The sequence below is a fragment of the Zhenhengia yiwuensis genome (genome assembly GCF_014384995.1).
Taxonomy (GTDB): Bacteria; Bacillota; Clostridia; order Lachnospirales; family Cellulosilyticaceae; genus Zhenhengia; species Zhenhengia yiwuensis.
Map to the genome: position 1 here is coordinate 57672 of NZ_JACRSY010000003.1, position 115343 is coordinate 173014.

General features: G+C 35.4%; 101 protein-coding genes and 2 tRNA genes (1 of these 103 only partly in view). 82 read left to right on the top strand and 21 right to left on the bottom strand.

What is annotated here, in order from left to right; translation table 11 throughout:
* The first annotated feature begins 12 nt into the window (after nt 1-12).
* Both H8718_RS02510 and H8718_RS02515 read left to right on the top strand, forming a co-directional pair.
* A tRNA-Gly gene (locus H8718_RS02510) sits at nt 13-85 on the top strand.
* Between the two features lie 8 nt (nt 86-93).
* Nucleotides 94-168, top strand: a tRNA-Pro gene (locus H8718_RS02515).
* Between the two features lie 86 nt (nt 169-254).
* On the opposite strand, the gene H8718_RS02520 is transcribed toward H8718_RS02515, so the two are convergent.
* The 3 genes from H8718_RS02520 to H8718_RS02530 all read right to left on the bottom strand — a co-directional run bounded on the left by H8718_RS02520 (nt 255) and on the right by H8718_RS02530 (nt 2261).
* Nucleotides 255-779, bottom strand: coding sequence for a DUF4364 family protein (locus H8718_RS02520; protein WP_177671530.1), 525 nt, complete (start codon nt 777-779; stop codon nt 255-257).
* A 65-nt stretch (nt 780-844) separates the two neighbouring features.
* Nucleotides 845-1759, bottom strand: coding sequence for a TIGR01212 family radical SAM protein (locus H8718_RS02525; protein WP_177671529.1), 915 nt, complete (start codon nt 1757-1759; stop codon nt 845-847).
* Nucleotides 1760-1826: 67 nt separating this feature from the next.
* Entirely contained in the window at nt 1827-2261 is a 435-nt protein-coding gene (locus H8718_RS02530; protein ID WP_177671528.1) for a hypothetical protein, read from the bottom strand.
* Between the two features lie 153 nt (nt 2262-2414).
* On the opposite strand from H8718_RS02530, the gene H8718_RS02535 reads away from it, so the two are divergent.
* Entirely contained in the window at nt 2415-3119 is a 705-nt protein-coding gene (locus tag H8718_RS02535) for a winged helix-turn-helix domain-containing protein (RefSeq protein WP_177671527.1), read from the top strand.
* Between the two features lie 3 nt (nt 3120-3122).
* Entirely contained in the window at nt 3123-4514 is a 1392-nt protein-coding gene (locus H8718_RS02540; protein ID WP_249331388.1) for a HAMP domain-containing sensor histidine kinase, read from the top strand.
* Nucleotides 4515-4581: 67 nt separating this feature from the next.
* Here H8718_RS02540 and H8718_RS02545 read toward each other — a convergent pair whose 3' ends face one another.
* The 3 genes from H8718_RS02545 to H8718_RS02555 form a co-directional block, all read right to left on the bottom strand.
* The gene (locus tag H8718_RS02545; protein ID WP_249331389.1) at nt 4582-5748 is read right to left on the bottom strand and encodes a THUMP domain-containing class I SAM-dependent RNA methyltransferase; all 1167 of its coding nucleotides are present in this window, start codon (nt 5746-5748) and stop codon (nt 4582-4584) included.
* A gap of 118 nt (nt 5749-5866) precedes the next feature.
* Nucleotides 5867-7123, bottom strand: coding sequence for a diaminopimelate decarboxylase (lysA, locus tag H8718_RS02550; protein ID WP_249331390.1), 1257 nt, complete (start codon nt 7121-7123; stop codon nt 5867-5869).
* Between the two features lie 10 nt (nt 7124-7133).
* Entirely contained in the window at nt 7134-7820 is a 687-nt protein-coding gene (locus H8718_RS02555; RefSeq protein WP_177671523.1) for a TrmB family transcriptional regulator, read from the bottom strand.
* Between the two features lie 106 nt (nt 7821-7926).
* Between H8718_RS02555 and H8718_RS02560 the strand changes: the two genes are divergently transcribed.
* Nucleotides 7927-9249 (top strand): replication-associated recombination protein A, encoded by a 1323-nt coding sequence (locus tag H8718_RS02560; protein WP_177671522.1) that lies wholly within the window; start codon nt 7927-7929, stop codon nt 9247-9249.
* On the opposite strand, the gene spoVB is transcribed toward H8718_RS02560, so the two are convergent.
* Nucleotides 9242-10765, bottom strand: coding sequence for a stage V sporulation protein B (gene spoVB, locus H8718_RS02565; protein ID WP_177671521.1), 1524 nt, complete (start codon nt 10763-10765; stop codon nt 9242-9244). The two genes, H8718_RS02560 and spoVB, sit on opposite strands and share 8 nt — an antisense overlap.
* A gap of 148 nt (nt 10766-10913) precedes the next feature.
* Here spoVB and H8718_RS02570 point away from each other — a divergent pair, with 148 nt between their 5' ends.
* From H8718_RS02570 to H8718_RS02590, 5 genes are all read left to right on the top strand, one after another.
* On the top strand, nt 10914-11708 hold the full coding sequence (locus H8718_RS02570) for a GTP pyrophosphokinase (protein WP_177671520.1): 795 nt from the start codon (nt 10914-10916) through the stop codon (nt 11706-11708).
* Nucleotides 11709-11720: 12 nt separating this feature from the next.
* On the top strand, nt 11721-12635 hold the full coding sequence (gene metA / locus H8718_RS02575) for a homoserine O-acetyltransferase MetA (RefSeq protein ID WP_177671519.1): 915 nt from the start codon (nt 11721-11723) through the stop codon (nt 12633-12635).
* A gap of 91 nt (nt 12636-12726) precedes the next feature.
* On the top strand, nt 12727-13047 hold the full coding sequence (locus H8718_RS02580) for a hypothetical protein (RefSeq protein ID WP_177671518.1): 321 nt from the start codon (nt 12727-12729) through the stop codon (nt 13045-13047).
* Nucleotides 13048-13185: 138 nt separating this feature from the next.
* Nucleotides 13186-15420, top strand: a complete 2235-nt coding sequence (locus H8718_RS02585; RefSeq protein ID WP_249331391.1) for a type IA DNA topoisomerase — start codon at nt 13186-13188, stop codon at nt 15418-15420.
* A 144-nt stretch (nt 15421-15564) separates the two neighbouring features.
* A complete protein-coding gene (locus H8718_RS02590; protein WP_177671516.1) occupies nt 15565-15738 on the top strand; it encodes a DUF362 domain-containing protein in 174 nt (57 codons plus the stop codon).
* A 49-nt stretch (nt 15739-15787) separates the two neighbouring features.
* On the opposite strand, the gene H8718_RS02595 is transcribed toward H8718_RS02590, so the two are convergent.
* Nucleotides 15788-17119, bottom strand: coding sequence for an APC family permease (locus H8718_RS02595; RefSeq protein ID WP_177671515.1), 1332 nt, complete (start codon nt 17117-17119; stop codon nt 15788-15790).
* A gap of 259 nt (nt 17120-17378) precedes the next feature.
* Here H8718_RS02595 and typA point away from each other — a divergent pair, with 259 nt between their 5' ends.
* The 10 genes from typA (at nt 17379) to H8718_RS02645 (ending at nt 29872) form a co-directional block, all read left to right on the top strand.
* The gene (gene typA, locus H8718_RS02600) at nt 17379-19190 is read left to right on the top strand and encodes a translational GTPase TypA (RefSeq protein WP_249331392.1); all 1812 of its coding nucleotides are present in this window, start codon (nt 17379-17381) and stop codon (nt 19188-19190) included.
* Nucleotides 19191-19365: 175 nt separating this feature from the next.
* Nucleotides 19366-20496 carry a BMP family ABC transporter substrate-binding protein gene (locus tag H8718_RS02605; protein WP_249331393.1) on the top strand — a complete coding sequence of 377 codons (1131 nt, stop codon included), beginning with the start codon at nt 19366-19368 and terminating at the stop codon, nt 20494-20496.
* A 22-nt stretch (nt 20497-20518) separates the two neighbouring features.
* Nucleotides 20519-22030 carry an ABC transporter ATP-binding protein gene (locus tag H8718_RS02610; RefSeq protein WP_249331394.1) on the top strand — a complete coding sequence of 504 codons (1512 nt, stop codon included), beginning with the start codon at nt 20519-20521 and terminating at the stop codon, nt 22028-22030.
* Nucleotides 22020-23075 (top strand): ABC transporter permease, encoded by a 1056-nt coding sequence (locus H8718_RS02615; protein WP_249331395.1) that lies wholly within the window; start codon nt 22020-22022, stop codon nt 23073-23075. Before H8718_RS02610 ends, H8718_RS02615 begins: the two co-directional genes overlap by 11 nt.
* The gene (locus H8718_RS02620) at nt 23076-24008 is read left to right on the top strand and encodes an ABC transporter permease (RefSeq protein ID WP_249331396.1); all 933 of its coding nucleotides are present in this window, start codon (nt 23076-23078) and stop codon (nt 24006-24008) included.
* Nucleotides 24009-24157: 149 nt separating this feature from the next.
* Nucleotides 24158-25000 carry a 4Fe-4S binding protein gene (locus H8718_RS02625; protein ID WP_249331397.1) on the top strand — a complete coding sequence of 281 codons (843 nt, stop codon included), beginning with the start codon at nt 24158-24160 and terminating at the stop codon, nt 24998-25000.
* Nucleotides 24984-25718, top strand: coding sequence for a uracil-DNA glycosylase family protein (locus tag H8718_RS02630; protein ID WP_249331398.1), 735 nt, complete (start codon nt 24984-24986; stop codon nt 25716-25718). The genes H8718_RS02625 and H8718_RS02630 overlap by 17 nt, the downstream gene beginning before the upstream one ends.
* 138 nt (nt 25719-25856) lie before the next feature.
* Nucleotides 25857-26315 carry a MarR family winged helix-turn-helix transcriptional regulator gene (locus H8718_RS02635; RefSeq protein ID WP_249331399.1) on the top strand — a complete coding sequence of 153 codons (459 nt, stop codon included), beginning with the start codon at nt 25857-25859 and terminating at the stop codon, nt 26313-26315.
* Nucleotides 26308-28044 carry an ABC transporter ATP-binding protein gene (locus H8718_RS02640; protein ID WP_249331400.1) on the top strand — a complete coding sequence of 579 codons (1737 nt, stop codon included), beginning with the start codon at nt 26308-26310 and terminating at the stop codon, nt 28042-28044. The genes H8718_RS02635 and H8718_RS02640 overlap by 8 nt, the downstream gene beginning before the upstream one ends.
* A complete protein-coding gene (locus H8718_RS02645) occupies nt 28031-29872 on the top strand; it encodes an ABC transporter ATP-binding protein (protein WP_249331401.1) in 1842 nt (613 codons plus the stop codon). The genes H8718_RS02640 and H8718_RS02645 overlap by 14 nt, the downstream gene beginning before the upstream one ends.
* A 39-nt stretch (nt 29873-29911) precedes the next feature.
* Here H8718_RS02645 and H8718_RS02650 read toward each other — a convergent pair whose 3' ends face one another.
* Both H8718_RS02650 and H8718_RS02655 read right to left on the bottom strand, forming a co-directional pair.
* Entirely contained in the window at nt 29912-30283 is a 372-nt protein-coding gene (locus tag H8718_RS02650; protein WP_249331402.1) for a NifB/NifX family molybdenum-iron cluster-binding protein, read from the bottom strand.
* A gap of 1 nt (nt 30284) precedes the next feature.
* A complete protein-coding gene (locus H8718_RS02655; RefSeq protein WP_249331403.1) occupies nt 30285-30635 on the bottom strand; it encodes an ArsR/SmtB family transcription factor in 351 nt (116 codons plus the stop codon).
* A 503-nt stretch (nt 30636-31138) separates the two neighbouring features.
* Here H8718_RS02655 and H8718_RS02660 point away from each other — a divergent pair.
* The 13 genes from H8718_RS02660 to ilvE all read left to right on the top strand — a co-directional run bounded on the left by H8718_RS02660 (nt 31139) and on the right by ilvE (nt 43815).
* A complete protein-coding gene (locus H8718_RS02660) occupies nt 31139-31414 on the top strand; it encodes a LysO family transporter (RefSeq protein WP_177671502.1) in 276 nt (91 codons plus the stop codon).
* Nucleotides 31407-32006 (top strand): lysine exporter LysO family protein, encoded by a 600-nt coding sequence (locus H8718_RS02665; protein ID WP_249331404.1) that lies wholly within the window; start codon nt 31407-31409, stop codon nt 32004-32006. Before H8718_RS02660 ends, H8718_RS02665 begins: the two co-directional genes overlap by 8 nt.
* A gap of 16 nt (nt 32007-32022) precedes the next feature.
* Complete coding sequence (gene eutH / locus H8718_RS02670; RefSeq protein WP_249331405.1) at nt 32023-33096, top strand: ethanolamine utilization protein EutH; 1074 nt, start codon at nt 32023-32025, stop codon at nt 33094-33096.
* A 275-nt stretch (nt 33097-33371) separates the two neighbouring features.
* The gene (locus tag H8718_RS02675) at nt 33372-33761 is read left to right on the top strand and encodes a hypothetical protein (protein ID WP_249331406.1); all 390 of its coding nucleotides are present in this window, start codon (nt 33372-33374) and stop codon (nt 33759-33761) included.
* A gap of 129 nt (nt 33762-33890) precedes the next feature.
* Nucleotides 33891-34877, top strand: a complete 987-nt coding sequence (locus H8718_RS02680) for a tetratricopeptide repeat protein (RefSeq protein WP_249331407.1) — start codon at nt 33891-33893, stop codon at nt 34875-34877.
* 367 nt (nt 34878-35244) lie between these two features.
* Nucleotides 35245-36852 (top strand): biosynthetic-type acetolactate synthase large subunit, encoded by a 1608-nt coding sequence (ilvB, locus tag H8718_RS02685; RefSeq protein WP_249331408.1) that lies wholly within the window; start codon nt 35245-35247, stop codon nt 36850-36852.
* Nucleotides 36853-36864: 12 nt separating this feature from the next.
* On the top strand, nt 36865-37359 hold the full coding sequence (gene ilvN, locus H8718_RS02690) for an acetolactate synthase small subunit (protein ID WP_177671496.1): 495 nt from the start codon (nt 36865-36867) through the stop codon (nt 37357-37359).
* Between the two features lie 62 nt (nt 37360-37421).
* Nucleotides 37422-38417 (top strand): ketol-acid reductoisomerase, encoded by a 996-nt coding sequence (gene ilvC, locus H8718_RS02695; RefSeq protein WP_249331409.1) that lies wholly within the window; start codon nt 37422-37424, stop codon nt 38415-38417.
* Between the two features lie 23 nt (nt 38418-38440).
* Nucleotides 38441-39970: a 2-isopropylmalate synthase gene (locus H8718_RS02700; protein WP_249331410.1), complete on the top strand. Its 1530-nt coding sequence runs from the start codon at nt 38441-38443 to the stop codon at nt 39968-39970.
* A gap of 88 nt (nt 39971-40058) precedes the next feature.
* Nucleotides 40059-41318: a 3-isopropylmalate dehydratase large subunit gene (gene leuC / locus H8718_RS02705; protein WP_249331411.1), complete on the top strand. Its 1260-nt coding sequence runs from the start codon at nt 40059-40061 to the stop codon at nt 41316-41318.
* A gap of 12 nt (nt 41319-41330) precedes the next feature.
* A complete protein-coding gene (gene leuD, locus H8718_RS02710) occupies nt 41331-41819 on the top strand; it encodes a 3-isopropylmalate dehydratase small subunit (RefSeq protein WP_249331412.1) in 489 nt (162 codons plus the stop codon).
* A gap of 12 nt (nt 41820-41831) precedes the next feature.
* A complete protein-coding gene (gene leuB, locus H8718_RS02715; RefSeq protein WP_249331413.1) occupies nt 41832-42935 on the top strand; it encodes a 3-isopropylmalate dehydrogenase in 1104 nt (367 codons plus the stop codon).
* A gap of 1 nt (nt 42936) precedes the next feature.
* Nucleotides 42937-43815, top strand: a complete 879-nt coding sequence (gene ilvE / locus H8718_RS02720; protein WP_249331414.1) for a branched-chain-amino-acid transaminase — start codon at nt 42937-42939, stop codon at nt 43813-43815.
* 114 nt (nt 43816-43929) lie between these two features.
* Here the strand turns inward: ilvE and H8718_RS02725 are convergent.
* Both H8718_RS02725 and H8718_RS02730 read right to left on the bottom strand, forming a co-directional pair.
* Nucleotides 43930-45338, bottom strand: a protein-coding gene (locus H8718_RS02725) for an IS3 family transposase (protein WP_408646553.1) whose coding sequence is annotated in 2 segments (ribosomal slippage) — nt 43930-44835 and nt 44838-45338 — 1407 coding nt in all. Because the reading frame shifts where the segments join, the coding sequence is not laid out codon by codon here.
* A gap of 92 nt (nt 45339-45430) precedes the next feature.
* Nucleotides 45431-46438 carry a lactonase family protein gene (locus H8718_RS02730; protein ID WP_249331417.1) on the bottom strand — a complete coding sequence of 336 codons (1008 nt, stop codon included), beginning with the start codon at nt 46436-46438 and terminating at the stop codon, nt 45431-45433.
* A gap of 187 nt (nt 46439-46625) precedes the next feature.
* Between H8718_RS02730 and ilvD the strand changes: the two genes are divergently transcribed.
* From ilvD to H8718_RS02755, 5 genes are all read left to right on the top strand, one after another.
* Nucleotides 46626-48287 carry a dihydroxy-acid dehydratase gene (gene ilvD / locus H8718_RS02735; RefSeq protein ID WP_249331418.1) on the top strand — a complete coding sequence of 554 codons (1662 nt, stop codon included), beginning with the start codon at nt 46626-46628 and terminating at the stop codon, nt 48285-48287.
* 12 nt (nt 48288-48299) lie between these two features.
* Nucleotides 48300-49964 (top strand): biosynthetic-type acetolactate synthase large subunit, encoded by a 1665-nt coding sequence (ilvB, locus tag H8718_RS02740; protein WP_249331420.1) that lies wholly within the window; start codon nt 48300-48302, stop codon nt 49962-49964.
* 191 nt (nt 49965-50155) lie between these two features.
* Nucleotides 50156-50422 carry a hypothetical protein gene (locus H8718_RS02745; protein ID WP_249331422.1) on the top strand — a complete coding sequence of 89 codons (267 nt, stop codon included), beginning with the start codon at nt 50156-50158 and terminating at the stop codon, nt 50420-50422.
* 44 nt (nt 50423-50466) lie between these two features.
* Nucleotides 50467-51528, top strand: coding sequence for an ADP-ribosylglycohydrolase family protein (locus tag H8718_RS02750; protein ID WP_249331423.1), 1062 nt, complete (start codon nt 50467-50469; stop codon nt 51526-51528).
* A 73-nt stretch (nt 51529-51601) separates the two neighbouring features.
* Nucleotides 51602-52777 (top strand): glycoside hydrolase family 3 protein, encoded by a 1176-nt coding sequence (locus tag H8718_RS02755; RefSeq protein WP_249331424.1) that lies wholly within the window; start codon nt 51602-51604, stop codon nt 52775-52777.
* A gap of 384 nt (nt 52778-53161) precedes the next feature.
* Here H8718_RS02755 and H8718_RS02760 read toward each other — a convergent pair whose 3' ends face one another.
* A complete protein-coding gene (locus H8718_RS02760) occupies nt 53162-53686 on the bottom strand; it encodes a Gx transporter family protein (protein ID WP_249331426.1) in 525 nt (174 codons plus the stop codon).
* 15 nt (nt 53687-53701) lie between these two features.
* Nucleotides 53702-54097, bottom strand: a complete 396-nt coding sequence (locus H8718_RS02765; protein WP_249331427.1) for a NusG domain II-containing protein — start codon at nt 54095-54097, stop codon at nt 53702-53704.
* A gap of 183 nt (nt 54098-54280) precedes the next feature.
* Between H8718_RS02765 and H8718_RS02770 the strand changes: the two genes are divergently transcribed.
* The 30 genes from H8718_RS02770 (at nt 54281) to H8718_RS02910 (ending at nt 90446) form a co-directional block, all read left to right on the top strand.
* Entirely contained in the window at nt 54281-54727 is a 447-nt protein-coding gene (locus H8718_RS02770; protein ID WP_177671482.1) for an RrF2 family transcriptional regulator, read from the top strand.
* A gap of 24 nt (nt 54728-54751) precedes the next feature.
* Nucleotides 54752-55930 carry a cysteine desulfurase NifS gene (gene nifS / locus H8718_RS02775; RefSeq protein WP_249331430.1) on the top strand — a complete coding sequence of 393 codons (1179 nt, stop codon included), beginning with the start codon at nt 54752-54754 and terminating at the stop codon, nt 55928-55930.
* A gap of 39 nt (nt 55931-55969) precedes the next feature.
* Nucleotides 55970-56422 carry a Fe-S cluster assembly scaffold protein NifU gene (nifU, locus tag H8718_RS02780; protein WP_249331431.1) on the top strand — a complete coding sequence of 151 codons (453 nt, stop codon included), beginning with the start codon at nt 55970-55972 and terminating at the stop codon, nt 56420-56422.
* A complete protein-coding gene (mnmA, locus tag H8718_RS02785; protein ID WP_249331432.1) occupies nt 56415-57497 on the top strand; it encodes a tRNA 2-thiouridine(34) synthase MnmA in 1083 nt (360 codons plus the stop codon). The genes nifU and mnmA overlap by 8 nt, the downstream gene beginning before the upstream one ends.
* 258 nt (nt 57498-57755) lie before the next feature.
* A complete protein-coding gene (locus H8718_RS02790) occupies nt 57756-59444 on the top strand; it encodes a Na/Pi cotransporter family protein (protein WP_249331434.1) in 1689 nt (562 codons plus the stop codon).
* A gap of 157 nt (nt 59445-59601) precedes the next feature.
* Nucleotides 59602-60633 (top strand): sugar-binding transcriptional regulator, encoded by a 1032-nt coding sequence (locus H8718_RS02795; protein ID WP_177671477.1) that lies wholly within the window; start codon nt 59602-59604, stop codon nt 60631-60633.
* Nucleotides 60634-60705: 72 nt separating this feature from the next.
* Nucleotides 60706-61719: a type I glyceraldehyde-3-phosphate dehydrogenase gene (gap, locus tag H8718_RS02800; protein ID WP_177671476.1), complete on the top strand. Its 1014-nt coding sequence runs from the start codon at nt 60706-60708 to the stop codon at nt 61717-61719.
* Between the two features lie 119 nt (nt 61720-61838).
* Nucleotides 61839-63080 carry a phosphoglycerate kinase gene (locus tag H8718_RS02805; RefSeq protein ID WP_249331436.1) on the top strand — a complete coding sequence of 414 codons (1242 nt, stop codon included), beginning with the start codon at nt 61839-61841 and terminating at the stop codon, nt 63078-63080.
* Nucleotides 63081-63217: 137 nt separating this feature from the next.
* Nucleotides 63218-63964, top strand: a complete 747-nt coding sequence (gene tpiA, locus H8718_RS02810; RefSeq protein ID WP_177671474.1) for a triose-phosphate isomerase — start codon at nt 63218-63220, stop codon at nt 63962-63964.
* A gap of 25 nt (nt 63965-63989) precedes the next feature.
* Nucleotides 63990-65525, top strand: coding sequence for a 2,3-bisphosphoglycerate-independent phosphoglycerate mutase (gene gpmI, locus H8718_RS02815; RefSeq protein ID WP_249331437.1), 1536 nt, complete (start codon nt 63990-63992; stop codon nt 65523-65525).
* Nucleotides 65526-65828: 303 nt separating this feature from the next.
* Nucleotides 65829-67148 (top strand): phosphopyruvate hydratase, encoded by a 1320-nt coding sequence (gene eno, locus H8718_RS02820; RefSeq protein ID WP_249331438.1) that lies wholly within the window; start codon nt 65829-65831, stop codon nt 67146-67148.
* 281 nt (nt 67149-67429) lie between these two features.
* Nucleotides 67430-69124, top strand: coding sequence for a M3 family oligoendopeptidase (locus H8718_RS02825; RefSeq protein WP_249331439.1), 1695 nt, complete (start codon nt 67430-67432; stop codon nt 69122-69124).
* A 338-nt stretch (nt 69125-69462) separates the two neighbouring features.
* Entirely contained in the window at nt 69463-71100 is a 1638-nt protein-coding gene (locus H8718_RS02830) for a P-loop domain-containing protein (RefSeq protein ID WP_249331441.1), read from the top strand.
* Nucleotides 71101-71322: 222 nt separating this feature from the next.
* Entirely contained in the window at nt 71323-71559 is a 237-nt protein-coding gene (gene secG, locus H8718_RS02835) for a preprotein translocase subunit SecG (protein ID WP_177671469.1), read from the top strand.
* 147 nt (nt 71560-71706) lie between these two features.
* Entirely contained in the window at nt 71707-73173 is a 1467-nt protein-coding gene (locus tag H8718_RS02840; RefSeq protein WP_177671468.1) for an NADP-dependent glyceraldehyde-3-phosphate dehydrogenase, read from the top strand.
* A 153-nt stretch (nt 73174-73326) separates the two neighbouring features.
* Nucleotides 73327-74220, top strand: a complete 894-nt coding sequence (locus H8718_RS02845) for an IS4 family transposase (protein ID WP_249331442.1) — start codon at nt 73327-73329, stop codon at nt 74218-74220.
* Nucleotides 74111-74437: a transposase gene (locus H8718_RS21020; RefSeq protein WP_408646557.1), complete on the top strand. Its 327-nt coding sequence runs from the start codon at nt 74111-74113 to the stop codon at nt 74435-74437. The genes H8718_RS02845 and H8718_RS21020 overlap by 110 nt, the downstream gene beginning before the upstream one ends.
* A gap of 435 nt (nt 74438-74872) precedes the next feature.
* Nucleotides 74873-75505 (top strand): cytidylate kinase-like family protein, encoded by a 633-nt coding sequence (locus H8718_RS02850; protein ID WP_249331444.1) that lies wholly within the window; start codon nt 74873-74875, stop codon nt 75503-75505.
* Between the two features lie 127 nt (nt 75506-75632).
* Nucleotides 75633-77804, top strand: coding sequence for a ribonuclease R (gene rnr, locus H8718_RS02855; RefSeq protein WP_249331445.1), 2172 nt, complete (start codon nt 75633-75635; stop codon nt 77802-77804).
* Between the two features lie 322 nt (nt 77805-78126).
* The gene (locus H8718_RS02860) at nt 78127-79170 is read left to right on the top strand and encodes an ABC transporter ATP-binding protein (RefSeq protein WP_177671463.1); all 1044 of its coding nucleotides are present in this window, start codon (nt 78127-78129) and stop codon (nt 79168-79170) included.
* Entirely contained in the window at nt 79164-80042 is an 879-nt protein-coding gene (locus H8718_RS02865) for a carbohydrate ABC transporter permease (RefSeq protein WP_249331446.1), read from the top strand. The genes H8718_RS02860 and H8718_RS02865 overlap by 7 nt, the downstream gene beginning before the upstream one ends.
* A 12-nt stretch (nt 80043-80054) precedes the next feature.
* The gene (locus H8718_RS02870) at nt 80055-80882 is read left to right on the top strand and encodes a carbohydrate ABC transporter permease (RefSeq protein WP_249331448.1); all 828 of its coding nucleotides are present in this window, start codon (nt 80055-80057) and stop codon (nt 80880-80882) included.
* Between the two features lie 56 nt (nt 80883-80938).
* A complete protein-coding gene (locus H8718_RS02875) occupies nt 80939-82288 on the top strand; it encodes an extracellular solute-binding protein (RefSeq protein WP_249331450.1) in 1350 nt (449 codons plus the stop codon).
* 274 nt (nt 82289-82562) lie between these two features.
* On the top strand, nt 82563-82976 hold the full coding sequence (locus H8718_RS02880) for a hypothetical protein (RefSeq protein WP_249331451.1): 414 nt from the start codon (nt 82563-82565) through the stop codon (nt 82974-82976).
* A 261-nt stretch (nt 82977-83237) separates the two neighbouring features.
* A complete protein-coding gene (locus H8718_RS02885) occupies nt 83238-83627 on the top strand; it encodes a hypothetical protein (RefSeq protein WP_249331453.1) in 390 nt (129 codons plus the stop codon).
* Between the two features lie 337 nt (nt 83628-83964).
* Nucleotides 83965-84942 (top strand): DHH family phosphoesterase, encoded by a 978-nt coding sequence (locus tag H8718_RS02890; RefSeq protein WP_249331455.1) that lies wholly within the window; start codon nt 83965-83967, stop codon nt 84940-84942.
* Nucleotides 84943-85027: 85 nt separating this feature from the next.
* Nucleotides 85028-86077 carry a MupG family TIM beta-alpha barrel fold protein gene (locus H8718_RS02895; protein ID WP_249331457.1) on the top strand — a complete coding sequence of 350 codons (1050 nt, stop codon included), beginning with the start codon at nt 85028-85030 and terminating at the stop codon, nt 86075-86077.
* On the top strand, nt 86078-88030 hold the full coding sequence (gene pbp4b / locus H8718_RS02900) for a penicillin binding protein PBP4B (RefSeq protein WP_249331458.1): 1953 nt from the start codon (nt 86078-86080) through the stop codon (nt 88028-88030).
* Between the two features lie 74 nt (nt 88031-88104).
* On the top strand, nt 88105-89001 hold the full coding sequence (gene murQ, locus H8718_RS02905; protein WP_177671455.1) for an N-acetylmuramic acid 6-phosphate etherase: 897 nt from the start codon (nt 88105-88107) through the stop codon (nt 88999-89001).
* A gap of 17 nt (nt 89002-89018) precedes the next feature.
* A complete protein-coding gene (locus tag H8718_RS02910) occupies nt 89019-90446 on the top strand; it encodes a PTS transporter subunit EIIC (protein WP_249331460.1) in 1428 nt (475 codons plus the stop codon).
* 485 nt (nt 90447-90931) lie between these two features.
* On the opposite strand, the gene H8718_RS02915 is transcribed toward H8718_RS02910, so the two are convergent.
* Both H8718_RS02915 and H8718_RS02920 read right to left on the bottom strand, forming a co-directional pair.
* Nucleotides 90932-91576, bottom strand: a complete 645-nt coding sequence (locus H8718_RS02915; protein WP_177671453.1) for a glycerol-3-phosphate acyltransferase — start codon at nt 91574-91576, stop codon at nt 90932-90934.
* A gap of 11 nt (nt 91577-91587) precedes the next feature.
* Nucleotides 91588-92685, bottom strand: a complete 1098-nt coding sequence (locus H8718_RS02920) for an MGDG synthase family glycosyltransferase (protein WP_249331462.1) — start codon at nt 92683-92685, stop codon at nt 91588-91590.
* A 582-nt stretch (nt 92686-93267) separates the two neighbouring features.
* On the opposite strand from H8718_RS02920, the gene H8718_RS02925 reads away from it, so the two are divergent.
* From H8718_RS02925 to H8718_RS02935, 3 genes are read left to right on the top strand one after another with little or no spacing between them, the layout of a single operon-like run.
* A complete protein-coding gene (locus tag H8718_RS02925; RefSeq protein ID WP_249331463.1) occupies nt 93268-94224 on the top strand; it encodes an ABC transporter substrate-binding protein in 957 nt (318 codons plus the stop codon).
* A gap of 24 nt (nt 94225-94248) precedes the next feature.
* Nucleotides 94249-95196 (top strand): ABC transporter permease, encoded by a 948-nt coding sequence (locus H8718_RS02930; protein ID WP_249331464.1) that lies wholly within the window; start codon nt 94249-94251, stop codon nt 95194-95196.
* Nucleotides 95184-95978 (top strand): ABC transporter ATP-binding protein, encoded by a 795-nt coding sequence (locus tag H8718_RS02935; RefSeq protein ID WP_249331466.1) that lies wholly within the window; start codon nt 95184-95186, stop codon nt 95976-95978. Before H8718_RS02930 ends, H8718_RS02935 begins: the two co-directional genes overlap by 13 nt.
* 125 nt (nt 95979-96103) lie before the next feature.
* Here the strand turns inward: H8718_RS02935 and H8718_RS02940 are convergent, their stop codons facing one another.
* From H8718_RS02940 to H8718_RS02955, 4 genes are all read right to left on the bottom strand, one after another.
* On the bottom strand, nt 96104-96616 hold the full coding sequence (locus tag H8718_RS02940) for a DUF4430 domain-containing protein (protein ID WP_249331468.1): 513 nt from the start codon (nt 96614-96616) through the stop codon (nt 96104-96106).
* Nucleotides 96617-96680: 64 nt separating this feature from the next.
* Nucleotides 96681-97367: an ECF transporter S component gene (locus H8718_RS02945; protein ID WP_249331469.1), complete on the bottom strand. Its 687-nt coding sequence runs from the start codon at nt 97365-97367 to the stop codon at nt 96681-96683.
* The gene (locus tag H8718_RS02950; protein ID WP_249331471.1) at nt 97354-98982 is read right to left on the bottom strand and encodes an ABC transporter ATP-binding protein; all 1629 of its coding nucleotides are present in this window, start codon (nt 98980-98982) and stop codon (nt 97354-97356) included. The genes H8718_RS02945 and H8718_RS02950 overlap by 14 nt, the downstream gene beginning before the upstream one ends.
* Nucleotides 98955-99818, bottom strand: coding sequence for an energy-coupling factor transporter transmembrane component T (locus H8718_RS02955; RefSeq protein WP_249331473.1), 864 nt, complete (start codon nt 99816-99818; stop codon nt 98955-98957). The genes H8718_RS02950 and H8718_RS02955 overlap by 28 nt, the downstream gene beginning before the upstream one ends.
* Nucleotides 99819-99999: 181 nt before the next feature.
* Here H8718_RS02955 and H8718_RS02960 point away from each other — a divergent pair, with 181 nt between their 5' ends.
* The 3 genes from H8718_RS02960 to trxA all read left to right on the top strand — a co-directional run bounded on the left by H8718_RS02960 (nt 100000) and on the right by trxA (nt 105807).
* On the top strand, nt 100000-102465 hold the full coding sequence (locus tag H8718_RS02960) for a CoA-disulfide reductase (protein ID WP_249331474.1): 2466 nt from the start codon (nt 100000-100002) through the stop codon (nt 102463-102465).
* Between the two features lie 451 nt (nt 102466-102916).
* Nucleotides 102917-105400 carry a transglutaminase domain-containing protein gene (locus H8718_RS02965; RefSeq protein ID WP_249331476.1) on the top strand — a complete coding sequence of 828 codons (2484 nt, stop codon included), beginning with the start codon at nt 102917-102919 and terminating at the stop codon, nt 105398-105400.
* Between the two features lie 95 nt (nt 105401-105495).
* The gene (gene trxA, locus H8718_RS02970; RefSeq protein ID WP_249331478.1) at nt 105496-105807 is read left to right on the top strand and encodes a thioredoxin; all 312 of its coding nucleotides are present in this window, start codon (nt 105496-105498) and stop codon (nt 105805-105807) included.
* Between the two features lie 9 nt (nt 105808-105816).
* Here trxA and pdxR read toward each other — a convergent pair whose 3' ends face one another.
* Nucleotides 105817-107223, bottom strand: coding sequence for a MocR-like pyridoxine biosynthesis transcription factor PdxR (gene pdxR, locus H8718_RS02975; RefSeq protein ID WP_249331479.1), 1407 nt, complete (start codon nt 107221-107223; stop codon nt 105817-105819).
* Between the two features lie 140 nt (nt 107224-107363).
* On the opposite strand from pdxR, the gene H8718_RS02980 reads away from it, so the two are divergent.
* From H8718_RS02980 to asrC, 8 genes are all read left to right on the top strand, one after another.
* Nucleotides 107364-108197, top strand: coding sequence for a pyridoxamine kinase (locus H8718_RS02980; RefSeq protein WP_249331481.1), 834 nt, complete (start codon nt 107364-107366; stop codon nt 108195-108197).
* Between the two features lie 14 nt (nt 108198-108211).
* The gene (locus H8718_RS02985) at nt 108212-109021 is read left to right on the top strand and encodes an ECF transporter S component (protein WP_249331483.1); all 810 of its coding nucleotides are present in this window, start codon (nt 108212-108214) and stop codon (nt 109019-109021) included.
* Nucleotides 109022-109622: 601 nt separating this feature from the next.
* Nucleotides 109623-110003: a hypothetical protein gene (locus tag H8718_RS02990; protein ID WP_177671440.1), complete on the top strand. Its 381-nt coding sequence runs from the start codon at nt 109623-109625 to the stop codon at nt 110001-110003.
* 45 nt (nt 110004-110048) lie between these two features.
* Nucleotides 110049-111077: an A/G-specific adenine glycosylase gene (mutY, locus tag H8718_RS02995; RefSeq protein WP_249331484.1), complete on the top strand. Its 1029-nt coding sequence runs from the start codon at nt 110049-110051 to the stop codon at nt 111075-111077.
* Between the two features lie 331 nt (nt 111078-111408).
* Nucleotides 111409-112302, top strand: a complete 894-nt coding sequence (locus H8718_RS03000; protein WP_177671438.1) for a LysR family transcriptional regulator — start codon at nt 111409-111411, stop codon at nt 112300-112302.
* A gap of 193 nt (nt 112303-112495) precedes the next feature.
* Nucleotides 112496-113530, top strand: coding sequence for an anaerobic sulfite reductase subunit AsrA (gene asrA / locus H8718_RS03005; protein ID WP_249331514.1), 1035 nt, complete (start codon nt 112496-112498; stop codon nt 113528-113530).
* Nucleotides 113523-114317 carry an anaerobic sulfite reductase subunit AsrB gene (gene asrB / locus H8718_RS03010; RefSeq protein ID WP_177671437.1) on the top strand — a complete coding sequence of 265 codons (795 nt, stop codon included), beginning with the start codon at nt 113523-113525 and terminating at the stop codon, nt 114315-114317. Before asrA ends, asrB begins: the two co-directional genes overlap by 8 nt.
* An 11-nt stretch (nt 114318-114328) precedes the next feature.
* Nucleotides 114329-115343, top strand: the 5' portion of a protein-coding gene (asrC, locus tag H8718_RS03015) for a sulfite reductase subunit C (protein WP_177671436.1). Its footprint extends 35 nt past the window's final position; only the first 1015 of its 1050 coding nucleotides appear in the window; its start codon is at nt 114329-114331; its stop codon lies off the right edge, out of view.

Sequence of the window (115343 nt, forward strand, 5' to 3'; positions counted from 1 at the left end):
TAAATGTGATATGCGCGAGTGGCTCAGTTGGTAGAGCATCTCCTTGCCAAGGAGAGGGTCGCGGGTTCGAGTCCCGTCTCGCGCTCTTATTTTCGGGGTGTGGCTCAGTTTGGCTAGAGCGCCTGATTTGGGTTCAGGAGGCCGCAGGTTCGAGTCCTGTCACCCCGATGATACAAAAGTCTAGATTGTAAAATCTAGACTTTTTCTTTTTCTAATGAAATAAAAGCTGCCAAAGAGTTTATTTTTGGCAGCTTTTATTTTGAAATAATTTGTAAGAGTTCACTATAGATTTTATCTGAGTTATTTTTCCAGTTTTCACATAGTTCAATAGCCTGTTTCTTAGAAGCTACATTTATAGATAAATCAATGAGTACAGAATCATGTTCTGTGACTTTACAGTGAACAATATATTCGTGTTCTTTAGATGGAATATACTCTGCAAATACATCACGCTGAGTGCGTAATTGACGCCAATTACTTGCAATAAATGTATCAAGTTCCACACGAATAGAACTTGGAATACGTGTTGCAAAGAATTCTAACGTTTGGAGTCCTTTGTCTGAAATGTCGAAGCAAGAAGCGTTGTTTTCAGTAGACTTGATAATAAGTCCAGAAGCTACGAGCTCATTAAGAGACTGTTGCATGGAAAAATAATCTGTATAGCCTCTTTCTAAAACAATTTGCGTGATTTGGGAAAGTGTAAGAGGCATTTTCACTTCAGATAGAAGATAAAGGACAGTTAATTTATTAATAGTAAAATCATCATTTGTATTAAGCATAGGCCACCTCCTCACGCTTTTTAATATATATTGTATATTAAAGTGAAAAAAAATACAATATGTGTTTATAGACATCCTTGGTAGATATTATTTTCTTTAAGGTATTTATGAATATGATTAAGGACTAATGTCTTACGTGTTGTCCATAAAGGTGCAATAAGATGTTTTTTATCTCCATCTCCTGTAAGGCGATGAATGACAAAATCAGAAGGTAATATTTTTAGGATTTCACCAATAAGTACTACATATTCATCCTCAGTAAGTAGATCAAAAGGTTCTTTTAGATAGAGCTTACCAAGAGGTGCGTTGTCTACAATGTGAAGCATATGCAGTTTGACACCTTGGAGGGGCAGTTTAGCCATATATCTAGCTGTTTCAAGCTGATCTTCTATAGTTTCGCCAGGAAGGCCTATAATCATATGAGCCACTACTTCAATACCTTTGGCATGGAGTTTATGAACGGCCTCATCAAAGCAGGCTAAATCATGACCACGATTAATAAAAGCACTTGTATGTGCGTGAATAGTCTGAAGTCCGAGTTCTATCCATAAATGTGTACGTGTATTAAGTTCTGCAAGATAGTCTATAATTTCATCAGATAAGCAGTCTGGACGAGTTGCAATGGCAATTCCAACAACATTAGGAAAGTTTAAGGCTTCTTCATATTTGGCTTTAAGAACCGATAAAGGTGCATATGTATTGGAATAAGACTGAAAGTAAGCCATATACTTATTCACATTAGGCCATTTATTAGAAAGGAGCGTAATACTATCTTTCATTTGCTCAGTAATAGAAGGGGCCATATGACTTGTGAAATCGCCACTTCCACGACTACTACAAAAAATGCAACCTCCTTTTGCAACTTTGCCATCTCTATTAGGGCATGTAAAGCCACCGTCTAAAGAAAGTTTTATGACTTTACCACCATGACGTTCTTGTAAAAATTCATTTAAGCTATAAAATCTTCTTAGCTTGGACATTAGAAAATCCTTTCTTGGGTTATAATAAAAAACAAGGCTATGCCTTGTTTTTTATTATAACCATTATTTAATATGTGGCAAGGGTCATTTCTTCTTTATGTGATCTAATTTCTTCACAAGTAGCTAGAATAGAATTCCATTGTGAGTCTGTAGTTGTAGTGCGTGCTAGGTTGATAAAATCTTGGCGTAGCTTTGTAGTAAAGTCTTTTTTTATTTCTACAATCTCTTCGTCGTTTTTAGCATGAGACATGGCTGTTAAAAAAGCTGCTGCACGTTCTGAGGATACAAAGGGCAAGTAAGGTTGTAGATAGTCTAATTCATTTTGAAGAGCACTATATTGCTCCTTAAACGGATTGTGCTCTACATTTTCCATATAGTCATATAAAGATTCTAGGTTAAAGAAGCGTATATTCTTTAAAGCGCTATAGTCAAAATTGGCTAAAATGGAGCGAAAGTTTTCAAGGTGTTCGGTCAATTCTTGTTTAGTCAATAGCTTGGCCATAAATAATCCCCCTTAATATAGAAAAAAATATAAAAATAACTTGTGCTGTACACCTTATTATATCCAAAGTTACGAAAAAGGTTCTGGTAAATTTACTTATACTCATTTTGCGATTATAATAAAATGGAAACAAAAATGAACGGAGGGATGAAAATGGCTAAATATGCAGTTTTAATTATTGATGATGAAGAGCATATTTTAGAGCTTATGGAGTATAATCTTTCAACCAACGGCTTTAAAGTATTTACTGCAACTTGTATTAAAGAAGCCGATGAAATTTTAAAAAATGAAAAAATTGATTTAGTGCTGCTAGATATTATGCTACCGGATTTAGATGGTATGAGTGCCTTAAAGAAATACAGGCAAGATGCCCATACTAAAAATATTCCGATTATCATGGTGACGGCAAAAGCAGAAGAAATTGATAAAATCATCGGTCTTGAGTTAGGTGCAGATGACTACATCACCAAGCCTTTTAGTGTAAGAGAAGTCGTAGCAAGAATTAATGCTGTAATTAGAAGAAATGGTAGAGCTGGGCAGTCAGCAGAAGAAGTAGCAGAAGAGTATGCACATAAAGGTCTAAGGCTTGATATAGAAAGTCATAGTGTTTGCTACCAAGAGCAAGTCATTGAGCTGACCTTTAAGGAGTTTGAAATTCTAAAGCTTCTTATGAAAAACAAAGGTCGTGTTATGACAAGGGAAGTACTCTTAGACCGTATATGGGGTTATGAGTATGTAGGTGAAACACGTACAGTAGATGTACATATTAGGTACTTAAGGTCAAAGCTCAGTCAATATGGCTTAGAGGAATGCATTGAGACAGTACGTGGTGTAGGCTACCGTTTTGAGAAGGAGTAAACCATGAGAAAGACCATTATGGGACCTGCATTAGTTGTTTTATGGGGGATGGCTATAGCTTATATGAGCATGGGATATATGATGCTTGAAAAATTAGCTGTTCATAATAAGGCAAGTCAGACTGTTATTACTCAGCTTGAGATTGATATGATTTATAAAAGTACAGGTATTGCTCTCATTGCTACTTTTATTCTTTATATCTTTATAGGTAAGACAACTCGTACTATTACAGAACCTATTAAAAAGCTTACAGAAGAAGCTAAGGCTTTTGCAAGAGGAGAATACATTCATAATGTAAAAAATTATGAAGTGGAAGAAGTGCAAACTTTAGCACAAGCGTTTGATGATATGGGTGAAAAGCTTTACCGAACGATTAGAAAGCTACAATATCAGAAAACAAAAGCAGAAACAATACTAAATGATTTAGATGAAGCCATCATCATTTTAGATGAGGAAGGCTACATTACGGAGGTTAATGCCAGTGTACAAGGCATTTTAAAAGTTGAAGATATTAAACGTTACCATATTGGTACTGTATTAAGAGATACTAAAATACGTCAGATGATAGAGGTTGCCTTGAAACAGAAACAGTATAACTCCTGTGAAATTTTAAGAGATGAAAAGATTTTACACTTTCGTATAGCTCCGATTAGTAAAGGTGATAAGCATTATGGCTTTATTATTTCAGTAAGAGATATTACACAGACAAGACAGCTTGAAGAACTACGTTATCAATTTGTAAGTAATGTAACCCATGAACTTAAGACACCGCTTACAAGTATACAAGGCTTTGTAGAGACGTTAAAAGATGGTGCTATTGATAATAGAGATATAGCCCTTAGGTTTTTAGATATTATAGATATTGAAGCTAAAAGACTTTATCGCTTAATACAGGATATTTTATTGCTCTCGGAAATTGAAAATATGGAAAATAATTATGGCATGCGTATAGAACTTACACCTATTATAGAAGAGGTGATCGCAATACTTCAGCAAGAGGCAGATAAGAAACAAATAGAAATTATTTTTAATCATACACATGATATTGTGTTTGAGCATGCCAGTGCAGATTATATGAAACAGGTTATGATGAATATGCTTAGTAATGCTCTCAAATATACAGATACAGGTACTGTAACTATTACTACAGAGTGTAGAAATGATGAGTACGTGATCTCTATTCAAGATACAGGAATAGGCATGCCTAAAGAAAGCTTAGGGCGTATTTTTGAAAGGTTTTATAGGGTAGATAAGAGCCGGTCTAGAAAAAGTGGAGGAACAGGCTTAGGGTTATCTATCGTAAAGCATATTGTAGAACTTTACAAAGGGACTATAAAGGTAGAAAGTACAGAGCATGTAGGGACAACCTTTACCATTACCTTTAAAAAGAATTAGAAATATAAAAAGCTGTAGTCAAAGAAACTTTTGACTACAGCTTTTTATATTAAATTCTTTAAGGCATTTATTCTACTGCCTTGAAGTTTTCGCCGCCTTTTGGTGGGCGTGGTCCAAAGTATTGATAGAACTGAACTGGGATACGTCCATTGAAGAGTTTACGTTTTTTGTTAGCTTTCTTGCCGAAGTCACGTTCAAATTCAGGAGCTGAAGTCACAGAGTAGAAAGACCAAGTTTCGTTGCTATCAATAAGGGTACGTAAATCTTTATGAAGACGAGGAAGTTCTTTTATATCACTAATACGCTCTCCGTATGGTGGATTACAGATGACAACGCCATAATCCCCATGAGGAAGAGAAGTTTTATGAATTGGTTTAGCAAAGAACTGAATATACTCGCCTACCCCAGCTGCTTCTGCATTCTCACGTGCTGATAAAATAGCATTACGATTAATATCAGAAGCATAAATGATAGGGCTTCCTTTTTGATCTATCTGTTCGCGTGCTTCCTCACGAAGCTCTTGCCAAAGTTTACGAGGCACTTGAGGCCATGCACAAGAAGCGAATGAGCGGTTAAGTCCTGGAGCGATATTTTTAGCCATCATAGCAGCTTCAATAGCAAAGGTACCACTACCACAGCATGGATCATAAAGGATACGGCCTTTTTGCCAGTAGCTAATTTGTAAAAGTGCAGCAGCAAGTGTTTCTTTAATAGGTGCTTCTACATTACTTACACGGTAGCCACGTTTATGAAGGCCCTCACTACCTGTTGTATCAATAGTAAGTGTAGCAATATCTTTAAGAAGAGAAACTTGTACAGTATAGGCTGGACCAGTTTCTTCGAACCATTCAATGCCATACACTTTTTGAAGGCGTGTAACGATGGCTTTTTTTACAATAGCCTGACAGTCAGAAATACTGAATAAAGCAGACTTAACAGATTTACCGTTTACAGTGAATTTAGCATCTTTTGTAATCCATTCTTCCCATGGAAGAGCAGCAACTTCATTAAAGAGTGTTTCAAAAGTTTTAGCTTCAAATTCACCCATTTTAAGGAGTACACGATCGGCACTGCGTAGCCATAAGTTAGAAAGAACGATGGCTTCAATATCTCCTGTATAAGTGATTTTGCCATCAGCAACTTCATTTATTTCATAGCCAAGTTCTTCAACTTCATGTCTAACGACAGATTCAATGCCAAAAGTTGAAGTGGCAATAAGGTCAAAAGTTTTCATAAAAATCTCCTTTTATAGGTTTTTAACATAGGTATTGTACTATAAGTTATAAGAATTGTATAGGAGAAGAGCGCTATGCAAATGGAAAAGCGTAGCTATTTATAAGCTACGCTTTTATTTAGACAAGCATATTGCGAATAAGGTCTTCAAAGGTTTCGCGTTTGCGAATGAGCCTAATAGCACCTGTAGACTCAATAAGTACTTCGGCGCAACGTGGACGTTGGTTATAAGAAGAAGACATGCAAAAACCATATGCACCTGAATCCATTATACCTATTAAATCGCCTATATGTGGTGTAGGAAGCACGCGATCTTTAGCAAGAATATCACCACTTTCACAAATATTACCTACTACAGTAAATGGTGTAAGTGTATGAGAAGGAAGTGAGTCTTGGCTGTAAAGTTCGATATCATGATGGGAGCCGTACATAATAGGGCGCTGAAGAACGTTGAACCCAATATCTGTACCCATATAATGTATACCACCGTTAGATTTTAGACTTGTAACAGTACCTAGAACGATACCACTCTCACAAGGAATGTAGCGCCCAGGTTCAATTTGAAATTGAATTTTTTTGCCATAATCAGTGGCAAAAGAATGAAGGACTTCATCGAGTTTCGTACCAAGTGCTTGCATGTCAAGTCTTGCTTCGCCCTCTTGCTTATGATAAGGAATACCAAAACCACCACCTAAGTCAATAAATTCAAGGCTATCAAATTGTTTTGCAAATTCTAAAATGAAGCTTGTACTTTGAATATAAGGTTCAGCATTCATAAATAAAGAGCCAATGTGTTGATTAATACCAATAAGAGTTAAGTTATATTTTTCTAGGAGTAGATTAACTTTATCAATATCCTCTGGATTAACACCGAATTTAGTCTTTTTACCTGCTGTTACAACTTTTTCATGATGGCCTGCACCAATACCTGGATTGAAACGGATTGCTACTTTGCCACCAGGATTAAGTGTACCGTACATTTCAAGTTGAGAAAGTGAATCCACACTTGTTAAAATACCTCTTTCTATAGCATAACGCATGTCACAAGGTGTAGCATTGTTTGGAATATAAAAGAGTTCTTCAGGTGTAAATCCGCTTTCAAGTGCAAGGTAAATTTCTCCTGGACTCATAACATCAGCATGAAGGCCTTCTTCGTGTACAATTTTAAGTAAGTGGATGTTGGTATTAGACTTAATAGAGTAATGAGGAACAAAGTTCTCATACGTAACTAAATTTTTGATTTCTCTGCAGCGTGTACGTAAAATCTCTTCATTATAGACATAAAGAGGTGAGCCGTATTCCGTTATTAAGTCGAATGGGTCATTTCCTTTGAAAAAAGATGTGTTTTCTGTATAAATTCCGTGTAATGTGTACATAGTACCCCTCCTATTGATTCATAAGCCTGATCATTTCTAATTCTGTAATTAAGGATTCGCGCATAAGGCGTACAAGTGATTGATTACTTGTAAAAAGGCACTGAGATGCTTCATTTGTTAAATCCCCTGTAATCACACAAGCAGTATCCACAATCATATGAAAGCCTATTGGAGCTTTGCTTCTTGTGTGAATAAATGCCTCCCCTATTATTAAATGTGAATCGGAGATAATGGTGACTTTTTTTGTTGTACTAATATCAGATAAAATGTCTTTAAATGTTTCAAGAATCTCAGATGTGCTTAAAATATAAAGATGAGATTTGCAGCTTAAAAGCGTATTTCTAATTTTATTTACAACATTATCATAGCCTTTAATTGTAATATAAGGATCTGAGTTTTTATAGCTTTCTGGATAATGAGTATTTAAAGTTTGATAAACTTCGTCAAAATCCCTCTTAGCAGATAAAAGTAGATCTTCCTTAGAAACTGCAATATATTTGTTAGGTTCTTCGTCTAATAGATAGCATTTTCCTTTATCTTGCAAACTGTACAGCGAGGCATAGACATTAGAACGAGATATGCCACATAACTTGGCTACTTCATAGCCCGTAAGGGCACCGTGTTTGCAAAGAGTTGTATAAAGTGTTGCTTCGATAGGGGTTAAACCTAGTTTTATAAGTGCTTCTTCAAAATGCATGGTATCACCTTTAGTAGTTTTGTTTAGAACTACTATAAAATAAAGTTTTAGAAAAGTCAATAATGTTTATGGTATAATAGAATTTTGAAAGAGAAGAGGTGTGCAAATGGATTTATTTGATTATATAAACGAAAGTAAAAAAAATATAGATTCTCCTCTAGCATCACGCATGAGGCCTACAAAGCTTGAAGATATCGCGGGACAAGAGCATATTTTATCACCAGGGAAACTGCTTTATCGTGCTATTAAGGCAGACAAGCTTCAATCTTTAATTTTTTATGGGCCTCCAGGAACAGGGAAGACAACTATTGCTAAAGTTATTGCCAATACCACTAAGGCAAGCTTTACTGTGCTTAATGCCACAACAAGTGGTAAGCAAGATATTACAGATGCAGTGAAAGAGGCTAAAATTCATCAAGCTATGACGGGAAACAAAACTATTATTTTTGTAGACGAGATTCATAGATTTAATAAAGCTCAGCAAGATGCACTCCTTCCTTATACAGAAGATGGCACCATTATTTTAATTGGGGCAACTACAGAAAATCCTTATTTTGAAGTGAATAGGGCTCTTATCTCTAGGTCGCTTATTTTTGAACTTAGACCCTTAGATGAAAAGGCTATAAGGAAGATTATAAAAGATGCAGTAGAAAGTAAGGAAAGAGGTTTAGGCGCCTATCAGTGCAAGGTAACTGAGGAAGCATTAGACTTTATCGCTTTAAGAAGCGGAGGAGATGCAAGAAGTGCATTAAATGCTATAGAGTTAGCAGCTATGACCACTGAAAGATCTGAAGATGGACTTATTCATATAGATGTATCTGTTATGGAAGAGTGTATGCAAAAGCGTATGCTGAATTATGATAAAAAAGGGGATAACCATTATGATGTCATCTCGGCTTTTATTAAAAGTATGAGGGGGAGCGACAAAGATGCAACCCTACACTACTTAGCGCGTATGATAGAAGCAGGAGAGGATCCTAAATTTATTGCACGTCGTATTACGATTTGTGCAAGTGAAGATGTAGGAAATGCAGATCCTATGGCTTTAATTGTAGCAACCAATGCTATGCTAGCGGCTGAACGTATTGGGATGCCTGAATCACGTATAATTTTAGCGCAAGCCGCAGTATATGTGGCTTGCGCTCCAAAGAGTAATGCTTGTTATTTAGGGATTGATGCGGCGATTAATGATGTAAGACATAAGGATATTGGAATGGTACCCCTTCATCTTAAAGATGCTCATTATAGTGGAGCTAAAGATTTAGGAAGAGGCATAGAGTATCGTTATCCTCATGATTATCCGCATCATTATGTACAACAGGATTACTTGCCAGAGGCACTTCGTGGAACAGTGTATTGCCATCTTACAGAAGAAGGCTATGAACATAAGCAGAAAGTAAGGTTAACAGAACGAGGTGTTTCTATATAAACTGTTTAACATCCTCTTTGGTAATAGATTTAAAGAGGAATAAGAATACAAGATAGAAGACGCCTAGGGCAAATATTGCAATAAGTGTAGCTGCTCTTAAAGAGAATATATTCATTAAATAGTGTGTATGGATATATTTCATAATAATGGAGCCAGATACAGCTGCAAAGGTAGGCTTAATGATCCAGCTTAGAATATCTACAGATAAATTAATATGTCTAAGTGCATGCCACATATGGTAGCAGGTTACAAGACTAGACTGTATCAGCATAGCAATGACAAAGCCGACTATACCAAATTTAGGAACGAGTATGACAATAAGCATAATACAGATGACAGAGGCAATACTATTTCCTTTAAAGGTTAATTTTTGAAGACCTAGGCCATTGAGCATGCCTGTTAGAATATCTCTTAGATAAACAAAAGGACATATAATGGCTAAGTATCTAAGCAGTTGTCCGACTTCACTACGTCCGTAGCATGCTATGGCAATCTCGTTACCAAGTGTCATAAAGAGTGCACAGGCGCCTATACCAATAACAGCAGAATATTGAATAGACTTACTTACTGTTTTATGAAGGACACGCGTATTTTTCATAGCAACAGACTCTGAAATAGAAGGGACTAAAGCAGTAGAAATAGCCATTGTAACCATAGAAGGAAAAAAGAGTAGAGGCAGGGCCATACCACTGAACATACCATACATGCCAAGGGCATCACTAGAAGACATACCATATTTTTGAAGCTCAATAGGAATTAAGATATTTTCAAGTGAGCTTAAAGCAGAAGTTAGAAATCGATTAGCTGTAATAGGGAGAGAAATAGTAATTAGTGTACCAAGCATGCTGTGGTAAGAGATGGTGGCTTTAGTACGTGGTAAATGATGCTTTTTAATCTGAAGCATGATAAAAGTAAATAAAGCTGAACAAAATTCACCCGCACATAAGCCTAATGCACCCAGTGCACAGGCATATTCAATACCTTTTGGAATAAATAGGCTGGAAAATAGGAAGATAATAGTCATACGTGCAATTTGCTCAATAACTTGGGCAAGGCCAGAGACTGCCATTTCTTGCCTACCTTGGAAGTAGCCGCGGATACAGCAAGCAGTAGCCATAAAAGGAACACAGACACATAAATACTTGAGGGCAAGTTCAGTGCGAGGTTCTTTGATATAGCTGTTCGCTACCCATGGAGCCATAATAAAAATAAAAATAGACATAATAGAAGCAAGTCCAACAGAAATAATGAGGGCAGACTTTAGCGTGCGTATGCCATCAGCATGTTTGCCTCTTGCTGTATGCTCAGCAACCTTTTTTGAGACAGCAAGAGAAATTCCGGCAGAAGAAATAGACCAAATCAACATGTAAATCGGAAAAACGAGTTGATAGAGACCAACACCCTCGGCGCCCATAATATTGGACATATAAATTCTAAAAATAAAACCAAGGATTTTGGTCACAAAGCTTGTTAAAGTGAGAACAATGGTTCCAGTAATCAGTGCTTTTTTACCCATGAAATGCCTCCTCTATATAAAATACATAACTAGTACAATTTATGAGACAAGTATGTAAAATATGAAAGTAACAATTTTAAGTTGAGTCCAATTGCACAAATAGGGTATAATAAATAGGATGAGTTTAGGCAAAAGGATGGTGAAGCCGATGGAAATGAACAATTGGAAAAAGATTTTAACACCATATACACAAGCTGTAGAAGAGCTCAAAATCAAATTTAAAGGCATGAGAAATGAGTACATTAATTTAGATGAATATTCTCCAATTGAATTTGTAACAGGCCGTGTTAAAAAGATTTCAAGTATACTAGAAAAAGCGAAGAAGAAGAGTATTCCACTTGACCAAGTTGAAGAGAAAATGGAAGATATTGCGGGAATCCGCATTATGTGCCAGTTTGTAGAAGATATTTATAAAGTAAGAGAAATCATTCGTTCTAGACATGATATGTATGTGGTAGAAGAGAGAGATTATATTAATAATTTAAAACCAAGTGGTTATAGAAGTTATCATATTATTATAAAATATCCTGTCCAGACCGCTCAGGGTGAAAAGCTTGTATTTGCAGAAATTCAGATTCGTACATTAGCTATGAACTTCTGGGCAACTATTGAGCACTCTCTTAGATACAAATATAAGCAAAATATGCCAGAACATATACAAGAACGTCTTAATAAAGCAGCAGAAGCAGCTCACCTTTTAGACCAAGAAATGGCTGAAATTCGCGAAGAAGTGCTGAAGTCACAGCAAGGTTTTCAAGCGGAATCTAATGTGGTTGCAGATATTTTTGGAAATGTGCAAGCGCTTGCTAAAACAAATGAACAAGAAGAGATGAATGACATTTATGAAATGTTTTGGAGCCTTTGGGAAGAAGGGAATGTGGATAAACTTAACCAGTTTAATAAAGAGCTTGAAGATAAGATTCGTCAAGTTTATCAAATGTAGGGGGAGACAATTTTGCCAATTAGGGTACCAAATCAATTACCAGCAGCTCAGGTTTTGCAGAAAGAAAATATTTTTATTATGGATGAGGAATGTGCTATTAGACAAGATATAAGAGAGCTTAAAATTGCACTTTTGAACCTTATGCCAGTTAAACAAGATACTGAAGTACAGCTTTTAAGATTGCTAGGAAATACACCACTTCAAATTGATATTACACTTTTAAGACCAGCAACTCATGAGTCTAAAAATACTTCAAGTGAATACTTAAATACTTTTTATAAAACATTTGAAGAAGTAAGAGAAGAAAAATTTGATGGAATGATTATTACAGGTGCACCTGTTGAGCAGATGCCTTTTGAAGAAGTGACCTATTGGGAAGAACTTACAGAAATTATGGAGTGGACTAATACAAATGTAACATCCACCTTCCATATTTGCTGGGGGGCTCAGGCAGGCCTTTACTACCATTATGGCATACACAAAGAATTGTTGAAGAAGAAAAGATTTGGTATTTTTGAACATACTAGAATAAATAATGCACCACTCCTCTATGGATTAGATGATAAGGTGTCTATACCTCATTCTAGGCATACAGAAATTTCGAGACAAGAGGTGAAGGCTTGTAATGATTTAGTCATGCTATTAGATTCTAAAGAAGCAGGTCCAGCACTTATGATTTCGAAAGATGGTAAACATATTTTTGCAACAGGGCATGCCGAGTACGACCCTTATACACTTGGTAATGAGTACAAAAGAGATTTAGCAAAAAATCTACCTATAGAAATGCCTCAAAATTACTTCATCCAGAATAATATGGAAAAAGGAGTTTGTGTAAATTGGCGTTCACACGCTTATATTCTTTTTTCAAACTGGTTAAACTATTATGTGTATCAGGTAACTCCGTATAATTTGAAGGAAATAAGGTAAACATTGCTAAATATAGAGTTGTTATACGATTTGAAAATTGTTATAATACATTATAAGATTGGTTTTTACTGTGTGATAAGGAGATGAAGCAGTGAATACACGTAAATTAAAAAAGAGAGTCAAGGAGGTCAAGAAACGTATGTGTTGTGGAAAAAAAGATAAATCAAATAAAGGATTATGGCTCGGAATTATTCTTGCAGTTGTGACAGCATTAGTAGGTGTTGTGCTATGGTTAAAATCAAGAAATGATGAGTACATTGAAGAATACTACGAGTATTTTGATGATGATTTAGAAGATGAATTAGAAGACGACCTTTATGGCGAAGATGATGATGTAGAATACGTTGCAATCAAAAATTTTGATGTAGAAGACAAAGTTGAAGACTCTGAAGAAGTAGAAGATAAACAATAATGACGGGAAAGCTAGCAGTGATTACATTGCTAGCTTTTTAAATTGGTTTATAGTATAAATCCAGTAAATGTTTAGATTTAAAAGTTTGGGATATGCTATAATACTTATGACAATAAGAAATAGGAGGGCAGCCTAAACGTGAAAAAAGTAATTATTGCAGAGAAACCATCTGTCGCTAAAAATATTGCGGATGCACTGCACATTAAAGGACGAAAAGATGGATATTTTGAGGGAGAAAGCTATTTAATTACATGGGCTTTTGGGCATCTTCTAGAACTTTACGATGCAAAAGACTATGATGAAAAAATGAAAATCTGGCGTATGGAATACTTTCCTTTTATTCCAGAACAGTTCAAATATAAAGTAAAGATGGACCAAGGACGTAAAAAAGTAGATTCAGGAGCTAAAAAACAGCTTAAGTGTATCAAAGACTTGATTGCTAGAGATGATGTAGATGGCGTTATCTCTGCAACAGACTATGATAGAGAAGGTCAGATAATAGGTGATAGTATATTAAACTACCTGAAAGTGAAAAAGCCAGTATATCGTATTTTGCTGAATGAATGGACCGAGGATGAAGTTAAAAAAGGGCTTGAAAAGGTAGTTGATAATAGATCTATGCAGCCACTTCAAGATGCAGGGATTAGCCGTCAGCATGCAGATTGGCTTATTGGGATTAATTTAACTTCTGTAGCGACACTGAAATATAAATCAGGAAAGGGTGAACTCTTTAATATAGGGCGTGTATTGCTTCCTACCCTTAAAATGATTTATGATAGAGATATGGAAATCCTAAACTTTAATCCAGAGCCTTATTTTAAACTGACGGGGACTTTCGGGTATGGCGAGGGTAATTATGAGGGTACTTATACATTAGATAAGAAGGATAAGTTTGAAAAAGAAGAAGATTTAAAGCTGATTCGAAGTAAGCTTCAAGATAAAAGGGGGGTACTTGCTCAAAAAGAAGTGACAGAAAAAAATGAATACCCACCTGTTCTATTTAACTTATCTGCACTACAAGGGCATATTACAAGTAAATATACAGGCTTTACATCAGATAAGGTACTTAAGATTGCTCAAAGTCTTTATGAGAAAAAGTATATTACTTATCCTAGAACAGCTAGTAGCGTGCTGGATGAAAGTTTAGTAGATAAAGCCAAGAAAGTATTATTTAGTCTTAAACAAGGCTTGCCTTATGAAGAAGAATTGGTATTCCGTAAAAGTCCTCGTGTCTTCAATAGTAAAAAGGTAGAAAGCCATAGTGCTATTATCCCAACTTATATGAAGCCAAGTGGCCTAGGGAGGGATGAGCAACTGGTGTATGAAGCTGTACGCAACCGCTTCTTAATGCAGTTTATGCCAGTATCTATAGTTGAGGAAACTGTATTTACAACAACTGTAGAAGATGTAGAAGGTGCTTTTATCTCTAAAGGGAAAGTACAGAAAATCTTAGGTTGGAAGAAGATTGAAAATGATAATGCAAAAGATGCTATTTTACCAGATCTTATAGAGGGAATACCAGTAACTATTGAAAAAGTAGACATTACATCCCATGCTACGACGCCTCCAAAAGCTTATACAGAAAAAACACTTTTACGTGCTATGGAAACTTGCGGTAAGCAGTTTAAAGAAGAGAAAAGCCAAGAAGAGGGCGAAGATAATGAACTTATGGATGCCATCTTAAGTGGGTTTAGTATTGGTACACCAGCAACAAGAGCAGAGACTATTAAGAAGTTATGTTACACAGGCTATACAATTATGCAGAAGAAAAATATTAGGTGCACAGAAAAAGGTAAAAAGCTTATAGAAACATTGCCCATTAAGGAACTCATGGACTTAGAGTATACAGGAAGACTCGAAAAAACTTTAGCTGATATTGAAAAGGGTACAGTGAAAAAAGATACCTTTATGAATCATATTATTCGCTTTGTAGTAGGAGGCGTAGATACGATTAAAGGACAGAAAGCAGCACCTATCCAATATACAAAAGAGGCTTTTGCGCCTGCTAGTGTGCCTAAGGCTAAAGCATCTACTAAGAAGCAGTCTACTGCTGAAAAGATTACTACAGTAGGTAAAAAAGAAGTATTAGGTAAGTGCCCATTATGTGGCAGTGATGTGATAGAAGGAACAAAAGGTTTTGGATGTATGGGTTATAAGCAAGGCTGTAAGTTCGTAATCTGGAAAGCAGATGAAGCATTAGGTCGTTATGGAAAGAAAACAACTAAAACGCTTGTTAAACAGCTTCTCAAAAAGGGGGAAGGTAATATTAAAGGGTTGAAAACTAAGAATGGTACCAAGTTTGATGCTATTGTAACTTATACTTTTAATCAGGACAAAGGATTGGGTGACTGGAAGTTTAGAAAGCCTGAATAGATAGCAATTGAGAATAATTCTTTAAACTGGAAAAATCTTGACATTAAATAGAAAGTGATAGTATGATTAAGATAAATTAGCATTTAGACAAGTGTTAATTTATCTTATTTTATTTTAAAGAGAAAACATGGAGGTGTTTTAGCGATGGCATACCGTATTAGTGATGATTGCATTAGCTGTGGAGCTTGTGAAGCAGAATGTCCAGTTGGATGTATTTCTGAAGGTGATGGTTTATACGTAATCGACGCAGATTGCTGTATCGAATGTGGTGCATGTGCATCTGTTTGTCCAGTAGGTGCTCCAAACCCAGAAGCATAAACATATAAATAAAAAAGGGCTTTCACTTAGTGAAAGCCCTTTTTTATAGTTAAGCATTAAATTTTTTGCCTTTATAGTGCCAGAAGGCTGCAGCTGCTACAAGAAGTAAAGCGCAGAAGGCAGCATAAATCCAGAAGTTACTGTTACCCATACTTCCAATAAGAATCATAAGGGAACCGCAGATTGCAAGTATTGGATTCATCTTACCTCTCCAGAAACCTTGGATTTCGCCTTTTTGACCCATTTGGAAAACCTTAAGATAAAGTATAATATAAAGTACGTAGTTAATTGTAATAGCAATTTCAGATACATCTGAGTTCTGAAGGATATTATATTTTTGTGTAAAGTAATGTATAAACATCCAGAATACACATAAGATAAAGGCAACTAAAGCACCAGATAAAGAAAAACTTAATCCTTCACGTGTTTTACTGATTTGTTCTGAACGAGGGAACATGCCTCTTAAACTAAGTGAATAAGGAAGACGTAAAAGTCCCATAATAAGACCGTTTACAGTACCCATAACAGAGATAATAACAAAGATTAAAATCACTTTAGAACCAAGAGGTCCAAGAAGTTTAAGTGCAGCAGCATCAACGTGAGCATCTCCCATACTCATAACTGTTTCAGGACCTACATACATGCTGATTCCTACGAAGTAGAGTAAATAAATTGCAAGAATGAAAAGTGGTGCAAAAATAAGCGCAATCTTTAAATTCTTTTTAGCATCTTTAATTTCATGACCTAAAGATGTTGCAATAATCCATCCGTCAAAGGCAAAAGCAATAGGAGTAATGGCAGCAATCCAACCAGCAGATTCCACAACGGGAGCCTGGCTAGGTGTAATATGAGTAGGGTCCCCTGCTACAATTCCTGCAATACCAATAATGAACAGTGGTAAAAGTTTAATTACTGTAGCAAGATTTTGGAAATATCCTCCAAGTTTTGCTGAAAGTATATTACAAATAAAAAGTATACACATAATAACAAATCCAATAAGAACTTGTGTAATAAGAGTTGCTTCAATACCAAATAGTAAAGAAGAGTAAATACCGATTACCCAAGAAACAACACAAATAAGTGTAGGGTAATATAAAAAGGTATGGAACCAACCAAAAGCGCAAGCTATGTAGTTGTTACAAGTATCTTCGGCATAAGCGATAATACCACCTGTTTTCGTACTACGGGTAGCAAGTTCAGAAATGGTAAGACTTCCAAAAATAATACTGATCGCAGCGAGGCAAAATACTAGTATCCCAAGGCTAATACTTCCTCCAGTGGCAATTAGGATATTATCACTGCGAAAGAAAATACCAGAACCAATTACGATCCCAACAATCATACCAATTGTTGTAAATAAGCCATATTCTGTCTTTTTCATAAAAAACCTCTTTCTTTTTATTTTAGTCATACGTTACAAGTCCGATCTTATAAGGAAAGATAGGAAAATATGAATAAGCAGTAGTATACCATAATGTCTTAAAGTTGAAAATAATTCTTTATTACTTAAAAAGTGCTAAAAAAACAAGGGGAATATAAAAAAAATAGTAAGATGTTACATGTTGAGGAAATAAACTTAGGATGATACAATATTAAGTTGTGATAAGATGCGTATAAACATGCAGAAATGAGGAAAATAGATGAATCATGATAAAATAATTAATATAGCAGTAATTGCCCACGTTGATGCGGGTAAATCTACACTTGTAGATGCCTTTTTAAATCAAAGTGGTGTATTTAGAGCAAACCAAGAAGTAGTAGACTGTGTAATGGACAGCAACTCTCTTGAGCGTGAAAGAGGGATTACAATCTACTCTAAAAACTGTTCTATTAGATATAAAGACTATAAAATCAATATTGTAGATACTCCAGGACATAGTGACTTCTCATCAGAAGTAGAACGTGTTATCCGTACAGTAGATACAGTTATTCTTTTAGTAGACTCTATTGAAGGACCAATGCCACAAACACGTTTTGTTCTTCAAAAATCCTTAGAACAAGGATTAAAACCAATTCTTGTTATTAATAAGATTGATAAACCAAACCACCGTGCAGAAGAAGTAGTAGATATGACATTCGATTTATTCGTAGATCTTAATGCTAATGATGAACAGCTTGACTTCCCAATTCTTTACGGTATTGGTAAACAAGGTATTATGCAATATGATCTTGATACACCATCAGACAACATTGAGCCACTTCTTGAAACAATCGTAAAACAAGTTGGTGAATATCCAAAAGAGGATGATGCTCCACTTCAAATGCAAATTAGTGCATTAGGTTATGATAACTTTATTGGTCGTCTTGGTATAGGCCGTGTGTATAAAGGTACAGTAAGAGACGGACAAACTATCCAAATTTCAGATAATGATGGTAAACTTAGAACAGGCCGTATTGCGAAACTTATGACTTATGAAGGTCTTAAACAAGTTCCAATTGAAGAAGTATCAAGTGGGAATATTGCAGTAATTGCAGGTATTACAGATATTTCTATTGGTGAAACTGTAGGGGAAATGGGTAAAGTAGAACCTATGGAGCCAATTACAATTGAAGATCCAACACTTTCTATGAATTTCCTTGTTAACAACTCACCATTTGCTGGTAAGAGTGGTAAATTCGTTACAACAAGACATATTAAAGATCGTTTAGAAAAAGAACTTGAAGTTAACGTTGGTCTTAAAGTAGAGGCAATGGATACAACAGACGGATACAAAGTATCAGGCCGTGGTGAACTTCACTTATCTATCCTTATTGAAAACATGCGTCGTGAAGGTTATGAACTTGGTGTATCTAAACCAGAAGTTATTATGCACCGTGATGAAAATGGCAAACTTGTAGAACCAGTTGAACGTGTTATTATTACACTTCCAGAACAATATTCAGGTGCAGCTATTGCTAATCTTAATATGCGTAAAGGTATGATGCAAAGTATGGAACCAGAAAATGGTTATGTACGCATTGAGTACCTCTGTACAACACGTGGTCTTTTAGGATTCAGAAGTGAACTTATTACAGATTCTCGTGGTGAAGCAACACTTGTTAGACGTATTGAAGGCTACACAGAATACGTTGGTGAGCTTCCAAGAAGAGCAAATGGTGCGCTTATTGCACAAGAGCCAGGTACAACTATGGCTTATGCACTTAACAACCTTGAAGACCGTGGAATTTTATTCGTACCACCAGCAACAGAAGTATATGAAGGTATGATTATTGGTATGAACTCAAGAAGAGAAGATATGACTGTTAATGCATGTAAAAACAAAAAACTTACCAATACACGTGCTTCAGGATCTGATGATGCCGTTAAACTTACACCTCCAAAAGTATTTAGTTTAGAAGAAGCTTTAGAATTTATTGAAGATGATGAATTAGTAGAAGTGACACCGGATGCTATTCGTTTACGTAAACGTATTTTAAACGAAGGCGATAGAAGAAGAGCTAATAAAATGTAATATAGAAAATGAGCAGCTTAGGCTGCTCTTTTTTTATTATTTTATGATTTAAAATAGAAATAAATAAAAAATTTACTTGAATTTAAAAATGTTAGGTATTATAATGAGGGTACAAAGTCGAACATTTAATTAAAAAAAACAAAAAATGTTAGGAATAATAGAAGGGGATAAGAAGATGTTTAAAAGAGGTTTAAAAAAAGCACTAGCACTTACATTAGCACTTACTTTTGCTTTAACAGGATGCGCACAAAGTGGTGGAACTACACAGGGAAAACCAAGTAATGAAGTAGTAGCAACAGAGAATAATGAAAAGAATGTAAAAGCAGGCTTCATTTTTATGGGACCAGTAGCCGATGGTGGTTGGTCACAATCTCATAATGAAGGACGTCTTGCAGCAGAAGCTGCACTTGGTATTGAAACACTTTATAAAGAATCGGTGCCAGAAACTCAAGAAGTTGAAAAAGTAGCAAGAGATATGATTGATCAAGGATGTAATGTTATCTTTGCAGCATCATTTGGATATATGGATTATATTGAAAAGTTAGCAAAAGAGTTTCCAGAAGTAACATTCTTCCATTGTTCAGGTTATAAAACAGCAGAAAATATGTCTAACTACTTTGGTAAAATTGAAGATGCTAGATACTTATCAGGATTAGTAGCAGGTCTTCAAACTAAAACAAACCAAATTGGTTATGTAGCAGCTATGCCACTTCCAGAAGTTGTACGTGGTATTAATGCTTTCGCTCTTGGTGTAAAAGCAGTTAATCCAGAAGCTACAGTTAAAGTTTCATGGACAAATGCTTGGTATGATCCTGCAAAGGAAAAAGAAGCAGGCTCTGCTTTAATAGATGGTGGATGTGACGTACTTGCACAGCATCAAAATGCAGCAGGTGCACAACAAGCTGCTGAGGAAAAAGGCGTTTGGTCAATTGGTTACCATGCAGATATGAGTGCTGTAGCACCAAATGCTAATCTTACAAGTGCTGTTTGGAATTGGGGCCCATATTATATAGAAGCTATTCAATCTGTAATGGATGGTACATATACAGCTGAAAGTTATTGGGAAGGTATTGAAGCTGGTGTTGTAGATGTATCTCCACTTACAGCTAATGCATCTGCAGAGGCTAAAGAAGTGGTTGATGCAGCAAAAGCACAAATGCTTGAAGGTACACTTAAAGCATTCCAAGGACCAATTGTAGATCAAGCAGGTAATGAAAGAGTTGCAGAAGGTAGTGAGCTTAGTGATGAAGAACAACTTTCATGTGACTGGTTTGTAGATAATGTTATTGGGGAAATCAACCAATAAAAATTGAATAGGAGCGTTGTTTATGGAACATTCAGTAGTGGTAAAACTAGAGAAGATTACAAAAAGGTTTGGCCCGGTTACTGCCAATGAGAATGTTGACCTTTTATTAAATAAAGGTGAGATTCATGCCCTACTTGGAGAAAACGGCGCAGGTAAAAGTACACTTATGAACATGCTATCAGGAATTTATAGTCCTGATAGCGGTTCTATTTTTGTGCATTCGGAAAAAGTACATTTTACCTCTCCAAAGCATGCCATTAGTTATGGGATAGGGATGGTTCATCAACATTTTAAATTAGTAGATAGCTTTACAGCTAAAGAAAATATTATTGCAGGAAGCAATAAGAGCTTTTTGGCTAAAGGAAATAAAGAATTGGATGAGATTAAAGCACTTTGTAAGAAATATAATCTATCTTTAGATCTTGATAAAAAGGTCATGGATATGTCTGTTAGTGAAAAGCAAATGCTTGAAATTATAAAAGTTATTTATAAAGGCTGTGACATACTTATTTTAGATGAACCAACAGCAGTACTCACACCACAAGAGGTAGAGGTACTTTTTGATATTGTACGCCGTATGAAAGAAGAAGGCTGTGCAGTTGTTATTATTACACATAAACTTCATGAAGTTATGGCACTTTGTGACCGTGTAACAGTCCTACGTAAAGGGACTACAATAACAACTGTAGAGATCAAAGATACAAATCCCAAACATTTAACAGAGCTTATGGTAGGTTCAGAAACAGAATTAAGTATTACGAGACAAGTACCACAAAATACAAAGGTTATATATGAGGCCAACCACTTAACTGTTATGAATAAAGAAGGTGTAAAAATGCTAGATGATGTATCTGTTGCCCTTCGCAGTGGTGAGATTCTTGGGATAGCAGGTGTAGCAGGAAGTGGGCAGAAAGAACTGTGTGAAGCATTAGTAGGTCTTTACCCACTTGCACAAGGTGAACTTATTTATGAAGGACAAAATATTACAGGTGAAAAACCTAGAGAAATACATAAAAAAGGTATTGCCATGAGCTTCGTCCCAGAGGATAGATTAGGTATGGGACTTGTAGGTTCAATGGATATGGTAGATAATTTGCTTTTAAAAGAATATCATACACAAACAGGTTTCTTTCTTAATAAAAGCAGTGTTAAAGCAAAGGCCGAAGAGCTAGTAGAGAAATTAAGTGTTAAGACACCAAGCATATTCCATCCTGTTAAAATGCTTTCAGGTGGAAATATCCAAAAGATTTTATTAGGAAGAGAGATTGAAGCTAACCCTAAAGTACTTATTACAGCTTATGCTGTACGAGGTTTAGATGTTGGTGCAACTCACCAGATTTATGACCTTATTAGTGAGCAAAAAGCTAAAGGTGTAGCTGTTATGTTTGTAGGTGAGGATTTAGATGTACTTTTACAGCTAAGTGACCGTATTATGGTTATGTGTGGTGGAAAGGTAACTGGTATTGTAGAAGCACGAGATACTACAAAAGAAGAAATTGGGATGATGATGGGAGGTAAAACATATGCAAATTAGGGTAACAAAGGCATCAAATCCATCAAATAAGAAAAAAGTGTTTTGTACACTTGTAGCTATTGGACTTGCTATGATTATTACAAGTGTGATTATTGCAGTTATGGGGCATAATCCACTTAATGTGTATTACTCTATGCTTGAAGGATGTTTAGGTACTTCTCATCGTATCAAACAGACTATTATTACTGCAATTCCACTTGTTGTGACAGCAGTAGGGATTGGGATTGCTTTCAGAATGAAATTCTGGAATATCGGTGCAGAAGGACAAATTTTAATGGGTGGTTGCTTTGCAACTTTTGTAGCACTATATTTTAAAAATTTACCAGCTATTGTTTTATTACCGACTATGATTTTATTAAGTGCTATTGGGGGTAGTATCTGGGCCCTTATTCCTGCTATACTTAAAGCTAAATTTAATACAAATGAAACCATTGTAACACTTATGATGAACTATATTGCTTTAAAATGGGTAGTATTCTTGCAATATGGTCCTTGGAAAGACCCTAATGCTATGGGATTCCCGAAAATTGCTAATTTCACAGATAATGCTATTTTACCAAAACTTTTTGGCGTACATATTGGGTGGATCATCGCGCTTATTTTAGTAGTAGTGATTTACTACTTTATTAATCACACTAAAATAGGTTATGAAATTCAAGTATTAGGTGAAAGTGAAAATACTGCTAAGTATGCTGGGATGAATGTAAGGAAAATTATCCTCATTGCTATGATGATGAGTGGTGCAATTTGTGGATTAACAGGTATGATTCAGGCATCGGCAGTGAATAACACTTTAACAATGGATTTAACAGCAGGTGTAGGTTATACAGCAATTATTATTGCATGGTTATCTAATCTTAAGACACCATGGATGGTAGTTGTTTCTATTCTTTTTGCCATCCTGACTCAAGGAGCAAGTTATATTCAAACTGTGTATCAGATTCCTCAAGCAGCAGCAGAGGTTATCCAAGGTATTATTCTTTTCTGTATATTAGGAAGTCAATTCTTTATCAATTATAAAGTTCATGTAAAGGAGGTAGCATAGATGAATATTGAATCCTTTTTAACAGCAGCAGTTATTGCAGGTATGCCCCTTCTTTTTGCCACATTAGGTGGTATTATGAGCGAAAAAGTAGGTCATCTTAACCTTGGGGTAGAGGGGATGATGGTTATGGGAGCAGTGATGGGCTTTATAACAAGCGTACAGACACAGAATCCTTATTTAGCACTTCTATCAGCGATGGCAGCCGGTGGGGTAGGGGCACTTATTTATGCAGTGCTGACTATATCTCTTCGTGCTAATCAGGTTGTAACCGGTTTGGCACTTACTATATTTGGAACAGGGTTTACTAACTTTGTAGGGCAATCTTTTGTAGGGCAAATTGTGCCAGAAAGTGTAAAAACATTTTTTGCTCCTATAGCTATTCCAGTTTTATCAAATATCCCTATTATAGGAGGAGCATTCTTTAATCAAAGTCTATTTGTGTATTTAGGCTATGGTATAGCTGTTATACTTATGCTGTACTATGTCGTAACAAAAGTAGGACTTAATGCACGTATGATAGGTGAAAATCCAGGTGCGGCCGATGCAGCGGGTATTCCTGTTGCACTTTATAAATATATTAATATTGTCCTAGGTGGTATGCTTTGTGGGTTAAGCGGTGCTTTTTTATCACTTGTATATGTACCATCTTGGCAACAAAATATTACGGCAGGTAAAGGGTGGATAGCCGTAGCGCTTGTTATTTTTATTGGATGGAACCCTGTTAAAGCTATTTTTGGGGCTATTCTATTTGGAGCACTGGATATACTTGGACTTAGACTTCAAGCAGCGGGCATTCAAATCAATCAATATTTTGTAGATATGTTACCTTATCTTATGACTATTATTTTCCTTGTTATAGGGTCTATTCGTACAGGTGGAGCAAGCAAGGGCCCAAAGGCTTTAGGGGAAGCATATTTTAGAGAGGATCGTTAAATAAGAACTAAAAGCTACTACGGTAGCTTTTTTTGTGTAAAGATTCGGGAAACGTGGTATATGATTCAACTTGAATGGGCGTATCAATTATTGTATAATGTTGACCTGTGTGAAAGAACGTAGAGAATAGATTTGAAAGAGGGGATGAGATGTTAGACTTAAATGAATTAAAGGCTAAAGGAATTATAGCACAAAAGCAAGAAGGTTATTTTGTACTGCGTTTTTTAAGTAGAGCAGGATATTTTGATGCAAATGAGATGCAGCATTTAGCAGATCTAGCACATAAGTACGGTAATGGTAAGATGGGATTAACGAGTAGATTAACTTTAGAAATTCCATATATTAAAGAAGAATCCTTAGAAGAAGTATTAAAATTTTGTAAGGAGAGAAACTTAAGGATAGGTGGAGGTGGCCCAAGTGTACGTGCTATCTTAACTTGCAAGGGAACAGTTTGTAAGCATGGGCTTGTAGATACCGATAAGCTTGCAAGAGAAATGGAAGATAGATTTTTGATGCGTCAGCTCCCAGGCAAGTTTAAGATAAGTATACTCGGGTGTCCAAATAGCTATGGAAAAGCCCAAGGAAATGATTTAGCCTTTTTAGCGGTGCGTAAGATTCAGTTAGATGAAGCTAGCTGCATTTTATGCCAAAAGTGTATAAGAGTATGCCCAGATAAAGCTTTTACAGTGGATGAGGGGACATTATTGCTTGATGAAGAGAAATGTTCAAGATGTGGCAAGTGTATACCAGTATGTCCAGTAGAAGCACTTCATCAAGAGGAAGTAGAATTTTTAATCTTCTTAGGGGGAAGACTAGGTAGACGCTCTAGACTTGCAACACCTTACCATAAAACATGTAAAGAAGATGAGATTATGGATATTACAGAAAAAGTATTAGCTTATTATGAAATGGTAGCCAATCCAAAAGAACGTTTTGCAGAAGTTATTGAACGTATTGGACAAGCAGAGGTAGAACATGCCATATTTAATTAAAGATTACTATGATACTATAAAAGGATTACCGTTAAAAGCTTCTTATAAAAAAGAAGAATTAATAATTCCAGAATTATTGATTGAAGAGCAAGAACAGATAGCTTTATATTACTGTACACATAATCAGCATATTAATGAATGTGCAAAAGTGTTTATTGTGGGTATTACACCAGGATTTAACCAAATGAATAAATCTATTGCTGCTGCAAGGCTATGTATAGAGGAGAATGTACCTTTAGAAGCTATGCCTTATTTATGTAAAAGGGAGGCACGTTTTGAAGGTTCACTGAGAAAAAATATTATAAGTATGCTAGATGAACTAGGTTTAGCTAATAAGCTTGGGATAGAGCATGCAGCAGCGTTATTTGAAGAAAGGGATGACCTTTTGCATACAACTTCTATGATTCCTTTTGCAGCTTTTGTAAAAGGGAAAAACTATACAGGTCATCAGCCACCTCTTCTTAAAAGTGACCTACTTAGAAAGTATGTAGAAACTTTCTTTTATCCACAGGTAGATTTACTTAAGGATGCACTTATTATTCCATTAGGTAAAAGTGTAGAGGAAATACTTAAACTGCTTATCAATGAAGGCAAACTTAAAGAAGAAAACTGTCTATTAGGTTTTCCGCACCCTTCTGGAGCTAATGCACATAGATATAAACAGTTTGCAAATCATAAAGCTGAGATGATAAAGAAAATTAATAAAAAGAATTTCTAAGAGTAGGATGAGAATAACATTTTACTCTTTTTATGTACTCAAATAATGCTTGAACTTGAGTTTAGAATTGTGTTATAGTAATAACTGTTAGATGCCTAATAGTTAGATATCTAACTAAATTTAAAGAGGAGGTTTATAATGGAGAATAAATTCTCAAATATAAGGGGTAATACCTTGCATATGGCGCTTATTAATGTAGGACATCTGCATAGAAGAAGAAGTAGTAGGTATTTTGAGAAACTTGACCTTTCACATGCACAACCTAAAATTTTAGATTTTCTATCTGAAAATGATGGTTGCATTCAAAGAGAAATTGCTGTTCATTGTGCTAGAGAAGCTGCAACAATGACGAGCATTTTAGGTATTATGGAGAAGTCAGGATTGATTGAGCGTAGACCAAACCCTAAGGATAGACGTATATTAAATGTCTTTTTAACACAAAAAGGAAAGGATATACAAAAGAATATAGGTGAGACCTTTAGTCAACTTGATAAAGAATGTTTAGAAGGTTTTTCTGAAGAAGAATATGCTCAGCTTATAGATTATTTAGAACGTATTTATAACAATATGAATAGAAGGGAGCAAGAAGATGCTTAAACTTTTAAGATTTTTAAAAGGATCTGCTATAATATGTGCTATTTTAGCACCCATTATGATGATGTTGGAAGTTGCAATGGATCTTATGCAACCTAAGTTGATGGCAGATATTATAGATATTGGCATTGCAAATGGTGATACTACATACATATTGAGTCTTGGTGGTAAAATGATTATCTTTTCCATATTAGGTCTTATTGGAGGGATAGGATGTACTTATTTCTCAGCTTATGCAGGTATGCATATGGGAGAGAATTTAAGAGCAGGGATGTTTGAAAAAATACAGGCTTTGTCATTCTTAGAAATTGATAAGTTCAAAACATCCTCACTTATTACGAGGCTTACAAATGATGTTACACAAGTACAAAATATGTTTATGATGGCACTTAGAATTATGGTAAGAGCACCATTTATGTGTATTGGGGGGCTTGTGATGGCATTTGCTTTAAGTATGAAACTCTCTATTATTTTTGTAATTGCTATGCCAGTTATTCTAATTGCTATGACAATCATCTTAAAGAAATCTATGCCCCTTTTCACATCTATGCAAAGTAAAATAGATAATGTGAACTTAGTAATGCGTGAAAATATTTTAGGTATTCGCGTTATTAAAGCTTTTACATTAGAAGGTAAACAACGTGAAAAGTTTGATGCTACTAATAAGGATTTAATGGATACAAGTATCAAAGCTCAAAATATGAGTATGATTTTATGGCCTGTTGTAACACTTGTTATGAACTTGAGTGTTATTGCCGTTTTTTGGTATGGTGGTAACCTTGCTTATATTGGTGGGATTGAAGCGGGAAAAATTATGGCCTTTATTAATTACCTACTTCAAATTATGAACTCACTTGTTATGGTAGTTATGATTATGCTTAACTTCTCACGTGCAAAAGCTTCAGCTGACAGGGTAAATGAAGTGCTTGAAGCAGAGTCTTCTATCAAAGATAAAACAGATACTAAAGATTTTGAGGCATTTGATGTAGAATTTAGAAATGTATCCTTTAAATATCATGAACATAGTGAAGCTGTACTTCATAATGTATCTTTTAAAATTAAGCAAGGACAAACAGTTGGGATTATAGGGTCAACAGGTTCTGGTAAAAGCTCATTAGTAGGTCTTATTCCTAGACTATATGATGCTACAGAGGGAGAAGTACTTATTGGAGGGACTAATGTTAAAGATTTGAGCTTACAAAGCCTAAGGAAAAATATTGGTGTTATTCTTCAAGATAGTATTCTCTTCTCAGGCACTATAGAAAGTAACTTAAAGTTTGGGAATAATGAAGCAGATATTAATACGATGGAAGATGCTGCAAGAGATGCACAAGCATATGAATTCATTATCAATAAAGAAGATAAGTTTAATTCTGTGGTAGAACAACGTGGAAAGAACTTATCTGGAGGGCAAAAACAACGCCTTTCTATTACACGTACATTAGTAAGAAATCCTAAAATCCTTATTATGGATGATGCTTCAAGTGCCTTAGATATGGCAACAGAAGCGAGATTATTACAAGCCTTAAAGCAAAGAATGAAGAGCAGCACAGTCTTTATGATTGCACAACGTATATCAGGCGTTATGGATGCGGATCAGATTATTGTTATGGATGATGGCCATATTGTAGGAATAGGTACACATGAACAGCTTCTAGCAGCTAATGATATTTATCGTAGTATAGCAGTTTCACAGTTAGGTGAGGAGGTATTAGAAAATGTCTCAGCATAAAGAGAATGCACCGCATAGACCGGGTGGACCAGGTCCAATACCTATGATGCATCATAAGAAAGAAAAGTTAAAAGATCCAAAAGCTACAGTAAAACGTCTTTTACATTACTTAGGTAGCAGTAAATACATTATGGTGTTTGTATTCTTTATTACACTACTTACAACAGTTATTACGATTATAGGAACTAAGCTTAATGGTGATACAGTAGATAAATTTATTATAACAAGAGATTTAAATGGGCTTGCTAAGATCTGTCTTGTTATGTTAGTACTTTATGTTATAAGTAGTGTATCTGTATTCATACAAAATAGAGCAATGGTACGTATTGCACAGACAACTACACTTAGTATTCGTAAAGACTTATTTAGAAATATGCAAGGTTTACCACTTGCATATTATGACAGTCATTCAAGTGGGGATTTAATGAGTCGTTTAACCAATGACGTAGATAATATTAATATGACTCTTGCACAAAGTGTAACACAGCTTTTTTCAGGTATTATCAGTATTGTAGGGATGCTTATTGCTATGATTCTTTTAAGCCCGGTACTTACTTTAATTGGATTGCTTACTACACCGTTTATGTTTATCTTAATGCGCGTTGTTGTTAAACGTACACAGCCTTACTTTATTAAGCAACAGACAGAACTAGGCAAATTAAATGGTTATATTGAGGAAATGGTATCAGGACAGAAAGCTGTACTACTTTTTTCACAAGAGGAAAAGGTAAAAGAAGAGTTTGGTAAAATTAATAGTAACCTAACTCAGACAGCTATCTTAGCTCAAACTTTCTCAGGCTTTATGGGACCTATGAATAACTGTATTAATAATATTACTTACCTTATTGTTGCAGTAAGTGGTGGGTACTTAATGCTTAAAGGTTTTGATATTACAGTAGGGATTATCTTCAGTTTTATCCTTTATATGCGTAACTTCACAAGACCAATTAATGAGATTTTTAACCTATTTAATACCATTCAGTCAGCATTAGCTGGTGCAGAACGTGTATTTGAAGTTATGGACGAAGAGAAAGAGCAGGATAGGGTAGGTGCAGTAGATATGGAGAATATAGAAGGCGAAGTCATTCTTGAAGATGTTCATTTTTCTTATGTACCAGAAAAACCTATTTTAAAAGATGCTACACTTACAGCTAAAAAAGGACAAACTATTGCTATTGTAGGTCCTACAGGAGCTGGTAAAACAACCATTATCAACCTGCTTACAAAGTTCTATGATATTGATAGCGGACTCATTACAATTGATGGACATGATATTCAGGAAGTTACAAGAGAAAGTCTTAGAAAGTCTATTGCTATGGTACTTCAGGATACTTATCTCTTCTCTGAAAGTGTGCGCGAGAATATTCGTTATGGGAACTTAGATGCAACAGATGAGGAAGTAGAGCAGGCTGCAAAACTTGCTAATGCCCATAGCTTTATTAAGCAGCTGCCAGATGGCTATGATACTATTTTATCTGATAATGGAAGTAACTTATCACAAGGGCAGCGTCAGCTTCTAGCTATTGCCAGGGCAATACTTATGAAATCATCCATTTTAATCTTAGATGAAGCAACATCTTCTATTGATACACGTACAGAAGTGGCTATTCAAAGAGCTATGGAACACCTTATGAAAGGCAAAACAACTTTTGTTATTGCACACCGTTTAAGTACAATCCGTAACGCTGATCAGATTTTAGCTCTCAAAGATGGTGAGATTATTGAACGTGGCACACATTATGAATTACTTGAAAAAGATGGTTTTTATGCAAACCTTTATAACAGTCAGTTCAAAAAAGGTATAGACCTTGATGATATTATTGCATAATAAAAAGGAGTAATCCCTAGGGATTACTCCTTTTTATATTTAGTGATGTCCACATCCATCATGAGAGCAAGTATGTGTACTATCTAATTCATTTAATTGACCACTTAAGAATAAAGTCATATTATCTCCTACATTACCTGTAGTTGTTTGATATACTTTAATGCCCATAGCATTAAGTTTACGAATAGCACCTTGACCAATGCCCCCTACTAGAACGACATCAACAGGTGTGTTTTGGAGAGCTTGTAGAGGATGGCATTTGCCATGCTCATGGTGAAGGTCACCATTTTTAATAGGTGTAACCTCTTTTGTATCAGAATCTACTACGATAAAGAGTGGTGCTGAGCCAAAGTGGCCATACGGTATACTTAATAGACCTTCGTTTTTTGATACAGGAATACATATTTTCATATTATTCTCCTCCTTGGGTTTTAAGGTGACAGCAGGTTTTAGGACAGTTTTCACGCATAGGGCAAGAAGTATCTTTTACAGATGAGACTGAAACTTTTAAATCATTAATAAAAGTAATAAGGGTATTTAATGTATCTTCATTTACTGAATAATGAACACGATACCCTTGTTTATAACCAATGATAATACCAGCCTCTTTTAATATCTTAATATGTTGTGATACTGCAGCTTCAGAAATATTAAGACGCTTAGATATTCCCTTAGCACATACATTTTGCTGTGCTAGCAAAAGTAAAATTGTAACGCGTGTTTCATCAGAAAGTGCTTTGAAAATTTGAATAGCTAAAGTCATACTGCTTCCATTTAATTAAGTAATTGCTTAATTAAATCTTACAACCTTTATTTTGAAAATTCAAGTGTAAAAATAAATAATTTAAATTAATTTAAATTATTGAAATAAAATCGAGGGTAATAATTATTGCTAAAAGTATTTTTATGGGGTAAAACTTTTAAATATAAATAATAAATGTTATAATTGTGTTAAATAATTATATATTTATACATAGAAAGGGATTTCATAATGGAGAAGTATATTGTATTGATGCATGAATTGTAGGTAGTGATAAAAATACAGTGCTTCATACAAAAAAGATGATAGAACTTGGGCTGTTCTTATAGAAATTATAGAAAAGCAAGGGAAGCTTAATGAAGAGGAAGATGATGAAATACTTCATTATCTTATTAATTGTTTAAAAGAAAATTATGACAAGCTGAATAAGATTAGAGCTAAGGCTCAAGAAGAAGCAATAGAATGCTATAAAGCATTTATAGAATGAAGGAAGGTTAGTTTGCACCATGGTTATATTAACAATTATGGCAATAGGAATGCTGATTGGAGGATGGATTTTTCCTCAGAAATGGCATACCTACAATAATAAATTACAAGTAGTAAGTATCGTAATACTGATTTTTTGTATGGGAGTAAATTTGGGAAGTAATGATGACTTTATGAGTCAACTACCTAGAATGGGGTTGAAAGGCTTCATATTTGCTATTATTCCTATTCTTTTATCTGTAGGAGTAGTATATCTGTTAACAAAGCATCTTATGAAGGAGAGGAAAAATGATTAAAGCTATTATACTTAGTTTAATAATAGGTGTGGTATATGGGCAGTTCTTTTTAGAACCCAGCCATGCAGTAAATTTCAGCTATTTGTCAGATATAGCATTAGTTGTACTTATGTTTTCCGTAGGCATTAGTGTAGGAGCTAATAAACAAGTATTTAGTAAGATTAAAGAGCATCATATTAAAATACTTATTATTCCAATAGGAATTATTCTAGGTTCTATTGCAGGGGGATTTTTATGTAGTATACTAATGGATATGCCACTTAATGTAAGTGTGGCTATTACATCAGGACTTGGATGGTATAGTTTATCAGGGGTACTTATTACAGACCTTGCTGGAGCTGATTTAGGTACTATAGCTTTTTTGGCGAATTTATTTAGAGAGATACTTTCTTTTATGCTTATACCTATAGTAGCTAAATATTGTAATCACTATACAGCAATTGCACCAGCAGCGGCAACAAGTGAAGATACTACACTTCCGGTACTCATTAAATATACTAGTGAAGAAGTAGTTATTATGGCTGTTATTAATGGAGTTATTTGTTACATGATGGTACCGGTCCTCACTAATCTATTTTATCGTATTTTATAACGAGGAGAAGAGATAGATGGTAACGGAGATTTTATTTTTTATTATAGCTTTGTTCCTTTTAATAAGTGGATTTGACTACATATTTGGAAGTAAGCTAGGTTTAGGAATTCAATTTAAAAAAGGTGTAGAGGCATCAGGAAGCTTAGCACTTAATATGATAGGGATTTATATACTAGCCCCTCTTTTAACAGAAGGGCTTATGGCTGTAATTCTTCCGGTTACAAGTATTTTTAAAGTAGATCCTTCTCTTGTTCCAGCAAGTTTCTTAGCTGTAGATATGGGAGGCTACCAATTAGCACAGAATCTGGCTATGAATAGTCAAATGGCAGATTTTTCTGGTATACTACTGGCATCTAACTTAGGTGCAACGATTAGTTTTTCTATACCAGTTGCTTTAGGAATGATTAAAAAAGAGGACTTACCTTTCTTTTTAAGAGGTCTTGTAATAGGGATTATTGCTCTTCCTTTTGGATCATTTATAGGAGGCCTTGTACAGGGGATAGGTATATATGAGTTGCTTAGAAATTGTATGCCACTTTTTGTACTTAGTTTTGTGCTAGCGTATTGTACAATGCGTTATACGAATCAGATAGTAAAGTGTTTTGACATATTAAGTAAGGTTATTGTTACTATGAGTATTATCGGATTAATTGCTGTAGGACTTGAAGTTGTACTAGGTATTTCAATTTTGCCAGTATATACTCCTCCATTAAGTGAAGCATCAGAAATTGTGGTACGAATAGGATTATTCTTAGCGGGTGCTTATCCAATGCTTAAAGTAGTAGAGCATCTTATAATAAGATACTGTAGGCCTATTGCAAAAGTACTTAAAGTAAATGAAACAACTATTGTAGGGATGATTGGCAGTCTTGCAAGTAATTTGCTTACATTTGCTGAAATTGAGCATATGGATCATAAGGGGAAAGTTTTAGCCAGTGCAGTGGCTATTAGTGGTGCTTTTGTTTTAGGTGGTCAGTTAGCTTTTGTAAGTACGTTATCTAGTGAAATGGTTATTCCTTTTATTGTTTCGAAGATAAGTGGTGCTGTTTTGGCTATAATTATTGTTCAATTAACTTATAAAGAGGTATAAGATGTTTAAAAATGGGCAAGCCTTTTAATGCTTTAAAATTCATATGAGGAGGTTTTGCACATGGCTAAGAACAAGAATAACAAAGAAAAGGCAAGTGCTAAATCTAAGAAGAACAAAAATATCAATTTAGAAGCAGCTGATGAAATCACACCAAAGAAAAATAAGTAATCTTTAAGCATCTTTATAGATGCTTATTTTTTATAAATATAATTGGTTTGATTTATTTAAAAATTTAGATTATAATAAAGTGAATTTAGAGATAGGGGGAAGAATTTATGTCAGAGGTCCAAGTATTTGACTCACAGGATGTAGCCAAGAATAAAGTGTATGCTATTTTAGCTTATTTAGGATTTTTAGTTATTATCCCACTTATTGTTTGTAAAGACTCTCGTTATGCAAAGTTTCATACTAATCAAGGGCTTGTATTATTCCTTTCAGGGATAGCCTTAAGTATAGCAGATTTTATAGTAGGTATTATATTAGGAATTTGCACAGGGCTTCCTCTTATAGGATGGATCTTTGGTATTATCATGTTACTGATTAATGTGGTAGTAGGTATTGCTAGTATTGGGCTTTTTGCCTTAATGATTATAGGTATTGTTAATGCATGTAAGGGTGAAGGAAAAGAATTGCCTATAATTGGTCATTTTGTTATTCTTCAATAGAAGTAGCTTAGAGCTAACCTATGACGATATAGGTGCTCTAGGCTATTTTTTATAAGTTTTGTAGATTTATAATAGAAGAATATGATAAGCTATAAGAAGACATTTATTATACAAATAGGAGAGCAGGTAATGAAAATATTATTTATTACAATGGATTGGATGAAATATTATGTAGGGGAAGGCGATGAAGAAAAAGAGGTGCCTCCTTGTGGTTATAATTTTCAATATACAAATGGTTACTACTATGGGTATGGTAGAGGAATTGATGAAATAAAAATAGAAGAATTAGAAGGCGTTACAGTGGATGATAATAAGGTAGAAAATGTACTTGTGGTATGGCTTGCACCAAATCGTAACGGAGAAACATGCATTGTTGGCTGGTATAAAGATGCGACTATTTACAGACAAGCTATTACAGAGTTTACATTAGATAGTGAGAGATTTGAAAGAACTTATAGTATTGTAGCGCCAGCAAGGGGAAGTCTCCTTCTTCCTATGGAAGAAAGAAATTATATTGTAGAGGGAGTAGATGTGCCAGTTGAGTATCATATGGAAAGAGAACAGCTTGCACAAATTAGAGCATATATCCATAATTATGCAGGAGACTGTATGAATTTAGTTCTTACAGAAAAAGAACTTAATGGTGTTCTTTCTATTAATATGGACTATGAGCGTTATTTCTATAAAGCAGATGAATTTTTAGCCAAAGATGCATATGCTAAAGCTATTAGATGCTTTAATAAGGCCATTGCTGAAGAACCAACTGAGACGCTAGGCTATGAATGTAAAGCAAGTATTCTTTTAAGCTTAAAAATGTATGATGAAGCATTAGAGCTTTATAATAAGGTAGTAGGACTTGATGAAGATAATGATTTGGCATATTATTGTCTGGGTCTTATCTCAGGATTAAAACAAGAATATGAAAAAGCATTGCCATACTTTGATAGATATTTAAATCATAGACCTGAAGATCACCATGTACGTGCAGAGCGTGCATATACTTACTTTATCAAAGGGGACAGTGAAAAAGCAGAAAAAGATATTAAGCTTGCTTATGAAAAGGAAAAACATAATCCAGTTGTAAAAGAAATTTATAAACGTATTGTACAAAAGTAACAAAAAAGAGAGGGCATTATTTGGAAAGGTATAATATTCCAAATAATGCCTTTTTTATATTTACTAATAGGATTATGTAAACAAATGAAATTTTAAGTATTACATACAATCAAAATACTATAGATTACAAGAAATAACTTATGTAAAGCTGAAAAAATAAATAGAATTTTGATATATTAAGAAGGCTTTGTAAAAACTCACAAAGTTTTTTGAAACAATATTTAGTTAGAGTTAAAATATTGACACTTATAGATACAATTGGTACAATGTTTATAAATTGAATTGTCAGACAAATGCAATTAGAAGGTTCCGTCTCGTCCTTAATGGATGAGATTTTTATTTATCTATGTATATAAGGGGGGCAAAGATGAAGTTATCAGATGTATTAGTAAGATGTTTAATGGAGGAACAAGTCGATACAGTATTCGGCTATCCGGGAGCAGCGATCCTGTCTGTCTACGAATCTTTGAGAGCTTCTAGTATACATCATGTACTAGTAAGACAGGAGCAGGCTGCTGTACATAGTGCAAGTGGGTATGCAAGAACGACAGGAAAAGTAGGAGTATGTATTGCAACTTCGGGACCGGGAGCAACCAATTTAGTAACAGGTATTGCAACAGCATATATGGATTCTATTCCTATTGTTATTTTTACAGGTCAGGTTAAATCTAGCTTAATAGGCAGAGATGTCTTTCAAGAGGTAGATATTACAGGTTGTACTGAGCCATTTATAAAACACAGCTATTTGCTTCAAAATCCGAAGGACTTTCCTAGGATCGTAAAGGAAGCTTTTTATATTGCCAGAACAGGAAGGCCAGGACCTGTACTCATTGATTTACCTATGGACTTTCAAGATGTACAAATAGATTTTAACTATCCTAAAAAGGTAGACATACCTGGCTATAAACCAACAATTAAGGGACATATAGGACAGATTAAAAGGGCTATCAAACTCTTACTTAATAGTAAAAGACCTTTAATCTGCACAGGAGGGGGCGTTCACCTTGGGCAAGCAAAAGAGGAGCTTGCTTATATGATAGAGAAGTCTCATATTCCTATGGTGCATACACTGATGGGAACAGGAACATTAGATACATATTCGCCTTATAATTTAGGAATGATTGGAAGTCATGGTTATTATCATGCTAACTGGGCGCTTAAGCATGCAGATACAATTCTTTTTATAGGAGCGCGTATTGCAGATAGGGCTGTAGCTAATGCAGGGATTTTGGATGAAAAAGCTAATATTATCCATATTGATATAGATCCAGCAGAGATTGGCAAAATGACAGCAGCGCATATTCCTGTTGTAGGGGATGTAAAAGAAGTCCTAAGGGTTATGAACGAACTCATTAAAACAAGTGAAACGAAGGAATGGATTGAAACCATTTTAAATCATAAGAAGAAAACAGCAGACATAAAGTATGAACACAGCATTAATCCGAAGACAGTTATTAAAACATTATCCAATTTATTAGATGATGAAGCGATCATTACAGCTGATGTAGGACAGAATCAGTTTTGGACTATGCGCAATATGGAGATTAAAGGAAATCGTCAAATACTTTGCTCAGGTGGATTTGGTACTATGGGTTATTCATTACCAGCATGTATAGGCGCTGCAATAGGAAATAAATCTCGTAAGGTAGTGGGTGTGTTTGGAGATGGAAGTTTCCAAATGAGTTTTTTTGAATTAGGGACGCTCGTGCAGGAGCATGTAAATCCTATTATGATTTTATTTAATAACAGTGGACTTGGAATGGTAAGGGAAATTCAAAGAAAACTCGAAACAAAAGAGTATGGTGTAGGACTTCCTAAGAATCCAGATTTTGCTGCTATCGTAAGAGCGTATGGTATAGAGGCATATAGAATAGATGACCCAGATAAGGTAGAACAAATACTTAAACAAGCTATAGCAAGCGGTAAGCCTCAATTTTTGGAGTTTATTGTAAGTGATAAAGAAAGCACTTTATAAGGAGGTAGAAATGTGGAAAAACATGTAATTTCCGCACTGGTTGAGAACCATTCAGGAGTATTAAACCGTATATCTGGTCTCTTCAGTAGACGTGGTTACAATATTGACAGTTTATCCGTGGGTGAAACAGAGAACCCTTCTATCTCGCGTATGACTATTGTAACGAAAGCGGATAAGCAGATGCAAGAGCAGATCAAAAAACAACTTAATAAACTGATAGAAGTAATTAAAATTGTAGAACTCAATGAAACAAGTGCAGTTTATAGAGAGCTAGCACTTATTAAAGTAGGAGCTAATCATGAAAATCGTGCTGAAATTATAGAGATTGCTAATATCTTTAGAGCACATATTGTGGATGTTTCTAAAGAAGTATTAATTTTAGAAGCTACAGGCGATCAAGGTAAAATCAAAGCACTTACTGAAATGCTACAGCCTTATGGTATTAAAGAAATTGTGCGAACAGGACTTACTGCGCTTCAAAGAGGAGAAAATGAATTAAAAAATTAAGACTTCCAAAGAAGCCTTATAAATAAAATAACATATGGATTATATATAAGGAGGATTTTATTATGGCAAAGTTATATTATCAAAAAGATTGTGATTTAAATTTATTAAAGGGTAAAAAAGTAGCAGTTATTGGTTATGGTAGTCAAGGACATGCACATGCACTTAATTTACATGAATCAGGTGTAGAGGTTATTGTAGGTCTTTACAATGGGAGTCCATCATGGGAAAAAGCTGAAAAAGCAGGGCTTACTGTTATGACAGCAGCCGATGCAGCAAAAGCAGCGGACTTTATTATGATTTTAATTAACGATGAGAAACAAGCAAAACTTTATACAGAAAGTATTAAAGAGGGGCTTACAACAGGCAAAACGCTTGCATTTGCCCATGGTTTCAATATTCATTATGGACAGATTATACCACCAAGTGACGTAAATGTTGTTATGATTGCTCCAAAAGGACCAGGACATACAGTAAGAAGTCAATATCAAGAAGGTAAAGGTGTACCATGTCTTATCGCTGTTTACCAAGATGCAACAGGAGATGCAAAAGATATTGCACTTGCTTATGCAGATGGTATTGGTGGAGCGCGCGCAGGAATATTAGAAACAACCTTCAAAGAAGAAACAGAAACAGACCTTTTCGGAGAGCAAGCTGTACTTTGTGGTGGTGTAACAGCACTTATGAAAGCTGGTTTTGAAACATTAGTTGAAGCAGGCTATCAACCAGAAAGTGCATATTTTGAATGTGTACATGAAATGAAACTTATTGTTGACCTTATTAACCAAGGTGGCTTTGAATATATGAGATATTCCATTTCAGATACAGCAGAATATGGAGACTATACAGTAGGACCACGTGTTATTACAGATGAAACTAAAAAAGAAATGAAAAAAGTATTAACAGAAATCCAAAATGGTACATTTGCTAAAAACTGGATATCAGAAAATCAGGCCAATCGACCATACTTCAGATCTGTTAGAAGAATTGAAGCAGAGCATCAAGTAGAGTCAGTAGGTAAAGAGTTAAGAAAAATGATGAGTTGGATTAAAGAAGACTAATAAATGAAGGAGGGGCTTTTCTTATGGCAAAAGCTATTAAAATTTTTGACACGACACTTAGGGATGGAGAGCAATCACCAGGGTGCAGTATGAATCTTAGTGAAAAACTAGAGATGGCCTTACAACTGGAAAGACTAGGTGTAGATGTTATAGAAGCAGGGTTTGCAATTGCTTCACCAGGAGACTTTAAGTCTGTTCATGAAATTGCAAAAGTAGTGAAACACACAAGAGTAGCGAGCCTAGCAAGAGCCCTTACTAAAGATATTGATGCAGCAGCAGAGAGTTTAAAAGGTGCAGCATACCCACGTATACATACCTTTTTGGCAACATCAGATATACATATGCAGTATAAGTTAAAAAAGACGCCAGAAGAGGTACTGCAAAATGCAGTAGAAATGGTTAAGTATGCAAAAAAATACTGTGAGGATGTAGAGTTCTCAGCAGAAGATGCATCAAGAAGCGATCCAGCTTTTCTCTATCAGATATTTGAAGCTGTTATTAAGGCAGGTGCAACAGTTATTAATGTTCCAGACACAGTAGGATATACAAGTCCAGATGAGTTCTACAATTTAATAGCAGGTATTCGCGATCATGTGCCTAGTATTGATAAAGTAGATATTTCAGTACACTGTCATAATGACTTAGGAATGGCTGTAGCTAACTCCTTATCCGCTATTAAAGCTGGTGCAACTCAGATTGAGTGTACGGTTAATGGAATAGGAGAACGTGCAGGTAATGCAGCACTTGAAGAACTTGTTATGAACCTTAGTGTTAGAAAAGATCTTTATGATTTAACAACTAATATTCAGACAAAAGAGATTTACAAAACAAGTAAGCTTCTAAGCAGTATAACAGGGGTGAAAATACAGCCTAATAAGGCCATTGTAGGAGAAAATGCTTTTGCACACGAGTCGGGGATTCACCAACATGGGGTACTTGCTAATAAGAGTACTTATGAGATTATGACGCCAGAGTCTATAGGGCTTACAGAAAATAAAATGGTACTTGGCAAACATTCAGGTCGTCATGCTTTTGTAGATCGTATAGAGATGCTGGGCTATGCCCTTGAAGAAGATGCTCTTAATAAAGCATTTGAACAATTTAAGATGCTTGCAGATAAGAAGAAGGTTGTTACGGATAAAGATATTGAAGCACTTGTACGTAGAAAAACTGTGGCTATTCCACAGACTTATACATTAGAGCGCTTTGTTATCAATTCAGGTAATACTATTACAGCTACTTCGGCTGTAAGACTTATTTGTAAAACAGGAGCCGTGCTTGAAGATGTTATGTCTTCTTATGATGGGCCTATTGATGCATCCTTTAAAGCTATTGATAAGATGGTAGGTAAAAAATTCACGTTAGAAGACTTCTCTATTAATTCTGTTACAGGTGGAGCAGATGCACAAGGTGAGGTAAATCTTAAAATTAAATGTAAGAATAAAACTTATAACGGTCACGGCGTAAGTATGGATATTGTAGAAGCAAGTATTTTGGCTTACTTATCTGCAATCAATAATATGCTTTATGATTTAGATAGCATAAAAAAATAAAATTAAGCTACTAGGTGCAGGGACTATCTTAAGGTAGGCCTTGCACCTTATCACATTACACTATAAAACCTAAAAGGAGGAAAGACAAATGGGAATGACCATGACACAAAAAATATTAGCAGCTCATGCAAATCTTAAAGAAGTGGTGGCAAGGCAGCTGATTGAGGCTAATCTTGATTTGGTGTTAGGAAATGATATTACAACACCTGTTGCTATAAAAGAATTTGAGAAAATTAGTTCTCAAGATGTGTTTGACTGCTCTAAAGTAGTCATTGTGCCAGACCATTTCACGCCCAATAAAGATATTAAAGCGGCTGAGCAGTGCAAATGTGTAAAAACTTTTGCTTATGATAAAAATATTGAGCATTATTTTGAAGTAGGCGAAATGGGCATTGAACATGCACTTCTTCCTGAAAAGGGATTAGTAGTACCAGGAGATGTCGTCATAGGAGCAGATTCACATACTTGTACATATGGTGCACTTGGAGCCTTTTCTACTGGTATTGGTAGTACAGATATGGCAGCAGGTATGGCAACAGGTAAGGCCTGGTTTAAGGTACCGGATGCTATTAAGTTTATACTGAAAGGTCAACCTAGCCATTTTGTATCTGGAAAAGATATTATATTGCATATTATAGGCATGATAGGCGTAGATGGTGCACTTTATAAGTCAATGGAATTTACAGGAGAAGGTCTTAAGTACTTATCTATGGATTCGAGACTATCTATGGCTAATATGGCTATTGAAGCAGGTGCTAAAAATGGTATTTTTGAAGTGGATGAAGTGACACTTGAATATGTTAAAGAACATAGCAGTAAACCTTATACAGTCTATAAGGCAGATGAAGATGCAGTATATGAACAAGTAATAGAAATAGATCTTAGCACCATTAGACCTACAGTAGCTTATCCACATCTTCCTGAAAATACAAAAACTATAGATGAAGTAGAAGAAATTAAAATTGATCAGGTAGTTATTGGTTCTTGTACAAATGGGCGTATAGAAGACCTACGTATGGCAAGAGAAGTTATGAAGGGGAAAAAGGTAGCAAAAGGTGTACGTGTTATCGTTATTCCAGGTACTCAAAACATCTATTTGCAAGCTATTAAAGAAGGTATTGTAGAAGATTTGGTTACAGCAGGCTGTGTAGTCAGCACGCCAACATGTGGTCCTTGTCTTGGTGGACACATGGGCATTTTAGCAGCAGGTGAAAGATGTGTAGCAACTACAAACCGTAACTTTATAGGGCGCATGGGACATGTAGAATCAGAAATATATCTTGCAAGTCCGGCAGTGGCAGCAGCGTCTGCTATTTGTGGCTATATTGCAAATCCGGAACAAGTATAGGAGGGGGATAAAATGAAGGCAACAGGTAGGGTATTTCGTTATGGGGATAACATTGATACGGATGTGATTATTCCAGCAAGATATTTAAATACATCAGATCCTAAAGAATTAGCTACGCATTGTATGGAGGATATTGATACAGATTTCACGCAGCAGGTAAAGGAAGGGGACATTATAGTAGCAGATAAAAATTTTGGTTGTGGTTCTTCTAGAGAGCATGCACCTATTGCGATTAAAGCCTCTGGTATTTCATGTGTTATTGCAAAAACTTTTGCACGTATTTTTTATAGAAATGCTATTAATATAGGACTTCCTATTTTAGAGTGCCCTGAAGCAGTGGAGGGCATCCAGGCAGGAGATACGGTTGAAGTAGATTTCACTAAAGGTACTATTATAAATGTAACAAGTGGTAAGGTCTATAAAGCGCAGCCTTTCCCTGAGTTTATGCAGAGAATTATTGAGGCTAATGGCCTTGTTAATTACGTAAGGGAAAATAAATAGGGAGGGATAATAATGAATTATAAGATTGTTACTTTGCCCGGAGATGGTATTGGACCAGAGATCATGGCGCAGGCCGTTAAAGTATTAGATGAAGTAGGTAATAGATTTGGTCATACATTTAACTATGAAGAGCATCTTATAGGTGGTGCGGGTATAGATGAGCTAGGCTCCTCATTACCTCAAGCTACTATTGATGCATGTAAGACAAGTGATGCAGTATTACTTGGTGCAGTAGGTGGGCCTAAATGGGATACTACTTCAAATGGAGATAGACCAGAAAAAGGGCTACTTAAGATTAGAGAGACACTAGGACTATTCGCCAATTTTAGGCCAGCTCTTTTATATAAGCAGCTTCAACATGCAAGCCCATTAAAGGTAGAAGTTATTGGAGATAGCTTAGATATTCTTATTGTAAGAGAACTTACAAGTGGTATTTATTTTGGGAGGCATGAACGTACTATATGCGATAATCCAAAAGATACATATGCGGAGGATGTTGAGTACTACAATGTAGGTGAAATTGAACGTATTCTTAGAGTGGGTTTTGATTCAGCTATGAAAAGAAATAAGAAGGTTGTAGTAGTAGATAAGGCTAATGTGCTTGCTACTTCTAAGCTCTGGAGAGAAGTAACACAAGAGGTAGCAAAGGATTATGAAGAAGTAGATTATAGTTTTATGTATGTAGATAATGCAGCGATGCAGCTTGTGGCGAACCCTAAACAGTTTGATGTCATCATTACAAGTAATATGTTTGGGGATATTTTATCTGATGAAGCAAGTATGCTGACAGGTTCTATAGGAATGTTAGCATCTGCAAGCTTAGGTGAAGGCACTCTAGGACTTTATGAACCAAGTCATGGTAGTGCACCTGATATAGCTGGGCAGAATAAAGCTAATCCTATTGCAACTATTTTATCGGTGGCGATGATGTTACGCTATTCGTTAGGACTTGAGAGCGAGGCGCAGGCTATTGAGAAAGCAGTAGAATGTGTGCTAGATAAAGGATACCGCACAGGTGATATTATGAGTGTAGGCTGTAAGTATATAGGTACTAAAGAAAAGGGCAGTTATATTTGTGAAGCTATTAAGCTAGGAAACGAACAGAGGAGGATTTAAAATGAGTCAAAGAATAATTTATTTAGATGGTAATTATGTAAGAGAAGAAGAAGCAAAGATTTCTGTATTTGACCATGGTGTACTTTATGGTGATGGTGTATTTGAAGGTATTAGAGTTTATAATGGACGTGTTTTTAAATGTGAGGAACATATTAATAGACTGTACAATGCAGCTAAAGCTATTATGCTAGAGATTCCTATGAGTAAAGAAGAGATGACGGAGGTGCTTCTTGAAACTTGTAGAAGAAATCAAATTAAGGATGGTTATGTTCGCCTTGTAGTAACAAGAGGTAAAGGTGACCTTGGTCTTAATCCTGTAAGCTGTAAAGTTGCATCAGTATTTTGTATTGCAGGTTCTATTACACTTTATCCAGATGAAATGTATATAAAAGGGATGCCTATTATTACAGCTGTTCAAAGAAGAAATAAAGCAACTATTGTAGATCCTCAAATTAAATCATTAAATTACCTTAATAATATACTAGCTAAAATTGAAGCAAACAGAGCAGGGGTGCCAGAAGCACTTATGCTAAATCATGATGGCGTGGTAGCAGAATGTACAGGAGATAACATTTTTATTGTAAAAGATAATGTTATTTATACACCTCCTATCTACATAGGTATATTAGATGGTATTACAAGAAATACAGTCATTGAATTAGCTAAGGAACTTGGATATGAAGTAAAAGAAAGTGAGTTTACACTTTTTAATGTTTATAGTGCAGATGAATGTTTCTTAACGGGTACAGCTGCAGAAGCTATTCCTGTTACAAATGTAGATGGGCGTATTATTGGTAATGGAGAGGCAGGCCCTGTTACAACGAGACTTCTTGAAGCATTTAAAGCATATGCAAATAACAATGGGAGAGATATTTACTAAAAGAGGCCTAAAATAATATGATAAAAATAAAAGTGATATGTATTTTCTAAGTTGATGTGACCCCAATAAGTTAGACTTAATAGCGTAGTAGTTTTTAACTGCTACGCTATTGTTTTATGCAGCTAGAAGAGTGTGTCTATATTCCACTGGGCTCATCCATCCTAGCTTCTCTTTAATTCTTCGTTCATTGTAATATTTTATATAGTTCTCAATAGCTAGCTTGAGTTCTTCATAACTATAATAGACCTCACCATAGTACATTTCTTGTTTCATAATTCCAAAGAAATTTTCCATTACTGAGTTGTCGTGGCAGTTTCCTTTTCTAGACATACTTTGAAAAATCTTATTCTCTTTAAGCGTATGAGTGTATGCTTTCATCTGATAAGCCCAGCCCTGGTCTGAGTGAAATGTACGTCTATATTTACAGTTTGTAGTAATCTCTATAGCCTTATTTAAAGCTTGCATTATGCTCACAGCAGATGGTCTTTGTGAGATGCTATAACTAATGATTTCCCTATTACATAGATCCATGAATGGATCCAAATACAGTTTCTTGATGTGCATTTTTCCTTTTTTATCTACTTCATAATACTTAAATTCTGATGTGTCTGTTACAATCTTCTGATGTAGAACACAAGTTTCAAAACGCCTATGTATTCTATTAGGAGCAACCTTTCCTACCTTACCCTTATATGAGCTGTATTTACGACTTTTTCTAGTAAAAGATGTTACCTGAAGCCCTAATTTCTGAATAATGCGTTGAACACGTTTCTTGTTTACAACTAGTCCTTGTTTTTTTAATTCCCCATAAATGCGTCGATAGCCAAAATCCTTATTATTCTTTCGTATTTCAAGAATCTTTTCTTCTAGCTCTTGGTTCGGATTTTCTTTATCAAAACGTTTCTGCCAGTACATATATGTTGCTTTAGGAAAACCTGTAATCGCGAGAATATCTTTTAATTTGAAGGATCCTCGGAGACTATGGATGATTCTCGCTTTTTGTTCTGAGGTATTCCCTCTAAACGTAGTCTCCTCAGTTCTTTTAAATAGGCATTCTCTATTTTAAGTTTTAATAACTCATCTTCTAGTTGTTTGATATATTTCTCATTATGATTAGATGGATCAAGTGTATCTGTAGATGTAGTCTTCGGTTTATTCATTGTTCGTTTCCGCCCTTTACGTTTTGATCTTAAAGCATCAGGACCAGCAATTCTGAAATCATTTACCCATTTAGTAATTAATGGTGGGTTATTCATTCCAATGGATAAAGCCAACTCCTGATATGAAGCTTCTGTTGTTAAATATAACTCTACTACATGAAGCTTAAAATCAAAAGAGTAATTTTCTTTCTTTTCGGAGCGAATCAATCCTTCATTTCCCATGTTTTCATATGATTTTACCCATCTATGAACTTGTTCTGAACGAGGAATGCCATACTTTTTTGCCAGATATCCATATGAACCCTCACCATTTAAATAGGCTTGAACAACATTTGTCTTAAATTCAAAACTATATTTTGCCATAAAAAACTGACCTCCCATAAGTTAGATTTTTAAGTCTAACTTATGGGGGTCAGTGCAAGTATAGGGAGTAACATGTCACTTTTTAAATAGATTTAGAGTTCTTCTATAAAACTAGGATTTGGGAAAGGGATATGTGCAATGTCTTCAAGAATTGTACTAGTGTTTTCGTCTAATCTAAAGAGGGTAACTTCATTAGAATTTTGATTGCAGACCATGAGTAGTTTTCCGTCATGTGTACAAGTTATATGTCTAGGCCATATGCCTCCACAAGGATATAGATTAAGTTTTTTTAGAGAGCCATCAACTTGAATTTCAAAACGCGTAATACTATTATGCCCTCTATTGGCAGCTAATAGATATTTTTGGTTAGGTGTAATGATGCAATTAGAGCAGTAGCTCGTACCTTCATAATCTATAGGAAGGGTGGTTATTTCTTGCAGAATCTGAAGTGTACCTGTAGATGGGTCCTGTTGAGTAACAAAAATTTTGTTAGAGTATTCTGTAATAATATAGCCTATAGGTAATGTAGGATGAAAGATGATATGCCTTGGACCATTTCCACTAGGAAGGTGTAGAGAAGAAAAGTTTGTATTTGATATAAGAGCACCATTCTCTACTTTATAACAATAAATTTGGTCAGTGTGGATATTAATAGCATATAGAAAATTTTCATTAGAATCCATTTGAGTACAGTGGGCTCTGGAAAAACCATCTTTAGGAAGAGCAGGTAAATGAATCAAACTTTTGAGAGTGGTGAACTTATGGTTTAAGACACCTACACTAAAAATATGGCCTGTTTGGTAACAAGCACCAAATAAAGTACGATGTTTAGGTGAATAACTGATGTGGCATAATCCACCGCCTTCAAATGTTAATTGATCGAGGAAGTAAAGTCGGTTATCTTCAAATAAATACATTTGAATTTGAGCTTTATTATCCACTTCACTAAGCGTAAATAGTAAGTTGTGTAAATGACAAGCAAATGATGGATTTATAGGGTTAAGTTCTGTGATTTGAGTAAGAGAATGATTGGAAAGAGAGAAGATTTTAAGAGAAGGGTAATCTTCTACGTTATAACCAGTCATAAGTAGTGAATACATAGTGGAGGCCTCCTAAGTAATAAATATTTTTAAAGTAAGTATAGCATAAGAATAGAATAAGTTATAAAAAAATGAAAAAAATGAATTTAAGTAAAAATAAAATTGCAAAAACAAGCTATTTTGTTATAATATTATATAATTTATCTTATAAATAGTACAGCATAAGGAAATAGAGGGAGTGGAAAATATGAGAAGTGATGTTGTAAAAAAGGGACCAGATAAGGCGCCTCATCGTTCATTATTTAAAGGAATGGGATATATTGAAGAAGAAATTAATCAACCTCTAATTGGGATTGTAACTGCTAAAAGTGAAATTGTTCCAGGACATATGCATCTTGATCGTATTACAGAAGCCGTAAAAGCTGGTATCCGTATGGCAGGTGGCACACCAATTGAAATACCTGCTATTGGAGTATGTGATGGAATTGCTATGGGACATGAAGGAATGAAGTATTCTCTTGTAACACGTGAACTTATAGCAGATTCTATTGAATGTATGACAATGGCACATGGATTTGATGGATTAGTGCTTGTACCAAACTGTGATAAAATTGTTCCAGGTATGCTTATGGGAGCAGCTAGGATGAACTTGCCAACAGCAGTAGTAAGTGGTGGACCTATGCTTGCAGGGACAGTAGGTGGAAAAAAAGTAAGCTTATCTTTAATTTTTGAAGCGGTAGGTGCTTATAACACAGGTAAAATTTCTGAAGAAGAGCTTTATGAATATGAAGAACATACTTGCCCGGGATGTGGATCTTGTTCAGGAATGTTTACAGCTAATAGTATGAACTGTATGAGTGAAGTATTAGGGATCGCTTTACCGGGAAATGGAAGTATACCAGCTGTTTATGCAGAACGTATTAGACTTGCTAAGAAAACTGGTATCGCTATTATGAAAATGATAGAAAAAGATATTAAAATTTGCGATATCTTAACAGAAAAAGCTTTTGAAAATGCTTTGACTGTGGATATGGCATTGGGATGTAGTACAAATACTATGCTTCATTTACCTGCTATTGCACATGAAGCAGGCGTGAAAATTAATTTAGATCTGGCTAATGAAATTAGTAGCCGTACGCCAAACCTTTGTAAGCTCGCACCAGCAGGACCACATCATATGGAAGATCTTTATCAAGCAGGTGGCGTTGCTGCGGTTATGAAAGAACTTACTAAAAAAGAACTTCTTAATGAAGAACTTATAACCGTAACAGGTGAAAGTGTGGGAGAAAATCTTAAATCTGTAGTTAATAAAAATGAACAGGTTATAAGACCTATCCAGAATCCATACAGCGCTACAGGTGGGATTGCTGTACTTAGAGGCAACTTGGCTACGGATACATGTGTTGTAAAACGTTCAGCTGTAGCAAAAGAAATGATGCAGCACACAGGTCCTGCTAAAGTATTTAATAGTGAAGAAGAAGCTAAAGTGGGTATTACAAGTGGTAGGATAGAAAAAGGGGATGTTGTCGTTATTAGATATGAAGGGCCAAAGGGAGGGCCAGGTATGCGAGAAATGCTTTCACCTACAGCAGTGCTTGCAGGCATGGGGCTAGATAAAGATGTAGCACTTATTACAGATGGGCGTTTTTCAGGTGCTACAAGAGGTGCATGTATTGGACACGTATCACCAGAGGCTGCAGAAGGTGGATTAATTGCACTTGTAGAAAATGGAGATCTTATTCAAATTGATATGGAAGCATGTAGCATTGAACTTTTAGTAGATGAAGAAACTATCGAGCAAAGACGTAAGTCATGGGTGAAACCAGAACCAAAAGTAAATCATGGATATTTAGCACGTTATGCTAAATTGGTTACATCTGCAAATACAGGAGCGATTTTTAAAGCGTAAGGGAGGGGAAACATGAAGCTTAATGGTTCACAAATATTAATGGAATGTTTATTAGAACAAAGCGTTGACACAGTATTTGGCTACCCAGGAGGCTCCGTTCTTAATATATATGACGCTTTATATAAGTACAGTGAGCGTATTCATCATATATTGACTGCCCATGAGCAAGGTGCGGCACATGCAGCGGATGGATATGCAAGAGCTACCGGAAAAGTAGGAGTTTGTATTGCCACATCAGGGCCAGGAGCAACGAACTTGGTAACGGGAATTGCTACAGCTTATATGGATTCTGTACCTCTTGTAGCAATTACAGGAAATGTAGGGAAACCACTTTTAGGAAAAGATAGTTTTCAAGAAGTGGATATTACAGGTGTAACAATGCCTATTACTAAACATAACTATATCGTTAAGGATGTAAGAAAGCTAGCAGATACTATTAGAGATGCCTTTTATATTGCTAGTTCCGGAAGGCCGGGGCCAGTACTTATAGATATTCCTAAAGATATTACAGCTGCTGAATGTGAGTATACTTATGAAGAGCCTAAAAAGATACATAGAAAGGTATGTACAATTAAGCAGAAGGATATCGATGAAGCTGTAAAACTTATGAAAGAAAGTAAGAAACCGCTTATTTATAGTGGAGGTGGCATTATTAGTAGTGGTGCTCACAAAGAGCTTATAGAGTTTGCAGAAAAATTCCAAGTACCTGTTGCTACTTCACTTATGGGGATAGGTGGTTTTCCAGAAATACATAGATTATCTACAGGACTTATTGGAATGCATGGAAGCAAGGCTTCTAATATGGCAGCTACAGAATGTGATCTTCTTATAGCAGTAGGTGCGCGTTTTAGTGATAGGGTAACAAGTAGTGTAGGAACCTTTGCACCACATGCTAAAATTATTCATATTGATGTGGACCCAGCAGAAATTAGTAAAAATGTGGCCAGCTATACAGCCATTATAGGGGATGCAAAAGAGATTTTAATAAGTCTTATACAATTAGTAGGACAGAGGGATCATACAGAATGGCTTGAAGAAGTCGCACACTGGAAAGAAGAGTTTGGATTTGACTATCAAAGAGATAGCAGTTTGCGCCCACAATTTATTATGGAAGAGATTTATAAGCAAACAGAAGGCGAAGCAATTATTACAACAGAAGTAGGCCAGCATCAGATGTGGGCTGCTCAGTTTTATAAGTATACCACACCACGTACTTATATTTCATCAGGAGGATTAGGAACTATGGGGTATGGAACGGGTGCTAGTATAGGAGCGCAGATTGCTAGAGCTGATAAACGTGTAGTACATATAGCAGGAGATGGCTCTTTTAGAATGAACTGTAATGAGCTTTCTACAGTGGCTTACTATAATGTTCCGGTTATTATTATAGTAGTGAATAATAGTGTGCTAGGTATGGTAAGGCAATGGCAGACTATTTTCTATGGTGGGCGCTATTCACAAACTAATTTAGATAGAGGCCCTGATTTTGTAAAACTTGCAGATGCTTATAATATTAAAGGGTATGATATTTTCACGCAGGAAGATTTTAAAGAAGCCCTTAAAGATGCATTAAAACATAATAGACCAGCTCTTCTTAATTGTCATGTGGGAGAAGATGAAAAGGTATTACCTATGGTGGCACCTGGGGCACCTATTAATGATTTGATATTAGAATAATGAGATGAAGCAAGTTCTTTCTGATGAAAGAGCTTGCTTTTTGTTTCGTGCTAAGTGTCAGTTTTTTAGGGGGATGAAGGTTTAGAGATTCTTTGTAAAGTGGAATATATTTTATATAAAAATATAAAATATTGAAAAAATAAAATATAATTGTTAAAATATTATTATAAATTTTAGATGGGGGAATGGCTATGAAAAAATCAAAATTTGATGAGTTTGTTAATTTCTATGATAAAGAAACACAGGGGCAGTATGCCTATTACTATAGACAGCTATGGGATGCCTGTCAGTGTGCAGATATAGCCTATGCAATGCATCATAAACAAGGAGTCTGGGAAAGCAAGGATTATGCAGCTTGGATAAGAGATTTTAATAAATTTATTAAAGAGAAGGTTAAAGAGGAGAGGCTTCAAGTAAGTGTTTGCGAAAAAATCAATGATTGGATACAAACTCTGTAAATTTAGAAGTTATAAAATAGAGGGTTAGTCTGGAGGTGCCACATATGAAAAGAAGCAAAGAACAATTTTATGGATGTTTGTTGGGCGGTGCAATTGGCGATGCATTTGGTGCACCTGTTAAGTCTATGAAATATGAAGAGATTCAAAAGTTGTATGGAGAAGAAGGTATTCATGAACTTATTCAGACAAGTGATAGAGGAAAGGTTATTATTACAGATGATACCCAACTTACAATGTTTACAGCAGAGGGACTTTTAAGAAGTATTGTAAGAGCAAATCAAAAACAGATTACAAAAACAAGAAAAGATACTGCGATGATTATCTTTAGAGCATATCTAAGATGGCTTTATACACAAGGTTTATCAACGCCTAATTGGGGAAGTAAAGCTTATGATGGATGGATTGTACAAATAAAGAAATTACATGGCTACAGGGAACCGGGAATTACTTGTATTACATCATTAGGGAAAGGGATTATGGGGACTTTAGAAAAGCCGCTCAATGATAGTAAACGTTGTGGTACAGTCATTAGAACGGCACCTATTGGACTTGTTGAGAATGAAGAAGATGTATTTAATATAGGATGTAGGGTAGGGGCGATAACCCATGGACATCCTACAGCTTATCTTGCTTCTGGTGTATTGTCAGCCTTTATTTTTTATTTACTGGAAGGATATTCCCTAGAAGAGGGAATAGGAAAATCAGTAGAAGAACTAAAGACTTATAGAAATCATGAAGAGTGCTTAGAGGCAATAGAGAGAGCGATAGAGCTAGCTAAGAAGGGGGACCCTGCTAGAGGTGATGTAGAAAGCTTTGGAGATGGTTTCTCAGCGCAAGATGCACTAGGGATGGCTATTTACTGTAGTTTGTGTTATCCAAATAATTTCGAAGCAGCCTTAAAACTTGCTATCAATCAAAGTGGTAATAGTAATAGTGCAGCAGCTATTACAGGGAACATTCTTGGCACATATTTAGGAATAAGTAAAATAGATGAACAACTTATTCAAGCATTAGACCTCCAAAAAGAATTAAGTAAATTAGCGGAAGATTTATATATCAGATTTGAAAGTAATGAAGAATGGATAATAAGATACCCAGGATGGTAAAAAAGGGGCTACAGAAGTAGCCCTTTTAATGTATAGTGGTTTAAATAATAAGATATAAAGAAAGGCTAGGATTATGAAGATTATAAGATGGTGTATCGTTTTAATTTTACTATTAGGTGGAAGCTTATGGTTGATAGGAGAAGGAAGTGTGGAGAGAGACCAAAATGAAATAAGTAATAAGAATATGGAAAGCATCCAGGAAGAGATAAGTATAGAGAAGGAAACTATAAAAGAGGACCCTATAGAAATCTATATGGAGGGGATGTCTTTAGAAGAAAAGATAGGCCAACTTTTTATAGCAGCATTAAATGGAGAAATAGGGAATGAAATACTTTTAAAACAGTATCAGGTAGGGGGGATTGTATTGTTTAAGAAAGATATTCAGGGAAAGCAGCAGGTGCAAGAACTCATTGACTCTCTACAGAAAGTAAGTAAAATTCCACTATGGATTGCTATAGATGAAGAAGGGGGACGCGTAAGCCGCATAGGACATATTTCAGATATTACAAAGGAGCCTTTTAAAGCAGCTTATGAAATTGGGCAGACAGAAGATACACACAAAGCTTATGAGGAAGCAAAGAAAATGGGTAAAATACTATATGATTTAGGAATAAACATGGATTTTGCGCCAGTGGCAGATATTTATAACAATGAAAGCAACACAGTAATAGGTAATAGAAGTTTTGGACATACAAAAGAAGAGGTAACACCTATGGTGATTGCTTTTGCTAAAGGGCTTAAGGAAGAGGGGATATTCCCGGTTATTAAGCATTTCCCGGGACATGGCAACACCTATCAAGACAGTCACGAGCAGCTTGCTTATATCGATAAAACGTTGCAGGATTTAGAAGAGGAAGAGTTGGTGCCTTTTTTTGATGCAACTCGGAATGGTGTAGAGGGAATGATGGTGGGGCATTTAGTGGTATCAGAAGTAGACCAGCTTCCGGCAACATTATCGCCTAAATGGGGGAGTTACATTAAAGAGCATTTTGACACAGAGGAGTTATTACTCATTACAGATGCTATGAATATGGGGGCTGTAGTGCAAACTAAAGAAGCAGGGAGTACTGCGGTAGAGAGCTTTTTAAGCGGAATGGATATGATACTTATGCCAGACGATTTGGGTGCAGCTAAAGAAGCTATGAAAAAAGCATATGAGGAAGGGAAGATTACAAAGGACAGATTAGATGAGAGCGTAAGAAAAATTTTGTTAAAAAAAGTAGAACAAAATCTACTAGTGTTAGAATAGAATAGAGTAAGATAAAAAAATTTTTTTAGCTATATAGGAACACTTTTTTAGTAGGCGCATATATTATTACTATGAAGTGTAAAATGGTATAGTATCCCCCTTTTAACTTATTCCTTATTCTACAATAATGAGATTGGCATTTGCAAAAAGAGCTTTAAACAAAAGAAGGCCCCTACCTTTAAGATGCCGCTTAAGGGTAGAAGTCACGAACAAGACTTTTATATAATCCTATAATGGTTCTGTTAAGTGTCAATCTCATTTAATTATATAATATAATACGTTTTATTTATATGCGACTTATAATAAAATTAGACTATAATTTTTAAGAGGGTGTTAGGACTTATATACGAAGTCCTAACACCCTCTTTTAATATATTTCTATAATTATAGACGCGTGGAAAGTTTTCGAAAGTGTTTACAAATAAAAGTAGCACCTAAGCCAATAAAATAACCAGTAATAATACTTGAAATAAGTAGGAATGGTGCATAGAAGAAAATGCCTGGTGTATTTGTAATAAGAACCGCAATAGTAAGCTGACCAATAATATGCAGTATAGAGCCTATAATGCTAATAAGCCAGATATTAATATATTTGCGAGCATATTGATAAAGTATAATCATGCCTATGTTACTAAGAAGGCCTCCTGCTAAGCTAAAGAGCAAACTGGATACTTTACCTGTAATAAAGGAACCTAAAAAGATACGAAGAATAAGAACAGTAAGTGCTTCTTTAGGTCCATACAAAATAAGAACAGCTAGTGAAACCATATTGGCAAGACCGAGTTTAAGACCTGGAATAGGAGCAAGAGGGGGAATCTGTAATTCAATAATATAAATAACAAGCGCAAGTGCACATAGTAGGCTTAAATAGACAAGTTTTTGAACTTTGCTCATTTGAAGGTTGCTCATGAAAAAAAGACTCCTTTACTCTGCAATAATATCAAGATTTTCGCTAGATGTATGATCTTGGATTTCTATAACTAAACCGTTTGGAAGACAAACAGTTGGTAATAGGCTGTTCGTAATATAGCCAAGATCTACACAGAGCTGATCAGGACAATTGGCTTCTATAATAGCAATTTTACCCTTTTCTGCTTGGATTGTATTAAAACCGCCATGTCCATTGTCTACAGTAAAGGTAATAGGCGTAGTAATGGTGGTTAGGTCGATTGTGTCAATAACTTCTCCTCCAAGTTTGATGATAGCTTTTTGCGTTGGAGAAGGTTTATAATTCGTTATAAATAGAATAGCGACTAGACTTAAAAGGATTATTAAACCTAATATGCCTATAATAATTTTGTTTAAATGTTTCATAATCATAAGACCTTTCTATTATAAAATAACTGTCAGCTTGATACCAGTATAAGTAAAAAAATAATGGTTTATCAAGGTAGCTTCAAACAACTCACTATAACATAAAAAATAATAATTGACAAATAAAATCAAGGATGATATGCTGAAAATGTAATTCCTACAAAATAACTAGGAATTGGAGGAGTGAACATGAAACTATCTACAAAAGGCAGATATGGCCTGCAAGCTATGGTTGATATTGGCGTATATGCTAAGGATAAGCATATTTCACTTAAAAGTATAGCTGAAAGATTAGATGTATCAGAAAATTACTTAGAACAACTTATCGCATTGCTTAAAAAAAATCAACTTGTAACAAGTGTAAGGGGTGCCCAAGGTGGATATACTTTAGCACGAGACGCGGGTGAGATTACTATAGGAGAGATTCTTCGTACACTAGAAGGATCACTTGCACCGACAGATTGTACTTGTGAAGGTGGCAAGCATTGCGAGCGAAATACAAGATGTGTAACTAGACCTGTATGGGAGAAAATCAGAGATGGTATTAATGAAGTCGTAGATGGCATTTCATTACAGGAACTTATAGATGATTATGAATCAATAAATGACAATACATGTAATAAATTTTATATTTAAAAACCTATGTTGGGAGTGTTGAAGATGAACAGAATATATTTAGATCATGCAGCAACTACACCAGTTAAACCAGAAGTGCTTGATGCTATGATGCCTTACTTTACACAAAGCTTTGGAAATCCTTCTAGTATTTATCAAGTTGCTCAGATAAATAAAAAAGCTATTGATGATGCAAGAGAAACTATTGCAAAGCACTTAGGAGCAAACACAAATGAAATTTTCTTCACAAGTGGTGGTACAGAAGCAGATAACTGGGCTATTAAAGGTATTGTAGAAGCAAACAAAAACAAAGGTAATCATATTATTACAACTAAGATCGAACATCATGCAGTACTTCATACATGCGAATACTTAGAAAAACAAGGTTTTGAGGTAACATACTTAGATGTTAATGAAGAAGGTGTTATCGATCTTGAAGTACTTAAAGCTGCTATTAAAGATACAACAATCCTCATTAGCATTATGTATGCAAACAACGAAGTAGGTACAATTATGCCAATTAAAGAAATTGGTGCTATTGCTAAAGAGCGTGGTATTGCGTTCCATACAGATGCAGTTCAAGCAATTGGACAAGTTCGTATTGATGTAAAAGAGCAAAATATTGATGCGCTTTCTTTATCAGGACATAAAATTTATGGTCCGAAAGGTATTGGTGTACTTTATATTAGACGTGGGCTCAGAATTACAAACCTTATTCATGGTGGCGCACAAGAACGTGGTAGACGTGCAGGAACAGAAAATGTACCTGCTATTGTAGGTATTGCAAAAGCTATGGAGCTTGCATATACAGATTTCGAAGTAAAGAATGAACGTATTAAAGGTTTACGTGATAAATTAATGAATGGTATTTTAGAAACTATTCCTTATTCAAAACTTAATGGTTCAATTACCAATAGACTTGTAAACAACGTAAATATTGGTTTTGAATTTGTAGAAGGTGAATCTCTTCTTCTTCTATTAGATATGAATGGTGTAGCGGCATCTAGTGGTTCTGCTTGTACATCAGGTTCTTTAGATCCTTCACATGTACTTTTAGCTTTAGGCTTGCCACATGAGAAAGCACATGGTTCATTAAGACTTACACTTGGTGAGGGCACTACAGAACAAGAAGTTGATTATGTACTTGAAAAATTACCAGCTATCGTTCAGCGTATGAGAGATATGTCTCCGCTTTACGAAGAATTTATGAAAAATAATCAATAAGAATAAAATTAAATTATAACTTTGATGAGGTGACAATATATGTATAGTGAAAAAGTAATGGATCATTTTATGAATCCACGTAACGTAGGTGAAATTGAAGATGCAAGCGGTGTAGGTACAGTAGGTAACGCTAAATGTGGCGATATCATGAAGGTATACCTTAAAATTGAAAATGATGTTATTGAAGATGTTAAATTTAAAACATTTGGTTGTGGAGCGGCTGTTGCAACAAGTTCAATGGCAACTGAACTTGTAAAAGGTAAGACAATTGAAGAAGCTTTAAAAATTACAAATAAAGCGGTTATGGAAGCTTTAGATGGACTTCCACCAGTAAAAGTACACTGTTCTGTTCTTGCAGAAGAAGCGCTTCATGCAGCATTATGGGATTATGCGACAAAAAACAATATTACAATTGAAGGTTTAGAAGAACCTAAAGATACAGATCATCATGACCACGGACATGGTGAAGAGGATGAAGAGCACCATGCTTAATAGCAAAGGGAAAGTTGTAGTAGGAATGTCAGGAGGGGTAGACAGCTCAGTAACTGCGTACCTCTTAAAAGAGCAAGGGTATGAAGTTATTGGTATGACTATGCAAATCTGGCAAGAAGATGCACCAGAAGATAATGATGGGGGATGCTGTGGTTTATCTGCAGTAGACGATGCTAGACGTGTATGCCAAAAATTAGGTATTCCTCACTATGTATTAAATTTTAGAAATGATTTTAAGAAGAATGTTATTGATTACTTCATAGATGAATATGAGAAAGGGCGTACGCCTAATCCATGTATTGCATGTAATCGTTATGTAAAATGGGAGTCTATGTTGCATAAAGCATTACAAATTGGAGCTGACTACATTGCTACAGGACATTATGCAAGGGTTATTCATAATGAAGAAACTGATAGATATATGCTTAAATTCTCTAAAACAATGGCTAAAGATCAAACTTATGCTTTATATAATCTAACACAAGAGCAGCTTAAGCGCACTTTGATGCCTTTAGGAGACTATACTAAAGATGAAATTCGTGCTATTGCTAAAGAGATAGGTCTTGCTGTTGCAACAAAACCGGATAGTCAGGAAATTTGTTTTGTATCAGATAATGATTATGCAGGTTATATTGAACGTGAGACAGGAAAAAAACCTCAAAAAGGTAAATTTGTAACAAAAGACGGTAAAGTATTAGGAGAACATAAGGGTATTATTCATTATACAATAGGACAGCGTAAAGGGCTTGGACTATCTTATGGTAAACCGTTGTTTGTATCTAAAATAGATCCTGATAACAATACTGTTGTAGTAGGAGACAATGCAGACCTATTTACAAATGAGGTATATGCAAATAAAATTAATTTTATGCCTTTTGAGAAATTAGAAGGTAAAATGAAAGCACAAGCTAAAATTAGATATAGTCATGCTCCACAAGAGTGTGAAATAGAAATGGTAGATGAAGAAACTTTAAAATGTACTTTTAAAGAGCCCCAAAGAGCAGTAACCCCTGGACAAGCGCTAGTCATTTATGACGGAGATATTGTTGTAGGTGGCGGTACGATTATAAAATAATTCATAACAAGGCCTGAATCTTTAGTTAAGATTCAGGCCTTGTTTAATTGAAAAATTATGCATAAATAATGCATAAATAATGCATACAATGGTGAAAACTATCTTGCTGATATTAACACTTATTCTAGATTTTTCGAATAAAATAAATAAAAATGGGGTAAATTATACAAAATATATCAGAGCTCCCATGTAATTGTTGTATGCGAAAATATTACATGATAGAATGTCCCTGTATGAAAACAACATGGGAGGATACCAATGGAAATTAATGTATTTCAAATAGCTCTAGCATTTCTTGGTGGTTTTGGTCTTTTTATGTTCGGTATGGACTATATGGGAGAAGGACTCCAAAAAGCTGCTGGAAACAAAATGAAAAATTTACTTAGTGTTTTAACAAGTAATCCTTTTTTAGGCGTTTTAGTAGGTGCAGGTGTAACAGCTATTATCCAAAGTTCATCAGCGACTACAGTTATGGTCGTTGGATTTGTTAATGCAGGACTTATGTCACTTAGACAAGCTGTAGGCGTTATTATGGGAGCAAATATTGGTACAACAGTGACAGCTTGGATTGTATCGTTAGGAGATTGGGCTGCTTTCCTAAAACCATCTACGATAGCGCCTTTATGTATTGGTGTAGGCGTTATCATGGTTTTATTCTGTAAAAAGCAAAAAGTTAAGCAGATTGGACAGATTGTCTTTGGCTTTGGTGCTTTATTCTTAGGGCTTGACTTAATGGGAGATGCAGTAAAACCAATTAGTCAACTTGAAGAAGTAAAACAATTATTTGTAACTTTAGGAAGTAATCCAATCTTAGGTATTTTAGTAGGTGCGATTGTAACAGCAGTTATTCAAAGTTCTTCAGCATCAGTCGGTATATTACAGACTTTAGCGGCCAGTGCTTTAGTGCCATGGAATACAGCTATTTATATTATTTTAGGTCAAAATATTGGTACTACAATAACAGCTATACTTTCAAGTATTGGTGCAGGTAAAAATGGTAAACGTGCAGCCGTTATTCATTTGCTTTTCAATGTTATTGGTTCAGTAGTGTTTGCGATTCTTGCAGTTATTGCATTTGGTGGATTGATTCCAGACTTTGCAGAGTTTGGAAGATCACTTATTGATACAACACAAATCAGTATTGTACATAGTGTATTCAATATCTTAAACACAATTCTCTTATTCCCATTTGCGGGCGTTCTTGTAACTATTGCAGAAAAGCTTGTTAGAGGAAAAGGTAAAGATGATGAAAGTGAGAGTGAGCTTAAACACTTAGATGAACGTATTTTAGAAACGCCTTCATTTGCAGTACAAAATGCTACAAAAGAAGTTGTACGTATGGGTGAAATGTCAGCACACAATGCAAAACTTGGTATAAGAGCTATCTTTGAAAAAGATGAAGCTAAAATCCAAGAAGTATTTGAGAGAGAGAAAGTTATTAATCAACTTCAACATGGTATCAATCATTACCTTATTAAAATTTCCAACTTACCAATCTCAGAAGCAGAGCATGGTATAGTAAACAGTCTTTTCCATACGGTAAGTGATATTGAACGTGTAGGGGATCATGCTGAAAATTTAGCAGAACTTGCACAGATTCGTATTAGAGACGAAGTAGAATTTTCAGAAACTGCACTTAAAGAACTTGAAACGATTGCAACGCTTGCAATCAAATGTTTTGAGACAGCAGTACAAGCTTGTGAATTTGACGATAGAAATATTGCTAAAGAAGTACAACCAATGGAGCAGCAAGTTGATACTTTAGAAGAAGAATTAAGAGCAAGACATATTAAACGTCTTTCAGAAAATAAATGTAGTTCAATGGCAGGGGTAGTATTCCTTGATGCTATTAGTAACTTAGAACGTATATCAGACCACGCATCCAATATTGGAAATTCTGTTCTTGATGAAAAGAAAATTTTGACAACAAGTGAAGTGGTACAATAAACACTAAAACGTACAAGTTGATACTTGTACGTTTTTCTTTTGAAAAAAATCGTTAAAATTTTATTTATAACTTGCTAATTTATATAAAAAAAGATAAAATAAAGAAGTGGGAACAAAAACAGAACATGGGGCAGAAAAAGTCCCATAAGGTGATGCAATGAAAAATATCATGCTAAGACTAGAAAAAATTATCCCAGAAGGTATGCAAGATTTTAAAGTAAGATATGCTATTTTACAAGCTATATTGGAGAATGAGCCTATCGGACGTAGAACGCTTGCTACTGTTACTACATATTCAGAGCGAACAGTAAGAGCTGCAACAGATGTGTTAAGTAAACAAGGACTCATAGAGGTTGCACATAGTGGGATGATGATTACACAAAGTGGCAAGGCGCTATTAGATGAACTTTACCTACCACTACAAGAATTAAATGCTTTTAGTTTGTTAGAAGAACAAATAGAAGCACTTACAGGTGCAAAGAAAGTTATTATTGTACCTGGAAATGTAGATGATGATGAAAGTGTTAAATGGCAATTAGGCAAGGCAGGAAGCAAACTTGTTCTTGATCTAATAGAGGAGAATTCAACAATTGCTATTACAGGAGGAAGTACCGTTGCAAAGATGGTAGAACTCATTCCACAAAGACAAGAAGGTAAAACTCATACCATAATTATTCCTGCTAGAGGAAGTGTTGGGAAGAGGATGGAATTTCAAGCCAATATTTTAGCAGCAGAATTCGCCAAAAAGATTAATGGAAAGTATGAAATACTCAATATTCCTGATAATTTGAGTGTTGCTTCTATTGAAACCATTAAACAAGAACCTCATATCCAAAAAACATTGCAAAAAATGGGAAAATCAGATATGATTATATTGGGTCTGGGAGATGCCATGAAAATGGCTAAAAGACGTAATGAAAGCAAGGAAGTCGTCGCATTACTTAAAGAGAAGGAAGCTGTTGCAGAGGCTTTTAGATACTACTTTGATAAAAATGGCGAAATAGTATATAGCGGTACTAATATAGGTCTTGACCTAGAAGTTGCTATGCAAATTTCGACAAGAATTGTTTTAGCTGGTGGTAAATCAAAAGCAATAGCTCTGGTTGCGACAAAAGCATTGCTTAAAGGCAGCTATCTCGTTATAGACGAAGGTGTTGCACGATCCATGTTACAGGTATCAACTCGCTAATTAGCTTTTGCTAATAAAAGCGGTTTGTATATAAAATTAAATTTAATGTAGTTATTTTAAGGAGGCATATCAATGGCTGTAAAAGTAGCAATTAACGGTTTTGGACGTATTGGACGTCTTGCATTTAGACAAATGTTCGGTGCAGAAGGTTATGAAGTTGTAGCAATCAACGATTTAACAAATCCTAAAATGTTAGCACACTTATTAAAATATGATTCAGCTCAAGGTAGATACGCATTAGCTGATAAAGTAGAAGCTAAAGAAGATTCAATCGTAGTAGATGGAAAAGAAATCAAAATCTACGCTGAAAGAAACGCTGCAGATCTTCCATGGGGAGAAATCGGTGTAGACGTAGTTCTTGAATGTACAGGATTCTACGTATCAAAAGCTAAATCTCAAGCACATATCGATGCAGGTGCTAAAAAAGTTGTTATCTCAGCTCCAGCTGGTAACGACCTTCCAACAGTTGTATTCGGTGTAAACGAAGACATCTTAACAGCAGATGACACAATCATTTCAGCTGCTTCATGTACAACAAACTGTTTAGCTCCAATGGCTGCAGCATTAAACAAATTAGCTGCAATCGAAAAAGGTTTCATGACAACTATCCATGCTTGGACAGGTGATCAAATGGCTTTAGACGGTCCTCATGCTAAAGGTGACTTAAGAAGAGCTCGTGCTGCTGCTTGCAACATCGTTCCTAACTCAACAGGTGCTGCTAAAGCTATCGGTCTTGTTATTCCAGAATTAGCTGGTAAATTAGACGGTGCTGCTCAACGTGTACCAGTTCCAACAGGTTCATTAACAGAATTAGTAGCTGTAGTAGACGGTAAAGTAACAGCTGCAGACGTTAACGCTGCAATGAAAGCTGCTGCTACACCATCATTCGGTTACACAGAAGAAGAATTAGTATCAACAGATATCATCGGTTGTACATACGGTTCATTATTCGATGCTACACAAACAAAAGTAACAGAACTTGGTGACAAAACATTAGTTAAAGTTGTTTCATGGTATGACAACGAAAACTCATACACAAGCAATATGGTTAGAACAATCAAATACTTTGCTGAACTTAGCAAATAATTTGTAAACAAGATCCTAAAAGGGTCCGGTCTTGTAGTTAGATTATAGGACCGGACCTTTTTTCTTGTGTTATTAATAAAAATTAAAATATACAGTTAATATTGAAAGGGGAAACAAACATGTTAAATAAAAAAACAGTTGACGATCTTAAAGATCTTCAAGGCAAAAAAGTTTTAGTTCGTTGTGACTTCAATGTACCTTTAAAAGATGGTGTAATCCAAAACTACAACCGTATTGATGGTGCACTTCCAACAATCAAAAAATTATTAGAACAAGGCGCAAAAGTTATCCTTTGCTCACACCTTGGTAAACCAAAAGGAGAAGCTAAACCAGAGCTTTCTTTAGCTCCAGTTGCAGTTGCTCTTACAGAAAGATTAGGCGTAGAAGTTAAATTCGTAGATGATGCACAAGTTACAGGTGCTGAAACACAAAAAGTTGCTGCTGAGCTTAAAGATGGTGAAGTATTATTACTTCAAAACACACGTTATAGAGCAGAAGAAACAAAATACGGTAAAGATGAAGCTGCTACTGCATACGCAGAAGAATTAGCTGCTCTTTGCGACAACCAAGTATTCGTAAACGATGCTTTCGGTACAGCTCACCGTGCACATTGCTCAAACGTTGGTGTAACTAAAGTTTGTAAAGAAAACGTAGTTGGTTACTTAATGCAAAAAGAAATCAAATTCTTAGGCGAAGCTGTAGAAAACCCAGTTCGTCCATTTGTAGCGATACTTGGTGGTGCTAAAGTTTCTGATAAAATTGCTGTTATCAATAACCTTCTTGAAAAAGTTGATACACTTATCATCGGTGGTGGTATGGCTTACACATTCCTTAAAGCACAGGGACAAGAAGTTGGTAACTCATTATTAGAAGAAGATAAAATGGATTACGCTTTAGAAATGGTTAAAAAAGCTGAAGAAAAAGGTGTTAAACTCCTTCTTCCAGTTGACCACGTAGTTGGTCGTGAATTCTCTAACGATACAGAAAAAGCTGTAGTAGAAACAATTGAAGCTGGTTGGTCAGGCTTTGATATTGGACCAAAAACAATCGAACTTTACAAAGATGCTTTAGCTGGTGCTAAAACAGTTGTATGGAATGGACCAATGGGTGTATTCGAATTCGAAAACTTTGCTGCAGGTACACTTGCAGTATGTGATGCAGTAGCTAACCTTGAAGGTGCTACAACAGTAGTAGGTGGGGGAGACTCTGTAAACGCTGTTAAACGTCTTGGTTTCGCTGATAAAATGAGCCATATCTCAACAGGTGGTGGAGCATCTTTAGAATTCTTAGAAGGTAAAGAGCTTCCAGGTGTTGCTGCAGCTGACAATAAAGGTTGCGGATGTAACTGTACTTGTAAATAATTAACTTATTACTTATTAGATAAAATGATTTTTGAAAATTTAATAGGTTAAATGGGTACTCTATCTCCTCTAGGAGGTGGAGTACTCTGCGCCTATATTAATAGGCCTAAGGGTCATAAAGAAGGAGATTAAAACCTATGCGTAAAAAAATCGTTGCTGGTAACTGGAAAATGAACATGACTCCAGCTAAAGCTGTAGAACTTATCGATTCACTTAAAAATGAAATTAACTCAAATGAAGTAGACGTAGTAGTATGTCCTCCATTCGTATGCCTTCCAGCTGTACTTGAAGCTGTAAAAGGAACAAACATTGCTGTAGGCGCTCAAAACATGCACTTCGAAGAAAACGGTGCTTATACAGGAGAAATCGCTCCAAGCATGTTAGTAGAACTTGGTGTTAAATACGTAATCATCGGTCACTCAGAAAGAAGACAATACTTCGCTGAAACAGATCAAACAGTTAACAAAAAAACATTAAAAGCTTTAGAACACGGCTTAGTACCAGTTGTATGTGTTGGTGAAAGCTTAGAAGAAAGACAACAAGGTGTAACAATTGACTTAGTTCGTCTTCAAACAAAAATTGCTCTTAAAGATGTAACAGCAGAAGATGCTAAAAAAGTAGTTATCGCTTACGAACCAATCTGGGCTATCGGAACAGGTATGACAGCTACTTCAGCTCAAGCAGAAGAAGTATGTGCTGCAATCCGTCAGGTAATCGCAGAAGTATATAGCAAGGAAGTTGCTGATGAAGTTCGCGTACAATACGGCGGTTCTGTAAATGGTGGTAACGCTAACGAGTTATTCAACATGGGTAACATTGATGGTGGTTTAGTAGGTGGAGCAAGTCTTAAACCAGAATTTGCTTCAATCGTTAACTATAAATAAGCTGCCTCTTAGAAGGAGAACAGATATGAGTAAACAAACTACATTACTCCTTATCCTTGACGGATTTGGAATCAATGATTTAAAAGATGGCAATGCTATCGCAAATGCAAACAAACCTAACCTTGACCGTATCATGGCAAAATATCCTACAGTGGCTGGATATGCAAGTGGTATGGCAGTAGGTCTTCCAGATGGCCAAATGGGTAACTCAGAAGTAGGTCACCTTAACATGGGCGCTGGACGTATTGTGTATCAAGAACTTACACGTATCACTAAAGCAATCGCTGATGGAGATTTCTTCGAAAATGAAGCTTTAGCTGGTGCAATGCATAATGCAAAAGATAACGATAAAGCCCTTCACTTATTTGGACTTTTATCAGATGGTGGTGTACACAGCCATAACACACATTTATATGGACTTTTAGAAATGGCTAAAAAATTTGGTCTTACAAAAGTTTATGTACATGCATTCTTAGATGGTCGTGATACAGCTCCAGCTTCAGGTAAAGACTTCGTAGCTGCACTTGAAGACAAAATCAAAGAAATCGGCGTAGGTGAAATCGCTACAATCTCAGGTCGTTACTATGCAATGGACCGTGATAACAGATGGGACCGCGTTGAGTTAGCATACAATGCTATCGTAAATGCACAAGGTGAAACAGCAACTGATGCAGTAACTGCAATGGCTGATTCATATGCTAAAGAAGTATACGATGAATTCGTACTTCCAACAATCATTACAAAAGATGGTCAGCCAGTAGGTAAAGTAGAAGAAGGCGACTCAATAATCTTCTTTAACTTCCGTCCTGACCGTGCACGTGAAATGACTCGCGCATTCTGTGACGATGCATTTACAGGCTTTGAAAGAGATAGAGTGAATACTCACTTTGTAACTTTCACACAATACGATATTACAATTCCAAATAAAGAAGTAGCGTTTACACCACAAACACTTACTAACACATTTGGCGAATTCCTTGCAAATGCAGGCAAATCTCAACTTCGTATTGCGGAAACAGAAAAATATGCTCACGTTACATTCTTCTTCAACGGTGGTGTAGAAGATTCATATGAAAATGAAGACCGCGTATTAGTTTCTTCTCCAAAAGTAGCAACTTACGACCTTCAACCAGAAATGAGCGTAAACGAAGTATCTGATAAACTTGACGATGCTATTCGTAGTGGTAAATATGATGTAATCATTTGTAACTTTGCTAATCCAGATATGGTTGGTCATACAGGTAATATGGATGCTGCAGTAAGTGCTATTGAAGCAGTAGATGCAGCTGTTGGTAAAGTAATTACAGCAATTGAAGAAACAAATGGTTATGCTTTCATCTGCGCTGACCACGGTAATGCAGAACAAATGAAAGATTATGAAACAAACGGAGCATTTACAGCACATACTGTAAATCCAGTTCCATTCGTACTTGTTAATTACAAAGAAGGTGTAACTCTTAAAGAGGGCGGTAAACTTGCAGATATCGCACCAACACTTATTGAGATGATGGGTATGGAAAAACCAGCGGAGATGGACGGAGAGTCTCTACTCGTTAAATAAGGATTGGAATTTTTTCGGGGCAAGAGGGCTATTTTTAGAAGAGACGTAAAGTTAATAGGCTATGACTCATATAAAGGTTAAGAAGGCTTAAGCTAAAGTGTGATGCAAATTTTAGAGTGCCTAAGTCTAAACATAAGGAGTTAGGCAAGTTAGGCTTCGGGCAGGAATGTCTAACTTAGCCTGATTCATGTAATGAAATAGTGTAATTTTGGTATAAGGTGGATACACTTTGAGTATGATTAGATAAAAAGTGGAGATAATAAAACTTCGATATTTAAGCATGCTGAAAGGAGTTATACACATATGAAAGGTTACATTGAGATTTTGGATGTATTTGCAAGAGAGGTGTTAGACTCTAGAGCTAATCCAACAGTTGAAGTAGAAGTGATTGTTGAAGGAGATTACGTTGGGCGCGCCATCGTACCTTCAGGAGCTTCTACAGGAGAGCTTGAAGCTATAGAGCTTCGAGATGGAGATACTTCTAGATACTTAGGTAAAGGTGTGCAAAAAGCCGTTAAAAATGTCAATGATATCATTGCAGAAGAAGTTATAGGTATGAATGCCCTTGATCAAGCTGCAATAGACAAAGTGATGATAGACTTAGATGGCACACCAAACAAGAGTAAGTTAGGTGCAAATGCGATACTAGGTGTGTCTATGGCAGTGGCAAAAGCAGCTACAAAAGCACAAAGCATGCCTCTTTATCAATACTTAGGTGGGATAAATGCTAAAGTGCTACCTGTACCTATGATGAATATTCTAAATGGCGGGGAGCATGCCGATAACACAGTAGACCTTCAAGAATTCATGATTATGCCTGTAGGGGCAACATCCTTTAAAGAAGCACTTTGTATGTGTAGTGAGATTTATCACACACTTAAGAAAGTACTTAATGATAAAGGACTGGCTACAGGGGTAGGAGATGAAGGTGGTTTTGCACCAGACCTTGCAACTTCAGAAGAAGTCCTTACACTTATTGTACTGGCAATCGAAAAAGCTGGCTATAAGCCAGGAGAAGAAGTACGCATCGCAATGGATGCTGCAGCATCTGAACTTTATAATGATGTAGATGGTAAGTACTATTTCAAAGGCGAAAGCAAAATGAAAGGTACACAAATTGTACGTACATCCGAGGAAATGGTCGATTACTACGAAAATCTTGTGAATCAATTCCCTATCATTTCTATTGAAGATGGTTTAGGGGAAAAAGATTGGGACGGATGGGCACTCCTAAGTGAACGTTTAGGAGACCGTATCCAATTAGTAGGAGACGATTTATTCGTAACCAATACAAGTATCTTGGAAAAAGGTATCCTCAAAAAAGTGGGCAACTCCATTCTTATTAAAGTCAATCAAATTGGTACACTTACTGAAACTTTCAATGCTATTGAGATGGCGAATAGAGCGGGTTATACTGCAGTCGTATCACACCGCTCAGGGGAATCAGAAGATGCTACCATAGCTGATATTGTTGTTGCAGTCAATGCAGGACAAATTAAAACTGGTGCGCCGGCCCGTGCTGATCGTACCGCAAAATATAACCAACTTCTTCGCATAGAAGAAGAGCTTGGTGAAGTAGCTGAATATAGAGGACTTCGTTCTTTCTTCAATCTTACTAGGTAAACACACAAATAAGACGAAGTATCATAAAATAGTGTCAGAAAGTGCAGCATACTCATTAGAAGAGTATGCTGCACTTTCTTATTATCTAGAGATTGGGGGGCTCCATGCAGAATAAGGGGTATAGATAAAGGGGCTTTAAGGGATTACTAGGAGAGTAGCATATAGTATAAACTGAAAGTCTATATAAACAAGATAGGAAGTTTAGATAAGGTTGATGCAACAAATAAATTCAATTATAATAAATATTAAGAAAATAATTTCTAAGAAAGAAGGACAAAAAAATGAAATTTAAAGAGTTTAAGTATGAAAGACCAGACTTCGAAGTTTTCAAAGAAACTCTCTCTAAAATGACACAAGAACTCAAAAATGCTGATACAAGCCAAGCACAAATTGAGAAGGTTAAAGAAATTCATCATTATATAAACACCGTTATGACAGAAGCGGATATTGCAACTGTACGTTATACAATCAACACAAAAGATGCTTTCTATGAAGGAGAAAGTGATTATTGGGATGAGTATGCTCCAATGTATGGAGAAGTCATCAATAATTTTGAAGCAGCCATGCTGGATTCTCCTTTTAGAACTGAGTTAGAAGAGGAATTTAGCAAGCAGTATTTTGATATTATGGAAAACTCAAGGCTAACTTTCTCACCAGAGATTATGGAGGAGATGAAGCAAGAAAATAAACTTGTGACAGAATACAACAAACTCATTGCTTCTGCTGAAATTGAGTTTGAAGGTCAGACTTATAATTTATCAGGCCTTAGACCATTTATGCTTTCTAAAGATAGAGAGACAAGAAAACGTGCTCATGAAGCATATTTTAGTTTTTTTGAGGCTCATGAGACTAAGATAGATGAATTATTTGATAAGATGGTACAAATAAGAGATCAAAAAGCTAAAAAATTAGGCTTTAAAGACTATGTAGAGTTTGGTTATCGTCTTATGAATCGTAATGACTATAATAGAGATATGGTAGCAAACTACAGAAAACAAGTATTAGAAGATATTGTGCCTGTAGCAAATGAACTTTATGCACGTCAGGCAAAACGTTTAGGACTTGACCATTTAGCTTATTATGATGTGGATTTTGAGTTTAATAGTGGAAATGCAACGCCACAAGGAGATTCTACATTTATTTTAGAAAATGGTAAAAAGATGTACAGTGAGCTTTCTCCTGAGACAAAAGAATTCTTCGACTTTATGACAGAGAATGAACTTTTAGATTTAGAAACTAAACCAGGTAAACAATCAGGAGGATATTGTACATTCTTCCCAGCTTATAAATCACCATTTATCTTCTCTAACTTTAATGGAACAGCAGGAGATATTGATGTACTTACTCATGAAGCAGGGCATGCCTTCCAAGTGTATCAGTCAAGATGGATTGAAGTTCCTGGCCTTACTTTCCCAACTTTTGAAAGCTGTGAAATCCACTCAATGAGTATGGAATTTATCACATGGCCTTGGATGGAAAACTTCTTTAAACAAGATACAGCTAAATACAAATATGAGCACTTAGGAAGTGCAATTAAATTTATCCCATATGGCATTATTGTAGATGCCTTCCAACACTTCGTATATGAAAATCCAACAGCTACACCAGCTGAAAGAAAAGCACATTGGAGAGAACTTGAAAAACAATATTTACCACATAAAGATTATAGTGAGTGCGAACTTTTAGATCGTGGGACATGGTGGTATAAACAAGGCCATATTTTTGCATCACCATTCTACTATATTGACTACACACTTGCTCAAGTATGTGCCCTTCAATTCTGGGAAAAAATGAATCACGATAGAGAAGCAGGCTGGGCAGATTATATGCGTATTTGTAAACCGGGTGGTACAAAGTCATTCTTACAATTAGTAGAACTGGCAAATCTTAAGTCACCATTTGAAGATGGTTGTATTAAGAGTGTTATTGGTGAAGCCAGAAACTATCTAATGCAGATTGATGATAGTAAGTTATAGAAAAAGATTAGCTGTGTGCTGTCTATAATAAGTGATTATTTATAAGCAAATAAACATAGTGAAAATAAATTGACAAATTTGAGTGAAAATTATATAATTTATTTAACAGACTACATTAATAAAAAATGAAATGAGGTGATTAATATGACAACTATATATTTAAATAGAACGGATGCCATGTTAAACACCTATAAAATGGAATTTTAATACTTTTTATTAGTGTTAATTGAACGTATTTTAAAAAGGCGTATCCGTATAAGGATGCGCCTTTTTGTATGTATAGTTGTCCTAAGATGATGTGTCTATTAAAAATAGAATGATGTCTAGGAGGATGTTTAATGAAGAGGTTCAGATCTATTATTCTACCTATGCAAGGGCATAGTAAAAGTCAGTTGCATTGGCTTTATAATACAGCTTCTAATATTGAAGAAAAAGAAAAAATTTTTTCATATGAAGGTTTTAAGTTCTGGTTTGCTGGAAGGGGGCATCGTACCCCAGAAAAATTGTTGTTATATGTGGAGATTCCAGCTGCATTGGTAGGGGAGAGGGTAATAAGTAATATGGTACCTTTAGAAAGTTATTTACTAAGCTATCTTTCCCCCATTATTAATGATTTAAGTAAAGAATATGTAAATACAGCTAAAAATGTACGAGAAAAAGCACAATTTTCAGCTCAAACAGTAAATGAACATGTTATTAAGCGTAATGGGATGGTCTATGATAGTGATACACAATGCTTTATCTTTAAAATTAATTTTACTGTACCCCTTGTGAATGCATTGTCAGTTAATGCGAAATTGGCTATTAAATCTATACAGGATATTTTAGCGCATATGAAAGATGCAATGAAGCTGCTTAATAAAGAAGAGATTGAAAGGCATCTTTTAACCTATTCAAAGCAACAACAAATTCGTCAGTATATTAAGCAGAACCATTTTTGTGTATTTGTTGCAGATGGCAGTATATTACCAAGGGATAATGGTACAAACAAAACAATGAAAAATGTTATTCCCTTTAACTCGCCTAAAGATTTACGTATAAACATACCATTTTTAGATGGTACAAGTATTTCAGGTATGGGAATTAAGCAAGGTGTAACCGTTATAACTGGAGGGGGATACTCAGGTAAATCAACCTTACTTAATGCTATAGAAATGGGTATTTATAATCATGTACCAGGTGATGGGCGTGAGTTTGTAATTACAGATGATACAGCGCTTAAAATATATGCAGAAGATGGTAGGCCTGTTCATAACATAGACTTGTCGCCATTTTTTAAGTATTTGCCTAATGGTATAGAGATTGATAGGTTTTCAACACTTCATGCTAGTGGAAGTGTATCCCAGGCAGTAAATATTATTGAAGCTATGGGTGGGAAAAGTAGATTATTACTTATTGATGAAGATAGAAGTGCTACTAATTTTATGATTCGAGATGCTAATATACGAAAAATAGTAAAACGTGAGCCTATTATACCATTTACAGATAGAGTTCGTGGGCTGTATACGGAAAGAGAGGTCTCTACTATTTTGGTAATTGGTAGTTCAACTGAATATCTAAGTTATGCTGATACAGTTATCTTAATGGATGATTATATTGCTAGAAATATAACAGATAAGGTAAAAACACTTGACTTAGCAGAGTGCAGGGTGGAAGAAACAAGGGCAAAATGGATGGAAAAAAGGTATCTGATTCCAAAGCAAACCTATGAGCCATTTATTTATTTTAATTATATTTCTAATGAAAATACAAAGAAAATTATCCTTGACGAATACAATGCAGATATTACCTTGCTAACTGCATTAACCTCAGAAAATCAATTAAATACACTGACATACATGATGGAACGTCTTTTAACAGAGCAAAATTCGGATAGGGCTGACTTAATGGAGGTCATATATAAACTTTTTGAGGACATGTATTTAAATCAAATAGGTGAGCCTTCTACATCATTTAATTTTAAGATGGAATCATAGTTTGAGGCGGTACGTCCTATAGATGTATTTTGCTGTGTAAGTAGAATGCGCGGGTTAAGCTTTATGAATGAAAAATGATATTTAAAAAGTTCTAGATTATATGTAATCCTTATGTTCTAGAAGGATTTAGGGATAGATGTAAAGAATCTTTGTTATATTGCAATTAGGATAAGCCTATGCTATGATAGAAAGAGCGTAAAACGTATTTAAGGAGGCAAAGCCATGGATATTTTACAAATGGTTGTTGCAGGAGTTTACGTATTAGCAGCGATTGCTATTATCGTTGTTGTATTACTCCAAGAAGGTAAATCTGCAGGACTTGGTGCAGCTTTCGCAACAAATCAAGAGAGTTACTGGAATAAAAATAAAAAACATACTTTAGAGGGTAGATTTGAGCTTTGGACAAAAATCACTGCAGGTGTTTTTGTTGTATTAGCAATCGTTTTAAATATCATCTAAAGGAAAGGAGCTACTTAGGTAGCTCTTTTTTTGTGCAGAAAAATATATGAAAAACGACAAAAAGTTATTAAATAATAATTTTTATTTGCATCATAAGACAAAGTTTGCATATAATAAAAGAGAAAAGCAATTTATTTGGAGGTTAATATGTTTCAAGTCATTAGAGATAAAGATAATTGTTACTATAATAGTGTAGATGGAAGTTGGAAACCTTCTAGAACAGGTAAAACCATTAAAATTTTTTCACCTATAGACGGCCAGTTTATTGGTATGGTGCCAAGTATGACAACTGAAGAAGTAGATGAGGTTATGGCATCAGCTAAGGCTGCGCAAAAAACTTGGAAAGAAACACCTCTTATTGAGCGTGCGAAAGTGCTTAATCAAGCAGCTTTCTTATTAAGAGAACATAAAGAAGAAATTGCTAAAGTTCTTGTTAGGGAAATTGCTAAAGATATTAAATCAAGTATTGCAGAAGTAGAACGTACGGCGGACTTCCTTCTCTTTACAGCAGATGCAGCTAAGCAGATGAAAGGTGAAATGTTACAAGCAGATGCTTTCCCAGGTTATGGCACAAATAAAATGTCCTTTATTAGCCGTGAACCGCTAGGAACAGTACTTGCTATTTCGCCTTTCAACTATCCAGTTAACCTATCTACTTCTAAAATTGCACCTGCTTTAGTAGGTGGAAATACAGTAGTGCTTAAGCCACCTACACAAGGGTCTATCAGTACACTCCACCTTGTAAGAATCTTTGAAATGGCAGGCGTTCCAAAGGGAGTGCTGAATACTGTAACAGGTAGAGGGAGTGAAATTGGTGATTATGTGGTAACACATAAAGATGTTGATTTTATCAACTTTACAGGTAGTACAGAAATTGGTCAGCATTTAGCAAGTATTTCTACTATGAAACCACTTCTTATGGAACTTGGTGGTAAGGATGCAGCTATTGTATTAGACGATGCAGACTTAGATTGGGCAGCAAGCAATATTGTATCAGGTGCTTTCTCTTACTCAGGACAACGTTGTACAGCTGTTAAGCGTGTGTTAGTAGATGAAAAGGTAGGGGATACACTGGTAGAGAAAATAAAAGAAAAAGTAGATAAGCTTGTAGTGGGTGATCCATTTGATGAAAAGACAGTCATTGTACCACTGATTTCATCTGCTTCAGCAGACTTCGTAGAAGAACTTATAAAAGATGCTCTCGATAAAGGTGGCAAGCTTCTTGCAGGTGGTAAACGTGAAGGGAATACGATCTATCCAACACTTATTGACCATGTAACTGAAGAAATGAGACTGGCATGGGAAGAACCTTTTGGGCCAGTGTTGCCAATTATTAGAGTAAAGGATATAGATGAAGCAATAAGAATTGCTAATGAATCTGAATATGGACTTCAATCTTCTGTATTTACAAAGAACATTGATAAAGCCTTTGGTATTGCAAGAAGATTAGAAGTTGGAACAGTTCAAATTAACAATAAGACAGAAAGAGGACCAGATCACTTCCCATTCTTAGGGGTTAAATCATCTGGTATGGGTACACAAGGTATTCGTTATAGTATTGAAGCTATGACAAGACCAAAAGCAACAGTTCTTAATCTTATAGATCACATATAAAAAAAGGCCTTAGGGTTTTAGTGTTGCATTAAAATAAAATCTACTTGTTGACAACGCTTACGCTTATAGATGCCACTCTTTGACAGTAAAAAAATAAGCCTCCATGTGGTTTAATTATGTTTCCGATACATAATCCACAGGAGGCTTATTTTTATGTTACAAACTCATACTAAACTAGTATTCACAGAATTAATAGGGGAAATTTCAGCCAGTTTCCTTGAAAGCACTATCAAAAAATATGATGGGAATTACAGAACTCAACACTTTGATACGGAGTCACATCTCTACAGTCTCCTTTATTCCAATTTTAGGAACTGTAAAAGTTTAAGGGAACTTCAGACTGAGCTATCTTCTAACCAAAAGCTCAATCACTTAATCAATGTTCCAAGCCTTTCACAGTTTTCAAGAAAAAATGCCCTGAGGGATTATAGAATTTTTGAAGATATTTTCTATCACCTTATGAATAAAGCTAAAAGGCATTTTGGTGAGGTTAATCTTTTTAAAGACAAGTTTCCCATCAAGATTATGGATGCTAGTGTGATCCTAGTCGCACTCAAGTTGGCACCTCATCTGCAAATGGACAAGGATCATGCAGGTATTAAGTTTAACACACTCTTTAATGGTGAATTCCCTGAAAAAATAAACATCTGCAAGAGCAAAGTTAATGATAGACGCTGTAAGGACGGGTTGATAGAAGATACTGGTTGTATCTATCTGTTTGACAGAGGCTATTATGACTACAAATGGTATGACCAACTTACAGACAAAGGCATCAAGTTTGTTACACGAGGGGTTAAGAATGCAGTGGTCATGGATGAGGAATTTTTAGGATCAGAGAAAGAAAAGGATATTTACGATTCTATCATTCGAATGGGGACTACCGTTAGCAACAAGCTGACAGTTCACAAGTACCGGGAGGTAATGACTTTTACAGAGGATGGTGAACCTATTACCTTTATTACCAACATCTTTGACCTTACAAAAGAAGAAATCATCTTACTGTACAAAAAAACGATGGGAAATAGAACTTTTCTTCAAATGGATTAAGCAAAATCTACGAATTAAGAAATTCATTGGGTATAATGAGCATGCCATAAAGATTCAAATATTCTCAGCTCTTATCACGTACATGCTCATTTATTTAAAATGCAAGATATATAGACAAAATGTGAAATACGAAATGCTGAAGATTACAAGAATACTTCGTTTAAATTTGCTAGAAATTTGGGATGATAGGCTTCAGGCACAACTTTGTGTGACATAGGCCCTATAAAAAATGAATCTAAGTTCAAGTAACTACGCCATAAGTCTATACTTTTTTAGGTATTTGCCCATGGCAAAAGGGTGAGAATCAACATTGCTTGATTTTCACCCTTTTGTCAATATGCATATATTTCATAAATGCAACACTAAAGGCCTTAGGGTCTCTTTTTTATATTTTAGAGATGCTCTAAGTTTTTAGAATATAAAGGGGGATGGGGGTATTCTCGGTTTCTTTAAGGAGAGTGTACTTCTCACTACTGAATGGAACTTAAAGCTTCTAGCAGAAGAAATGTGAAGATAGCTAGCTTATTGTGAAATATTTTAAATAGTATATAATGATGCAAAAATAGCTTGTTTATGCTATAATGAATTAAGGGTAAAATTTTATTTTATTGTACTAATTTAACCTGATAATTCTATAATTGGAGGGGTTATTATGAAAAATAATATAGCGATTACCATCAATAGAGAGTTTGGCAGTGGAGGAAGACTTGTAGGTGAAAAGTTAGCAGAGGCTTTAAATATGAAGTTTGTAGATAAGCTCATGTTAACTGAAGCAGCAAAACTTATGGGTGTAACAGAAGAACACCTTAAAAGCTTTGATGAGAAAGCGCCTTCTGTCTGGCAAGTATCGAGTGTCAATATGGGCAGTTATCATGGTATGAGTGTGCCTTATTATTTTTACAGTGTGACAAACAATGATTTATATATTACCCAGGTTAATTTAATTGAAAAGTTAGCAAAAGAAAATAGCTGCATCTTTATAGGAAGATGTGCCAATGTAGTACTTGAAGATTATCCTAAACGTGTATCAGTCTTTTTATATGCAGATAAGGATTTTAAGAAAAGGATGATAGAAGAGATTTATCATTTTACCAATCTTAAAGATGTGGACAAAGAAATTAAAAGAATAGATAAAGAACGTTCTACCTACTATACCAATTATACAGGTTATAAGTGGAGAGACCCACATCAATATGATTTGATGATTAATACAAGCGATATAGGTATAGAAAATACAGTTAAGCTTATACAGTCTTATGTAAAAATGAAATATGGAACAATTTAAAAGAGGGGGAAACGCCTCTTTTTTTGCAGTTTTAAGATATTTTATTTGATGAATGGTAATAAAAATTAGTATAGATGTTAAAAATAAGATATAATAAAGTTTAAAGCAATAAAGAAGAGGTGACGGAATGTCAAAAAAAGAAAAAAACTATGATGAGCTTTATCAAACGCGAAAAGAAAAAATTACGCAGTTTATTCATACACCACAATACCAACCTTTAAAAATAAAAGAGTTTGCCATGTTCTTTCATGTATCAACAGAAGATAGACATATACTTGAACAAATACTTGGTGAGTTAGTCGCAGAAGGTAAGTTGATTCGCAATAAACGTGGCAAATTTGTAACACCTAAAGCTTTAAACTTAGTAACAGGTGTTTTTACAGGCCATGCAAAAGGTTTTGGGTTTGTAACCGTAGAAGGCGAAGAGAAGGATATCTTCATTCCTGCATCAGGTGTAAATGGAGCGCTTCATAAAGATACAGTCATGTGCCGTATTACAAGACCAGCAGCAGGTGAGAAGCGTGCAGAAGCAGAAGTTATTAAAATTATTGAACGTGGTCCTCAATGTATCGTAGGAAGATATGAGGAAAGTCAGAATTTTGGATTTGTTGTGCCGGATGAAAGTAAATATGCAAGGGATATCTTTATTCCAAAGAAATTTTCTAAGGGAGCAGTTACAGGCCATAAGGTACTCGTTGAGATTATAGATTGGGCAGAAGAAAAGCGTAATCCAGAAGGTAAGATAGTACAGATTCTCGGGCATATTAATGACCCAGGTGTAGACATCCTATCTATTATTTATCAGTTTGATCTGCCAACAGAGTTTCCAGATGAAGTCATGAGAGAAGTCGAGCAGATACCAGCTGAAGTAGCAGATAAAGATAAAAGAGGCCGTATGGATCTTAGACATGTGCCGATGGTAACGATTGATGGTGAAGATGCTAAAGACTTAGATGATGCCATCTCTATTGAGAAACTGGAAAATGGTAGATTCCGTTTAGGCGTACACATTGCCGATGTTACCCATTATGTAAAAGAAAAAGCACCATTAGATAAGGAAGCTCTTGAGCGCGGTACAAGTATTTACTTAGTAGATCGTGTTATTCCCATGCTTCCACATAAATTAAGTAATGGTTTATGTTCACTTAATGCAGGGGTAGATCGCTTAGCATTAAGCTGTATTATGGAAGTCGATCAAAATGGTCATGTACAAAGTCATGAAATTGCTGAAACAGTTATTAAGATAGATGAACGTATGAGCTATACACAGGTTAAGAAAATCCTAATGGACCATGATGAAGAGCTTATAGCAAGATATAAAGACTTTGTACCTATGTTTGAAACGATGGAAGAACTAGCAGCTATTTTAAGAGATAAACGTATGAAACGTGGGGCTGTAGACTTTGATTTTGAAGAGACAAAGGTTATTTTAGATAAGGAAGGTCATCCAATAGACATTAAACCTTACGATAGAAACGTAGCAACACGTATTATTGAAGAGTTTATGCTTCTTGCTAATGAAACCATAGCAGAAGATTACTTCTGGCAAGAGAAACCTTTCGTATATCGTACCCATGAGGATCCAGACCCAGAAAAGATTGAAGCATTAGGAGAATTTTTAACGAACTTTGGCTATACAGTAAAAGGTCATACGAAAACCCATCCAAAAGATATGCAGAAAATCTTAGAAGAGATTGAAGGTAAACCAGAAGAAAACATTATTAGTCGTCTTCTTCTTCGTTCTATGAAGCAAGCACGCTATAGTGGTGAGTGTACAGGACACTTTGGTCTTGCTGCTAAATATTACTGTCACTTTACATCACCTATAAGACGTTACCCAGACCTTCAGATTCACCGTATTATTAAATATAATCTACATGGTAAAATGCATGGGGAAAAGGAAAAGAAAATGTTTGACCATGTAACAGAGGTAGCCAAACAATCTTCAATGCGTGAAAGAAGAGCAGAAGAGGCAGAAAGAGAGACCATTAAACTTAAGAAAGTAGAATATATGGAAAGTCATATAGGTGAAATTTTTGACGGTGTTGTGACAGGAACAACTTCATGGGGTATTTATGTAGAACTTCCAAATACAGTTGAAGGCCTTGTTCATGTAAGTGAAATGGATGATGACTATTATATCTATGATGAACCAGGTCATAGATGGATTGGTGAACATACCAAGAAGATTTACCGATTAGGGGATACAGTAAAAGTAGAGCTTTTAAGTACAAATCGTCTTACAAGAACAATGGATTTCCGATTTGTTGATGATGAAGGAGAAGACGAAGAGGAGTAAAAAGAATAAAGAGGATGAAAACGTGCAAAATAACTAAAGTTGCACGTTTTTTTGTATTTTTAAATGGATTTAATTTATTGAAAATAATGAGTAGATTTGATAAGGATGGTAAAAGCTAAATTTAATTTAAATAAACATTAAAACGGTTAATATTATATAAATATTGAATTTGAGTTAAAAAAACGAGAATCTTTACTAAGTGATTGACTTTATAGGAGGCATCTATTAAGATAAAACATGGTAAACAAAATGGGAAATTTATGTCGATTAGGTAAGCGACGTTTTAAATTTTGACAATGATAACAAGATGAGGTGCGAATGAATGGGAATTAGATTAGAAAATCTAGTAGTAAAATTTGGCGATTTTACTGCCATTAATGACTTAACAATTCAGATTCCAAAAGGTAAATTAATTTCACTTCTTGGTCCATCAGGTTGTGGGAAATCAACAACACTCTTTACAATTTGTGGTATTCACAAGCCAACAAGTGGGAAAATCTATTTCGGAGACCGTGATGTAACAGGTCTTGAGCCAGAGAAATTAGGTATTGGTCTTGTGTTCCAAAACTATGCCTTATACCCACATATGACTATTAGAGAAAATATTTTATTCCCTCTTAGAAATTTAAAATGGGATAAAAAAGAAGCAGAAGAGCGCGTACTCGAAGTAGCTAAAATCGTTAAGATTGATGGCCTTTTAGATCGTAAGCCAGGGCAACTTTCTGGTGGTCAACAGCAAAGGGTAGCTATTGCACGTGCACTTGCTAAAAAACCAGAAAACCTTTTATTAGATGAGCCTTTATCAAACCTTGATACAAAGCTTAGAGTAGAAACACGTCAAGAAATTCGTCGTATTCAACAAGAAACAGGTGTTACAGCTATCTTCGTAACACATGATCAAGAAGAAGCTATGAGTATCTCAGATCAAATCATCTTAATGAAAGATGGTAAAATTCAACAAGTATCTACACCTACGGACATTTATATGAACCCATGTAACAAATTCGTTGCATCTTTCATTGGTAGTCCAGCAATGAACTTTATGAGACTTGATGTTAAAGAAGGAGTAGGAACAGTAGAAAAATGCATCTTTAATGGGCTTCCAAAAAATAAAAAATCTATTGATTTAGGTTTTAGGGCGGAAGATATGGAAGTAAGTGAAGATGGATTTGAAACAACTGTTCAAACTGTAGAAGTTTTAGGTAGAGAAAGACTTCTTACTCTAGAATTTAACGGAGAAATTTTCAAAATGCTCGTAGACAAAGAGTTTATGATTGCTGAAGGTACTAGACTTTGTGTAAGACCTAAAGTAGGAAAAGCTTATGTATTTGATACTGAAACAGAGGAGTTCATTACAAAATGCTAAATAATAAAGGGAAAAAGAGTTATAAAGGCTACTTATACTTATTACCAGCCTTGCTTGTATTAAGTGTATTTGTCTTTTATCCAATTATCAATGCTATTGTATTTAGTTTTGATGAAACTAAAGCTGTAGGTTATGTATTTGGTTTTGGAAGTTATAAATATCTATTTGAAGATAAAAGATTCTTACAATCTTTAGTGAATACTGTTATTTATGCTGCAGTTGTGCCAGCTTTATCTGTAGGCCTTTCACTTATGATTGCCAATACACTTGCAAACCTCAAAAATGAAAAACTTAAAGGGGTATTCCAAAGTATTTATTTCTTGCCATATGTAACTTCACTTGTAGCAATTGGAGTTGTATGGTCATGGTTATTTAATGGCCAATATGGTATTATCAACTACTTATTAGGTTTTATTGGAATTGATCCAATTAATTGGTTAAGTGATCCTAACTGGGCAATGCCTGCACTTATTATTTTCTCTGTATGGAAGAGTTTAGCCTTTAATACACTTATTCTTACAACAGGGATTGCATCAATTAATCCGCAGTACTACCAAGCAGCTAAAATTGATCAAGCAACAAATAGTACTATATTTAGAAAAATTACAATTCCACTTGTATCTCCAATTATTCTTTATACGTATATCATTAGCTTAATTGCTGGATTTAAAGTATATACAGAAGTATTTGTTCTCTTTAATGGACGTACACTTGATGGACGTGTATCAACAGTAGTTATGTACATTATTGATAGATTCTATGGAGATCAAGACTTCCCTCTTGCTTTTGCAGCAGCGGTAGTACTTCTACTTATTATTTTAACAGTAACATTTGTCCAAAGAACAATTGCACGTAATAAAGTGCATTACTAGAAGGAGGGCGTTATGGAAAAGAAAATGAACATAAAAGTAGCATTAAAATATTTTCTTCTAACTTTATTTGCTATTGTAACGCTATTTCCATTCTACTGGATGATGGCGTCTTCACTTAAAACAGCGTTTGAGGTTATTCAAACTCCTCCAACACTTGTGCCAAATGAATTTATGTGGGAAAACTATGGCATTGCTTTAACAATGGCTCCGTTTGCCAGATATTTTATTAATACAGTTATCGTAACAGCTTTAAGTATTGTAAGTTCAGTAATTGTAGCAATTCTTGCTGCATTTGCCTTTTCTCATCTTGAATTTAAAGGAAGAGATTTTATCTTCTCATTATTCCTTGCTTCTATGATGATTCCAGGTGAAGTATTAATTATTACAAACTTTAAAACAATATCAGCATTAAGATGGATGGACACGTATCAAGCGCTAGTAGTACCTTACATGGCTAATGTGCTTTACATTTATATGCTTAGAGAATTCTTCCTTAAAATCCCTAAACAACTTTACTTTGCGGCTAAAGTTGATGGAGCAAATGACTGGAAATTCCTATGGAAGATTATGGTTCCGATGGCGAAAGGTTCTATTATTACAATCTGTATTTTAGTAGGGATTAATTCATGGAATTCATTCTTATGGCCACTTCTTGTAACAAACAAAGAAGAAATGAGACTTTTATCAAACGGTCTTACAGCATTCCAATCAGATGCAGGTAACCGTTATGAGCTCTTAATGGCAGCTTCTACAATTATTACGATTCCAGTTATGGTTGCCTATATCTTCCTTCATAAGAAAATTATGAACGGTATTACTGTAGGCGGCGTTAAAGGTTAAAATTTATATACATTTATATAAATTACACAAATAAACTTTGTATGAGGTGAAAACAAATGAAAAGAAAACTATTTGCATCTGCAATGACAGGTATTCTTGCTGTTTCTGCATTAACAGGTTGCGCATCAGGTGAAGTAACACCTAATGAAGGAAATAAAACACCAGTTGCAATCGAAATCCCAGATATGACTGAGCCAACATCAATTGAAATGTGGCACTTTATGTCAGGAAAACAACAAGAAGTTCTTCAATCAATTATTGATGAATTTAATGCAACAAATAACATGAATATTACTGTAAGTGCAGTAGCACAAGGTAAAATTCCTGATCTTAACAAAAAAGTAATTGCAGCAGAGCAGTCAAATACTTTACCAGCAATTATTAATGTATACCCAGACCTTGCTACAGGCCTTATTGAAAAAGGTGCTATTTATGATATTAGTTCTTTTGCATCACATCCTGAAGTTGGTATGGAAGCAGAACTTAAATCAGATTTCGTTGAGGCATTTATTGCTGAAGTATCACAATGGGATGGCAAACTTTATGGTATGCCAATGACAAAATCAACAGAAGTTATTTATGTAAATAAAACATTATTAGAAAAAATTGGTTATACAGAAGCAGACGTTCAAGGTATGACAATGGATAAATTAGCAGAGATTTCTAAAGCTGCTAAAGAACAACTTGGTATTCCAGGTTTTGGATATGATAGTGGTTCAAATGGATTTATTTCTACATTAAAAATGGATGGTAAAAATTTCGTAGATCTTGATGGAACAATCAATGTAGATAATGAATGGGTTAGAACATTCATGGACTTCTATAAAGAGCAAGTAACAAACGGTTACTTCCGTACTCCAGGTGAAGATGGTTTCTTATCAGGACCATTCTCTAATCAACAAATGTTAATGTACCAAGGATCAACAGCAGGTGCATCATTCATTGATACAAATGGTCAATTTGAATTAATCGCTGTAGAACCAGCTTACTTTGAAGGTAAAGACAAAGCAGTTATCCAACAAGGTGGTTCATTATTTGTAACAACTGATGTAACACCACAAGAACAATTTGCTGCTTATGAATTTATTAAGTTTGCAACAAATACAGAAAACACAGCTAAATTTGCAACAGAAACAGGATATCTTCCAGTACGTAAATCAGCTGCAGAAACAGATATCGTTAAAAATATATTAGCAGATCCAGAAGCTGTATATGCAAAAGTATACCCAGTAGCTCAAACAGCTTTAGGTTATGCTTACTATACACCAGCAGTTAACAATGCACAATCAGCACGTAGCACAATTCAAGAAAAATTTGAAGCATACGTAAATGGTAACATTACAGATATAGAAGCATTCATCCAAGAATCTTTAGCAGAAGTTGGTACATCAATCCAACGTCAATAATAATAGGAAAGCCACAAGTCTTTGAAATATAAAAACTTGTGGCTTTTATTTTACTTTTTTATTCTCACATTACTTAAAAGTTATCTTAAAATGATTGAACTAATAGATAAAATCAACAAGTCCATAAGAAAATATAATAGATAAAGTTTATGATTTAACAACAAGTTATTTTGATGATAACACATACAGTTTAGGTGTTCTTTTAGAAGATGGCAAACTAATAGAAATAGACTTCATAAGTAAATTTGATTGTCCAAAGATTTCTGCCACAGAGATGATACGTACTGATGATAATCATGCAGTATTTAGTTTTGTTTCTGATACAGCAGGGACTTTCTACTATGCACTTGGTAAAGCAGAACCAGCTAAACAACCAGAACAAGGCGAATTTAGTATCGTTAATGCAAAAGGTTTTACACTTCCAGCAACTGATTTCTTTGCAGAAATGGGTGGTTTTGAGATTGAATTAAACAGAGCAACCAAAGAACCTTTAAGGTTAGAAGATTTTACTATTATTTGCCCTAAAAATGGTAAATTAATATTAGGAAGATTAGAGACAGAAGATAACAAGACATATAAACTTCATATGAAAAAAGGTTATAATTTTGTATCTGGTACAACTTATAATGCAACCATTATATTTAATAATGGAACACAAGCTAGTAAGAAGTTCTTTGTAGATGTTTGAGCAGATGACGTTACTGAATTAGATTTAAAATTAACAACAGATAGTGCACTTCAAGTATCTTTCAAAGCAAAAGAAAATGGAAAAATTTATTATGATCTAACAGATGAAGATCAACAAAATAGTAGACCAAAAGATCCAACTGAACTTTTCGAAAAGGGTCAAGTACAAGAAATAACAACTGGATATAATATTTTAGAAGGAATAGTAGCCAAGGAAGGACAATGGTTCCGTTATGCAGTAGAGGATGAACTTGGTAATAGAATGACACGCTATGGCTATGAATGCGTTCCAAAATATGTGCCAGAAAATAAACCAGATGAATCAGAAGAATTAAAAGTTACAAATATTAAATTTAATAAAGATAGTGGTTATTATGGTTATGGTCAAATAGTTATTACATTTAATAGAGAAGTTCAAATTAACTCAGCTAATACAAGAGATGTTAAGATAACAAATGTTGATGGGAAATTTGCTGTAGATGCTCAATTTGATTACTTTGCACCTACAGATACTTTAAAATTAGACTTAAGAAATGTGAGTGGAATGGTAATAAATAGTGGAGAGCATCAATTTACTTTTAGACTTACTTATGAGGGCAAAGATGGAGGGCTAGAAGATAAAATATTTATTGAAACTTTCATTACAGATTAAATAAAAGTATCTTTTTTAGGTAGAGTTTTATAACTTTGCCTTTCGTTTTAGTAGTAAGCTAAAACGTTAGTAAGTATTAAATGTACAAGGATATAGGCTATTTTAATAAGTTGAAGAGCTATAGAATATGTGGTACTATTAGGACATTAGAAAACTTATAGTATAAATATTTTCTTATAAAAGATATATAATATATATAGTATAAGTAATCAAAAATATTAAAAGGCATATAAAGATACTGTTAAGTCATTCAATGCTAATAATAGAACTTAATAAAGAAAGGAGTTGCCTTAGGGCAACTCTTTTATTAAGTAGTATTTATTATAGGGAGAAGAAAATGAAAGTAAATAAATCAGTTATACAAGAAATTATTAATAAGATAGAGGAATATGATACAATTGCTTTATTTAGACATGTTTACCCAGATCAAGATTCTTATGGGAGTCAGGTCGCACTTAAAAATATGATCGAAAAAAGTTTCCCAGGAAAAACTGTTTACTTAATGGGAAAACATGATGAAGATTTAAGCTACATTGGTAAGATGGATGAGCATCAAGAAGAAATTATACTAGATGAAAAGTGTTTAGCGATTATTCTAGATGTAGGTGATTCTTACCGTGTAGATAATCAAGATTATAAAAAATGTGGTTATGTGATTAAAATTGATCATCATAGGCCATTTGAAGAAAGATTTGAAGATTTGTCATGGGTAGATATTGAGTATCCAGCTACAAGTTTAATGCTTGTAGACTTACTTATCGAAAGTGAAGGGCGCCTTCAAATGGATAAAGTAGGTAGAGAAGCATTATACATTGGTATTATTGCGGATACAGGACGTTTTGCCTTTGTCTCAAATCCTACACAAATCTTTGAAAAAATTGTTCATATTACCTATGACCTAGATACAAAACCACTTTATGCAGCATACCATAAGCGTAAGTTGAACGGAGTACAGTTCACAGGATATATTTATAATAACTTTGAGATTCGTAAAAATGGTGTGGCCATTCTTAAAATCCCAAGAGAAGTATTAGAAAAATATAATATGAATTATATGGTGGCAGCACGTATGGTTAATACGCTTCAAGATATTGATGGTATCGTAAACTGGCACTTCTTCGCAGAAACACCAAGTGGACAAATTATGAGTGAGTTCCGATCAAACGGACCGTGTGTAAATGAAATTGCAGCTCAATATGGTGGAGGAGGACACTTCTTAGCCGGTGGTGCTACACTTGATAGCTGGGATACGGTTGAAGCTATTATTGCTGACTTTGAAGAAAATTGTGGGAAGTTTAAAGCAGAAAATAAATAAGAGATAGATCGCTTGAGGACGCAAGTCTTAAAGCGGTCTATTTTTTATGTAAAAATAATAAGATGTCTTAGAGAGGGGGAATAAGATGGCGCATTTAGGTTACTCGGTATATGTCTCTACTTTTAGTCACCAGAAGGTATTTCTTAGAGCATTAGAGGATAGGGATTTTTATGTTTTCACTTCTTTACATATTGTCGAAGAACGGAATGAGCATTATAAACAGCAGGCAGAAGATATGCTTAGATGGCTAAAATGCAAAGGCTTTAAAGTTATAGCGGATATTTCAAAAAGGACATTAGCTTTCTTTGGGGAAAGGGATGTGGTGAAACTCGCAAAACGGTTAGGTATTACAGTATTACGAATAGACTATGGATTTAGCGAAGAAGAGATAATAGGGCTAGCTAAGGATTTTCCAATAGCGTTTAATGCTAGTACAATGCCCCTACCTTTAGTAAGAAAACTTAAGCAGGTATCACCACAGATTTTTGCAATTCATAACTATTACCCTAGGGCTTATACAGGGCTTTCAACAAGACAATTTCAACAAATCAATGGGGAGTTAGAAAAAGAAGGTATAGAGGTAGTAGCTTTTATTCCGAATAGCCACAAGAGTAGAGGGCCTATTTATGAAGGACTACCTACTTTAGAACATGAAAGATATGAGACATCGGCAGTGAATTATTTTGAGATGAAGCTGGATTTAAAGGTGACACATATTGTGTTAGCAGATTTAGGCCTAGAAGTTTTAGATGAGAAAATTATAAAGGAATATGAGACAAATAAGGTAGTGAGTATACCTTGTATAATAGATAAGAAATTTGAATATCTATATAACCAAGTTTTTACTATTAGAATAGATTCTCCAGATTGTGCCTATAGGTTGCAAGAATCACGAGAATTTGCTACAGCAGGAAGTATTGTGGAACCTTTTAATTGCCAAGATAGAGGTATAGGATGTATTACTTGTGACAATCTAAATTATGGAAGATACTCAGGGGAGATACAAATTATAAGAGAGTATCTTCCTAGAGATGGAAGAGTGAATGTTATAGGTAAAATAGATAAAGATTATTTAGGGCTAACAAAGTTTGTCCAAAATGGATGTCAAATCCAATTCATAAAAGGAGAGGGCTAAATGAAGAGAAAATTGTTAGCAAAAGGGGTAGTATGGACTCTAGTATGTACATCTATTCTAGGAAGTACAACCTTATATGCAAAAGAAGAAGTAGTAGGAAGTGGACAGATTACACAGCGCATATTGCCAGAGAGGGGAAGTTCAGCTTCTACTATTATTAATAACAGAGAATGCTTTAAAGCTTATAAAGGGCAGGGGACGCTTTATTTGACACTTAATCAGGTAGCGCATGCAAAGCTCTATGTTAATGGAAAAGAAGTAGATATAAGTAAGTTTATAGATCCTCATAGTAATCAAACTGTTGCAATAGATATTTCAGATCTTGTTCAAAATGGGGATAATACGCTGCAGATATCCGAAATAGAACCTTATGGAGCCACAATAGAAGTGAATATGGCCTACCCTACATTAAGAGAAGGAACACCTGAAAGTGTAGGCATCGATAGTAAAGTATTTGAAGTCATTGACCGTATTTTAGAAGCTGAAATAGGAGCAGGAGGCATACCTGGGGGTCAGCTATTAGTAGCAAAAGATGGTGTCATTATTAAAAATGAAGCTTATGGTGTTATAAAGGCTTATGATCATAATGGAAAAGTAGAACATAGTATACCTGTTACAAAAGACACCCTGTATGACTTAGCTTCTAATACGAAAATGTATGCAACTAATTATGCTGTGCAGAAGTTAGTATCAGAAGGTAAGCTGGATATAGATATGAAAATTAGTGAAATCATTCCAGGTTTTGCACAATTTGATGAGAAAAAAGAACAGTTGACACTAAGGCATTTACTCACGCATACAGCAGGTTTTATACCAAGTCCTAAGTATTCAGATGATAGCTATCTGCATCCTGTAGAAATAGATGGACAAATAGTCAATGTACTTGATCAGAATAATGATGGAAAAAATGATGTCTATACGCAAAATCCAGATGAGATTTTAGAAATGATTGAAAGAACGCCTTTAGAATATACGCCAGGTAGTAAAAATGTTTATTCAGATGTCGATTATATGTTACTAGGGCTTATTGTAGAGCAGGTAAGCGGGCAGAAATTTGATGTTTTCTGCCAGGAACAGATCTTTGAGCCATTAGGTCTTACGCATACCGTTTTTAATCCTTTGCAAAATGGGTTTAACAAAGACCAGTGTGCAGCAACAGAAATATTTGGAAATACAAGAGAGGGACAAGTAAACTTCCCTAATATTAGAAGAGAAGTTGTACAAGGTGAAGTGCATGACGAAAAAGCTTACTACAGTATGGGGGGTGTAGCAGGCCATGCGGGTCTCTTTAGTAATGCAGGTGATTTAGCTGTACTTATGCAGGTTATGTTAAATGGAGGAGGTTATGGCAATGTAGAACTTTTTGATCAGAAGACCATAGATACTTTTACGGCCCCTTCTAAAACGAATGATACTTATGGGTTAGGTTGGAGAAGGCAGGGAAATGGTGCTTATGCATGGTCCTTTGGGGATCAAGCACCTGATTCAACTATTGGGCATACAGGTTGGACAGGAACAGCAACAAGTATTGATAAAGAAAATGATTTAATCATTGTATGGCTAACCAATACCAAGAATACACCTATTGCAGACCCGGCTAAAGATGTAAATAGGATGGAAGGAGATGCCTTCCAGTTTGACGCAGCGGGTACTTTAAGTACACTTGTCTATGAAGGCATTATTGGAACCAGTGAGGAGGCTTTAGAAGAGTCTTTACTTCAGATGTCACTAGATCGTAGTAGTTTTTTGAAAGAAGCTGTAGAGAAAGATAAGAATTGTACAGAAGCGGATTATAAAGCTACGGTTGCACTAGCTGATGTACTTGTGAAAAAAGCTGAGAAGGAAAAAGATAATAAGGAAGTGTTAAGAAGGGCAAAACTGGCTTATGAAGCTTTACCAGACCATTCATTAAAGGAAGCATTAGGTGAGCGACTAAGTAAACTTAATAATTAAAGAAGATAAGAAAAAGGTGATAAAGTATGGAATAAGCTAATAAGCTAATTAAGTAAGGGGGGTGATTTATTTACATGCTACAATTATCTAAAATGACGACTGAAACACGTAACCCTAAGACACTAGAACTTGATGCTATGTCTACGACGGATATTTTGCATGTCATGAATGAAGAAGATAGACTACTTGCCGAGGCTATTGCTAAAGAGCTTGGACCAATTGAAAAAGCAGTAGAAACTATTGCCGCTTCTTTTGAAAAAGGTGGCAGGCTGATTTATGTAGGAGCAGGGACAAGTGGAAGGCTAGGACTCTTAGATGCAGTAGAATGCCCACCGACGTTTGGAACAGTGCCTGAGCAGGTAGTTGGTTTACTAGCAGGAGGGCATAAAGCGTTTGTAAAGGCAGTTGAAGGAGCAGAAGACAGTAAGGAACTTGGAAGAGGTGACCTTGAAGTCATTAAGCTTACAGACAAGGATACAGTAGTAGGAATTGCAGCTAGTGGCCGGACACCCTATGTAGTGGGTGCCCTAGAGTATGCTAATAGTGTAGGTGCTCCTACAGTAGCACTGGCCTGTAATAAAGAATCTGAAATAGGTAGGGTTAGTAAGATTGTTATTGAAGTAGTGCCAGGACCGGAAATTCTAACGGGTTCTACAAGGCTTAAGGCTGGAACTGTTCAGAAGATGGTGCTCAATATGCTTTCTACCGTCTCCATGATTCGTGTAGGTAAAGTTTATAAAAATCTTATGGTAGATGTACAGCAGACTAATGAAAAGCTTCATGTAAGAGCAGAAAATATTGTAATGGAAATTACAAGCTGTGACAGAGTAGAAGCCAGGAATTACTTAAAGGAAAGTGAAGGCAGTGTAAAAGTGGCTATTATCATGTATCTTGTAGGCTGCAAAAAAGAAGAGGCACTAGAAAAGTTAGAGAAGGCAAAAGGACATATTAGGGAAGCAATTAAGTTATAAAGATTAGGGGGATTGTTATGTCAAATAAAGAATTAGTAAGTAAGTTGGTTGAACTGATTGGGGGAGCTTCCAATATTGCTACAGAAACCCATTGTATGACAAGACTTCGTATTGATGTAAAGGATATGAAAAAGGTAAACAGTGAGGAGATTAAGAAAATACCAGGTGTATTAGGGCTTGTTATGCAAGAATCTAATATTCAAGTGGTACTAGGACCGGGAAAAGCAAAAAAATGTGAAGAAATACTTAAAGCAGAGTATTTAGGCAATGAGGTAAATATACAAAAAATAGGTGACTGGGAAGCTAACAAATTAGCTGTAAAAGGTGGACAGAAAAATAATAAACTAAAAAATGCACTAAAAGTCATTGGTGAAATTTTCATCCCTCTTATTCCCGCTATTATAGCAGCAGGACTTTTCAATGGATTTGCTGGCCTTATTACTAACCTTCAAAGTGGAGGGACATTACCTGCAAATGATGTTTGGAATACCATTGGCACTTTCTTATCTTTAATGGGTGGGGGCTTCTTAGGTTATTTTACAATTTTTACAGGTATCAATGCAGCTCAGAAATTTGGGGCAACACCTGCACTAGGCGGTATGCTTGGGGCTATGTCTATTATGACGCAAGTAGATGAGATTGCTAAAATTTTTGGGCTGTTTAATGAAGAATCCCCTCTAAATTCCATTCTTAGAAATGGTAAAGGCGGTTTGATTGGGGTGATTATTGGTGTCTATATTTTGGCCAAGATTGAAAAGGCAGTACGTAAACATATACCAGATGTATTAGATTTAATTCTTACACCAGTTATTACATTGATTTTGACAACTGCTGTTTTTGTTTTTGTGATTATGCCGGTATCAGGTGTAGCATCAGATTGGCTTATTGCAGGGCTTAATCTGCTTATTAATTCAAGTAATCCAATTGTTAGTCTGATTTCGGGCTATGTACTCGCAGCACTTTTCTTACCAATGGTGCTTCTTGGCCTTCATCATGGGCTTATCCCAATTTATGCAATTCAGCTTGAAGCCTTAGGTGGCGTTACGTTATTCCCAGTACTTGCTATGGCGGGTGCGGGTCAAGTAGGTGCTGCTATTGCCATTTACTTTAAAGCTAAGAAGGTAAGAAATGAAAGAATGAAACAAGTTATTGCAGGTGCTATTCCAGCTGGTATTTTAGGTATTGGTGAACCACTTATTTATGGTGTTACTCTTCCAATGGGTAAACCATTTATTACAGCAGGACTGGGTGCAGGTTTTGGTGGAGCTTATGTTATGCTAACAAAAGTTATGGCGACAGCATGGGGGCCATCAGGACTAGTAGCTGTACCACTTATGAAACCAGAATGTATGCTTAATTTTGTAATAGGTATTTTAATCTCTTATATAGGAGGCTTTATTATTACTAAGATTTTTATTAAAGATGAAGATGTAATGCGTATATAAGTAAAAAAGAAAGAGCTATAAAGAGATGGATTTACTTTGAAGAAGGAGCTGTTGCACAACGGCTCCTTTTTGGTATTTTAAGCATTGTAGTAGAGTATAATAGGGGTTAATGTATAAAATTATAAGGTGATGCACCTAAATCATCCTTTAGACTGTCTAATGTATGTAAGGCTTATACGGAAGAAAGGAAATATACTATGGAATTACTTATAAAAAAAGCCATGAAGGGTGATGCTGAAGCATTTGTACAGCTTATGGAGCTCAATGAAGTTTCTATGTACAAGACGGCAAAAGCAATTTTGAAGCACTAGAAGGAGAATTAGGTGATCGTTTCACACTCTATATTCCAACTCGAGATGGAGAAGAAAGTATTACTTTAACAAAAGTTCTACAATAGTTAAAAGGTCTAATTATAAAATGCAAAAAATAAGGAGTAGATTTCATAGCAAAGTCCACTCCTTATTTTAATGTAAAGGGGCTTCTTTTTATTCCTCTACATGGTGAGAGGAGATAAATTCTTCTGGTGAAACATGATGGAGTAAAAGTTGTATATGAAAAGGTCCTGGGTCAGGGGCTTTTAAGTGTTTGTAAATAATAAGAATGCCTATAAGTAGAGCACTTAGTTGTACATAGAGCTCGGGTGTAAAGAACCAGCTAGTAATGATGAAGGTAATCATAGTCAGAATGACGCGAGTGGAACAAGGGTTGATAATAATGACACATGAAAAAATGATAAAAATGAGTGCAAGAAGCAGTACAATATAATTTTTTGGAATAAGTGCCATAAGAGAGCCAAAGGTTACCGCGATACATTTACCACCTTTTCCAGCAAGCATAGGGGAGAAGGCGTGCCCAAGTATAGGTGCTAAAATAAGTAAGAGCGTCCATATAGAATCTAAGCCTATAAGAGATAGACCTAATACAACAGGGAAAAAACCTTTTAAAATATCTAAGAGTGTACATAGAATCCCAAGGCTTTTTTGTAATCTAAAGGCATTAGCTCCACCTGGGTTCGCATCTGTATGTAACGTTCTAATATCCTTCTTAAGTAGGAGTATAGGTAATAAGTAGGCGTACATAATAGAGCCTGATAAAAAGGCTAGTAAAACAACAATCAGTTTTATAAACATACAAATCCTCCTTAAGAGTGCATTAAAATATAGTCACAAATATCAGAAGTAGCTTTATGATTAAGAGTACGTGCTTGAGCCTTAAGCATTTGGTTTAAAAAAGCTGGATCTTCTAGTAAACGTTTACAAGCTGTAAGGGCTTTATCTGGTGTATCACCATCAAGAGAGAGGAGGTGCTTAGTAAAAAAGGCTTTATTGCAAGTTTCACAACCTGGTATAGGCGTAAGATGGACAAGAGGAGTGAGGGATACAACAGCTTCAGTAGAGGTAAGTCCACCTGGTTTAGTAAGGAGTATATCAGATGCTTTCATAAGGAGTGGGCTATAGTCTATGAATTTCTTAACATAAATATGGTTTCCTAAATGATTGAGCTCCGTATAAAGCTGATCATTATGACCACATACAATAAAGAAATTGACATTTTTTAAGTTTTTAGTAAGGTGTATAATAAGTGGTTTAATAGGGCCAAACCCCATAGAGCCACACATAATACTAATAAGAGGTTTATGAGGGTCAAGTTCTAGATTAGCTTTAGCAGCTTGTTGGGAACTAGGCTTTAGAAAATCTGGATGAACAGGTATGCCTATAGGAACAAGTGTACAAGCTTTTACGCCATGATTTTTAAACTCCTGAAGAAGTTCTTCATGAGGAATGAAAAAAGCATCCATTTCGCAGTCCTCCCAGAAAGGAATACAGGTATAATCTGTAGCAACAGCGTAAGTCTTAATGGGGAGGTCTGTATGATGTGTAATATAAGTTATGGCTTGAGCCGAGAAAAGATGTGTGCAAATTACCGTATCAATTTTTTCCTGAATTAAGTAGGTGATAAGTTTTTTAGTATATAGTGTATTAGCACCATAAATAATAGATTTAAATTTAGGTGTACTAATAAGGCCACCAGCTTTATACAGAAGACCAAATAAAGCTGGTGTTTTGACAGTTGTCTTGCTGTAAAGTTTTGAGATGACAGAGGAAGTGTCGGCAGGTGCAAATTTGAGTATATCTAAAAATAGAGTAGGAATTTGCATAAAATCAAGCTGAGCTTTAAGGGCAAGGGCGGCTGCATTATGCCCCCCACCAGTAGAGCTAGAGAGGATAAGTACTTTCATATTTTCACCACCTTATAAAAATGACTATGCACCTTTTTTATGTGTTTTATATAAACTATATTAATAAAGTACCAGTTTAAGAAGAGAAGTAATAAAAATAAAATATGTTTTGACAACTAAAATTCTATGAGTTATACTAGGATAAAAATATGAATTGAAACCTGTGATAAGGAGATAAAACCTTTAGCGCACTTACAGAGAGTTAGGAAAGCTGAGAGCCTAGCAGAAAGCGGATCGGACAAATGGACCTTTGAGGGCGTAGTGAAAAGCCTAGGCTTAGTAGCATACGACGCTGTGACTAGCGTTACTAGGTCAAGAATGTGATAGCATTCTAGTGAGGTGGGTTTATCTTTTTATGGGGTAAATCAAACAAGGTGGTACCGCAGATATAACATCTGTCCTTGAGTAAAGGATAGGTGTTTTTTTATTTGTCAAAAAAAGGAGGACGCTCATATGATATGAACTTTATACACTAAAAATCACATGACAGATAGGGAGATTAGCGTAGTTTTAATATAAAATAAGCTAGCCTCCCGAATAAAGTAATTCAATAAAAAGAATAAAATGTGGGAGGCCAAGAAAATGAAAAAAATATTTACTTTAACACTTACCATGATGATGGGATTAAGTATGTTAGTAGGATGTAGTACTAAGGAGGATCAGTTAACGATAGGAATTGTTCAGATTGTAGAACATACAAGTTTAGATATAATTCGTGAAAGTTTAGTAGAAGAATTAGGAGCTAAGGGGCTTGTAGATGGACAGAATATCAAAATAGATTATCAAAATGCACAAGGTGATCAATCTAACTTAAACTCTATATGCAAAAAATTTGTAGGAGATGGGGTAGATGTCATAGTAGCGATTGCTACACCATCAGCACAGGCGGCAGCAGCTGCTACAAGTGAGATTCCCATTATCTTTTCTGCTGTGACAGATCCCGTAGCTGCAAAACTCGTAACCAATTTAGAAAAACCTGAAGGAAATGTAACAGGGACATCAGATGCTATTCCAGTAGATGAAGTTTTTGAGCTTTGCCAGGAGCTTACTCCAGAAGTTAAGACTTTCGGATTCCTTTATACAACGAGTGAGGTAAATTCACAGTCTGTAGTAGAAGAAGCAAAGGCCCTTGCACCAGACTATGGTTATGCCTACGAAGAAGTGGCAATTACCAATACCTCAGAGCTTAAGCAGGCAGCTTATAGTTTAGCAGGTAAAGTAGATGCTATTTATACACCAATTGATAACAGTATTGCATCTGCTATGACAGTCCTTTCAGAAGTTGGGAAAGAAACGGAAGTTCCTATATATGTAGGGGCAGACTCTATGGTAATGGATGGGGCGTATGCTACAGTGGGGATTAATTATGAAGACTTAGGTAGACAGACAGGAGATATGGTCGCAGAAGTTTTAAATGGTAAGGCAATAAGGGATTTACCAGTAGCTACCCTTGATGAATTCCAAAAAGTCATTAATAAAACAACAGCTAAGGCAATTGGAGCACCAGAAACTTCAGAAGGTGCTTTAATCGTAGAATAGAGGATTTAAGAAAGGAGAAGTACCATGAGTTTATATACACTTACATCTTGCATAGAATTAGGCCTTTTATATGGATTGCTTACATTAGGGATATATATTTCTTACCGTATTTTAAATATTGCAGACCTTACAGTAGATGGAAGCTTTACTTTAGGCGCGGCAGTATCTGTTATGATGACTACTATAGGCCATCCTTTCTTAGGGATTCTCTTAGGTATGATAGCAGGTAGTCTGGCAGGAATGGTAACAGCCCTCTTGCATACAAAGCTTAAGATTCAGCCTATCTTAGCTGGGATACTCACTATGACAGGACTTCAGAGCATTAATATTAGTGTGATGGGTGGCAAACCTAATATAGGGCTATTGAATGTAGAAACACTTTTTACAAAATCAAGAGAGCTATTTGATAAGAATTTTGGAGGAAGTCTAGTAGGCTTGCTTATATGTACCCTTGTTATCATGTATATGGTACTTTTCCTTCATACACAAGTAGGACTTTCTGTAAGAGCAACAGGGGATAATGAGGATATGGTAAAGTCTTCTTCCATTAACGTAGATTTTACTAAGACCATAGGGCTTATGTTGGCCAATGCTTTAGTAGGTTTATCAGGAGCTCTGATTGGTCAGAATCAAGGTTTTGCAGATGCTAGTATGGGCATTGGTATGGTTGTAGCGGGCTTAGCTTCTTTAATTATAGGAGAAATTATTTTTGGAACACTAGCAGAATTGATTTTTCGCAAAAAGAACATTCTTATTCATGTTATTTCAGTTTTATTAGGTTCTGTAACCTATAGAGTTATTATTGCAGCAGCGTTGGAAATTAATATATCTGCTTCTAGCATGAAGCTTATTTCAGCTATTATTATTACTCTTGCCATTTCGTATCCTGTACTGAAAGAGCAACTTGCTTTTAACAGGAAGAAACGCTTACATGGTAAAGTAAGAAAGGAGAATGAAACATGCTCACTTTAAATGGAATCAGCAAAACCTTTCATCCAGGAACAGTGAATGAGAGAGCAGCTTTAAAAAATATATCTTTACATTTGCAGCCAGGTGATTTTGTCACTATTATTGGTTCAAATGGTGCAGGTAAATCTACTTTATTCAATATGATTTCAGGAAACTTTATAGTAGATAGTGGTGGCATTATCTTAGATGGACAGGATATTACTTTTATGAAGGAGCATAAGCGTGCCAAAGTAATTGGTAGACTTTTTCAAGATCCGCTTAAGGGGAGCGCGCCTTCTATGACCATAGAGGAAAATCTAGCACTTGCTTATATGCGAGGAACAGGATTTAAAATTGGTTTTGGTATGCAGAAAAAAGAGAAGAACTTTTTTAGGGAGAAGTTAGCTCAGCTCGATTTAGGACTTGAAGACCGCATGAAAACCAAAGTAGGATTACTCTCAGGAGGGCAAAGGCAAGCTGTAACACTTATGATGAGCACTTTAGTTACACCAAAACTACTGCTACTAGATGAACATACAGCAGCGCTTGATCCAGCTACAGCAGAGAAGGTACTTCAGATTACAAAGGAGATTGTAGAGGCTGAACATATTACAACTATGATGATTACACATAATATACAATCTGCTTTAGAACTTGGTAATCGTACCATTATGATGGATGAGGGGAAGATTATACTCGATATTAAGGGGAAAGAAAGAGAAGGTATGACGACAGAAAAGCTTCTTGAATGCTTTAAAAAGGCTAGTCATAAAGTTTTAGATAATGATCGTATGCTCTTAGCATAAAATAATCGCTGACAATGACTTTGTCAGCGGTTATTTTTATAATCTTTTTTCTTAATACAGCGTATAGCAATATTATTAGGCCAATAAAGAGAAAGCCCCATGCAAAAGGTATTAAGTCAAAATAATTATTTAGGTTCTACAAAATAATTGTTAACGGGTACTTTACGCCCACGTCCTTCAAAAATAACAGCAGGAGCGCCTACATCTCTACCGAGATCGTTGGTGTAAACCCAAGTAATGGTATCACCAGGGTTTACTCTATAAACAGCAGGGCCTTCACTAGGAAAGGTATTATTGACTTTGTAAAGCCAGCCACTAAGAGGACCATTATCTAATTGCGCAAGATTGTTAATAGAAGTTATATAGGTGCCTGCACCAGATCCACTTGTTTGATAAGCAAGGCGATTAGCTTGAAGACCTTTTACAGATGCAGAAAGAGCTGTTTCATTGGCGCCAATAGATACATTTGTAGGGGAGGCAACAACTGTTGTGCCACCAGGACCTAATACTTCGAATGTAACAGATGTACTAGGATCTATACGTGTGTTAGTTTCTGAATTTCTAAAACTTGAAGAAGCATTTTTATTTAAAAGTAAGTACGCTGCAGCAGCTGCAGCGGCTAATGCGGGAATTGCCATAATAAAATCCATCCTTTGCTGTAATATGAGTCATATTACATTTTATGCAAAAAATATCAAAGTGTTACGAGTGTAATAAGCCATACTTGATTTGTACACGTCCTAAAATTTGAAACCAACTTTTAGAAAAGAGTACAAGGAAAACGACATTTCCAATGGCATGAGATAAATCAAAATAAAGGGAAGTAGCCATAGAGGTTAGGAAAAGAGAAAGTGTAATTCGGTCAAAGAAAGCAAAAACAGACCAGATATTCATAATCCATCCAAATAAGAAACCCCATACAAAGCCAAAGAGACATAAGGTGAAAGAAGCTTTGTCATAAAGTTTATGGCTAAAAAGCCCACTACTTAGGCCCATCATACTCCAAGCAAACATCTGCCAGAGAGTCCAAGGGCCTTGACCTAAAATAAGGTTGGAGGCAAGTGCACTGAGTGCACCAACAAGAAAACCTGTTTCACCACCAAATATAACACCTGTCAAAATAATAATAAAAGAAGTGGGTTGTACACTAGGAAGTGCTGAAAAAGGTACACGTGCTATGGCACCTAAAGCAGATAAAACAGCAATAAGGATCACTTCTTCAGCACTTAGAGGGCGTCTTTCAAAATGCCAGATTATAGGGAGCATGCTCACAATAATCATAAAGGTACTTAATAGAAAAAAATATTGATTATATTTTAAAGATAAAAGAAGGAGTAAGGCGTCCAAAAAGAAAATTCCTATAAAGGTAAGAGGTTTAGTTACGGACAAGATGGTTCACCTCCTCTAAGGTAATGGCATGGGGGAGTCTAGCCTTTACAGTACGATGAATAGAAGTTGTATAAAATACGTTATTGCTGAAAAATGCAGTAGTAGGCTGAAGGGATAGGAGCTTACCACTAAACATGAGGGTAGTAAGTGTGGCATAACGTGCTACAAACTCCATATCATGGCTGACCATAATAATCGTTTTACCTTGTTGCAATAAGGCATTTAAGTACTGGGCAAGTTGCTTTTTAAAGTAAGGATCAAGTCCTTTAGTTGGTTCATCTAGAAGCAGAAGGTCTGGTTTAGTTAAAAGAACAGTAGCAAGGGCTACTTTCTGCATTTCACCACCACTTAAATCATAAGGGTGGTGCTCTAATAAAGGTTGTAAGGAGAGGAAAGAGATAAGCTTACTAAGCTCATCCTCCTCATCTTGTGAAAGTTTTTGAGGCAAAGCATTTTGAAGCTGAGAAAGTACAGTAGGTTCATGGAAAAGTGCCATAGGATTTTGAGGCAGATAACCTATAGAAGCTTTTGTCTTAATCTTTCCTTTAAGGGCAGGTAAAATGCCAGCTAACACCTTCAAAAAAGTAGATTTACCAGAACCATTACCACCTAAAATAGCAAGAAAAGCGCCCATAGGTACGTCTAAACGAATACGCTCTAAAACAAGGGGCGAATCTTTTGTATATTGAAAATAAATGTCCTGACAGCTAAGAAGTATAGGTACTTCTGAAGGTGAGGGGCTTGCTAATTCTAGCTGTAGGGGGTGGAAATATTCTTCGGGTAATTTATCAAACCATACTTTAGCTTCTTTAGGTGTAAGGGGAAGCTGGGAGGCTAAGGCTTCATGTTCAATTTGCATATAGAGCCTACTTACAGAAGGAAGATAGCCCATAAGAGAGGCTACATCTTTTTTATACAGTGTATAAATAGCCTCACGTACCTTGCCTGTATAAGTAAGCATACCTTTTTCAAGGACATAGACCATATCTACAAGAGGAAATACTTCTTCGAGATGATGCTCGGTCATAATAATGGTAATGGAGAATTCTTCATTTAAGCGACCTAGTATATTGAGAAAGTTCTGGGTAGCTATAGGGTCAAGTTGTGAGGTAGGTTCGTCTAATAAGAGGACATCGGGATAAAGTGTCATTACACTAGCAAGATTTAGAAGCTGCTTTTGTCCACCAGATAATTCAGAGGTGGATTTGTAAAGCCAATGATTAATGCCGAGAAAGGTACTAATTTCACCGATGCGCCTTTGCATCTCTTTAGGATCAAAACCTAGATTTTCCATCCCAAAAGCGAGTTCTTCATATACAGTAGACATGACAATTTGTTGATCCGGATTTTGAAACACCATGCCAATACGGCTAGCGGACTTGTCATTAGGAAGATGCTCAAGAAGCTGCCCTTCAAAAACTAATGTACCTGTACGCTCTCCTACAGGCCATACTTCTTTCTTAAGTTGACGAAGCAGTGTGCTTTTGCCAGATCCAGAGGGGCCAAAGAGTAGAACGAAGTCTCCCTTATGAATGGAAAGGTTAATATCTTGTAAGGTAGGTATAGGATGAAGGGGGTAGGTAAAGGTTAAGTGATTGATTTCATAAAGTGCCATCTTAAGTATTCCCTCATTTCTATCAGTAATGGTAAGGCTGTAAAAAGCAGGATACATAGAAAGTAACCCCACTGCATTAAAGAGTTAGGAAAAGTATTCATGTGTTCTAGAAACAGGCCTATGCTTAGGATGATAAGTAGAACAACACCAATGCCTATAAGTACATAGTCCCTATGGTCGAAGTTATAGAGAGTAGCAGAGGTCCTCTTATGTGTGCCATAACCTCTTGCACGCATAGACGAGGCATTTTCTAGGGATTCTTCAAGTGTCCAGCTTACAAGTGTATTAAGAGAAGTCATAGATTCCGTTATATGCTGCTTGTAGGAATGTTTAGACATATCTTTAACGAAAGTTTTGCGTACATCTATGATTTCGTGCATTCTTCGGGTAAAGAGGGGGATAAATCCCACAATAATCGTTAGGATAAAAGATATTTTGGGGATTATATTGCCAAATAAATAAAGAAATCTCTGAGGCGATAGAATCAGGTTATAACCTAAAAATAAAAAGAGGATATTAAGTAAGGAAAGTGCGAAAGTTACTCCGTACATGACTCCTTCTAAGGTTACGCTACGATTTTTAAGGTAGAACAAAACTGTAGTGCCATGTGTTGAGAAAATAGGATTTAGAATAAGGATAAAAAGAGCCATAAGGAGATAAAATTTAAGCTGTTTACGAAGGCTTCTTAAGTGGTCTAGAAAATAAAGAAGCCCAGTGGTAATAAGAAGGATCGTCAATAAATAGATAGGATTTTTAATAAGCATAACTAAAATAATCATGATGAGAAAATAGCTAAAAGCAAGAAGCGGATGTACACTTATAAAACCACTTTTCATTGTTATTTCCTACCTTTCCTTTAAGTTAACAGGATTAGTATGAGGAAGAGGTGACAAAATTATACTTTTGTGACCTAATCACAGAGAATTACATTAGAAACTTTTATACTTATTTATAAAGATATCTAACAATGAATAACCATGTATTTTAAATAGGAATAAGAGATAGAGGAGTGAAATTATGTCTAAGAAGATAGTCATTATTGGTGGTGTAGCAGGTGGAGCAAGTACAGCAGCTAGGCTAAGACGTATGGATGAGTCATTAGAAATTATCATGTTTGAAAAAGGAGAATATATATCTTTTGCTAACTGTGGTCTTCCTTATTATATAGGTGAGACGATCAAAGAACGTAGCCAGCTTATCCTTCAAAGTGTAGAGGGAATGAGTAGGAAGTTTAATCTTGATATTAGAAATCTTACAGAAGTGATAGCTATTAACAGAGAAGAAAAGACTGTTACAGCGACAGATTTACGTACAGGGAAAGTATATAAGGAAAGTTATGACGAATTAGTTTTATCTCCGGGGGCAACGCCTATTAAGCCTGGAATAGAAGGAATAGATGAGTGTAGTAATATCTTTACTTTAAGGAATATACCAGATACAGATAACATTAAACATTATATTGATGAAATGAAGCCTCAAACTGCTGTTGTAATAGGGGGTGGATTTATTGGGCTTGAGATGGCAGAAAATCTACATGCATTAGGTATAGAGGTTACCTTAATAGAAGCAGGGAATCAAGTTATGGCACCACTTGATATAGAAATGGCAAGTATGGTGCACTCACATCTTATTGAAAAAGGCATAAGATTAATTCTAGAAGATGGCGTTAAAGCTTTTGAGAATAAAGGCAAAAAGGTTGTTCTGCAAAGTGGAAAAAGTATAGAAACAGATTTTATTTTACTTTCTATAGGGGTAAAACCTGAGTCACGTTTAGCTAAAGAGGCCGGACTTGAAGTAAGTGAAAGAGGTTCTATCCTAGTAAATGATTACTTACAAACCTCTGATGAGCATATTTATGCTTTAGGAGATGCTATAGCTGTAAAAGATTTTGTAAGTGAGGAAAAGACTATGATTCCTCTTGCTTGGCCGGCGAATAGACAAGGCCGTCTTGTAGCTAATAACATTTGTGGACGTAAAGAAAAATATAAAGGGACCCTAGGTTCTAGCGTCGCTAAAGTTTTTGACTATACAGTAGCAACAACAGGAAATAACGAAAAAACATTAAAAGGGCTAGGTAGAAGCTATAAGACTATTCATATTCATCCAAGTGCACATGCTGGGTATTACCCAGGAGCATTCCCTATTGCTTACAAATTATTATTTGATCCACAAACAGGTAAAATACTAGGGGCACAAGGTGTAGGGATAGAAGGCGTAGAAAAACGTATTGATATTTTAGCAACAGCTCTAAAAGGTGAGTTAACCATCTATGACCTTCAAGATGTTGAGGTATGTTATGCGCCGCCGTATAATTCAGCTAAAGATCCAGTTAACATGCTTGGATATTACGCAGCAAATATTATAGATGGCTTAGTAGAAGTGGCTCAGTGGTATGAAGTAGATGGGGTAGTAGGTGAAGAAAATGTAATACTCGATGTAAGAGAAGAATTTGAGCTTGCTACTGGGAAAATAGATGGCGCACTAAATATTCCCCTAGGTCAACTTAGAGATAAGCTAGGTACCTTATCTAAAGATAAAACTTATTATGTGATGTGTCAGGTGGGACAAAGGGGATATGTAGCCAGTCGATTACTAAAAGAGCAGGGTTATAAATGTAAGAGTATTGATGGAGGTCTTAAAACTTATAGCTATGTAAAACGTGCCAAGTCAGATATAGCGCAACAAGAAGCCAAGCTGCGTATGCAACAGAATATGGAGCAGGTAGAAAGAGGAGAAAATAGGAGTGAGTACGAATTAGATACATGTGGTTTGCAGTGCCCAGGACCAATTAGTAAGGTTTATGAGCAGTTAGAGAAAATGAAAGCAGGAGAAGTTTTAAAAGTAAATGCCAGCGATCCAGGTTTCGCAAAAGACATTGAGGCATGGTGTGAAACGACACATAATGCCCTATTAGGGGTAAATTTTGATAAAAAGCGTAAAGCATTTACAGCTACTATTAAAAAGGGTGTAGAGCAAGATGAAGAGAAACAAAAAGCATCTATGTCAGTTCAAAAAAATGGAGCAACTTTAGTGGTGTTTAGTGGAGATTTAGATAAGGCTATTGCAGCTTTTATCATTGCAACAGGCGCAGCTGCAACAGGGAAAGAAGTCACCTTATTCTTTACTTTCTGGGGGCTTAATATCTTAAAGAAAAAAGATAAACCTAAGGTAGAAAAAGATTTTATAGAGACTATGTTTGATAAAATGCTTCCATCTCATACAGGGCAGTTAGGATTATCCCATATGAATATGGGAGGGATGGGCCCTAAGATGATTAAACAAATTATGCAAAAACATGGTGTAGATGACCTAGATACAATGATTGAAAATGCATGCCGTATGGGTGTCAAATTGGTAGCATGTGCCATGAGCATGGAGCTTATGGGAATTAAAAAAGAAGAGTTCATCGATGGTGTAGAAATAGGAGGGGTAGCCACTTATTTAGGCGCTGCGGACAATTCAGAATTAAACTTGTTTATTTAAAAGAATATTTTCCCCTTTTAAAGCCTATTATTCGTAGGTGTATCTTAATGAATATTATCGGTACGATTAAAGTGTTTGATTTAGTATTTGTTATGATGGAATATGAAGAAAAGAGCTAAAAAATTAACTTTCAAAAAATTCTTTTTATTATTATACTTAATATATTGGGAACAATTAGCTATGCTCTAGGTATTAACTGTTTCGTAGCTCCACATCATATTGCACTAGGTGGGGCTTGCTCTAGTTTACTTAGGTGCTTCTAATACACGAGCTACTTCTTATTATATATCAGATAAAATCGCAAAAGCTAGTGAGACAATTTTTAGAAAAAAGGAGTTAATAGGGGGTTTAAATATCTTAGTGAGTATGAGATTTGGCAAACAAGCAGTAAGCTTAGTGAGGAAACCCAAAATACACTAGAAAGTTTAAATTAGGATAGGGGGAGAATGTTATGTTTTCAGCTAATAGAGCTTTTCAAATAGAAGAAAGATTTGAGGAACTTATCCCACTTTTAGGAGACAAAAAAGTAGAGATTTTAGAAGGATTAAAAAGCTGTAGTGAAGATGAAGGCTTAGCTATGAAGTTTTTATATACCACTATGCCTTTAAGTGATATGGCTTGCTATAGTTTTGAGGTATTTTTAGATTATGCTAAACATGGTTTATATTTATGGGAAAGAGATGCTTGGCATATACCAGAAGATATCTTTTTAAACTATGTCCTTCACCACCGTATTAATGAAGAAGAAATCATGCCATGTCGTAGCTTCTTTTATAATCAATTAAAAGATAGGGTAGTGGGAAAAAGTACTCAGGAAAGTATACTAGAGGTTAATTACTGGTGTAGTGAAGAAGCAACTTATCAGTCTACAGATGAAAGGACAGTAGCACCATTAACTGTTTATAAATCTGCTTATGGAAGATGTGGGGAAGAATCTACATTTACTGTTTCAGCACTTCGTAGTGTAGGCATTCCAGCTAGACAAGTCTATGCGCCAAGATGGTCTCACTGTGATGATAATCACGCATGGGTAGAGGTTTGGTGTGAAGGGGAGTGGTATTTCCTAGGTGCCTGTGAGCCAGAAGAAATATTGAATAAAGGATGGTTTACAAGTGCTTCATCACGTGCTATGTTGATTCACTCCAGGTGGTTTGACTTTATAGCACCTACTGATGAAGAAGAAATAGAGCATAAAGGTATGGCTACACTTCTTAATCAGCTTCAGCGCTATGCGCTTACAAAAAAATTAACTGTGAAAGTAGTAGATCATAAGGGGAAGGCTGTATCTCATGCTAGGGTGGATTTTGAGGTGCTTAATTATGCAGAGTTCTATCCTGTAGCATCTGTATGGACCAACGAGGTAGGAGAAGCAAGTTTAATAACAGGGCTTGGGAGCTTGCACCTACATGTAAGCAAAGAGGAACAGTCTGCAGATATTTTAATTAATACAAAAGATGTAGATTGTATTAACATTGATTTAAGTCAGAGTGTCATAAGAGATGAATGGATAGAGCTTGAAGTCATTGCACCATTAGATGCGTCTATTCATACCCAGCAGCCTACATATTCTCAGAAATTTAAGGGTAAAAACAGATGCAGTGAAGCAACTCAAAAAAGGTTGGAGAAAGTAGCAAGCTTTCAAAATAAAGATGAGGTATTAGATATAGCCAGAGGTAACGCAGAAGAAATTGTATACTTTAAGTTAGCAGAAGTTAAAAAAGAAGCAGAGGTATGGAAAGACAAACTACTAGGCGTATTAACTCAAAAAGATTATAGAGACTGCAAAGGAGAAGTGCTTATAGAGCATTTAAATTATGCAGTTACTTATGCAAAGTGTTATGAGGAGCCTATTTTTATACAGTATGTTTTAAGTCCAAGAGTGGCACTTGAACCACTTACAGCCTATCGCCAATTTATTCATAGCTATTATAGCCAAGAAGAGAAGGCTAAAATGGTGCAAAATCCTAAATACATATGGCAACATATAGAAGAAACTATTGAAACAGATGATACGAGAGAATATCCCAATCTTATTACTACGCCAGTAGGGTGCTTGCAAATTAAACGAGGGAGTGAAGTATCTAAAAAAATTCTATTTGTAGCTATTTGTAGAACACTAGGTATTCCAGCAAGACTTCATACTATAGATGGTAAAGTAGAGTACTATACTAATGGAACATTTGAAGCTATAGAGACAGAAGCCCTTAAAAATAGTATATGTATATTAAGGAGTAGGGAAGAGACTTGGACCTATTTCCAGAACTGGTCTATTGCGAAATTACATAAAGGGCAGTATCAATCACTGAATTTAAGCCAGTTACAATGGGAAGATGGAGAGTTAGCTTTAAACTTAGAACCAGGTGTATACCGTCTTATCACTTCTAATCGTTTGCCAAATGGCAATATCTTTGCAAAGGTAATGTACATAGGACTTAAAGCGAGTGAAAGTAAGACAGTGCAGCTTGAGCTCAAGGAAGCTAAGCTAAGTGATATGCTTGAGCACATTGCTTTACCAGACTTTGAACTTAAAGATCAGAATAAGAAAGTGATAAAGGGCTTAGAGCTCAGCCAATATGCTAAGCACTTATGGATATGGATAGAAGAAAGTAAGGAGCCTACAGAACATATTCTTAATGAAATCTATGAGAAAAAAGAATTATTTAAGACTATAGAACGACAGATTATATTTGTTATGAGGGATCAAACAGCACTAGAAGACCCTACACTCAGAAAAGTCTTAAATGCTTTAGAAAATATCTCTATTTACTACGATAGTTTTGAAGAAAATATCAATACTTTGGCACGTAGAATGTATGTAGATCCTGATAAGCTTCCATTAATCATCGTAACAGATGAGAATAACCAAGGTATCTATGCTACAAGTGGATATAATGTAGGTACAGCAGACATGTTATTACGCATTTTTGGTAGCTAAGAAGTGTGACTAAGTTACTAAACTTTAAAAATTAAAGACATATAATAGAATTATAGAAGTTGATAAAAATCAATTGATAAGAGGAGGTTCTATTTATGTCTATCCAAATTACGAACAGCAATTTTAATAAAGAGGTGTTAGAATCAAAGGTACCTGTACTTTTAGATTTCTGGGCGCCTTGGTGCGGGCCTTGTAGAATGCAAGGGCCGATTGTTGAGGAGCTGGCAAATGATTTAGAAGGAGTTGCTAAAGTCTGCAAGGTTAATGTAAGTGAAGAAGTGGAGCTCTCTAAAATGTTTAGAGTACAAAGCATTCCAATGTTAGCTGTTGTGAAAAATGGAAGAGTTGTCGAGCAGCAAGTAGGGCTAAGAGATAAAATTCGATTAAAACAAATGATGGGAGTATAAAAGGACTGTCTAGGACAGTCCTTTTTTGATGCACTTTTCTAAAATAGCGATACCCTCTACAATTTCTTTAGCATCACAAGGCGCAAAGCTAAGACGAATATAATGGTCTCTTTCTTTGTGCATTGTAGAATAAAAAAGTGTACTTGGCAGAATAAGTAGGCCACTTTCAAGGCAGCGTTCATAAAGTTTGTAAGCCGATAAACCTTTAGGTAATTTAAGCCAGAAGCATAAGCCACCATTAGGAATATTAAAAGTTACACCAAGAGCCTTAAGGTTTTCAAGTTGACTAAGCATAAGCTCATATTTACCACTGTAAATAGCTTTCATATAACTTAGGTGCTCTTCCCATTTATGAGTTCTAAAGAATAGGTCAAGACTACGATGGATAAGCCCTGAGGAAGCAATATCTGTCATTTGCTTTGTCTTTGTAAAACGGTCTAAGAGGGCATCTGGAATAACGAGAAAACCTATACGTAGGCCTGGCATAAGGAGCTTAGAAAAGCTCTTAATATAGATGACACGGTCCTGAGTATCAAAAGCTTTTAGGCTATAAGGTGCCCTATCTGTATAGCTTAATTCGGAAGTAGAATCATCCTCAACCAGATAAAAGTTATATTTTTCAGCTAGAGCTAGGAGTTGCTTTAATGTATATGGGGCATAACAAAGCGTAGTAGGATTTTGAAATTTAGTCATAACATACACAAGTTTAGGCTTACAGACATTGACCTTCTTCTCAAATTCTATGAGATCAATGCCAAAGGGGGTAAGTTCAACTGTAACAATACGGCTACTGCGGGATTTAAAGGCATCTGTTGCACCATTATAGGTAGGTGTTTCTGTCACGACATAATCGCCTGCATTTAGGCAGCTTTTAGCAATAATATCAATACCCTGTTGAGCGCCTGATACAATTTGAATATGAGAAGGTGAAGTGTGAATGCGATGAGTCTTTTCTAAATACTCGGCAAGTATTTCTCTAAGAGGCATAAAACCATTGGCTTCTTGATAGCCAAAAGCAAAGCCTTTATCACGGTCAATTACTTCGTCTAGACAGTATTTAAAAGAATCTGTAGGAAAGATAGCTGGATGAGGTGAAGCACTTGAAAAGTTAATACAGTTCTCTTTTATAGTGGTAGGAGGGAGTGTCATCAGGCTGATTTCAGGGGTATTAGGTTTAGTAACGTAAAAGCCACTTCCTTTTTTGGAAGTAACATAGCCGGAAGATTCTAGTTGTTTATAAGCATTAATAACAGTTACATTATTGACGGAAAGGTCTTTTGCCAGTCTGCGGATAGCTGGCAGTCTATATCCTATAATAAGCTCATCTGATAAGATAGCTTCTTTAATCTTTGAAAAGAGTTGTAGATATAAGGGTTCATTAGATGATGAATCTAACTGTATGGATACAAAGTTCAAGTTGTCTCCTCCTTTTTCTTAGAAATATTGACGATGGTTTTGTCTATATGGCACAATATTACCATACATAAAGACGTATTGTTTCGATACAATATATCCTATTAACCTTATTATAGAGACAAACGAGGAAGATGTAAATGATGAATAACAAAATATCAAAGGTTGCGGCCATTCAAGATTTAGCTAGTTTTGGTAGATGTTCATTAAGTGTAATCATTCCGATTTTATCCCATATGGGTGTACAGGTATGTCCAGTTCCTACAGCTGTTTTCAGTACACATACGGGAGGATTTGGTAAACCAGTTTTTGAAGATTTAACGGGGATGATGCATGGCTATATTGAACATTGGAAGACATTAGATTTAAAGTTTGATTGTATTTATAGTGGTTTTTTAAGCAATGAAAAACAAATTGATGAAGTGCTTTATTTTTTTGATGCATTTGGAGATGGAGAGGGGACACTTATAGCAGTAGATCCTGTTATGGGAGACCATGGCCAACTTTATAAGACTTATAATGAAACGATGCAGAAGAAAATGAGGCATTTAGTATCACGTGCTCATGTAGTGACACCAAACTGGACAGAAGCAAATTTTCTACTAGATTGCATATATAGTACAGATGCGATTAAGGAGCAAGATGCTAAAGAAATGATAAAAGCTATTTCAGATTTAGGACCTTCTCAAGTAGTACTTAAAGGGATTCCTTATGAAAATGGACGGAAAATCAATATGACTTATGACCGGGCAGAAGATAGTTACTGCATGATTCCTTATGAAGAAGTCCCAAGCAGTTATCCAGGTACAGGGGATTGCTTTGCAAGTAGATTGATTGGGGAACTTTTAAAGGGAGAAAGTTTAGCAGATTCAGCCAAAAGTGCCACTTCTTTTGTAACTTATGGGGTAAAAGTAACTTATGAAGCTAAAACAGATACAAGAGAAGGGATTTTATTAGAACAATTATTAGATTTTTAAGGGAGGATTTTAAGATGGAGAAAAAACAAAGTAAAAGTAAATTAAGTTTACAAGCATTAGTCATTATTGGGTTATTTAGTGCAATTTGCTATATTGCGCTCATGCTCTTTAAAATTCCTATTCCATCACCAGTAGGTAAACCATTTATTCACTTTGGCAATATGTTTGTTATTTTAGCAGCACTGCTCTTTAGTGGTACAATAGGTGGTTTATCAGGTTCTATTGGTATGGGGCTTTTTGATATACTTAATGGATGGGCTACTAGTGCACCTAAAACCATTATTCTCAAATTTGGTATAGGGTTTGTGACAGGGGTAGTTGCAGGAAAAGGTAATGATAAAGAAGCCAAATCACCTTTTAAGTGGATTGCCCTTGCAGCAGGTGCATTTATTGTATTAGGCGTTGGTCTTTTTATAGCCTCAACAGTATATGGCTATGAGATTACTATTCCTTATCTTCAGCAGGCAGCAGCAAATACAGAGGGACTTAAAGATACATTAGTTGTTATTCCTGTACTTTATATTTTTTCATTAGTATTAGGTATTGGTCTTGCTGTAACGTGTTTCTTTATTAAAAAAGTGTCTATTAAATTACAATATGCTATTTTAGGTGCTGTATGTGGTATTGCATTTAACTTAGTAGGAGAATTTTTATTTGCAGTAGGTTCACTTCTTATTGTAGGAAGTGCATTTGTACCAGCGGTTATAAGTGCACTTATTAGTTTACCTTCTACCATTATCAATGGTACCATTTCTATTGTGATTGCTCTTTTACTTTATATTCCACTTTCTAAAGTAGTAGCAAAATCAAACTTTAAATTTTAAAGGAAATTAATACAAAAAAAGCAAGCCGAAAGTCGTCCCCCCTTAAATGACGAACTTTAAGCTTGCTTTTTGTTTGTGGCAAAATGTACAGGGTGCTACTAGAATAAAGTTAAGCTTTTAGAGTGTGCCTGTAAGGAAGCCTCGTAATAGAGTACAGTGTCAGGGAACTATAGGTGAAAGGGATACCGTTGCATTTATCACTGCAAGTACCCGGAGTTTGTCTCTAAATAAAGGAAGTACCTTAGGGTTCACTGGTATAAGTTATCGTTTATTCTATGTAGCATAAAGATGTACAGTATAAAACATAACTCATTATGATAAGTTGCCACCACTTTGTTCATAAGAGGTTAGGAAAATTTAAAGGCCTATGAGAAGGGGGGACTCACAAGATCTCAATTTTCCATATATAAAAGCAGAATAGCCTAGGATTTATTTTGCTCTTATACTCTATATATACGGACAAGGGTAGAAAATGCGTCATATTATTTATGCAAAAAGTAAGTTTTGTATAAATAACTAAATGAAATATAATCCACTTGCTAACGATTTTATAAATAGATAAGATAGAAGAAATGGAGTCTGTATAAAGGGGATAAAATTAATGAATCAATTTAAAAATAAGATACATGAAGAGGCTTTCAATGAGCTGATTACGCAAAGTGAGGGAGAACTTTCTGTTCATGAAATTCAAGATGAGCAAAAGAGAAGGCAGGTTGCATTTCTCTATTTAATTGCTATGTATCAAGAAGAGTATGAGCGTTATGAAGGCATGAAGTTTTATGTAGAAGCTTATGAAGAAATCAGTATAGATGGACCAGTTTATCTTTTAGAAGACTGTATCAAATTAGAAGATTTTGCTCATGAAAAAATATTAAAAGCTGCAAAAGACATATTAAGAGGTTGTAAACCACATCTAGAAAAACTTGAAATAGAGGATGTGAAATTTGTTGAAATAGCCTATAACTTTGCAGTAAGCAATTAGAATGAAAAATAGATAAATAATAAGTCAAGTAGAGAGGAAAAATATGTGAAATATACAACATACTTACTAGAATGGTTTGACAAGAATAAAAGACAAATGCCTTGGAGAGAGAGAAGTGATGCTTATAGTATATGGGTATCAGAAGTGATGCTGCAGCAGACACAGGTTGATACAGTAAGACCTTACTATGAGCGCTTTATGGAACGTTTTCCAACGGTACATGATTTAGCTATGGCAACCCAAGAAGAGGTCTATACTTATTGGCAGGGCTTAGGCTACTACAGACGAGCAGATAACCTGCATAAAGGAGCAAAGGTTGTATCGGAGCAGTATAATGGAATATTTCCAACAGACCCTAAATTAGTTAAAAATATACCTGGCATAGGACCTTACACAATGGGAGCAGTGTTAAGTATAGCCTTTAATTTACCTTATCCTGCCGTAGACGGAAATGTAATGCGTGTACTTTCTAGACAGTTCTTAATAGAAGATGATATCGCTATTCCTAAAACGAGGAAGATTTTCGAAGAAAAAGTGATGGTACTTATGCCGGAAGATGCACGTAACTTTAATCAGGCCCTTATGGAATTAGGCGCACTTATTTGTACACCTAAAAATCCAAAGTGTGAAAGTTGTCCTATGAAGCCAATTTGTATGGCTTATGAAGAAGGCGTACAAATAGAGTATCCTGTTAAGAGTAGTAAAACAAAAGCTGAACCGGATTTTTATAAAGCTCTTATTCTTAAGCAAGGAGATAAAATTTATCTAGAAAAAAGACCAGAAGAGGGGCTTCTTGCAAAACTATGGGGAGTGCCGTTGATAACAGATGTAGTTTGGGAAAAAATGAAATCAGAACTTGTCACTTTTGAAGTATTAGAGCAGGTTCAACATGTTTTCACACATCGTAGATGGCTTATGACGCCTATCGTAATAGAGTATACTACACAAAATGCAAAAATATTTGAGGAGATTTTACAAGGAGAAGGTGTGTTTATAGTACCAGAAGGACTGAAGAACTATGCTATTGCCACAGCATTTAAAAAGGTTTTACGTAAGTTACAAGAAAATATTTGATTTATGGGTAGAAATTTTGAAAAAATGTAGTATAATACAAGTATATCAATTATATGATATTTCCATTTCACGGAATCAAAGAAGGAAGTAAAAACTATTCAAGAGTCTAGTAAAGGCAGTAGGCTTTTATAGATAAGAGTAGATTTATATGAAATTCTTTGATTCTACAAAAACAATCAATACATGTATTGAATTAAAAAGGTGAGGATTAGATTTTCAGTCTAATTCTCACCTTTTTCATGGGGTAAAATCAGTGTACTTAAGTAGAAATTACGGATGAAATATGGTATAATTATGGACATAAACGTAATGAAGTGAAGGAGGGAAGAATGTGTTAGAAGAACTTAAAACATTTATACAGGTTGTAAAGTATCGTAATTTTACGAAAGCTGCAAAAAAGGTTAATTTATCTCAACCAACAGTAAGCCTGCATATTAAAAGACTAGAACAATATTTTGATACAACCCTCATTACACGATCAAGTAAAAGTAAAGAGGTGCTCATTACTAAACAGGGAGAATTTCTTTATGAAAAAGGACAAGATCTTATCGCACAAATTGATTTATTAAAAGGTGAGCTTCTTCAAATAGATGATAAGGCTAAAAAGAAAATTTTAGTAGGTGCAAGTAAAACGATAGGAGATTATTTTTTACCACAAATTATAGGGGATTTTTCAAACAAGTATCCGGATATACAACTTGAAGTGTTTATAGAAAATACAGCACATATCTGTGATATGATGAATGAAGGTGAGATACAGGTTGGTCTTATAGAAGGGATTGACCCTTATTATGATTTTGATAGAGAGTATTTCTACCAGGATAGGATGGTTGTTGCAGTAAGCAATAAATCACCATTAGCTACTATGGACGTAAGTATAGATGATTTGAATAATCAGATTTGGATCAGCCGTGAGGAAGGGTCTGGTACGCAGGAGTACTTAAAGTTGTTTCTCAATATGCATAATATTACCCCTAAAAATGTTATTGTATTTAATAGCAACTATGCTGTAAAAGAAGCTGTTAAAAATGGTATAGGTATTACCATTATTTCTGAATGTGTTGTAAGTCATGCAGCATTTGATAAAGAGCTTAATATTTTACCGTTGGAATTATTGCCTAAGCGTAAGTATTCTTATATACTGCCGAAGGATAAAGAAGTAGACTTAGATATTCTTACTTTCATAAATATGCTCAAGGACTATAAAGTGAATAGAACAAATTAAGAAGTGTTGCTTAAAGACGAGCAGCACTTTTTTATTTTTAGCGACCTATTAGAAATCTTAATGGTTAGTATCAGAATGTTAAATTGTAAAATGATAACGAAGTATAGGCATTGTTAATAAATTGTCATATAATAAGTGTACAGCACTCCGTTAAATATGTAGCGGGGGGAATATGCGAATGGAGGACAAGAAGATGGGCTATAAATTAAGCTTTGAAACAGTTAATAGTCTCTTTAATGAATTAAGAAAAGAGTACAAAATTTATGCACCAAAAAGATTTCCAAAAGCAGGACGTTACTCAGATACAGATATTATCCGTTACGCTGAGATCAAAAATGTAGAAGAAATCGTATTTGACGAAAAATCTGACTACCCAGCAAAAGAAGTGGTTTCACCAATCACTCAAACTTTATTCTACTTCACAGAAGATGAATATCGTGAAGCTAAAGTTCATGATAAAAAAGTTTTAATCTTTGCTAGACCTTGTGATATCAATGCACAAATGAACCAAGATAAAATTTTCTTAGAAAACGGTTTTGAAGATACTTTCTACAAACGTATGAGAGATAAAGTAAACTACGTAATGATGGAATGTACTTCTAGCGAAGATACATGCTTCTGCTGTTCAATGGGAACAAACAAAACAGATAACTATGGATTAGCTGCTCGTTTCGAAGAAGGACAAGTTCTTTTCAACGTGAAAGATGATAAATTCGCACCTTTCTTTGAAGGTAAAGAAGAAGCTGAGTACACAGTTAAATTCATTGAAGAAAATGAAACAAAAGTAACAATTCCAGTTATTCCTAACAAAGATGTTCTTAACAAACTTAAAGAACATGATATGTGGAAAGAATTTAACAAACGTTGTGTAAGCTGTGGTAGCTGTACAATCGCATGTAGCACATGTACATGTTTCACAACAACAGATATTTCTTACAATGAAAATGGTTCAGTAGGTGAAAGAAGAAGAACAGCTGCTTCTTGTCAAGTTGCAGGATTTGATGAAATGGCTGGCGGTCATGACTTCAGAAAAACAACTGCTGATCGTTATAGATATAAAACACTTCACAAAATCCATGATTACAACGAACGTTTTGGCCAAGGTCATATGTGTGTAGGTTGTGGTAGATGTACAGAAAGATGTCCAGAATTCATTTCATTCACAGCGACAATCGAAAAAGTAAATAAAGCTGTAAAAGAAATCTGCGGAGGTGAGTGCAATGCATAATGAATTAATGCCAGTAGCTTGTCAGATTCTTGAGTTCAAACAAGAAACACAAACAGAATTTACAATCAAAGTAGCAACAGGTGACCTTAAAGTTGAACACGGTCAATTCTGTCAATTATCAATTCCTAAAATTGGTGAGTGTCCAATCTCTGTAAGTGATTACGGCGATGGTTGGATGGATTTTACAATTCGTGCAGTTGGTAAAGTAACAGATGAAGTATTCAAACTTGAAGCTGGTGACCAATTATTCATTCGTGGTGCATACGGTAAAGGTTGGCCAGTAGACCAATTTAAAGGTAAAAATGTTGTAATCATCGCTGGTGGTACAGGGGTTGCTCCAGTTAAAAGTATGATCAACAAATTTGCAAATGAAGAAGGTTTTGCACAAAGCGTAAATATCATCGCAGGTTTCAAAGATGAAAACGGCATTCTTTTCAAAGATACACTTAAAGTTTGGGAAGAAAAATTCAACACTATCTATACATTAGATAGAGATGAAAAAGAAGGATTTAGAACAGGTCTTGTAACTAAATTCATCGAAGAAATCCCATTCAAAGATTTTGGAGATAACTACGAAGTAGTAATCGTTGGGCCTCCAATCATGATGCACTTTGCAGGACTTGAATGTGTGAAACAAGGTATTCCAGAAGAAAAAATCTGGGTTTCATTCGAAAGAAAAATGTCATGTGCAATCGGTAAATGCGGACACTGCCGTATCGACGAGACATACGTATGTCTTGAAGGACCAGTATTCAACTATACACAAGCGAAAAAATTAATTGACTAGGAGGCCACACAATGAATCATGATATTGATGTAAAAGCAACCAGAATAAATTGTTTCCGTCAATCTAAAGTAGCGGGAGAATTTATGTTACAATTACGTGTTCCTGGATCAATCATTGATGCAAAACACTTAACTTCTGTACAACATATCGCTGAAACTTGGGGAGATGGTACATTCCACATTGGGATGAGACATACTCTTAACATCCCAGGTATCAAATACGAAAATATTCCAGCAGTAAACGAATACATTAATAACTACATCAAAGAAGTAGAAGTAGTTGAATGTGATGTTGAAATGGAAACATGCGGTAAAGGTTACCCAACAATCGGTGCGCGTAACATTATGGCTTGTATCGGTAACTCACACTGTATCAAAGCTAACGTAAATACACACGAACTTGCTAAAAAAATCGAAAAAGAAGTATTCCCAAGCCACTACCACATCAAAACAACTGTTGCTGGTTGTCCAAATGACTGTGCTAAAGCTCACTTCAATGACTTTGGTGTAATCGGTATTGCAAAAATGGAATACGATAGAGATCGTTGTATCGGATGTGGCGCTTGTGTTGAAGCTTGTAGCCACCATGCAACAAGAGTGCTTTCACTTGTAAATGGTAAAATTGAAAAAGATACATGTTGCTGTGTAGGTTGTGGTGAGTGTGTACTTGCTTGTCCTACAAGTGCATGGACACGTAATGAGAAGAAATTCTACAGAATTATGATCGGTGGACGTACAGGTAAGCAATATCCTCGTATGGGTAAAATGTTTGCTAACTGGGTAACAGAAGATGTAGTCCTTGCTATCTTCAGAAACTGGCCAAAATTCTCTGCATGGGCACTTGATTACAAACCAGTTTACCTTCATGGTGGACACTTAATCGATAGAGCTGGATACATCAAATTCAAAGAACTTATCCTTGAAGGTGTTGAACTTAATCCAGAAGCACAAATTGCAGAACGTATCTACTGGCAAGAAGATGAAAAACGTGCTAATATCAACGTTAAACCAATTGCAAAACACAATA

Excerpts from the sequence above, each read along its gene's own strand:
- H8718_RS02795 (WP_177671477.1), top strand. The coding sequence starts at position 59,602 with ATGAAAAATATCATGCTAAGACTAGAAAAAATTATCCCAGAAGGTATG.
- murQ (WP_177671455.1), top strand. The coding sequence starts at position 88,105 with ATGCTACAATTATCTAAAATGACGACTGAAACACGTAACCCTAAGACA.
- ilvC (WP_249331409.1), top strand. The coding sequence starts at position 37,422 with ATGGCAAAGTTATATTATCAAAAAGATTGTGATTTAAATTTATTAAAG.
- H8718_RS02940 (WP_249331468.1), bottom strand. The coding sequence starts at position 96,616 with ATGGCAATTCCCGCATTAGCCGCTGCAGCTGCTGCAGCGTACTTACTT.
- H8718_RS02745 (WP_249331422.1), top strand. The coding sequence starts at position 50,156 with ATGAAAAAATCAAAATTTGATGAGTTTGTTAATTTCTATGATAAAGAA.
- asrB (WP_177671437.1), top strand. The coding sequence starts at position 113,523 with ATGCATAATGAATTAATGCCAGTAGCTTGTCAGATTCTTGAGTTCAAA.
- H8718_RS02920 (WP_249331462.1), bottom strand. The coding sequence starts at position 92,685 with ATGAAAGTACTTATCCTCTCTAGCTCTACTGGTGGGGGGCATAATGCA.
- H8718_RS02645 (WP_249331401.1), top strand. The coding sequence starts at position 28,031 with ATGTCTCAGCATAAAGAGAATGCACCGCATAGACCGGGTGGACCAGGT.
- gap (WP_177671476.1), top strand. The coding sequence starts at position 60,706 with ATGGCTGTAAAAGTAGCAATTAACGGTTTTGGACGTATTGGACGTCTT.
- H8718_RS02830 (WP_249331441.1), top strand. The coding sequence starts at position 69,463 with ATGAAGAGGTTCAGATCTATTATTCTACCTATGCAAGGGCATAGTAAA.
- typA (WP_249331392.1), top strand. The coding sequence starts at position 17,379 with ATGAATCATGATAAAATAATTAATATAGCAGTAATTGCCCACGTTGAT.
- H8718_RS02545 (WP_249331389.1), bottom strand. The coding sequence starts at position 5,748 with ATGAAAACTTTTGACCTTATTGCCACTTCAACTTTTGGCATTGAATCT.
- lysA (WP_249331390.1), bottom strand. The coding sequence starts at position 7,123 with ATGTACACATTACACGGAATTTATACAGAAAACACATCTTTTTTCAAA.
- H8718_RS02590 (WP_177671516.1), top strand. The coding sequence starts at position 15,565 with ATGGCATACCGTATTAGTGATGATTGCATTAGCTGTGGAGCTTGTGAA.
- H8718_RS02925 (WP_249331463.1), top strand. The coding sequence starts at position 93,268 with ATGAAAAAAATATTTACTTTAACACTTACCATGATGATGGGATTAAGT.
- H8718_RS02765 (WP_249331427.1), bottom strand. The coding sequence starts at position 54,097 with ATGATTATGAAACATTTAAACAAAATTATTATAGGCATATTAGGTTTA.
- nifU (WP_249331431.1), top strand. The coding sequence starts at position 55,970 with ATGTATAGTGAAAAAGTAATGGATCATTTTATGAATCCACGTAACGTA.
- H8718_RS02560 (WP_177671522.1), top strand. The coding sequence starts at position 7,927 with ATGGATTTATTTGATTATATAAACGAAAGTAAAAAAAATATAGATTCT.
- H8718_RS02805 (WP_249331436.1), top strand. The coding sequence starts at position 61,839 with ATGTTAAATAAAAAAACAGTTGACGATCTTAAAGATCTTCAAGGCAAA.
- H8718_RS02895 (WP_249331457.1), top strand. The coding sequence starts at position 85,028 with ATGGCGCATTTAGGTTACTCGGTATATGTCTCTACTTTTAGTCACCAG.
- rnr (WP_249331445.1), top strand. The coding sequence starts at position 75,633 with ATGTCAAAAAAAGAAAAAAACTATGATGAGCTTTATCAAACGCGAAAA.
- H8718_RS02700 (WP_249331410.1), top strand. The coding sequence starts at position 38,441 with ATGGCAAAAGCTATTAAAATTTTTGACACGACACTTAGGGATGGAGAG.
- H8718_RS02730 (WP_249331417.1), bottom strand. The coding sequence starts at position 46,438 with ATGTATTCACTACTTATGACTGGTTATAACGTAGAAGATTACCCTTCT.
- H8718_RS02540 (WP_249331388.1), top strand. The coding sequence starts at position 3,123 with ATGAGAAAGACCATTATGGGACCTGCATTAGTTGTTTTATGGGGGATG.
- H8718_RS02845 (WP_249331442.1), top strand. The coding sequence starts at position 73,327 with ATGTTACAAACTCATACTAAACTAGTATTCACAGAATTAATAGGGGAA.
- H8718_RS02875 (WP_249331450.1), top strand. The coding sequence starts at position 80,939 with ATGAAAAGAAAACTATTTGCATCTGCAATGACAGGTATTCTTGCTGTT.
- H8718_RS02595 (WP_177671515.1), bottom strand. The coding sequence starts at position 17,119 with ATGAAAAAGACAGAATATGGCTTATTTACAACAATTGGTATGATTGTT.
- H8718_RS02955 (WP_249331473.1), bottom strand. The coding sequence starts at position 99,818 with ATGAAAAGTGGTTTTATAAGTGTACATCCGCTTCTTGCTTTTAGCTAT.
- H8718_RS02840 (WP_177671468.1), top strand. The coding sequence starts at position 71,707 with ATGTTTCAAGTCATTAGAGATAAAGATAATTGTTACTATAATAGTGTA.
- H8718_RS02535 (WP_177671527.1), top strand. The coding sequence starts at position 2,415 with ATGGCTAAATATGCAGTTTTAATTATTGATGATGAAGAGCATATTTTA.
- H8718_RS02660 (WP_177671502.1), top strand. The coding sequence starts at position 31,139 with ATGGTTATATTAACAATTATGGCAATAGGAATGCTGATTGGAGGATGG.
- nifS (WP_249331430.1), top strand. The coding sequence starts at position 54,752 with ATGAACAGAATATATTTAGATCATGCAGCAACTACACCAGTTAAACCA.
- H8718_RS02960 (WP_249331474.1), top strand. The coding sequence starts at position 100,000 with ATGTCTAAGAAGATAGTCATTATTGGTGGTGTAGCAGGTGGAGCAAGT.
- ilvB (WP_249331420.1), top strand. The coding sequence starts at position 48,300 with ATGAAGCTTAATGGTTCACAAATATTAATGGAATGTTTATTAGAACAA.
- H8718_RS02650 (WP_249331402.1), bottom strand. The coding sequence starts at position 30,283 with ATGAAAATATGTATTCCTGTATCAAAAAACGAAGGTCTATTAAGTATA.
- H8718_RS02655 (WP_249331403.1), bottom strand. The coding sequence starts at position 30,635 with ATGACTTTAGCTATTCAAATTTTCAAAGCACTTTCTGATGAAACACGC.
- ilvD (WP_249331418.1), top strand. The coding sequence starts at position 46,626 with ATGAGAAGTGATGTTGTAAAAAAGGGACCAGATAAGGCGCCTCATCGT.
- ilvB (WP_249331408.1), top strand. The coding sequence starts at position 35,245 with ATGAAGTTATCAGATGTATTAGTAAGATGTTTAATGGAGGAACAAGTC.
- secG (WP_177671469.1), top strand. The coding sequence starts at position 71,323 with ATGGATATTTTACAAATGGTTGTTGCAGGAGTTTACGTATTAGCAGCG.
- H8718_RS02680 (WP_249331407.1), top strand. The coding sequence starts at position 33,891 with ATGAAAATATTATTTATTACAATGGATTGGATGAAATATTATGTAGGG.
- H8718_RS02790 (WP_249331434.1), top strand. The coding sequence starts at position 57,756 with ATGGAAATTAATGTATTTCAAATAGCTCTAGCATTTCTTGGTGGTTTT.
- H8718_RS02915 (WP_177671453.1), bottom strand. The coding sequence starts at position 91,576 with ATGTTTATAAAACTGATTGTTGTTTTACTAGCCTTTTTATCAGGCTCT.
- H8718_RS02850 (WP_249331444.1), top strand. The coding sequence starts at position 74,873 with ATGAAAAATAATATAGCGATTACCATCAATAGAGAGTTTGGCAGTGGA.
- H8718_RS02675 (WP_249331406.1), top strand. The coding sequence starts at position 33,372 with ATGTCAGAGGTCCAAGTATTTGACTCACAGGATGTAGCCAAGAATAAA.
- H8718_RS02635 (WP_249331399.1), top strand. The coding sequence starts at position 25,857 with ATGGAGAATAAATTCTCAAATATAAGGGGTAATACCTTGCATATGGCG.
- leuD (WP_249331412.1), top strand. The coding sequence starts at position 41,331 with ATGAAGGCAACAGGTAGGGTATTTCGTTATGGGGATAACATTGATACG.
- H8718_RS02555 (WP_177671523.1), bottom strand. The coding sequence starts at position 7,820 with ATGCATTTTGAAGAAGCACTTATAAAACTAGGTTTAACCCCTATCGAA.
- spoVB (WP_177671521.1), bottom strand. The coding sequence starts at position 10,765 with ATGGGTAAAAAAGCACTGATTACTGGAACCATTGTTCTCACTTTAACA.
- H8718_RS02625 (WP_249331397.1), top strand. The coding sequence starts at position 24,158 with ATGTTAGACTTAAATGAATTAAAGGCTAAAGGAATTATAGCACAAAAG.
- H8718_RS02980 (WP_249331481.1), top strand. The coding sequence starts at position 107,364 with ATGAATAACAAAATATCAAAGGTTGCGGCCATTCAAGATTTAGCTAGT.
- H8718_RS02860 (WP_177671463.1), top strand. The coding sequence starts at position 78,127 with ATGGGAATTAGATTAGAAAATCTAGTAGTAAAATTTGGCGATTTTACT.
- H8718_RS02890 (WP_249331455.1), top strand. The coding sequence starts at position 83,965 with ATGAAAGTAAATAAATCAGTTATACAAGAAATTATTAATAAGATAGAG.
- H8718_RS02530 (WP_177671528.1), bottom strand. The coding sequence starts at position 2,261 with ATGGCCAAGCTATTGACTAAACAAGAATTGACCGAACACCTTGAAAAC.
- eno (WP_249331438.1), top strand. The coding sequence starts at position 65,829 with ATGAAAGGTTACATTGAGATTTTGGATGTATTTGCAAGAGAGGTGTTA.
- trxA (WP_249331478.1), top strand. The coding sequence starts at position 105,496 with ATGTCTATCCAAATTACGAACAGCAATTTTAATAAAGAGGTGTTAGAA.
- H8718_RS02885 (WP_249331453.1), top strand. The coding sequence starts at position 83,238 with ATGACACGCTATGGCTATGAATGCGTTCCAAAATATGTGCCAGAAAAT.
- H8718_RS02525 (WP_177671529.1), bottom strand. The coding sequence starts at position 1,759 with ATGTCCAAGCTAAGAAGATTTTATAGCTTAAATGAATTTTTACAAGAA.
- H8718_RS02870 (WP_249331448.1), top strand. The coding sequence starts at position 80,055 with ATGGAAAAGAAAATGAACATAAAAGTAGCATTAAAATATTTTCTTCTA.
- H8718_RS02935 (WP_249331466.1), top strand. The coding sequence starts at position 95,184 with ATGCTCACTTTAAATGGAATCAGCAAAACCTTTCATCCAGGAACAGTG.
- H8718_RS21020 (WP_408646557.1), top strand. The coding sequence starts at position 74,111 with ATGGTGAACCTATTACCTTTATTACCAACATCTTTGACCTTACAAAAG.
- H8718_RS02750 (WP_249331423.1), top strand. The coding sequence starts at position 50,467 with ATGAAAAGAAGCAAAGAACAATTTTATGGATGTTTGTTGGGCGGTGCA.
- H8718_RS02865 (WP_249331446.1), top strand. The coding sequence starts at position 79,164 with ATGCTAAATAATAAAGGGAAAAAGAGTTATAAAGGCTACTTATACTTA.
- leuC (WP_249331411.1), top strand. The coding sequence starts at position 40,059 with ATGGGAATGACCATGACACAAAAAATATTAGCAGCTCATGCAAATCTT.
- H8718_RS02985 (WP_249331483.1), top strand. The coding sequence starts at position 108,212 with ATGGAGAAAAAACAAAGTAAAAGTAAATTAAGTTTACAAGCATTAGTC.
- H8718_RS02930 (WP_249331464.1), top strand. The coding sequence starts at position 94,249 with ATGAGTTTATATACACTTACATCTTGCATAGAATTAGGCCTTTTATAT.
- gpmI (WP_249331437.1), top strand. The coding sequence starts at position 63,990 with ATGAGTAAACAAACTACATTACTCCTTATCCTTGACGGATTTGGAATC.
- H8718_RS02615 (WP_249331395.1), top strand. The coding sequence starts at position 22,020 with ATGCAAATTAGGGTAACAAAGGCATCAAATCCATCAAATAAGAAAAAA.
- mnmA (WP_249331432.1), top strand. The coding sequence starts at position 56,415 with ATGCTTAATAGCAAAGGGAAAGTTGTAGTAGGAATGTCAGGAGGGGTA.
- H8718_RS02880 (WP_249331451.1), top strand. The coding sequence starts at position 82,563 with ATGATACGTACTGATGATAATCATGCAGTATTTAGTTTTGTTTCTGAT.
- H8718_RS02620 (WP_249331396.1), top strand. The coding sequence starts at position 23,076 with ATGAATATTGAATCCTTTTTAACAGCAGCAGTTATTGCAGGTATGCCC.
- asrA (WP_249331514.1), top strand. The coding sequence starts at position 112,496 with ATGGGCTATAAATTAAGCTTTGAAACAGTTAATAGTCTCTTTAATGAA.
- ilvE (WP_249331414.1), top strand. The coding sequence starts at position 42,937 with ATGAGTCAAAGAATAATTTATTTAGATGGTAATTATGTAAGAGAAGAA.
- H8718_RS02640 (WP_249331400.1), top strand. The coding sequence starts at position 26,308 with ATGCTTAAACTTTTAAGATTTTTAAAAGGATCTGCTATAATATGTGCT.
- H8718_RS02825 (WP_249331439.1), top strand. The coding sequence starts at position 67,430 with ATGAAATTTAAAGAGTTTAAGTATGAAAGACCAGACTTCGAAGTTTTC.
- H8718_RS02990 (WP_177671440.1), top strand. The coding sequence starts at position 109,623 with ATGAATCAATTTAAAAATAAGATACATGAAGAGGCTTTCAATGAGCTG.
- H8718_RS02520 (WP_177671530.1), bottom strand. The coding sequence starts at position 779 with ATGCTTAATACAAATGATGATTTTACTATTAATAAATTAACTGTCCTT.
- eutH (WP_249331405.1), top strand. The coding sequence starts at position 32,023 with ATGGTAACGGAGATTTTATTTTTTATTATAGCTTTGTTCCTTTTAATA.
- H8718_RS02965 (WP_249331476.1), top strand. The coding sequence starts at position 102,917 with ATGTTTTCAGCTAATAGAGCTTTTCAAATAGAAGAAAGATTTGAGGAA.
- H8718_RS02605 (WP_249331393.1), top strand. The coding sequence starts at position 19,366 with ATGTTTAAAAGAGGTTTAAAAAAAGCACTAGCACTTACATTAGCACTT.
- H8718_RS02950 (WP_249331471.1), bottom strand. The coding sequence starts at position 98,982 with ATGGCACTTTATGAAATCAATCACTTAACCTTTACCTACCCCCTTCAT.
- H8718_RS02755 (WP_249331424.1), top strand. The coding sequence starts at position 51,602 with ATGAAGATTATAAGATGGTGTATCGTTTTAATTTTACTATTAGGTGGA.
- H8718_RS02665 (WP_249331404.1), top strand. The coding sequence starts at position 31,407 with ATGATTAAAGCTATTATACTTAGTTTAATAATAGGTGTGGTATATGGG.
- pbp4b (WP_249331458.1), top strand. The coding sequence starts at position 86,078 with ATGAAGAGAAAATTGTTAGCAAAAGGGGTAGTATGGACTCTAGTATGT.
- H8718_RS02570 (WP_177671520.1), top strand. The coding sequence starts at position 10,914 with ATGGAAATGAACAATTGGAAAAAGATTTTAACACCATATACACAAGCT.
- leuB (WP_249331413.1), top strand. The coding sequence starts at position 41,832 with ATGAATTATAAGATTGTTACTTTGCCCGGAGATGGTATTGGACCAGAG.
- tpiA (WP_177671474.1), top strand. The coding sequence starts at position 63,218 with ATGCGTAAAAAAATCGTTGCTGGTAACTGGAAAATGAACATGACTCCA.
- H8718_RS02770 (WP_177671482.1), top strand. The coding sequence starts at position 54,281 with ATGAAACTATCTACAAAAGGCAGATATGGCCTGCAAGCTATGGTTGAT.
- H8718_RS02630 (WP_249331398.1), top strand. The coding sequence starts at position 24,984 with ATGCCATATTTAATTAAAGATTACTATGATACTATAAAAGGATTACCG.
- H8718_RS02760 (WP_249331426.1), bottom strand. The coding sequence starts at position 53,686 with ATGAGCAACCTTCAAATGAGCAAAGTTCAAAAACTTGTCTATTTAAGC.
- H8718_RS02910 (WP_249331460.1), top strand. The coding sequence starts at position 89,019 with ATGTCAAATAAAGAATTAGTAAGTAAGTTGGTTGAACTGATTGGGGGA.
- H8718_RS02610 (WP_249331394.1), top strand. The coding sequence starts at position 20,519 with ATGGAACATTCAGTAGTGGTAAAACTAGAGAAGATTACAAAAAGGTTT.